Annotated in this window: 114 protein-coding genes, 1 tRNA gene, 1 pseudogene and 1 riboswitch (2 of these 117 cut by a window edge); of the genes and pseudogenes, 60 read left to right on the top strand and 56 right to left on the bottom strand. The window is 62.1% G+C overall.

The window, feature by feature from the left end; all coding sequences use genetic code 11:
* On the bottom strand, positions 1-381 hold the 5' portion of the coding sequence (locus M729_RS0133420) for a hypothetical protein (RefSeq protein WP_027164172.1). Its footprint begins 9 nt before the window's first position; 381 of the gene's 390 nt are visible here — the first part of the coding sequence; it begins with the start codon at positions 379-381; its stop codon lies beyond the left edge, outside the window.
* 135 nt (positions 382-516) lie between these two features.
* Positions 517-1,002, bottom strand: a complete 486-nt coding sequence (locus tag M729_RS0133415; protein WP_024502649.1) for a hypothetical protein — start codon at positions 1,000-1,002, stop codon at positions 517-519.
* 192 nt (positions 1,003-1,194) lie between these two features.
* On the opposite strand from M729_RS0133415, the gene M729_RS0133410 reads away from it, so the two are divergent.
* The 3 genes from M729_RS0133410 (at position 1,195) to M729_RS0133400 (ending at position 4,361) form a co-directional block, all read left to right on the top strand.
* Positions 1,195-2,169 (top strand): L-threonylcarbamoyladenylate synthase, encoded by a 975-nt coding sequence (locus M729_RS0133410; RefSeq protein ID WP_027164171.1) that lies wholly within the window; start codon positions 1,195-1,197, stop codon positions 2,167-2,169.
* An 8-nt stretch (positions 2,170-2,177) separates the two neighbouring features.
* A complete protein-coding gene (locus M729_RS0133405) occupies positions 2,178-3,608 on the top strand; it encodes an FAD-binding oxidoreductase (RefSeq protein WP_027164170.1) in 1,431 nt (476 codons plus the stop codon).
* A 186-nt stretch (positions 3,609-3,794) separates the two neighbouring features.
* A complete protein-coding gene (locus tag M729_RS0133400) occupies positions 3,795-4,361 on the top strand; it encodes a DUF6101 family protein (protein ID WP_024502652.1) in 567 nt (188 codons plus the stop codon).
* Between the two features lie 36 nt (positions 4,362-4,397).
* Here M729_RS0133400 and ubiA read toward each other — a convergent pair whose 3' ends face one another.
* Both ubiA and M729_RS0133390 read right to left on the bottom strand, forming a co-directional pair.
* Positions 4,398-5,381, bottom strand: a complete 984-nt coding sequence (gene ubiA, locus M729_RS0133395; RefSeq protein ID WP_027164169.1) for a 4-hydroxybenzoate octaprenyltransferase — start codon at positions 5,379-5,381, stop codon at positions 4,398-4,400.
* 68 nt (positions 5,382-5,449) lie between these two features.
* Positions 5,450-6,361, bottom strand: a complete 912-nt coding sequence (locus M729_RS0133390; protein ID WP_027164168.1) for a LysR family transcriptional regulator — start codon at positions 6,359-6,361, stop codon at positions 5,450-5,452.
* An 89-nt stretch (positions 6,362-6,450) separates the two neighbouring features.
* Between M729_RS0133390 and M729_RS0133385 the strand changes: the two genes are divergently transcribed.
* Together M729_RS0133385 and purD are read left to right on the top strand one after the other, a co-directional pair.
* A complete protein-coding gene (locus M729_RS0133385) occupies positions 6,451-7,266 on the top strand; it encodes a phytanoyl-CoA dioxygenase family protein (protein ID WP_027164167.1) in 816 nt (271 codons plus the stop codon).
* A 278-nt stretch (positions 7,267-7,544) separates the two neighbouring features.
* A complete protein-coding gene (gene purD / locus M729_RS0133380) occupies positions 7,545-8,822 on the top strand; it encodes a phosphoribosylamine--glycine ligase (RefSeq protein ID WP_027164166.1) in 1,278 nt (425 codons plus the stop codon).
* 13 nt (positions 8,823-8,835) lie between these two features.
* Here purD and M729_RS0133375 read toward each other — a convergent pair whose 3' ends face one another.
* The 3 genes from M729_RS0133375 to M729_RS0133365 form a co-directional block, all read right to left on the bottom strand.
* Positions 8,836-9,945 (bottom strand): glycoside hydrolase family 25 protein, encoded by a 1,110-nt coding sequence (locus tag M729_RS0133375; RefSeq protein WP_032809930.1) that lies wholly within the window; start codon positions 9,943-9,945, stop codon positions 8,836-8,838.
* Positions 9,946-10,191: 246 nt separating this feature from the next.
* On the bottom strand, positions 10,192-10,410 hold the full coding sequence (locus M729_RS0133370; RefSeq protein WP_013532811.1) for a hypothetical protein: 219 nt from the start codon (positions 10,408-10,410) through the stop codon (positions 10,192-10,194).
* 428 nt (positions 10,411-10,838) lie between these two features.
* Positions 10,839-11,921, bottom strand: a complete 1,083-nt coding sequence (locus M729_RS0133365; RefSeq protein ID WP_027164164.1) for a glycosyltransferase family 9 protein — start codon at positions 11,919-11,921, stop codon at positions 10,839-10,841.
* 938 nt (positions 11,922-12,859) lie between these two features.
* Here M729_RS0133365 and M729_RS0133350 point away from each other — a divergent pair.
* Positions 12,860-14,629, top strand: coding sequence for an acyl-CoA dehydrogenase (locus M729_RS0133350; RefSeq protein ID WP_027164162.1), 1,770 nt, complete (start codon positions 12,860-12,862; stop codon positions 14,627-14,629).
* A gap of 19 nt (positions 14,630-14,648) precedes the next feature.
* Positions 14,649-15,401 (top strand): crotonase/enoyl-CoA hydratase family protein, encoded by a 753-nt coding sequence (locus tag M729_RS0133345; RefSeq protein ID WP_027164161.1) that lies wholly within the window; start codon positions 14,649-14,651, stop codon positions 15,399-15,401.
* Positions 15,402-15,410: 9 nt separating this feature from the next.
* Here the strand turns inward: M729_RS0133345 and pdxH are convergent, their stop codons facing one another.
* Positions 15,411-16,028, bottom strand: coding sequence for a pyridoxamine 5'-phosphate oxidase (pdxH, locus tag M729_RS0133340; protein ID WP_013532806.1), 618 nt, complete (start codon positions 16,026-16,028; stop codon positions 15,411-15,413).
* Positions 16,029-16,100: 72 nt separating this feature from the next.
* Between pdxH and M729_RS0133335 the strand changes: the two genes are divergently transcribed.
* From M729_RS0133335 to M729_RS0133320, 4 genes are all read left to right on the top strand, one after another.
* Positions 16,101-16,562 (top strand): RT0821/Lpp0805 family surface protein, encoded by a 462-nt coding sequence (locus tag M729_RS0133335; RefSeq protein WP_013532805.1) that lies wholly within the window; start codon positions 16,101-16,103, stop codon positions 16,560-16,562.
* 100 nt (positions 16,563-16,662) lie between these two features.
* Entirely contained in the window at positions 16,663-17,592 is a 930-nt protein-coding gene (locus M729_RS0133330) for a J domain-containing protein (protein ID WP_024503598.1), read from the top strand.
* Positions 17,593-17,698: 106 nt separating this feature from the next.
* A complete protein-coding gene (gene fabI, locus M729_RS0133325) occupies positions 17,699-18,517 on the top strand; it encodes an enoyl-ACP reductase FabI (protein ID WP_013532803.1) in 819 nt (272 codons plus the stop codon).
* Between the two features lie 44 nt (positions 18,518-18,561).
* Positions 18,562-19,149: a histidine phosphatase family protein gene (locus M729_RS0133320; RefSeq protein WP_027164160.1), complete on the top strand. Its 588-nt coding sequence runs from the start codon at positions 18,562-18,564 to the stop codon at positions 19,147-19,149.
* Between the two features lie 169 nt (positions 19,150-19,318).
* Here M729_RS0133320 and M729_RS0133315 read toward each other — a convergent pair whose 3' ends face one another.
* Positions 19,319-19,579: a DUF1344 domain-containing protein gene (locus M729_RS0133315; protein WP_013532801.1), complete on the bottom strand. Its 261-nt coding sequence runs from the start codon at positions 19,577-19,579 to the stop codon at positions 19,319-19,321.
* Positions 19,580-19,757: 178 nt separating this feature from the next.
* Between M729_RS0133315 and aroC the strand changes: the two genes are divergently transcribed.
* The 3 genes from aroC to M729_RS0133300 all read left to right on the top strand — a co-directional run bounded on the left by aroC (position 19,758) and on the right by M729_RS0133300 (position 22,663).
* The gene (gene aroC, locus M729_RS0133310) at positions 19,758-20,867 is read left to right on the top strand and encodes a chorismate synthase (protein WP_013532800.1); all 1,110 of its coding nucleotides are present in this window, start codon (positions 19,758-19,760) and stop codon (positions 20,865-20,867) included.
* Between the two features lie 119 nt (positions 20,868-20,986).
* Positions 20,987-22,087: a 3,4-dihydroxy-2-butanone-4-phosphate synthase gene (ribB, locus tag M729_RS0133305; RefSeq protein WP_027164159.1), complete on the top strand. Its 1,101-nt coding sequence runs from the start codon at positions 20,987-20,989 to the stop codon at positions 22,085-22,087.
* A gap of 33 nt (positions 22,088-22,120) precedes the next feature.
* Positions 22,121-22,663, top strand: coding sequence for a GNAT family N-acetyltransferase (locus tag M729_RS0133300; RefSeq protein ID WP_027164158.1), 543 nt, complete (start codon positions 22,121-22,123; stop codon positions 22,661-22,663).
* 37 nt (positions 22,664-22,700) lie between these two features.
* On the opposite strand, the gene M729_RS0133295 is transcribed toward M729_RS0133300, so the two are convergent.
* A complete protein-coding gene (locus tag M729_RS0133295; RefSeq protein ID WP_027164157.1) occupies positions 22,701-23,924 on the bottom strand; it encodes an MFS transporter in 1,224 nt (407 codons plus the stop codon).
* Between the two features lie 120 nt (positions 23,925-24,044).
* On the opposite strand from M729_RS0133295, the gene M729_RS0133290 reads away from it, so the two are divergent.
* Together M729_RS0133290 and M729_RS0133285 are read left to right on the top strand one after the other, a co-directional pair.
* The gene (locus M729_RS0133290; protein ID WP_013532796.1) at positions 24,045-24,653 is read left to right on the top strand and encodes a TetR/AcrR family transcriptional regulator; all 609 of its coding nucleotides are present in this window, start codon (positions 24,045-24,047) and stop codon (positions 24,651-24,653) included.
* Positions 24,654-24,941: 288 nt separating this feature from the next.
* The gene (locus M729_RS0133285; RefSeq protein ID WP_027164156.1) at positions 24,942-25,925 is read left to right on the top strand and encodes a hypothetical protein; all 984 of its coding nucleotides are present in this window, start codon (positions 24,942-24,944) and stop codon (positions 25,923-25,925) included.
* A gap of 122 nt (positions 25,926-26,047) precedes the next feature.
* On the opposite strand, the pseudogene bluB reads toward M729_RS0133285, so the two are convergent.
* Positions 26,048-26,665: pseudogene (gene bluB / locus M729_RS1000000139630) on the bottom strand (5,6-dimethylbenzimidazole synthase); the annotation flags it as partial.
* 110 nt (positions 26,666-26,775) lie between these two features.
* Positions 26,776-26,956, bottom strand: a riboswitch (cobalamin riboswitch).
* A gap of 122 nt (positions 26,957-27,078) precedes the next feature.
* Here bluB and M729_RS0133275 point away from each other — a divergent pair.
* From M729_RS0133275 to M729_RS0133250, 6 genes are all read left to right on the top strand, one after another.
* Complete coding sequence (locus M729_RS0133275) at positions 27,079-28,005, top strand: histone deacetylase family protein (protein WP_027164154.1); 927 nt, start codon at positions 27,079-27,081, stop codon at positions 28,003-28,005.
* Positions 28,006-28,008: 3 nt separating this feature from the next.
* The gene (locus M729_RS0133270; protein WP_013532792.1) at positions 28,009-28,260 is read left to right on the top strand and encodes an exodeoxyribonuclease VII small subunit; all 252 of its coding nucleotides are present in this window, start codon (positions 28,009-28,011) and stop codon (positions 28,258-28,260) included.
* A gap of 110 nt (positions 28,261-28,370) precedes the next feature.
* Positions 28,371-28,637, top strand: coding sequence for a DUF2277 domain-containing protein (locus tag M729_RS0133265; RefSeq protein WP_013532791.1), 267 nt, complete (start codon positions 28,371-28,373; stop codon positions 28,635-28,637).
* 39 nt (positions 28,638-28,676) lie between these two features.
* Positions 28,677-29,597 carry a pirin family protein gene (locus M729_RS0133260; protein ID WP_013532790.1) on the top strand — a complete coding sequence of 307 codons (921 nt, stop codon included), beginning with the start codon at positions 28,677-28,679 and terminating at the stop codon, positions 29,595-29,597.
* Between the two features lie 142 nt (positions 29,598-29,739).
* Entirely contained in the window at positions 29,740-31,653 is a 1,914-nt protein-coding gene (gene dxs, locus M729_RS0133255) for a 1-deoxy-D-xylulose-5-phosphate synthase (protein ID WP_024503605.1), read from the top strand.
* A gap of 148 nt (positions 31,654-31,801) precedes the next feature.
* Entirely contained in the window at positions 31,802-32,095 is a 294-nt protein-coding gene (locus M729_RS0133250; RefSeq protein WP_027164153.1) for a hypothetical protein, read from the top strand.
* Between the two features lie 88 nt (positions 32,096-32,183).
* On the opposite strand, the gene M729_RS01000000136390 is transcribed toward M729_RS0133250, so the two are convergent.
* Together M729_RS01000000136390 and M729_RS0133240 are read right to left on the bottom strand one after the other, a co-directional pair.
* Positions 32,184-33,311: a GNAT family N-acetyltransferase gene (locus M729_RS01000000136390; RefSeq protein ID WP_245267692.1), complete on the bottom strand. Its 1,128-nt coding sequence runs from the start codon at positions 33,309-33,311 to the stop codon at positions 32,184-32,186.
* Between the two features lie 20 nt (positions 33,312-33,331).
* Positions 33,332-34,327, bottom strand: coding sequence for a sterol desaturase family protein (locus M729_RS0133240; protein WP_032809851.1), 996 nt, complete (start codon positions 34,325-34,327; stop codon positions 33,332-33,334).
* Positions 34,328-34,653: 326 nt separating this feature from the next.
* Between M729_RS0133240 and M729_RS0133235 the strand changes: the two genes are divergently transcribed.
* Both M729_RS0133235 and M729_RS0133230 read left to right on the top strand, forming a co-directional pair.
* Positions 34,654-35,418, top strand: a complete 765-nt coding sequence (locus tag M729_RS0133235; RefSeq protein ID WP_013532785.1) for a TlyA family RNA methyltransferase — start codon at positions 34,654-34,656, stop codon at positions 35,416-35,418.
* Entirely contained in the window at positions 35,415-36,656 is a 1,242-nt protein-coding gene (locus M729_RS0133230; protein ID WP_027164151.1) for a class I SAM-dependent RNA methyltransferase, read from the top strand. Before M729_RS0133235 ends, M729_RS0133230 begins: the two co-directional genes overlap by 4 nt.
* 17 nt (positions 36,657-36,673) lie before the next feature.
* On the opposite strand, the gene M729_RS01000000136385 is transcribed toward M729_RS0133230, so the two are convergent.
* Together M729_RS01000000136385 and M729_RS1000000139815 are read right to left on the bottom strand one after the other, a co-directional pair.
* A complete protein-coding gene (locus M729_RS01000000136385; protein ID WP_032809849.1) occupies positions 36,674-37,333 on the bottom strand; it encodes a transglutaminase-like cysteine peptidase in 660 nt (219 codons plus the stop codon).
* A 198-nt stretch (positions 37,334-37,531) separates the two neighbouring features.
* Entirely contained in the window at positions 37,532-37,654 is a 123-nt protein-coding gene (locus M729_RS1000000139815; RefSeq protein WP_263499028.1) for a hypothetical protein, read from the bottom strand.
* Positions 37,655-37,728: 74 nt separating this feature from the next.
* Here M729_RS1000000139815 and M729_RS01000000136380 point away from each other — a divergent pair, with 74 nt between their 5' ends.
* Positions 37,729-38,022 carry a hypothetical protein gene (locus tag M729_RS01000000136380; protein ID WP_050596410.1) on the top strand — a complete coding sequence of 98 codons (294 nt, stop codon included), beginning with the start codon at positions 37,729-37,731 and terminating at the stop codon, positions 38,020-38,022.
* Positions 38,023-38,047: 25 nt separating this feature from the next.
* On the opposite strand, the gene tldD is transcribed toward M729_RS01000000136380, so the two are convergent.
* Together tldD and M729_RS0133210 are read right to left on the bottom strand one after the other, a co-directional pair.
* Entirely contained in the window at positions 38,048-39,460 is a 1,413-nt protein-coding gene (gene tldD / locus M729_RS0133215; RefSeq protein ID WP_027164150.1) for a metalloprotease TldD, read from the bottom strand.
* Positions 39,461-39,617: 157 nt separating this feature from the next.
* Positions 39,618-40,172, bottom strand: a complete 555-nt coding sequence (locus M729_RS0133210) for an invasion associated locus B family protein (RefSeq protein WP_027164149.1) — start codon at positions 40,170-40,172, stop codon at positions 39,618-39,620.
* Positions 40,173-40,431: 259 nt separating this feature from the next.
* Between M729_RS0133210 and coxB the strand changes: the two genes are divergently transcribed.
* From coxB to rnhA, 12 genes are all read left to right on the top strand, one after another.
* On the top strand, positions 40,432-41,448 hold the full coding sequence (gene coxB / locus M729_RS0133205) for a cytochrome c oxidase subunit II (RefSeq protein ID WP_032809847.1): 1,017 nt from the start codon (positions 40,432-40,434) through the stop codon (positions 41,446-41,448).
* A gap of 38 nt (positions 41,449-41,486) precedes the next feature.
* On the top strand, positions 41,487-43,139 hold the full coding sequence (gene ctaD, locus M729_RS0133200; protein ID WP_013532779.1) for a cytochrome c oxidase subunit I: 1,653 nt from the start codon (positions 41,487-41,489) through the stop codon (positions 43,137-43,139).
* 75 nt (positions 43,140-43,214) lie between these two features.
* Complete coding sequence (locus M729_RS0133195) at positions 43,215-44,159, top strand: heme o synthase (protein ID WP_027164148.1); 945 nt, start codon at positions 43,215-43,217, stop codon at positions 44,157-44,159.
* Positions 44,160-44,161: 2 nt separating this feature from the next.
* Positions 44,162-44,320, top strand: a complete 159-nt coding sequence (locus M729_RS0133190; protein WP_013532777.1) for a hypothetical protein — start codon at positions 44,162-44,164, stop codon at positions 44,318-44,320.
* Complete coding sequence (locus tag M729_RS0133185) at positions 44,320-44,952, top strand: cytochrome c oxidase assembly protein (RefSeq protein WP_027164147.1); 633 nt, start codon at positions 44,320-44,322, stop codon at positions 44,950-44,952. The genes M729_RS0133190 and M729_RS0133185 overlap by 1 nt, the downstream gene beginning before the upstream one ends.
* A 1-nt stretch (position 44,953) precedes the next feature.
* Positions 44,954-45,835 carry a cytochrome c oxidase subunit 3 gene (locus M729_RS0133180; RefSeq protein ID WP_024503615.1) on the top strand — a complete coding sequence of 294 codons (882 nt, stop codon included), beginning with the start codon at positions 44,954-44,956 and terminating at the stop codon, positions 45,833-45,835.
* A gap of 91 nt (positions 45,836-45,926) precedes the next feature.
* The gene (locus M729_RS0133175; protein WP_027164146.1) at positions 45,927-46,418 is read left to right on the top strand and encodes a L,D-transpeptidase family protein; all 492 of its coding nucleotides are present in this window, start codon (positions 45,927-45,929) and stop codon (positions 46,416-46,418) included.
* Between the two features lie 21 nt (positions 46,419-46,439).
* Positions 46,440-46,826, top strand: a complete 387-nt coding sequence (locus M729_RS0133170) for a DUF983 domain-containing protein (RefSeq protein WP_024503617.1) — start codon at positions 46,440-46,442, stop codon at positions 46,824-46,826.
* On the top strand, positions 46,823-47,578 hold the full coding sequence (locus tag M729_RS0133165) for an SURF1 family protein (protein WP_027164145.1): 756 nt from the start codon (positions 46,823-46,825) through the stop codon (positions 47,576-47,578). The genes M729_RS0133170 and M729_RS0133165 overlap by 4 nt, the downstream gene beginning before the upstream one ends.
* Positions 47,579-47,666: 88 nt before the next feature.
* Positions 47,667-48,677: a 4-hydroxy-3-methylbut-2-enyl diphosphate reductase gene (gene ispH / locus M729_RS0133160; protein WP_013532771.1), complete on the top strand. Its 1,011-nt coding sequence runs from the start codon at positions 47,667-47,669 to the stop codon at positions 48,675-48,677.
* A gap of 5 nt (positions 48,678-48,682) precedes the next feature.
* Positions 48,683-49,645, top strand: a complete 963-nt coding sequence (locus tag M729_RS0133155) for a homoserine kinase (protein ID WP_027164144.1) — start codon at positions 48,683-48,685, stop codon at positions 49,643-49,645.
* 4 nt (positions 49,646-49,649) lie between these two features.
* A complete protein-coding gene (rnhA, locus tag M729_RS0133150) occupies positions 49,650-50,168 on the top strand; it encodes a ribonuclease HI (protein ID WP_027164143.1) in 519 nt (172 codons plus the stop codon).
* Between the two features lie 133 nt (positions 50,169-50,301).
* Here the strand turns inward: rnhA and M729_RS0133140 are convergent, their stop codons facing one another.
* The 3 genes from M729_RS0133140 to M729_RS0133130 form a co-directional block, all read right to left on the bottom strand.
* Positions 50,302-50,778, bottom strand: coding sequence for a DUF2938 domain-containing protein (locus M729_RS0133140; protein ID WP_013532768.1), 477 nt, complete (start codon positions 50,776-50,778; stop codon positions 50,302-50,304).
* A gap of 72 nt (positions 50,779-50,850) precedes the next feature.
* Complete coding sequence (locus M729_RS0133135; RefSeq protein ID WP_027164142.1) at positions 50,851-51,333, bottom strand: peroxiredoxin; 483 nt, start codon at positions 51,331-51,333, stop codon at positions 50,851-50,853.
* A gap of 85 nt (positions 51,334-51,418) precedes the next feature.
* The gene (locus M729_RS0133130; protein ID WP_027164141.1) at positions 51,419-52,225 is read right to left on the bottom strand and encodes a protein-disulfide reductase DsbD domain-containing protein; all 807 of its coding nucleotides are present in this window, start codon (positions 52,223-52,225) and stop codon (positions 51,419-51,421) included.
* 170 nt (positions 52,226-52,395) lie between these two features.
* On the opposite strand from M729_RS0133130, the gene M729_RS0133125 reads away from it, so the two are divergent.
* Positions 52,396-53,004 carry a YqgE/AlgH family protein gene (locus M729_RS0133125; RefSeq protein ID WP_013532765.1) on the top strand — a complete coding sequence of 203 codons (609 nt, stop codon included), beginning with the start codon at positions 52,396-52,398 and terminating at the stop codon, positions 53,002-53,004.
* 5 nt (positions 53,005-53,009) lie between these two features.
* On the opposite strand, the gene M729_RS0133120 is transcribed toward M729_RS0133125, so the two are convergent.
* From M729_RS0133120 to M729_RS1000000139810, 5 genes are read right to left on the bottom strand one after another with little or no spacing between them, the layout of a single operon-like run.
* Positions 53,010-55,898, bottom strand: coding sequence for an EAL domain-containing protein (locus M729_RS0133120; RefSeq protein WP_013532764.1), 2,889 nt, complete (start codon positions 55,896-55,898; stop codon positions 53,010-53,012).
* A 2-nt stretch (positions 55,899-55,900) separates the two neighbouring features.
* Positions 55,901-56,497, bottom strand: a complete 597-nt coding sequence (locus M729_RS0133115; RefSeq protein WP_013532763.1) for a GNAT family protein — start codon at positions 56,495-56,497, stop codon at positions 55,901-55,903.
* 15 nt (positions 56,498-56,512) lie between these two features.
* A complete protein-coding gene (locus tag M729_RS0133110) occupies positions 56,513-57,805 on the bottom strand; it encodes a pitrilysin family protein (RefSeq protein WP_013532762.1) in 1,293 nt (430 codons plus the stop codon).
* A 14-nt stretch (positions 57,806-57,819) separates the two neighbouring features.
* Positions 57,820-59,217, bottom strand: a complete 1,398-nt coding sequence (gene thrC, locus M729_RS0133105; protein WP_027164140.1) for a threonine synthase — start codon at positions 59,215-59,217, stop codon at positions 57,820-57,822.
* 1 nt (position 59,218) lies between these two features.
* Complete coding sequence (locus M729_RS1000000139810) at positions 59,219-59,347, bottom strand: hypothetical protein (protein WP_255337193.1); 129 nt, start codon at positions 59,345-59,347, stop codon at positions 59,219-59,221.
* On the opposite strand from M729_RS1000000139810, the gene M729_RS0133100 reads away from it, so the two are divergent.
* Positions 59,346-60,077, top strand: coding sequence for a hypothetical protein (locus M729_RS0133100; RefSeq protein ID WP_024503623.1), 732 nt, complete (start codon positions 59,346-59,348; stop codon positions 60,075-60,077). The genes M729_RS1000000139810 and M729_RS0133100 overlap by 2 nt on opposite strands.
* A gap of 42 nt (positions 60,078-60,119) precedes the next feature.
* On the opposite strand, the gene M729_RS0133095 is transcribed toward M729_RS0133100, so the two are convergent.
* Positions 60,120-60,806 (bottom strand): HAD family hydrolase, encoded by a 687-nt coding sequence (locus tag M729_RS0133095; protein WP_024503624.1) that lies wholly within the window; start codon positions 60,804-60,806, stop codon positions 60,120-60,122.
* 163 nt (positions 60,807-60,969) lie between these two features.
* On the opposite strand from M729_RS0133095, the gene M729_RS0133090 reads away from it, so the two are divergent.
* Complete coding sequence (locus M729_RS0133090) at positions 60,970-62,103, top strand: site-specific DNA-methyltransferase (protein WP_013532758.1); 1,134 nt, start codon at positions 60,970-60,972, stop codon at positions 62,101-62,103.
* A gap of 66 nt (positions 62,104-62,169) precedes the next feature.
* Here M729_RS0133090 and M729_RS0133085 read toward each other — a convergent pair whose 3' ends face one another.
* Both M729_RS0133085 and mutY read right to left on the bottom strand, forming a co-directional pair.
* Positions 62,170-62,781, bottom strand: coding sequence for an HAD family phosphatase (locus M729_RS0133085; RefSeq protein WP_027164139.1), 612 nt, complete (start codon positions 62,779-62,781; stop codon positions 62,170-62,172).
* Positions 62,774-63,979 (bottom strand): A/G-specific adenine glycosylase, encoded by a 1,206-nt coding sequence (gene mutY, locus M729_RS0133080; RefSeq protein ID WP_027164138.1) that lies wholly within the window; start codon positions 63,977-63,979, stop codon positions 62,774-62,776. The genes M729_RS0133085 and mutY overlap by 8 nt, the downstream gene beginning before the upstream one ends.
* 53 nt (positions 63,980-64,032) lie before the next feature.
* Between mutY and M729_RS0133075 the strand changes: the two genes are divergently transcribed.
* The 3 genes from M729_RS0133075 to smc all read left to right on the top strand — a co-directional run bounded on the left by M729_RS0133075 (position 64,033) and on the right by smc (position 69,007).
* The gene (locus tag M729_RS0133075; protein ID WP_013532755.1) at positions 64,033-64,533 is read left to right on the top strand and encodes a DUF721 domain-containing protein; all 501 of its coding nucleotides are present in this window, start codon (positions 64,033-64,035) and stop codon (positions 64,531-64,533) included.
* Positions 64,534-64,696: 163 nt separating this feature from the next.
* Entirely contained in the window at positions 64,697-65,440 is a 744-nt protein-coding gene (locus tag M729_RS0133070; protein ID WP_013532754.1) for a DsbA family protein, read from the top strand.
* 105 nt (positions 65,441-65,545) lie between these two features.
* Positions 65,546-69,007, top strand: a complete 3,462-nt coding sequence (gene smc, locus M729_RS0133065; protein ID WP_027164137.1) for a chromosome segregation protein SMC — start codon at positions 65,546-65,548, stop codon at positions 69,005-69,007.
* 262 nt (positions 69,008-69,269) lie between these two features.
* On the opposite strand, the gene M729_RS1000000138185 is transcribed toward smc, so the two are convergent.
* The 5 genes from M729_RS1000000138185 to M729_RS0133035 form a co-directional block, all read right to left on the bottom strand.
* Positions 69,270-69,485: a hypothetical protein gene (locus M729_RS1000000138185; RefSeq protein ID WP_082827353.1), complete on the bottom strand. Its 216-nt coding sequence runs from the start codon at positions 69,483-69,485 to the stop codon at positions 69,270-69,272.
* Between the two features lie 180 nt (positions 69,486-69,665).
* The gene (locus M729_RS0133050) at positions 69,666-70,034 is read right to left on the bottom strand and encodes a hypothetical protein (protein WP_024503628.1); all 369 of its coding nucleotides are present in this window, start codon (positions 70,032-70,034) and stop codon (positions 69,666-69,668) included.
* 92 nt (positions 70,035-70,126) lie between these two features.
* Positions 70,127-71,008, bottom strand: a complete 882-nt coding sequence (locus tag M729_RS0133045; protein ID WP_027164136.1) for a hypothetical protein — start codon at positions 71,006-71,008, stop codon at positions 70,127-70,129.
* Positions 71,009-71,084: 76 nt separating this feature from the next.
* Complete coding sequence (locus tag M729_RS0133040) at positions 71,085-72,287, bottom strand: alpha-2,8-polysialyltransferase family protein (protein ID WP_245267687.1); 1,203 nt, start codon at positions 72,285-72,287, stop codon at positions 71,085-71,087.
* A 760-nt stretch (positions 72,288-73,047) separates the two neighbouring features.
* Positions 73,048-74,685: an ABC transporter substrate-binding protein gene (locus M729_RS0133035; RefSeq protein ID WP_027164134.1), complete on the bottom strand. Its 1,638-nt coding sequence runs from the start codon at positions 74,683-74,685 to the stop codon at positions 73,048-73,050.
* Between the two features lie 128 nt (positions 74,686-74,813).
* Between M729_RS0133035 and M729_RS0133030 the strand changes: the two genes are divergently transcribed.
* Complete coding sequence (locus M729_RS0133030; RefSeq protein ID WP_013532748.1) at positions 74,814-75,713, top strand: LysR family transcriptional regulator; 900 nt, start codon at positions 74,814-74,816, stop codon at positions 75,711-75,713.
* 86 nt (positions 75,714-75,799) lie between these two features.
* Here the strand turns inward: M729_RS0133030 and M729_RS0133025 are convergent, their stop codons facing one another.
* The 3 genes from M729_RS0133025 to M729_RS0133015 form a co-directional block, all read right to left on the bottom strand.
* Positions 75,800-76,672 carry a phytanoyl-CoA dioxygenase family protein gene (locus M729_RS0133025; protein WP_245267686.1) on the bottom strand — a complete coding sequence of 291 codons (873 nt, stop codon included), beginning with the start codon at positions 76,670-76,672 and terminating at the stop codon, positions 75,800-75,802.
* A 168-nt stretch (positions 76,673-76,840) separates the two neighbouring features.
* Positions 76,841-78,931 carry an O-antigen ligase family protein gene (locus M729_RS0133020; protein ID WP_027164132.1) on the bottom strand — a complete coding sequence of 697 codons (2,091 nt, stop codon included), beginning with the start codon at positions 78,929-78,931 and terminating at the stop codon, positions 76,841-76,843.
* A 197-nt stretch (positions 78,932-79,128) separates the two neighbouring features.
* The gene (locus M729_RS0133015) at positions 79,129-80,079 is read right to left on the bottom strand and encodes a LysR substrate-binding domain-containing protein (protein WP_084652790.1); all 951 of its coding nucleotides are present in this window, start codon (positions 80,077-80,079) and stop codon (positions 79,129-79,131) included.
* Between the two features lie 34 nt (positions 80,080-80,113).
* Here M729_RS0133015 and M729_RS0133010 point away from each other — a divergent pair, with 34 nt between their 5' ends.
* Positions 80,114-81,277 carry a serine hydrolase domain-containing protein gene (locus M729_RS0133010; RefSeq protein ID WP_032809836.1) on the top strand — a complete coding sequence of 388 codons (1,164 nt, stop codon included), beginning with the start codon at positions 80,114-80,116 and terminating at the stop codon, positions 81,275-81,277.
* A 41-nt stretch (positions 81,278-81,318) separates the two neighbouring features.
* Here M729_RS0133010 and M729_RS0133005 read toward each other — a convergent pair whose 3' ends face one another.
* The 3 genes from M729_RS0133005 to M729_RS0132995 form a co-directional block, all read right to left on the bottom strand.
* Positions 81,319-81,702 carry a hypothetical protein gene (locus M729_RS0133005; protein WP_024503635.1) on the bottom strand — a complete coding sequence of 128 codons (384 nt, stop codon included), beginning with the start codon at positions 81,700-81,702 and terminating at the stop codon, positions 81,319-81,321.
* Between the two features lie 231 nt (positions 81,703-81,933).
* A complete protein-coding gene (locus M729_RS0133000; RefSeq protein WP_127223420.1) occupies positions 81,934-82,230 on the bottom strand; it encodes a hypothetical protein in 297 nt (98 codons plus the stop codon).
* Between the two features lie 96 nt (positions 82,231-82,326).
* Entirely contained in the window at positions 82,327-83,022 is a 696-nt protein-coding gene (locus tag M729_RS0132995; RefSeq protein ID WP_024503637.1) for an NADPH-dependent F420 reductase, read from the bottom strand.
* A gap of 110 nt (positions 83,023-83,132) precedes the next feature.
* Here M729_RS0132995 and M729_RS0132990 point away from each other — a divergent pair, with 110 nt between their 5' ends.
* Positions 83,133-84,050: a LysR family transcriptional regulator gene (locus tag M729_RS0132990; RefSeq protein ID WP_032809833.1), complete on the top strand. Its 918-nt coding sequence runs from the start codon at positions 83,133-83,135 to the stop codon at positions 84,048-84,050.
* A gap of 7 nt (positions 84,051-84,057) precedes the next feature.
* On the opposite strand, the gene M729_RS0132985 is transcribed toward M729_RS0132990, so the two are convergent.
* From M729_RS0132985 to M729_RS0132975, 3 genes are read right to left on the bottom strand one after another with little or no spacing between them, the layout of a single operon-like run.
* The gene (locus M729_RS0132985) at positions 84,058-84,687 is read right to left on the bottom strand and encodes an SDR family oxidoreductase (RefSeq protein ID WP_024503639.1); all 630 of its coding nucleotides are present in this window, start codon (positions 84,685-84,687) and stop codon (positions 84,058-84,060) included.
* A 1-nt stretch (position 84,688) separates the two neighbouring features.
* Complete coding sequence (locus M729_RS0132980) at positions 84,689-85,639, bottom strand: alpha/beta hydrolase (protein ID WP_032809831.1); 951 nt, start codon at positions 85,637-85,639, stop codon at positions 84,689-84,691.
* Between the two features lie 36 nt (positions 85,640-85,675).
* Positions 85,676-86,554: an NmrA/HSCARG family protein gene (locus M729_RS0132975; RefSeq protein ID WP_027164127.1), complete on the bottom strand. Its 879-nt coding sequence runs from the start codon at positions 86,552-86,554 to the stop codon at positions 85,676-85,678.
* A gap of 113 nt (positions 86,555-86,667) precedes the next feature.
* On the opposite strand from M729_RS0132975, the gene M729_RS0132970 reads away from it, so the two are divergent.
* The gene (locus tag M729_RS0132970; protein ID WP_027164126.1) at positions 86,668-87,564 is read left to right on the top strand and encodes a LysR family transcriptional regulator; all 897 of its coding nucleotides are present in this window, start codon (positions 86,668-86,670) and stop codon (positions 87,562-87,564) included.
* 107 nt (positions 87,565-87,671) lie between these two features.
* Here M729_RS0132970 and M729_RS0132965 read toward each other — a convergent pair.
* The 3 genes from M729_RS0132965 to M729_RS0132955 all read right to left on the bottom strand — a co-directional run bounded on the left by M729_RS0132965 (position 87,672) and on the right by M729_RS0132955 (position 89,307).
* Positions 87,672-87,746, bottom strand: a tRNA-Gln gene (locus M729_RS0132965).
* 126 nt (positions 87,747-87,872) lie between these two features.
* A complete protein-coding gene (locus tag M729_RS0132960; RefSeq protein ID WP_024503642.1) occupies positions 87,873-88,217 on the bottom strand; it encodes a VOC family protein in 345 nt (114 codons plus the stop codon).
* Positions 88,218-88,716: 499 nt separating this feature from the next.
* A complete protein-coding gene (locus tag M729_RS0132955; RefSeq protein ID WP_027164125.1) occupies positions 88,717-89,307 on the bottom strand; it encodes a biotin transporter BioY in 591 nt (196 codons plus the stop codon).
* 117 nt (positions 89,308-89,424) lie between these two features.
* Between M729_RS0132955 and M729_RS0132950 the strand changes: the two genes are divergently transcribed.
* A complete protein-coding gene (locus M729_RS0132950; RefSeq protein ID WP_027164124.1) occupies positions 89,425-90,333 on the top strand; it encodes an MBL fold metallo-hydrolase in 909 nt (302 codons plus the stop codon).
* A 31-nt stretch (positions 90,334-90,364) separates the two neighbouring features.
* Here M729_RS0132950 and M729_RS0132945 read toward each other — a convergent pair whose 3' ends face one another.
* The gene (locus M729_RS0132945; protein ID WP_027164123.1) at positions 90,365-91,150 is read right to left on the bottom strand and encodes a DUF1499 domain-containing protein; all 786 of its coding nucleotides are present in this window, start codon (positions 91,148-91,150) and stop codon (positions 90,365-90,367) included.
* Between the two features lie 80 nt (positions 91,151-91,230).
* Positions 91,231-92,859 (bottom strand): fatty-acid--CoA ligase, encoded by a 1,629-nt coding sequence (locus tag M729_RS0132940; RefSeq protein WP_027164122.1) that lies wholly within the window; start codon positions 92,857-92,859, stop codon positions 91,231-91,233.
* Positions 92,860-93,041: 182 nt separating this feature from the next.
* Here M729_RS0132940 and M729_RS0132935 point away from each other — a divergent pair, with 182 nt between their 5' ends.
* Positions 93,042-93,398 carry a hypothetical protein gene (locus M729_RS0132935; RefSeq protein ID WP_013532740.1) on the top strand — a complete coding sequence of 119 codons (357 nt, stop codon included), beginning with the start codon at positions 93,042-93,044 and terminating at the stop codon, positions 93,396-93,398.
* 144 nt (positions 93,399-93,542) lie between these two features.
* Positions 93,543-93,932, top strand: a complete 390-nt coding sequence (locus M729_RS0132930) for a DUF427 domain-containing protein (RefSeq protein WP_013532741.1) — start codon at positions 93,543-93,545, stop codon at positions 93,930-93,932.
* Positions 93,933-93,971: 39 nt separating this feature from the next.
* Here M729_RS0132930 and M729_RS0132925 read toward each other — a convergent pair whose 3' ends face one another.
* The 3 genes from M729_RS0132925 to ppdK all read right to left on the bottom strand — a co-directional run bounded on the left by M729_RS0132925 (position 93,972) and on the right by ppdK (position 98,780).
* Positions 93,972-94,712, bottom strand: a complete 741-nt coding sequence (locus M729_RS0132925; protein WP_013532742.1) for a polysaccharide deacetylase family protein — start codon at positions 94,710-94,712, stop codon at positions 93,972-93,974.
* A gap of 167 nt (positions 94,713-94,879) precedes the next feature.
* Entirely contained in the window at positions 94,880-95,983 is a 1,104-nt protein-coding gene (locus M729_RS0132920; protein WP_027164121.1) for a glycosyltransferase family 9 protein, read from the bottom strand.
* Between the two features lie 118 nt (positions 95,984-96,101).
* On the bottom strand, positions 96,102-98,780 hold the full coding sequence (ppdK, locus tag M729_RS0132915; RefSeq protein ID WP_027164120.1) for a pyruvate, phosphate dikinase: 2,679 nt from the start codon (positions 98,778-98,780) through the stop codon (positions 96,102-96,104).
* Between the two features lie 449 nt (positions 98,781-99,229).
* Here ppdK and M729_RS1000000138700 point away from each other — a divergent pair, with 449 nt between their 5' ends.
* Together M729_RS1000000138700 and M729_RS0132905 are read left to right on the top strand one after the other, a co-directional pair.
* Complete coding sequence (locus M729_RS1000000138700) at positions 99,230-99,382, top strand: hypothetical protein (RefSeq protein ID WP_156949365.1); 153 nt, start codon at positions 99,230-99,232, stop codon at positions 99,380-99,382.
* Positions 99,382-100,407: an NAD-dependent epimerase gene (locus tag M729_RS0132905; RefSeq protein WP_027164119.1), complete on the top strand. Its 1,026-nt coding sequence runs from the start codon at positions 99,382-99,384 to the stop codon at positions 100,405-100,407. The genes M729_RS1000000138700 and M729_RS0132905 overlap by 1 nt, the downstream gene beginning before the upstream one ends.
* 22 nt (positions 100,408-100,429) lie before the next feature.
* On the opposite strand, the gene M729_RS0132900 is transcribed toward M729_RS0132905, so the two are convergent.
* The 6 genes from M729_RS0132900 to M729_RS0132870 form a co-directional block, all read right to left on the bottom strand.
* Positions 100,430-100,723, bottom strand: a complete 294-nt coding sequence (locus M729_RS0132900; protein ID WP_027164118.1) for a hypothetical protein — start codon at positions 100,721-100,723, stop codon at positions 100,430-100,432.
* Between the two features lie 6 nt (positions 100,724-100,729).
* Positions 100,730-100,939, bottom strand: coding sequence for a hypothetical protein (locus M729_RS0132895; protein ID WP_027164117.1), 210 nt, complete (start codon positions 100,937-100,939; stop codon positions 100,730-100,732).
* An 11-nt stretch (positions 100,940-100,950) separates the two neighbouring features.
* Positions 100,951-101,130 carry a hypothetical protein gene (locus M729_RS0132890; protein WP_027164116.1) on the bottom strand — a complete coding sequence of 60 codons (180 nt, stop codon included), beginning with the start codon at positions 101,128-101,130 and terminating at the stop codon, positions 100,951-100,953.
* Positions 101,131-101,688: 558 nt separating this feature from the next.
* Positions 101,689-102,399: an SOS response-associated peptidase gene (locus tag M729_RS0132880; RefSeq protein ID WP_027164115.1), complete on the bottom strand. Its 711-nt coding sequence runs from the start codon at positions 102,397-102,399 to the stop codon at positions 101,689-101,691.
* Between the two features lie 196 nt (positions 102,400-102,595).
* Positions 102,596-103,375 carry a thermonuclease family protein gene (locus M729_RS1000000138180; RefSeq protein ID WP_245267685.1) on the bottom strand — a complete coding sequence of 260 codons (780 nt, stop codon included), beginning with the start codon at positions 103,373-103,375 and terminating at the stop codon, positions 102,596-102,598.
* A 49-nt stretch (positions 103,376-103,424) separates the two neighbouring features.
* A complete protein-coding gene (locus M729_RS0132870) occupies positions 103,425-103,850 on the bottom strand; it encodes a calcium-binding protein (protein ID WP_245267684.1) in 426 nt (141 codons plus the stop codon).
* 119 nt (positions 103,851-103,969) lie between these two features.
* Here M729_RS0132870 and M729_RS0132865 point away from each other — a divergent pair, with 119 nt between their 5' ends.
* The 8 genes from M729_RS0132865 to rfbD form a co-directional block, all read left to right on the top strand.
* Positions 103,970-105,022 carry a DUF977 family protein gene (locus M729_RS0132865; protein ID WP_156949364.1) on the top strand — a complete coding sequence of 351 codons (1,053 nt, stop codon included), beginning with the start codon at positions 103,970-103,972 and terminating at the stop codon, positions 105,020-105,022.
* A 17-nt stretch (positions 105,023-105,039) separates the two neighbouring features.
* Complete coding sequence (locus M729_RS01000000136370; protein WP_348626692.1) at positions 105,040-105,888, top strand: CpsD/CapB family tyrosine-protein kinase; 849 nt, start codon at positions 105,040-105,042, stop codon at positions 105,886-105,888.
* A 75-nt stretch (positions 105,889-105,963) separates the two neighbouring features.
* Positions 105,964-107,034 (top strand): hypothetical protein, encoded by a 1,071-nt coding sequence (locus tag M729_RS01000000136365; protein WP_245267683.1) that lies wholly within the window; start codon positions 105,964-105,966, stop codon positions 107,032-107,034.
* Positions 106,968-108,362 carry an O-antigen ligase family protein gene (locus M729_RS0132850; RefSeq protein ID WP_245267682.1) on the top strand — a complete coding sequence of 465 codons (1,395 nt, stop codon included), beginning with the start codon at positions 106,968-106,970 and terminating at the stop codon, positions 108,360-108,362. The genes M729_RS01000000136365 and M729_RS0132850 overlap by 67 nt, the downstream gene beginning before the upstream one ends.
* 143 nt (positions 108,363-108,505) lie before the next feature.
* Positions 108,506-109,387 (top strand): glucose-1-phosphate thymidylyltransferase RfbA, encoded by an 882-nt coding sequence (gene rfbA, locus M729_RS0132845; protein ID WP_027164111.1) that lies wholly within the window; start codon positions 108,506-108,508, stop codon positions 109,385-109,387.
* Positions 109,388-109,942 carry a dTDP-4-dehydrorhamnose 3,5-epimerase gene (rfbC, locus tag M729_RS0132840; protein ID WP_013532726.1) on the top strand — a complete coding sequence of 185 codons (555 nt, stop codon included), beginning with the start codon at positions 109,388-109,390 and terminating at the stop codon, positions 109,940-109,942.
* A 22-nt stretch (positions 109,943-109,964) separates the two neighbouring features.
* Positions 109,965-111,035, top strand: a complete 1,071-nt coding sequence (rfbB, locus tag M729_RS0132835; protein ID WP_027164110.1) for a dTDP-glucose 4,6-dehydratase — start codon at positions 109,965-109,967, stop codon at positions 111,033-111,035.
* Positions 111,032-111,191, top strand: the 5' end (the start) of a protein-coding gene (gene rfbD / locus M729_RS0132830; protein WP_027164109.1) for a dTDP-4-dehydrorhamnose reductase. It continues 743 nt past the right edge of the window; only the first 160 of its 903 coding nucleotides appear in the window; it begins with the start codon at positions 111,032-111,034; its stop codon lies off the right edge, out of view. Before rfbB ends, rfbD begins: the two co-directional genes overlap by 4 nt.

Here is a 111,191-nt window from a genome sequence, read left to right as displayed (position 1 = left end):
GAGAATGCTGACGCGCACGCTGTTTTCGTAGACGTCGACCTGGATCAGCGGTTCGCCATTGAGGATGGCGCGCTTGGTCGAGGAACTCATCGCGCCGCCGCGTTCCAGCATGCGCTGCAGGTCGGCGCGCTGGTCGTTGGTCCTGAACCAGCCATCAGCCTCGTCGTCGCTGTCACGGCGGTGGAACTTGTGCCAGTTGGCGCGGTCCTGCCGCACCATCTGCGCGGCATTGTCCAGCGCATAGCCGTCACTCGCCTGATGGTCGCGATCGGAAATGCGCGCGACATAGGATCCCAGCATGTCGTCGGCATGAGCCGCGACGACGCCAAGCAGTGACGCCAGCAATAAGCCTGCTCCGGTTACGATTCCAGATTTTCTCATGGACCCCCCTTTACCCCTAGTGATGAAATCCCGTCTGCCAGAAATGCCTGGAACGGGGACTGCCTGGCAATGGTGCGCCGGGCGCCAGATCGCCGTCAAGTCACGCCATCGATGTCGGCTGTCTTTGAGCCGAGGCTACTTGGTGTAGCCGTTGGGAGGCATGCGCTGCCCTGCTGCCGGGGCCGGAGCGCTCGGCGGGGCGGGTTTGTTCTCGGCGTTCCCTGAGGGGGCAGCGGAAGCGGTGGCCGTTGCCGGCGCGGTGCCAGCGGCCGGCGCGGCACCGGTCGCTGGTGCAGCGGTTGGCGCGGGTGCCGGGAAATCGGGACCGGTAACGCCGCCACGGATGACCATCGGGCCTGGCTGGAAGCCGTGTCCGGTCGCGGGCTTGTCCGGGATCGCCGCTACCTTTTCATCGGTGACGTCGGGCGGCGCTTCCCCTACTGCCATCACCGACCGCGCATCGCTGGTGTTGACCGCATCGACGGTTCCAGGCTGGTTGGGAGCGCCGATCCTGACGATCGATGGTGTGGAGGATGGCGTGCCTGGAAAAACCAGGGATGATGCCTGGGCTTCGCCGGCCGCAACAGCAAGAATGATACCCAGCAGGATACGCGCAGACACTGATGTCGCTCCCCTTTGCCCAGAAGCTGTTCGATAGCAGGCCGGAATTGATGCCGGCTTTCGTGGAAACATAGCATTTTAGGGATTGATAAATCGCCAATGCTCCTGCTCGCCAACAAACGGTTACCCAACAGCCGACTTGCCCAATGGCCGCCATCGTACTACGCACCCCGCATCTGTGAGGTGACAAGAGTGGCTGAAATACTTGGCTCGGGCGAGGCGCTGGAGCGGGCGCTGGCGCTGCTCAGGGAGGGCGATGTCGTCGCCATCCCGACGGAAACCGTCTACGGGCTGGCCGGCGACGCGACCAACGGCATCGGCGTCGCGCGCATCTTCGAAGCCAAGGGGCGGCCGCGCTTCAACCCGCTGATCGCCCATGTCGCCGACATGGCGATGGCCGAGCGCCTCGCGCTGTTCGATCCGCTGTCGAAGAAACTCGCGCGCGCGTTCTGGCCCGGTCCGCTGACGCTGGTGCTGCCGCAACGGCCCGGCAACGGCATCCATCCGCTGGTCACCGCCGGGCTCGATACAATCGCCTTGCGCATGCCGAGGGGCTTTGGTAGCGATCTGATCGCCAGGCTCGGCCGCCCGCTTGCCGCGCCCAGCGCCAATTCATCCGGCAGGATCAGCGCAACGACCGCGCAAGCGGTGGCAGCCGATCTCGGTGCGCGGATAAAGCTGGTGGTCGATGGCGGCGCGACCCCGGTCGGGCTGGAATCGACGATTCTCAAGGCCGAGGGGGAAAGAATGCGGCTGCTGAGGCCCGGCGGCATCGCCGCCGAGGAGATCGAGGCGGCCATCGGCATGGAACTGTTGCGCGGCGGCACCGCCAGTATCGAGGCGCCGGGCATGCTTGCCTCGCACTATGCGCCAGGTGCCGCGATGCGGCTCAATGCCGGCACGGTCGGCGAGGGCGAGGCTTTGCTCGGCTTCGGCGGCCAGAGGGCGGACGGCTGGCGCCGCGCCGAAGCCTTCCTCAATTTGTCCGAAACCGGGAACCTGCGCGAAGCGGCAAGCAATCTGTTCGCATGTATGCAGGCACTCGACCGCAGCGGCGCGCGCACCATCGCCGTCGAGCCTATTCCCTGCGACGGGCTCGGCGAAGCGATCAACGATCGGCTGTCGCGTGCAGCCGCCCCTCGTGACATCACGCAACCCGCAACATAGTTTCCCCCATGATCGAAATCACAAAGACACTCGATCCCGCCCTCATCGATCGCTTCGCTGCGATCGTCGGCGACAGATATGCGCTGCGTGATCAGCAGGACATCGCGCCCTACCTCATTGAGCGACGTGGGCTCTGGCACGGCGCGACGTCGCTGGTGCTGCGGCCGGGCAGCGTCGACGAGGTCAGCCGGATCATGCGGCTGGCGACCGAGACGGGAACGCCGATCGTGCCGCAAAGCGGCAACACCGGGCTGGTCGGCGCGCAGGTGCCGGACAGGTCCGGGCGCGAAATCGTCCTGTCGCTGTCGCGGTTGAACCGCATCCGCGAGATCGATGTCCTGTCCAACACGGTGACGGTCGAGGCCGGTGTCATCCTGCAGACGCTGCAGGAGGCAGCCGACGCCGCCGACCGGCTGTTCCCGCTGTCGCTGGCCGCGCAAGGCTCCTGCCAGATCGGGGGCAATCTTTCCTCCAATGCCGGCGGCACCGGCGTGCTTGCCTACGGCAATGCGCGTGAACTTTGCCTCGGTGTCGAGGTGGTGCTGCCGACCGGCGAGGTGTTCGACGACCTGCGCAAGCTGAAGAAGGACAACACCGGCTACGATCTGAAAAACCTGTTCGTCGGCGCCGAAGGCACGCTCGGCGTCATCACCGCCGCCGTGCTGAAACTGTTCCCGAAACCGAAGGGGCGCGAAGTCGCCTTCGTCGGCCTGTCGTCGCCCGAGGCGGCACTTTCGCTGTTCGGCCTGGCCATGGACCGTGCCGGGGCAGCACTCACCGCTTTCGAACTGATCGGCAGGCGGCCATATGATTTCACCCTGGCGCATGCCCAGGGTGTGGTGCGGCCGCTGATCGAGGACTGGCCGTGGTACGTGCTGATGCAGATTTCATCAGGCCGTTCGTCGGAAGATTCGAGAGCGTTGATCGAGGATGTGCTGTCGGCTGGCCTCGAACAGGAATTCGTCGGCGACGCCGTCATTGCCGCGAGTCTCGCGCAGGGCGATGCCTTCTGGAATTTCCGTGAGCTGCTGCCCGAGGCGCAGAAACCGGAGGGCGCCTCGATCAAGCACGACATTTCGGTGCCTATTGCCTCGATCCCGCGTTTCATCGAAGAAGCCGCCGGCGCGGTGGCGTCGGTGAGCGCCGGCGCGCGCGTGGTCTGCTTCGGCCATATGGGCGACGGCAATCTCCACTACAACATTTCGCGGCCCGTCGACGGCGACGATGAGGCGTTCCTCGCTCTCTATCACCCCATGAACAAGGCGGTGCACGATGTGGTGCGCAGCCTGCACGGTTCGATCTCGGCCGAGCATGGCATCGGCCAATTGAAGCGCGACGAACTGATCGCCACCGCGCCGCCGATGGCGATCGATCTGATGCGAAGGGTGAAGGCCGCTTTCGATCCGGCCGGCATTATGAATCCGGGTAAGGTTATCTGATCCTTTCGACATCTTGTGGCTGGTGGGATTCCGATAACCATCCCTGAGATCAGCAAAATTTAACCGACTTTCTTAAGCGGGGCGGTAAGGAGCCCGCGCTACTGTCTCCATACAAACGAGGCTGGAAAAACCGGCCCGGAGAGAACCGGACACCGGCTCTCAGGAGACAGACAGGAAGGCCACTCTATGAACACCGGACTGAAGCCAGTCTGGGCGGGACGCAACATGCGTCTCGACCCATTCCGCCTGCCGCAAGTGGTGAGCTACGCGACTCGCGACGACTACGGCGATGTAACCTTCACCATCGACCAGCGCGGCGCCGTGATCCGCCGCTTGCTCGAGATGAGCGGCCTGCCCGCGATCATCGTTCTGCCTTCCAATGCGTTCCGCGGCGTTGCCGCCCGCGCCATGGAGGATCCGGACGGCAATGTCACGGTGACCCTGGAACTCCTGCACAACGACCCGATGCTGTCGGTGCCGCTGCTGGTGGCCGACGATCTCGACGATGTCGCAGCCGACTGGCGCGCCTGGGCCGACGCTTACCGCCTGCCGATGCTGCTCATCGAATCGGACGGCGTTGCCCGCACCCTGGAAGAATCGCTCGGCGCCGCCATCAAGACGCTGCCGCCGCAGGATCGGCGCAAGGGGCGGATTTCGAACACGCGCCGCCCGCGTTTCCTCGCTCGCCGCAGAGCTGGCGACCTCGGTCTCAGGCTGGTCATCGACGGCCAGGAGATTATTTCGCGCGACTGAGCATGGTCCCGCTGGGAATGCTGAAACGCGAAGCCGCTAAACCAGCGGCTTCAGAGCCACCCACACAGCGCCGCCGATCAGGCCGAGGAAGATCAGCCAGCCGACCTGGTTGTTCGACCTGAACAGGCGCAGGCATTGGTCCGGATTGTCGATGTCCAACACGGCGATCTGCCGCGCCATATGGGCGCCGGCGGCGATCAGCCCGGCCAGCGCCACCACCGGCGCCTGCGCCGACGCGAAGGCGATGGCGAAGCAGATCAGCGCGCCGCCATAAAGTCCGGCCAGCCAGGCCTTGGTGTTGTCGCCGAACAGGCGTGCCGTCGAGCGCACGCCGACAATGGCGTCATCTTCCTTGTCCTGGTGCGCGTAGATCGTGTCGTATCCGATCACCCACAGGATCGAGCCGATATAGAGCATGACAGCAGGCCCATCGAGATCGCCGAACTCGACCGCCCATCCCATCAGCGCGCCCCAGGAAAACGCAAGGCCGAGCACCAGTTGCGGCCAGTTGGTTATCCGCTTCATGAACGGATATATGGCGATGACCGCCAGTGAGCAGATGCCGAGCAGGACGGCAAAGCTGTTGAACTGGATGAGCACGACGAGGCCGACCAGGGCCTGCAGGACGAGAAACAGCCATGCCCGCCGGCGCGTCGCCTTGCCTGACGGCAGCGGTCGCGAGCGCGTGCGCTCCACCTGGCTGTCGATGTCCTCGTCGACGAGGTCGTTGTAGGTGCAGCCGGCGCCGCGCATGGCGATGGCCCCGACCAGGAACAGCACAAGATACAAAGGCGCCGGCAGCAGTGAGAGCAGCGGGTCGCCGGGACGCGGATAGGCGCTTGCCGCCAAGGCCGCCGACCACCAGCACGGCCACAGCAGCAGTTGCCAGCCTATCGGCCTGTCCCACCGCGCAAGCTGCGCATAGGGCCATATCGAGCGCGGTAGCACGCGGTAGACCCAATGGCCGTTCGGCGCATCGGCGACACGGCCCTGGGCCGCTTTCGACTGGATGGTTTCCATGCCCATGGAGTGGCAGCAGCGGCGGAAACCGTCAAGCGGCAAGCGGAGACGCGGCGCCCGTCAGCCTTTCACGAGGCAAAGATGTCGCGGGTGGCGAACCAGTCCTTGGCCACCTCGACGAAGGCCAGCGCTGCATTCGACACACGCTGATGCGTGTCATAGGTGAGCAGGATCCGCTGCATGGGCAGCGGATCGGACAGCGGCCTGCAGATGAGCGGCAGCCCGTCATAGCTGCGGTCGCCATGCGGGCGGGTGTAGCTGACCGCAACGCCGAAGCCGTTGGCGACCATGCTCCGTTGCAGTTCGAACGAGCTTGTCGTCATGTCGGCCACAGGCGAAAGGCCGCGGCTGCGGAACAGGTCGAGCATATGCTGCCAGCTGTGCGGCTGGTCGGTGGTGATCAGCGGATAGGCGGCCAGATCGGCAAGGCTGACCGACGGGCGATCCGCCAGGGCATGGCCTGCCGGCAACAGCGCGTGCGGGCGAAGTTCACGCAGCAGGATGCGGGCGAAATGCGTCGGCAGGCTGAGATCATAAGTCAGGCCGAGATCGATGGCCGCGTCACCCAGCCGTCGACCCAGCGTCTCGAACGTCTCGTCGCGAACGACGATCTTGACGGCCGGATAGCGTTCGGAGAAGGCGCGGATCAAAGCCGGCGCGAAGAAAGGCGCCAGATCCTCGAAGCATCCCAACACCAACTCGCCGCTGACAGCCGATTTGCTTGAACCCAGGCCGATGAGTTCCTCCGTTTCGGTGAGAACCTGCCTTGCCTTGGCCACGACGGCGCGGCCGAACGATGTCGGCGACACGCCGCTTCCCCGCTGGCGGACGAACAGTTTCTGGCCGAAATTCTTTTCAACCGCGTCGATCGCCACCGAAATCGAAGGCTGAGAGACGTTCAGCATCTTTGCCGCGCCGGTGACGCTGCCGTGACGCGCCACGGCAACCAGATAGCGCAGCTGCGTGAGAGTCACACTCATAGGGGCACTCTATATGTCAGATCGAAAGTTATTATTTTACCGAATGACTAACTGTTGCGATAGTGGCTTTATTCCAAGAGGAGAACGCCATGGCTTCCCGGACTGCCACCCTCGACGCCACCAGGATCGGCGCGTCCACGATTGCCGATTATCAGCGTGACGGCGCTGTTTGCATTCGCGGCGCCTTCAAGGGCTGGGTCGACACGATTGCCGCCGGCATCGAACGCAACATGCAGAACCGCAGCGCCACCGCATCCGACATAGCCAACGGTCGCGGTAGTTTCTTCGATGACTACTGCAACTGGGAGCGCATCCCCGAATTCGTCAGCCTGGTACGGGACTCACCCGCCGCCGAACTGGCGGCGGCGGTGATGCAGTCGCGCACCGCGCAGTTCTTCCATGATCATGTGCTGGTGAAGGAACCCGGCACGCAGAAGCCGACGCCCTGGCATCAGGACATCCCCTACTATTTCGTCGATGGCCAGCAGACGGTGAGCTTCTGGATACCCATCGACCCGGTGAAAGAGGCGACGCTGCGGTTGATCGCCGGCTCGCACAAATGGGACAAGATGATCCTGCCGGTGCGCTGGCTCGACGATAGCAATTTCTATGCCGGCGAGGGCGACTATCTGCCGGTGCCCGATCCCGACAAGGACCCTTCGATGAAGGTGCTCGAATGGGAAATGGAGCCGGGCGACGCCATCCTGTTCGACTTCAGGACCGCGCATGGCGCGCGTGGCAATATGACCGCGGCGCGGCGCCGGGCGCTGTCGCTGCGCTGGGTCGGTGACGATGCGCGCTATGTCGAGCGGCCGGGCCGTACCTCGCCGCCCTATTACGGCCATGGCATGCAGCCGGGCGAGAGGCTGCGCGAGGACTGGTTTCCGGTGGTTTTCTCCGCCTAGCGAATCGCCAGAAAATTGGCGGCGGGGATAACGTTCCCGTGCGCAATTGCGATCTAAACACCCTGATGCCTTGACCCGTCGCCCGGAGAGCAATAGCGGGTCTCCAAGAGACTGTTTCGAAATTCGCTCTGGCGAGTCATATGGTGGTGGTTTCGAGAACCGTAGCGGAGCGGACATTTGGTCCGTGAGCTCAGTTCTACTGCACGCAGTAGAACGGGAAGCGCAGAAAACGCCATCAGATGGCCGCCAGAGCAGAATTTCGGCATCAAGAGGTGGCCATGAACGTTCTTCTTCTGGGCTCCGGCGGCCGCGAACATGCGCTCGCCTGGAAGATCGCCGCGTCGCCGCTGCTGACGAAGCTTTTTGCCGCCCCCGGCAATCCGGGCATTGGCGGCGAGGCCGAACTGGTCAAGCTCGACATCGCCGATCACGCCGCGGTCACCGCATTCTGCCGGGAGAAAAAAATCGACCTCGTCGTGGTCGGTCCGGAAGGCCCGCTGGTCGCCGGCATTGCCGACGATCTGCGCGCCGAAAATATCCGCGTCTTCGGTCCCTCCAAGGCAGCGGCACAGCTGGAAGGCTCGAAAGGTTTCACCAAGGACCTCTGCGCCCGCTACAACATCCCGACCGCCGCCTATGGCCGTTTCAGTGACCTGGCCTCGGCCAAAGCCTATGTCGAAAAGACCGGGGCGCCGATCGTCATCAAGGCCGACGGGCTCGCTGCCGGCAAGGGCGTCACCGTCGCCATGACGCTCAGTGAAGCACAGGCAGCACTCGATGCCTGCTTCGATGGTTCCTTCGGCGCCGCCGGCGCGGAAGTTGTGGTCGAGGAATTCATGACCGGCGAGGAGGCGAGCTTCTTCTGCCTCTGCGACGGTACCACCGCACTGCCCTTCGGCACCGCGCAGGATCACAAGCGCGTCGGCGACGGCGACACCGGTCCGAACACTGGCGGCATGGGGGCCTATTCGCCGGCACCGGTGATGACTTCGGAACTGGTCGAGCGCACCATGCGTGAGATCATCGAGCCGAGCATGCGCGGCATGGCCGAACTGGGCGCGCCTTTCTCCGGCGTGCTGTTTGCCGGGCTGATGATCACCGACAAGGGGCCGAAGCTGATCGAATACAACACCCGCTTCGGCGATCCGGAATGCCAGGTGCTGATGATGCGGCTGAAGGACGATCTGCTGGTCCTGCTCAACGCGGCAACCGACGGCCAGCTGGCACATACTTCGGTGCGCTGGCGCGACGAGGCGGCATTGACCGTGGTGATGGCGGCGAGAGGCTATCCCGGCACGCCGGAAAAGGGCTCGGTCATCCGCGGCGTCGAAGACGCGGCGAGCGACGGCGTCCAGGTCTTCCACGCCGGCACCGCCATCAATGGCGGCGCACTGGTGGCCAATGGCGGCCGCGTCCTCAACGTGACGGCATCAGGCGCCACGGTCGGCGAGGCGCAGAAACGAGCCTATGCCGCGCTCGACCGCATCGATTGGCCGGACGGGTTCTGCCGCCGCGATATCGGCTGGCAGGCGGTGGCGCGCGAACAGGGAAACTGAAGTCCGCGTTGGCTTACCGCTGGCCGCGATCGAGTTCGGTGGAAGCGGTGCTGAGCGGATCGGCAGCGGCAAAGGCAGCGTCGAGTTGTGCGGGCGAACGCCGCTCGGTCCGCTTCCAGGCGACATATTGTACAATGCCGAAACTCGGTCTCCGGGGCACCGTCTTCACGACCGGCATGCGGAAGCCGTCGCGGAAACGGGACCAGCGTGTCCCCAACGCTGCGACCATGTCCTCGAAAGTCGGCGGCGCGGCCACAGACGCATAGGTGATGGTGACATTGCCTGCGAGGCCGGCCTCGCGTGAAACCGGTAGCGGTATAGAGGCGAGATAGTCCGGCGGCACGTCGATAAGCCCGCCGAACGGCCATTGCGCGCGCAGCGTGGCGGCGTCTGTCGGCGCGACATTAACGTCTATGTCGTTGGGCGTGCCAGCAACCCTGTAAGGGCAGCGGAAACGGCCGCAATTGGCTTGCGCCGAAAACTGCCACAGTGCGTAGCCTTGCCAGTTGCCCATCGGAAAATGCACGTCGATGTCGGACTTATAGCGGGCATACCAGAGCGGCAGCCGCGACAGGAGCCGGTATCGGTAGCTGTTGTCGGCAATGTACTGGGCGGTCTTGCCGTTGGTGTACAGCACCGGGAAACGGCCGATGCGCCGATGCACCTGGCGGACGAACTCCTCGGCATCGTCGAGCGACATCCATTGCGAGGGATCATTGCCCTCAATGTCGAGAGCCATGAGATCGTCCGGCGCAGGCTCGGCGAAATCGAGGAAATTGTTGGCCTGCTCGACCGGATTGCCGGGGCGGGCAAGGTGATAGGCGCCCCATTTCAGGCCGAGTGCCTTGGCCACCACCCGGCGCGTCTGGAACAGTTCGCGCGTCACCGCATGGCGTTTCCACAGCGCCTTGCAAAGCTTCACCTCAATGTCGTTGCCCAGGCAGAAATAGGGCGGCGGCATGCCGTCGGAGGCCTTGTTGATGAAGCCGACGACCCGCTTGTCGGTGGCGAGTTGGGCCCAACCGATGGAATTGTATTCGTAGGCATCGACCACCAAAGCGCGGTCGGCGTTCTTCCAGGGTTCGGAAAAATCCGAAGCCTTTGCCGCCGTGGACAGCGCCATCGTCGCCGCCAAGGCGAGAAGCGCCAGCGGATGTCGCCCAAAAGTGTGCAGCGGTTTTGGGGCAACGACATGCGGAGGAAACAATGGCTTGAAGGGCGTCGGCACGACACTCTTCAAGCGGCGAAGGAGACGCGCCGTCCTTTTCAAAACAGGGAATCCCCGTTGATCAAAGACAAATCCTGAACGGCTATGGTTAAGGAAGTACTTTCGGGGCTGACTTCAGAAAAGCTGGCGACGCATCAGCTGTTAGAATTCAAACGGGTCCGGAGCCGGCTCTTGCCGCAGCGTGCCCTCGGCGGCGCGTTTGCGGTGGTGGGCGAGTGAGCATTGCGGCGAGCATAATATGCCGCGATCCGACCAGTAGGCGGCCCCGTGGTCCAGTCTGCCGCCATGGTAGCAGAACCCCTCCGCTCGATAGGGCAGGCCGCATTCGATGCAGCGATAGGCGTCGGGTCTGGCAAGCATGGGCGGTTCCGGTTGGCTGGTTCTGATCCGTCGCCGGTCGACTTGATCCGGCATGGATTGAACTTAATACGCGCCGCCGCGATTGCAAAATCCGCGTGACAAAAGTTGACGTTTACGTAAAAAATGCGCGCGCCATGACCATCGTCCGGGAGCAGCTTGCCTCCCGTGTCGGATACGGCGAGGCGCGAAGCCAAGCACTGCCAGCATCTGCTCCTGCATCTGACGCCCGGCGACGTGACCGTTCATGGGGTCAGGTCGAGCTCGCGAGTATCTTGGCGGCGAGACGGACGTGAGCTACGAGACGGCCGAAGAAACGATCTCGCATCGCGTGGTTGATCGAACGGCATCGAGGGGCACGTCTGTTCGATGACGTCACGGATCAAATGCGAGGCAGTTACACGCATCGTTTGGGCTGGTCGAGAGCCGTCTCATGATTGTGTCTCGATGAGATCGAATGTCGCCTCTGCGACTTCAGCAACCTGAAGCCGGTGAACACAATAGACCCCACCAGGGTTGTATTCTTTACAAACACCTGGAGCGATACATGGACAAGGCACGGGCGGCCGGAGCGTTTTGCTGGGTACACCAAACGGGCCCCATAGATCAGGAGACTGCAGACCGAACAATCCCACCGCCGGAGTTCCAACAGACGCTGCAACGTGCATCGGGCCGCTGTCATTGCCAAGGAAAATTGCCGCTTCTGCCAATAACGCGACAAGGACTTCAAGCGAGGCCTTTCCGACCACAGTGGCCACCGGCGACGTTGCCGTTTCAATTATGCTTTGCGCAACGGGCCGTTCATCAGGGCCACCGATGATCAGAGACCGCAGTCCGGTTTTGGCGTAGATCTCATCAATGACGGCGGCAAAATGTTGCGGCGGCCAACGACGCCCCTCAGACCTCGCGCCCGCATGCACAGCCACATATGATTTCGTCGCCAAGGCGTTTTCCGAAAGAAGCCTAGCACACTCCTCTTGGGCGCCCTTGGTGGGCTGCAGTCGAGGAGTTGGATCTTGAATTGCTAATCCGAGGGCGCCCAATGGGGACAAGTATCTGTAGAGATAATGGGACCCACCATGGCCTAAGGGCGCCGCGAGAACATTTGCCATCTGGATTTCCCAGAACTTAAACGGACGCTCGGGAGGATCGAAGCCAACGCGAACGGTGGCGCCGGTCAAACGGTGCATAATCCGTGAGGTTTTTGTATCGGTAAGATCAATACTGAGATCGAATTTTTGACCGCGCAGAGCAGAAATGACGGCATAATAGTCGGTCAATCGCTTAAGCGGAGTCCTTCCTCTGCCCCCGGGTTCAAAGCCAACCGCCACGTCGGCAATCTGTTGCGCGACAATGAATTGCTTAAGGCCAGGCGCGCATATCATTGTAATCGAAGCGTCGGGATAGGCGAGGCGTAGATTACGGACCAAGGCAGATGTCAGCGTGACATCACCAATGAATTTTGTTTGGACAATGCATATCGAGCGAATTTCATTGCCGGATTTTGGACTCATGACTGCGTTGCCGCAAGTAGACGAGGCCAAAGCGCCGCTTTGGTTAGTATCGAGTTACGCTGTTTGGCCGAGTCCAGCCATGGCGTCGCGGGGGTAATTTCGTAATCTTCCGGCGCAGTCCATTTTGACTTTGTCACGATCTCACCTATCCGCCGAGATAACCGGCACCATGGAATAAGAGCTGTACGCCGAAGCGTTGCCAGCATCGGTCTTTAGGGTTTTGCGGTGTGTGAGGCAACATTGATCGAAAACCAGCAATTGCTATCGCAGATTGAGCTAGTCTTATTAGGTTCTGGCACTTTCAATGTATGTCGGTGCGAGCAGATCGAAGTTGGCTGTTGGATTGTATCACCCACAAGTGTTCACTCCCGTTGATCGCGAGCCATGTTCTCGCTGTGTTCACTGCATGGCTTCGACGTCGGCTCATTGATAAAGGCAGGGATGCAGATCATGGCGCATCGCCTCCGCTGCCATCACCCCATACGCTCGGCCTGGAGGCGCTGCGCGCCAAGGATGCTCCGGCCATGGCCATCGATCTCGCGCTACGAGTGCGCTGCACCGCCTACCAACGGCGTGCCGTCGGTTCAGCCACACGCCCGACGTCAGGAAGCATTGGGGCATGGGCGTCGCGGACGGCTACGCCGAGAGGGCGGGCGCTTACAACGGCGTGGTGGCGTTTGTCGTCGGAGCGATCTGGCGTCGCGATCATTGACGCGACCCCACGGGCTGACGCTGTATGATGTGGCGCGGGGCGCGCTGTGGGCAAAGTATCGGAAGAGAGCAATTAGCGAGGACGGCGATGCCTTGGTAGTCCTGGCGTCGCGAGCCTTGGTTGCCGTTTTTGAGGAAAGATGGGAGAGCGCTGATATGGCGGGTGGTTTTGCAGCGGCGCCGGCTCTAGGGTTGGGCGGGCCGATGCATCAGGAGGAGTGAGCGGCATGTATAGGGCACCGGTCGAGGATATCGCCTTCACGCTCAAGCACGTCGCCGGCATGAAATCGGCGCTCGATGCCGGCAGGTTCGGCGATCTCGGCGATGACCTGGTCGATGCCGTTCTTGGCGAGGCCGGCCGCTTCGCCACTGAAGAGGTCGCACCGCTCTACACGATCGGCGATCGGCAAGGTGCCGTGCTGAAGGACGCTGCCGTCACCACACCACCCGGCTGGAAGGAACTCTATCGCCGCTGGATCGATGGCGGCTGGAACGCTCTCTCCGGGCCTGAGGAATATGGCGGCCAGGCGCTGCCGACCATGCTTGGCGTTGCCGCGCTCGAAATGTGGAACTCCGCCGCCATGGCCTTCGGCATCGGCCCGACGCTGACCATGGGCGCTGTCGAAGCGCTCGATAAACACGCCTCCACAGACCTCAAGGCAAAGTATCTCGAAAAGCTCGTCTCCGGCGAGTGGATGGGCACGATGAACCTGACCGAGCCGCAAGCCGGTTCGGACCTCGCCGCCTTGCGCGCCCGCGCGGAGCCGGTGGGTGACGGCAGCTACCGCATCTTCGGCCAGAAAATCTTCATCACCTATGGCGAGCACGATTTCACCGACAACATCATCCATCTGGTGCTGGCGCGGCTGCCCGATGCGCCGGCCGGCACGCGCGGCATATCGCTGTTCCTGGTGCCGAAATTCCTGGTCGGCGACGATGGCGCGCTCGGCGCGCGCAACGATGTCTTCTGTTCCGGACTTGAGCACAAGCTCGGCATCCACGCCTCGCCGACCTGCACCATGATCTATGGCGATGGTTTCCAGGGCGCCAAGCCCGGCGCTATCGGCTGGCTGATCGGCGAGGAGAACAAGGGCCTCGCCTGCATGTTCACGATGATGAACAATGCGCGGCTTTGTGTCGGCATGCAGGGGGTAGCGGTCGCGGAAGCCGCAACGCAGAAGGCGATCGCCTATGCCAATGAACGCCGGCAGGGCAAGGCAGCGAGCTACACTGGCACGGGTATGGCGCCGATCGTCCATCACCCCGATGTCCAGCGTAACCTGCTGACCATGAAGGCGCTGACCCAAACCGCGCGCGCCATCAGCTATTCCTGTGCCCATGCCATCGACATGGCCCGTGTCTCCGCCGGTGACGAGGCGGCCCACTGGCGCGACCGCGCCAATCTGCTGACGCCGCTGGCAAAGGCGTTCTCGACCGATATCGGCGTCGAGGTTGCCTCACTCGGCCTCCAGGTTCATGGCGGCATGGGCTTCATCGAGGAGACGGGAGCGGCCGCCTTCTATCGTGATGCGCGCATCGCCCCGATCTACGAGGGCACCAACGGCATTCAGGCGATCGATCTGGTGATGCGGAAGCTGCCGCTCGGCGGCGGCGACCATGTGCATGGTTATATCGCCGAACTGGCTGATATGGCCGCAGCGGTGCGGACCTCGAACCTGCAGGGTTTCGGCCGCACCGCCGACGCTCTCGACGCGGCACTTGGCGATCTCGGCGAAGCGACCCGCTTCCTGCAGAAACTGGCGGCCGAAGGCCGGGCGGACGAGGCGCTGGCGGGTGCGACGCCTTATCTCAGGCTGATCTCGCTTGCCGCCGGCGGCGCCTATCTGGCGCGCGGCGCTCTTGCCGATCAAGGCCGTATTCCCCTTTGCCGCTTCTTCGCCGAAAACCTGCTCGGCGAGGTCAGCGCTTTGCGGGCGCGCGTCATCGATGGCGCCGAAAGCCTCGCCGCTGCCGGAAAAACGCTGATTTCCGCCTGACGTTCACAAGGAAAGAACCGTGACAGACCATATCCTCGTCGAGCGCCAGGGCGCCATCCAGATCATCCGCATGAACCGGCCGGACAAGAAGAACGCGCTGACGCGCGCCATGTATGCGAAAATGTCAAAAACCCTGGCCGAAGGCGACGCCGATCCTGCGATCCGCGTCCATGTCTTTCTCGGCGTGCCCGGCGCCTTCTCCTCAGGCAACGACCTTGCCGACTTCATGATCATCGCCACCGGCGGTGACGGCGGCACCGAAGTCTGGGACTTCCTGATGGCGCTGGCAAAGGTTGAGAAACCCATGGTCTCCGGCGTCGACGGCATCGCGGTCGGCATCGGCACCACGCTCAACCTGCATTGCGACCTGACCTTCGCCACGCCACGCACCGTGTTCAGGACACCTTTCGTCGACCTTGGCCTGGTGCCTGAGGCGGGATCGAGCCTCCTGGCGCCGCGCATCCTCGGGCAGCAGGGTGCCTTCGCGCTGCTCGGACTCGGCGAAGGCTTTTCGGCTGAACGGGCGAAGGCCGCCGGCCTGATCTACGAGGTGGTCGAGGAAGCAGCACTGGAGGCCTCGGTGCTGGCGGCCGCCGGCCAGATCGCGGCCAAGCCGCCGCAGGCGTTGAAGATCGCGCGCGACCTGATGCGCGGCTCGCGCGACGACCTCGTCGCCCGCATCGGCGAGGAAAGCGAGCATTTTCGCGAGCGCCTGAAGTCCGATGAGGCGCGCGCCGCGCTCACCGCGTTCATGACGAGAAAGAAGGCCTGAGCCTCTTCTTCAGGGATAAAGCCTCGTCTTGTCCCAGGCGCCTTTCGCGTTGCGGCTGAAGACGAGCCGGTCGTGCAGGCGGAACGGCCTGTCGTGCCAGAACTCGATTGTCGTGGGCACGATTCGGAAGCCGGACCAGTGCTTTGGCCGCGGGATCTCGCCGATCGGGTAGCGTGCCGTGTATTCGGCCACTGCCTTCTCCAGCGCAAAGCGGCTTTCCAGCGGCCGCGATTGTTTCGAGGCCCATGCGCCGATGCGGCTGCCGCGCGGCCGTGTCGCATAGTAGGCGTCGGCTTCGGCGTCGCTGACGATCTCCACCGGTCCGCGAATGCGTACCTGGCGGCGCAGTGATTTCCAATGGAAACACATCGCCGCCTTCATGCTGCCAAGAATCTCCTGGCCCTTGGCGCTCTCGAAATTCGTGTAGAAGACAAACCCGCTTTCATCGAACCCCTTGAGCAAAACCATGCGCACATCCGGCATGCCGTCGGTATCGACGGTCGCCAGAGCCACGCCGTTGGGGTCGTTCGGCTCGCTTTTCGTGGCGTCGTCCAGCCATGCGGCAAACAGGCGAAACGGCTCGGCAGCCTCGGTAAAGTCACCGCTTGTTAACTCAGTGTCACTCATAGTTTTTCTCAAATTGTCACGAAGATTCTTACAAAGCCAAGATTCTTAACGAAGCAAGGGGGAGGCTGCCGATTGTCGCTTATCGCGCAAGCTTTTGACAGCAGGCAATGGAGCGTTATCGCTTCGGCCAGCGCGAAAGCCGCGATCGTGGCGGTCGCCTTGCCGCTTGCCGCTTGTGGCGCCGGCGGCTTCAGCCTGGAAAAAGCCGAAGTCGACCGCTCGATCCTGACCAGCAGCACATCGGCCTCGGCCGCGCCGGCCAGTCTGGATCGCGACTCCGACCAGACGACGATCGGCAATGCAGTCTCCTCGGCCGACATCGAGCAGCTCGGCGGGCAGGCCGTCCCATGGGCCAATGCCGGTACCGGCTCGCGCGGCTCCATCACCGATCTGGCGGAATTGAAGGACAACGGCCAGACCTGCCGCCGCTTCAAGGCCTCGCGCGAAAGCTTTGACGGCGTTGCCATGTTCGAAGGCGAACTGTGCCTGGCCAGCGCCGGCGGCTGGCGCATGCAGGACTTCAAGGCGCTCTGATTTTCCGCGTCTGATATGCGGCTCCAGCACTGGAATTTCTTCCTATGGGAGCGCATATAAGAGGCAACCAGAGACTCAACTCTTCTCCAGGGCAGTAAGCATGCGCGACCCCTATGAGGTGCTGGGCGTTGCCAGGAACGCATCGGCCAAAGACATAAAGTCGGCGTACCGGAAACTCGCCAAAAAGCATCATCCGGACCAGAATCCGAATGATCCAAAGGCGAAGGACCGTTTCGCCGCAGCCAACCAGGCCTACGAGATCGTCGGCGACGAAAAGAATCGCGCCGCTTTCGATCGCGGCGAGATCGACGCTGACGGCAAGCCGCGATTCCAGGGCTTTGAGGGCGCTGCCGGTGGCGGCGATCCGTTTGGCGGCTTTCGCCGGCAGCAAGGTCCGGGCGGCTCGCGGTTCGAATTCCGCTCCGGTCGACCCGGTGGCGATCCGTTCGACGGCAACAGCGACATCTTCAGCCAGATTTTTGGCGACACTTTTTCCGGCGCGCGCGGTCCCGGCATGGGCGATCGCCGCCAGCAGGCGACCGCTGCCGATCTGAACGTGACGCTCGACGTCACCATCGAGGAAGCGGCGACCGCTGAAAAGGTGACGGCGATGTTCCCCGACGGCCGCAAGGTGGCGGTCAAGCTGCCGGCCTATGTCGAGGATGGCCAGACCATCCGCCTCAAGGGCCAAGGCGAGCAGGGGCCGGGCCAGCCAGGCGACGCGCTGGTCAAGATCCATCTACGCCGGCATCCACGCTACCGCATCGAAGGCCGCGACCTGCACGCCGATCTGCCGGTGGCACTGGCGGATGCCGTGCTCGGCGCCAAGGTGCCTGTCGAGACGCCGACCGGCAGGCTCGCGGTCAACATTCCGGCCTGGTCGAGCTCCGACAAGGTCCTGCGGCTGAAGGGCAGAGGCCTGCCGGAAAAGGCCGGCGGTCACGGCGATCTCTACGCTCATGTGCGTATCATGCTGCCGGAAGGCGGTGACAGCGCGCTCGAAGCGCTGTTGCGCAGCCAAAAAGGCTGATCGGCGGCTTTTGTCCCCTGAACTGTCCGTTTTGAGCGCTTGAAGGGGCTCTGTGCCTGTGCGATAGGGCAACCCACAAAGCTGAAATCTTGCGGAGAGCGCTCACATGGCGGGTGGACAGGGCCTAATGGCCGGCAAGCGCGGCCTCATTCTTGGCGTCGCCAACAATAGGTCGATCGCTTATGGCATCGCCAAGGCCTGCGTCGATCATGGCGCCGAGATAGCGCTGACCTATCAGGGCGAGGCGTTCAAGAAGCGTGTCGAGCCGCTGGCGGCGGAACTGGGCGCCTTTGTCGCCGGCCATTGCGACGTCACCGATCCGGCGAGCCTGGATGAGGTTTTCGCCAATGTCGCCAAACATTGGGGCAAGCTTGATTTCCTCGTCCACGCCATTGCCTTCTCCGACAAGGATGAGCTGACTGGCCGCTATGTCGAGACGTCACGCGACAATTTCCTGCGCACAATGGACATTTCGGTCTATTCCTTCACCACCATCGCCAAGCGCGCCGAGGCGCTGATGACCGATGGCGGCTCACTGCTGACGCTGACCTACTACGGCGCCGAAAAGGTGATGCCGCACTACAACGTCATGGGTGTCGCCAAGGCGGCGCTCGAGGCCAGCGTGCGCTACCTGGCGGTCGATCTCGGCGCCAAGAAGATCCGCGTCAACGCCATTTCGGCTGGCCCGATCAAGACCCTTGCCGCTTCCGGCATCGGCGATTTCCGCTACATCCTGAAGTGGAACGAGTACAATTCGCCGCTGAAGCAGACGGTGACGCAGGAGGAAGTCGGCGATTCCGGCGTCTATTTCCTGTCCGATCTGTCGCGCGGCGTCACCGGTGAAGTGCACCACGTCGATTCGGGCTACCACGTCGTCGGCATGAAGGCGGTCGACGCGCCTGATATTTCGACGGTCAAGGACTAGCACCCCCCAACCGTCGTCCGTCCCGATCCGCACCGGAAGACCTGATGTACCCGCTGGTTTATATCGCGCGCCACGGCCAGACCGCGTGGAACGCCGAAATGCGGCTTCAGGGGCAGGCTGACACCGATCTCAATGCTCTTGGCCGCGAACAGGCGACCGGCAACGGGCTTCGGCTAGCTGCGTTGGTTCCAGATCCCTGGGAATTCGACTTCGTCGCCAGTCCGATGAAACGGACGCGCGAAACGATGCAGCGTATTCGCGCCGCGATGAAGCTGGATCCGGATGCCTATCGAACCGATCCGCGCCTCGTCGAGGTCAATTTCGGCGATTGGCAGGGATTTACCTTTCCCGAGCTGGAGACGCGGTATCCCGGAGCAAGCGGGACGCGTGCTCTGGACAAGTGGAACTTCCAGCCGCCCGGCGAAGGCGCCGAGAGCTATCAGATGCTGCTCGAACGGGTGAGGCCATGCTTCGACGCGATCGAACGCCAGACGATATGCGTGACCCATGGCGGCGTCATGCGCACCTTGTTTCGTTTCGTTCTGGGATGGGCCGAGGACGAGGCAGCGAACCTGGAAATACCGCAGGATCGCCTGCTCAAGCTCGAAGGCAAGAGTCTGGAGTGGCTTTGATGCATGTCGCCCAAAAGTGGCCCCGGTTTTGGGAGAACGACATACATAAAACAAAGACCTAAAGCGGGTCGCCTGAAATCCGTTCAGACGCAACACGCTCTAGGCCATTTCGCAGGCGGCTCGGCGAAAGCTGAACCGCAAACGCTGCATTCAATTGAGGTTGGAAGCTCTAGTTGGCTGAGCTGTCCGGCAGTTCCATGTCGGTGATGACGTTTTCGCCATTGGTCACATCGTAGGCGATGACGATGTCCATGCCCGGCTTCAGCGCGTCGAGATCGGTCTCTGCGTTCAGCTTGTAGGACTTGCCGTCATCCAGCGTCAGCGTCGCCGTGTCCTTGTCGATCTTCTTGATCAGGCCTTCGGTCTGGCCGGCGAAAGCGGCGGTGGAAAGCAGCAGCGTGGCGGCAACGGCGCTAATCAGGGTACGCATAATCGTTCCTCTTTATCATTGCACCGGCATGGCGGCGGGCTGTTCAACAGCGGATGGAGCAGAGCAGAAACCAACCGAATGTGTCAAAACTAAATCCGCCAGATCACAGTTTGACCCCTGTGAAAAACGCCAATAGAACGCAATCTTCAGCCGGCTCCGATGCCGGGCAGGGTATTTCATGTCTCACAACACGTTCGGCCACCTTTTCCGCGTCACCACCTGGGGCGAAAGCCATGGCCCGTCGCTCGGCTGCGTGGTCGACGGCTGTCCGCCCGGCATCCGCTTTACGCGCGACGAGATCCAGGCCGAACTCGACAAGCGCCGTCCGGGACAGTCACGTTTCGTGACGCAGCGTCGCGAACCAGATGAAGTGAAGGTGCTGTCAGGTTTCATCCTCGACGAGGACGGCGAGACGATGATCACCACCGGCACGCCGGTGTCGATGCTGATCGAGAATGTCGACCAGCGTTCAAAGGATTATGGCGAGATCGCCCGCCAGTACCGGCCCGGCCATGCCGACTACACCTATGACGTCAAATACGGGGTGCGCGATTATCGTGGCGGCGGCCGCTCCTCGGCCCGCGAGACGGCAGCCAGAGTGGCGGCCGGTGCCTTGGCGCGCAAGGTGGTGCCCGGCGTGGTGGTGCGCGGTGCGCTGGTGTCGATGGGCGAGAAATCCATCGATCGCGCCAACTGGAACTGGAATTTCATCGGCGATGCGGAAAATCCGTTCTTCACCCCCGATCCGGCTTCCGTTCCTGTCTTCACGCAGTATCTCGACGGCATCCGCAAGGCGGGCTCCTCGGTCGGTGCGGTGATCGAGATCGTCGCCGACGGCGTTCCACCGGGCCTCGGCGCGCCGATCTATGCCAAGCTCGACCAGGACATCGCCTCCGGCCTGATGTCGATCAACGCGGTCAAGGGCGTCGAGATCGGCAACGGCTTCGAGGCCGCCCGCATCACCGGCGAGCAGAATGCCGACGAGATGCGCATCGGCAATGACGGCAAGCCGGTGTTCCTGTCCAACAATGCCGGCGGCATCCTCGGCGGCATCTCGACCGGCCAGGCAATCGTCGCCCGTTTCGCCGTCAAGCCGACCTCGTCGATCCTGACCCCGCGAAAGTCGATCGATAAGGACGGCAAGGACGTCGAGATCATGACCAAGGGCCGCCACGATCCATGCGTCGGCATCCGCGCCGTGCCGATCGGCGAGGCAATGGTTGCCTGTGCGATCGCCGATCATTATCTGCGGCATCGGGGACAGACGGGGAGGGGAATAGGGGAATAGGGGAATAGGGGAATAGGGGAATATGTTGCGCTCTTAGCCCGGCCGGCCAAATCTTTTTGCTTTTCCCTACTCCCTTACTGCCCTACTCCCTTATTCCCCTGCGAGCAAAGCGAGCACTTATGCCTTACGACCAGAAGAAAATCGTCGAAGCCCTGCGTGCTTTCGAACGCGGCGAGATCGTCGTCGTCATGGATGATGACGGACGCGAGAACGAGGGCGACCTGATCGTCGCCGCTGTCCACTGCACGCCCGAAAAGATGGCGTTCATCGTTCGCCACACCTCCGGCATCGTCTGTACGCCGATGCCGCGCGAAGAAGCCAGGCGGCTGAACCTTGCCCCCATGGTCGCCGACAACGATTCCGCCCACACCACCGCTTTCACCGTCAGCGTCGATTTCAAGCATGGCACCACGACCGGCATCTCGGCCGAAGATCGCACTTTGACCGTTCGCAATCTTGCCAACGGCAATGTCGGTGGCTCGGATTTCGTCCGGCCCGGCCACATCTTTCCGCTGATTGCGCGCGAAGGCGGCGTGCTGATGCGCTCAGGCCATACCGAAGCAGCGGTCGATCTGTGCAAGCTCGCCGGCCTGCCGCCGGTTGGCGTCATTTCCGAGCTGGTCAATGATGACGGCACCGTCAAGCGCGGTCCGCAGGTGCAGGCTTTCGCCGAGGAGCATGGCCTCAAGCAGGTTTCGGTCGCCGACCTCATCGCCTACCGGCAGCGCAAGGAAACGCTGGTCGAACGCGTCGCCTGCTCGGAAATCGACACGCTCGGCGGCAAGGCACAGGTCTTCACCTACACGCTGCCGTGGGACTCCATGCATCACGTCGCCATCGTCTTCGGCGACATTCGTGACGGCGAGGACGTGCCGGTGCGTCTGCATTCCGAGGATGTGGTGACCGATGTCTTCGGCACCAGCCACCGGCTCGACGCCATCATGAAGACAATGGGCGAGCGCAGGCGCGGTGTCATCGTCTATCTCAGAGAAGGCTCCGTCGGCGTTGCGCATCAGGAGCGCAAGCGGCCGGCAAGCGGCGACCGCGAGGATCACGAAGAGGCGCGCCGCCGCGAAAACGAGTGGCGCGAGATCGGGCTAGGCGCCCAGATCCTCAAGGATCTCGGCATCTCCTCGATCAACCTGATCGCCTCGCGCGAACGCCACTATGTCGGCCTCGAAGGTTTTGGCATCCACATCGCCAAGACGGAGATCCTCTGAGCCTCCCGCCGATCCGGTTGCCGGAGAAGACGGATGAATGCGTCTCTGCCTTCCAGCCAGCGCAGCGAGCGGCTTTTGCTGCGCCGCCCAGAAGAGGCTGATCTGGATTTCCTGATCGACCTCTTTTCGCGCCGGGAGCTTGTTGCTCATCGTCCGGACCCTGTCCCGGATACAGCCCAGCAGAGCGCCGCGCGGCTGACGCGCGACATCGGTCATTGGGACAAGCACGGCTTTGGCCGCTGGGCGGTCGAGGCGGACGAAAAGCTGGTCGGCTTCGGCGGCGTCACGGTATCGGCGGATTTCGACGGTCTGAACCTGTCCTATCATCTTCATCCGGCGAGCTGGGGACATGGCTATGCCACGGAATTGGTGACGGAAGCACTGCGCACCGCGTTCGGCCCCTTGCGTGCCGATCGGGTTGTCGGCCTCGTCCGCCCCGCCAATCCGGCTTCGCGACGGGTGCTGGAGAAATGTGGCTTCGTCTTCGAAAAAGAGGTGATGTTGCATGGGGCGCCAACGATAGTTTTGGCATTGGCGCACCCAAGAAGAGTCAATATTTCAGGCCCGGCCGCCTAGAGCGGCGCGCCCGGCCTAAGGCCCGGGCGCGCCGGAACTATTCCGCAGCAATCGCGGCTGCTTCGCATCCGTCCATCTCGCACTCAGCCGTGGCAAGGCTGCGCTGGCCAAGCAGCACCGTGGCCAGCGCGATCGTGCCTGAAGCCACAGAGACCCAGAACCCGTTCTGGGCACCGAACGCATCGACCACCGCGCCGGCCGCGAACGAGCCGAGCGCCATGCCGATGCCGATGCCGGTCATGACCCAGGTAATGCCTTCGGTCAGCATCGCCTCCGGCACATGCCGCTCGATCAGGCCGAAGGCGGTGATGAAGGTCGGCGAGATCGCCACGCCGCTGATGAACACAGTCAGCGCCAGCAGTGGCACGGTGTCGGCGGTGAGCGGCAACAGCGTGCCGAGCGCGACGAGGGCGACTGCGATGGCCAACTGGCGTTGCAGCGGCGCCTTCAGGCTGAGCGCGCCGACGATGATGCCGAGCACGAACGATCCCAGCGCGTAAACGCCGATGACAAGGCTGGCGGCGCCGGGCTGGCCAAGCTCCTTGGTGATCGCCACGGTGCTGACTTCCGTCGTCGCGAAGGTCGCGCCGATGAAGATCAGGGCGAAGGTGATGATCTGAACCGGCCGCAGGCGGATCGCCGAGCCGCTTGAGCCATGGTCCACCGGCCGCACTTGCGGCTCCGTCGAGCGTTGCAGGATGAAGGCCGCTGATCCGAATGCGAGAAATAATGTGCTCACCAGAACGCCGGCTTCCGGGAACAGGGCAGCACTGAGACCGACCGATAGCGATGCCCCGGCGATATAGACCAGTTCATCGGCCGCGGACTCGAAGGCGAATGCGGTGTTCATCTGCGGCCGTCCGCGGAAAATCTCTGTCCAGCGCGCCCGCACCATCGCCGGCATGCTTGGCATGGCCGCGGCCAGTAGGGCCGACACGAACAGCGTCCACACCGGCCAGTCCTGGTTGGCCGCCGCTATCAGGACGGCGAAAGCCAGCACCGCGATGATGGTGGTGGGCACGACGATCCGTGTCTGGCCCAGGCGGTCCACCAGTCTCGATATCTGCGGCGCAACGAAAGCGTTGGCCAGAGCGTATGTTGCCGAGACGGCTCCGGCCAGCCAGTATTCGCCACGCGTCTGCGACAGCATCGCCACGATGCCGATGGGCGCCATGGCGATCGGCAGGCGCGCCATGAATCCGGCGGCCGCAAAGCCCTTGGCTCCGGGGGCACGAAAGATTTCCGAATAGGGATTTTGCATGGGTGGTTCCTCGACAAAGGACGATTCGGCAATTACATACGAAGCGTATGATTGTTAAATAGAGCATACGCCGCGTATGTCAATTGGCATACGTTACGTATGTGAATAGGGCCAGAAGCCATGCACAGACCCCGCAAGGAGATGATCGCCGAGACGCGCGCAAAGCTGATCGCGGCGGCCCGCCATGCCTTCGGCACAACAGGCTATGCGGAAGCCTCGATGGATGATTTCACCGCTTCGGCCGGGCTGACGCGCGGCGCGCTCTATCATCATTTTGGCGACAAGAAGGGGCTGCTGCAGGCGGTCATAGCCCAGATCGACGGCGAGATGGCGGCGCGCATCAATGAGGTCGCGTCGAGAGCGCCGACCCGCTGGCAGCATTTCGTCGACGAGTGCTCGACCTATATCGAGATGGCGCTGGAGCCGGAAATCCAGCGCATCATGTTCCGGGATGGCCCGGCCGTGCTGGGGGATCCAGCGCAATGGCCGAATGCCAGTGCGTGCATCGTGTCAATGACCGACCATCTGACCGCGCTGCAGGAGGAGGGGGTCGTTGTCTCGAGCCTCGACCCCGAGACGGCCTCGCGACTGATCAACGGAGCGAGCAGCCAGGCAGCGCAACGGATCGCCAATTCGGACGACCCCGAAGCGACGTCCAAGAAGGTGGTGACGGCGTTCAAGCAACTGCTCGAAGGCCTGCTCAAGAAGCCGGATCCGCAGTCGAATTGAGTTCCCACCGGAGCTTTCGTGCCGGCATCTGTTCCCGATAGGAATTTTTTCTTGACACCTGCCCTCAGCTAAGGTACATATTCGTCCATGGTGCTGATTTGCGCCGGTGACCCGCCGCACAGGCGGGTTTTTCGTTTGATGCTCCGTCAGACAACGCGCCGGCGAAAGGCTGCGAAAGAAAACCGTTGCCCCGAATTCGTCGCGCTTCGGCGTCAGGGGCCGGCAATTGACAATCGCCGGGTTGAGTTCATCCTCTTCCACCATCTCTGAGGCGGAGATTCGGGGCACATGTGGGATTTCGAGATCGGCCGGTCGGTGTCCATCATGATGCGGACCTGGCCGTTCATCGTCTTTCGTATGATCGTCTATTTCGGCATCACGCTGGCCTACATCATGGCGACCGGCACCGGTGCCTCGGTCGGCTATGGTGTCGGCCATATCTCCACCGATCCCGACGGGCCCATGTCCTTTGCCCTGTGGGGCGGCGTGGTCGGGTTTGGCATCGTCTCGATCGCGGTCTACTGGATCCGCGAATACATCCTCTATATCGTCAAGGCCGGCCACATCGCCGTCATGGTTCATCTGATCGACGGCCGCGACATTCCCGGCGGTCAGGACCAGATCGCCTACGCCAGGGATGTCGTGACCCAGCGTTTTGCCGAGGCCAATATCCTTTTCGTCGTCGACCAACTCGTCAAGGGTGCCATCCGCGCCATCACCGGCCTGCTCGGCGGTATCGCCGCCTTCCTGCCGATACCGGGCCTGAGCGGCCTGGTCTCCTTCATCAACACGGTGATCCGCCTGTCGCTGACCTATGTCGACGAGATCATCCTCGGCTACAACATCCGCATCAATTCAGCCTCACCCTTCGAGACGGCGCGCCAAGGCGTCGTGCTCTATGCCCAGAACGGCAAGGTCATGGTCAAGAACGCCGTCTGGCTGGCGGTCATCATGTGGGGCGTGTCGTTCGTCATCTTTCTGATGATGCTGGCGCCTGCCGGCGCCATTCTGTTCCTGATGCCCGGCCAGCTCGCCGGCTGGGCCTTCGTGCTCGCCATCGTCTTCGCCTGGGCGTTCAAGGCGGCCTTCATCGAGCCTTTCGCCATCGCTTGCCTGATGCAGGTCTATTTCAAGACCATCGCGGGCCAGATGCCGGATCCGGCCTGGGACGCCCGGTTGGCCGAGGCGTCGTCGAAGTTCAGGGAGCTCAAGGACAAGGCGCTCGCCTCCTTCGGCGGTTCGCGCTGGGGTACGGCCGGCGCCACACCCTGATCGGCCGGGCAGGTGGTGTCTGGTGAGGCAGAAACGGTGTTGAGGCGCGCCACGGTGGACTTCAGCTGTGTCTCGCCTTGCCCGGAAAACGTCTCGCTCATGATCAGTTCCGGCAGCGGCAGCCGCCGTCCCCAACCATGCGTTTCAAGGTCCGGTTTGGAAGCGAACTCGGAAACACGGCCGACGCAGAGATAGGCGATTGGCGTTACGTGATCCGGAATGGCCAACAGCCGCTTCAGCGCCTCAGCCTCGATGATGCTCACCCAGCCGACGCCAACGCCCTCGGCACGCGCGGCCAGCCACAAATTCTGCACTGCGCAGACGGTGCTGTAGAGATCCATCTCCGGATTGTGCCAGCGTCCCAGCGGCGAACCTTTCGAGCGCTGCCGGTCGCAAGTGATGCAGATGTTGAGCGCGCTTTCGCAGATGCCTTCCAGCTTGAGCTTGCGGTACAGCGCCTGTTTTTCCGCCTCGATCGCCGGCAGTTCCTGCTCGCGCGCGGCCAGGAACAGGTCGCGCACCTCCGCCCGTCGTCCGGCATCGCGAATGACAATGAAATTCCATGGCTGCATGAAGCCGACCGATGGCGCGTGATGGGCGGCAAGCAGCAGCCGCGCCAGCACGTCGTCATCGATCGCGGTGGGCAGGAAATGGCTGCGCACGTCGCGCCGCGTGAACATGGCGCGATAGACCGCATCGCGCGCATTCTGGTCAAATCCATCGTCAATGGCAGCGGTCATATGTTCCGGCATCGCTTGTCCCCTTGCGATTGCAGATTCAAAACGGTCAGAGCGTACGTTGTGCGTCCAAATGGACGCACGTCGCTCTGATGTCATCCGCCTGACCATGCGGATGACGATGCCTGCCAGGCCGGTCTTCTGGCTTGGGATCAACCCGCGTCCGGTGCCTTCCCGTCATCGACAGTGGCATTTACCGGCGCGGTCCCCCTCACAGCGTTGGGCACGCCACGGAATTCAACCGTGTTCCCGATTCTCCCGCTTGCGGCGGGCACCAGGCAGTACCCAGGGACCTTACGCCGAAGCGCCGGCGAGGCCAATGCCCGCGGCGACGCGAATGGACGCAGGCGCGATTTTCCCCAGTCATCGGCCGCCCGTGCATGGCCTTTGTCGATCCGGGTCACTAGATTAGGACGATGACCACCCGTCTCTACACGCATCCGATCTTCCTCGAGCATCTCACGCCGCCCGGACATCCCGAGCGGCCCGACCGCCTGCGTGCCATCGAGCGCGTGCTCGATGAGGAAGCCTTTGCCGGGCTCGATCGTATCCAGGCGCCGGAAGGCGACGAGGCCACCATCCTCTACGCGCATCCTGCCGATTTCGTCGCCCGCGTGCGCGCCGCCATTCCCGACGAGGGGATTACCCGCATCGATGCCGACACCACTGCCAGTCCGAAGAGCTGGCAAGCGGCGATCACCGCGATCGGCGCCGCCAACGCCGCCGTCGATGATGTCTTTTCGGGCCGCGCCGACAACGTCTTCGTCGCCGCCCGGCCGCCCGGCCATCATGCCGAAAAGACCACGGCCATGGGCTTCTGCCTGTTCAACACGGCGGCGATCGCGGCGCGTTATGCGCAGAAGAAACACGGTGTCGAGCGCGTTGCCATCGTCGACTGGGACGTGCATCACGGCAATGGCACGCAGGATATTTTCTGGGACGATCCCTCGGTGCTCTATTGCTCGACACACCAGATGCCGCTTTATCCCGGCACCGGAGCGAAGACCGAAACGGGCGCCGGCAACATCGTCAACGCACCGCTGGCGCCGCAGACCGGCAGCGAGGTGTTTCGCGATGCCTTCCTGTCGCGCGTCCTGCCCGCGCTCGACAATTTCGCGCCCGACCTGATCATCATTTCGGCTGGGTTCGACGCGCACCATCGCGATCCGCTGGCCGAGATCAATCTGACCGAGGATGATTTCGATTGGGCGACCGGCCAGCTGATGCAGCGCGCGGCACGCCACAGCGGCAACCGGCTCGTCAGCCTGCTCGAGGGCGGCTACGATCTGCAGGGATTGGCATTTTCGGTCGCCGCCCATGTCGGGCGACTGATGAAAGGATGAACGATGGCTGGTGAGACCAACGAAGACGTCAAGGCGATGAGCTTCGAGCAGGCACTCGATGCGCTGGAGAAGATCGTCGATGATCTGGAGCGTGGCGACGTGCCGCTCGACCAGTCGATCAGGATCTATGAACGTGGCGAGGCGCTGAAGGCGCATTGCGACCGGCTGCTGAAGGCCGCCGAGGACAAGGTCGAGAAGATCAGGCTGTCGCGCGACGGCAAGCCGGTTGGAACGGAGCCGCTCGACGCGGATTAAGGCCGGTCCGAACGATGGCCTCGCCTCACCGGTTTTTGGACATGATCATGATCGAGGCTATAACTTGTTCCGATTGAAACAGCTCAAGGACAAGAGGAGATACGGAAGCGATGTGCAGAAACATCAAGACCCTGTTCAATTTTGATCCGCCGGCAACCAATGACGAGGTGCGCGACGCGGCCCTTCAGTTCGTCCGCAAGCTGAGCGGAACGACGCGACCCTCGAAGCAGAACCAGCACGCCTTCGATCATGCCGTCGACGCCATCGCGGCCTCGGCGCGCGAACTGCTCGATTCCCTGGAAACCCATCAGCATCCGCGCAATCGCGAAGAGGTGGCGGCCAAGCTGCGGGCAAAGGCGGCCATCCGCTTTGCCTGATGCGGCCAGGCGCCCTTCGACCACCGACAAGGAGAGTCCATGAGCTTCTTCCCCGGGAAAGACCCTGAGGTGGGCGATGCGTTCGCCAGCGATCAGATCGAATTGATGGTCGTTCCGAACGCCAAGGACATCGGTGGTTTTCAGGTGCGCCGTGCCCTGCCAACGGCAAAAAGGCGGCTGGTCGGTCCGTTCATCTTCTTCGACCGCATGGGTCCCGCGATCCTGCGGGCCGGCCAGGCGCTGGACGTCCGTCCGCATCCGCATATCGGACTGTCGACGGTCACCTATCTGTTCGACGGCAAGATCCGGCACCGCGACTCCCTCGGCACCGAAATGGTCATTCAGCCCGGCGACGTGAATTTGATGACCGCCGGCCGCGGCATCGTCCATTCGGAGCGTACGCCGGAGGAACTGCGTGGCGCGCCGATGTCGGTATCCGGCCTGCAGACATGGCTGGCGCTGCCGGACGACAAGGAAGAGGTGGCTCCTGTGTTCGAGAACACAGGAGCGCTCAGGCTTCCCGAGATTGATGCCGAAGGCGTCAACGGGCGCCTCATCATCGGCGATTTCCAAGGATTACGGTCCCCGGTCAGGGCCGATTCGGAGACGCTCTACGCCGACCTGCGCCTGGCGCCCGGCGCCAGCGTGAAAATCCCTGCCGATGCGGAAGAGCGCGCCATTTACACGCTGGAAGGCGAGGTCTCGATTTCGGGCGATGTGTTCCCAGCCGAACGGCTGCTGGTGTTCCGTCCCGGTGACGAGATCGTCGTGTCGTCGCAGACCGGGGCGCATTTCATGCTGTTCGGCGGCGCCTCTCTTGGTTCGAAGCGTTACATCTGGTGGAATTTCGTCTCGTCGTCGAAAGAGCGTATCGAACAGGCGAAAGAGGAATGGAAGACAGGCCGCTTCGACATCGTTCCAGGAGACGAGGAAGAGTTCATTCCGCTGCCGGAAAGCTGATGCCTTTCGCCCAAAGTGGCCCGGTTTTGGGGAAACGACCTGCATAGAAGCAAAAGACCACAGTCTGATCCGCGTCACTGACACGCATTTACTTTCGCCGGCCGGCGGCCTATTTCGCCCATCAACCGAAAGCCTGAGCACCGTGAACGCAACGCCGCATACGCCGCTTCTCGACAAGGCCCGCATCCCGGCCGACCTGCGCATGCTTGCCGAGAGTGAGCTGCCGCAACTGGCGTCCGAGCTTCGCGCCGAGCTGGTCGACGCGGTATCCCGCACGGGTGGTCATCTGGGCGCCGGCCTTGGCGTGGTCGAGCTGACGGTGGCGCTGCACTATGTCTTCAACACCCCCGATGATCGGCTGATCTGGGATGTCGGCCACCAAGCCTATCCGCACAAGATCCTGACCGGCCGCCGCGACCGTATCCGCACGCTGCGCCAGGAAGGCGGCCTATCCGGCTTCACCCGCCGCGCCGAGAGCGAGTACGATCCCTTCGGCGCAGCCCACTCCTCGACATCGATATCGGCCGGCCTCGGCATGGCCGCGGCCCGCGATCTCTCCGGCGGCCGCAACAATGTCATCGCCGTCATCGGCGACGGCGCCATGTCTGCCGGCATGGCCTACGAGGCGATGAACAATGCCGGCGCGCTCGATGCACGGCTGATCGTCATTCTCAACGACAACGACATGTCGATCGCGCCGCCAACCGGCGCCATGAGCGCCTATCTGGCGCGGCTGGCCTCCGGCAAGGCCTATATCGGCCTGCGCGATTTCGGCAAAAAACTGACGTCTTATCTCGGCAAGCGTGCGGATCGTGCGATCACAAGGGCGGTCGAGCATGCACGCGGCTACGTCACCGGCGGCACGCTGTTCGAGGAACTCGGCTTCTATCACATCGGCCCGATCGACGGCCACAATCTGGAACATCTGATCCCGGTCCTGAAAAATGTCCGAGACAATGGCGAAGGCCCGGTGCTCATCCATGTCGTCACCCAGAAGGGCAAGGGCTATGCGCCGGCGGAAGCCGCCGCCGACAAATATCACGGCGTCAACAAGTTCGACGTCATCACCGGCGCGCAGGCCAAGGCGCCGGCCAACGCACCGGCCTACACCAAGGTGTTCGCCGAAAGCCTGGTCCAGGAGGGCCGCGAGGACGACCGCATCGTCGCCGTCACCGCAGCCATGCCGAGCGGTACCGGCCTCGACCTGTTCGGCGAAGCGTTCCCGTCGAGGACCTTCGATGTCGGCATCGCCGAACAGCACGCGGTGACCTTCGCCGCCGGCCTCGCCACCGAAGGCTACAAGCCGTTCGCGGCCATCTATTCCACCTTCCTGCAGCGCGCCTACGACCAGGTCGTCCACGACGTCGCCATCCAGAAATTACCGGTGCGCTTTCCCATCGACCGCGCCGGCTTCGTCGGCGCCGATGGCGCCACCCATTGCGGCGCCTTCGACACCACCTTCCTGGCGACACTGCCGGGCTTCGTGGTGATGGCGGCGGCCGACGAGGCGGAGCTGCGCCACATGGTACGCACCGCGGCAAGCTATGATGACGGCCCGATCGCCTTTCGCTATCCGCGCGGCAATGGCGTTGGCGTCGACATGCCGGAGCGTGGCTCCGTGCTCGAAATCGGCAAGGGCCGCATCGTCAGGGAGGGCACCAAGGTAGCATTGCTGTCCTTCGGCACACGGCTGCAGGATTGCCTGATCGCCGCCGAGGAGCTAGGGGCTGCCGGGCTTTCCACCACGGTCGCCGACGCCCGTTTCGCCAAGCCGCTCGACGAGGATCTGATCCGGCGGCTGGCCCGCTCGCATGAGGTTCTGGTGACGGTGGAGGAGGGCGCCGTCGGCGGCTTCGCCAGCCATGTGCTGCAGTTCCTCGCCCATGAAGGCCTGCTGGAAAGCGGCCTGAAGGTGCGCCCGCTGGTGCTGCCCGACGTGTTTACCGACCACGCCAAGCCGGAAAAGATGTATGCCGATGCCGGGCTCGATGCTGCCGGCATCGTGCGCACCGTGTTCGTCGCGCTCGGGCATACGGTTCGCGCCCAGCGCGCCTGAATCAAAGTCTCAGTGACTTGAATCAGTTTGCCGGCCAACGTTCTTAACGCGTTGTTTACGCTGCCGTTTGGCGCTTTGCTTACCGTGTCTCTTGGCCGTTTTTCAACGGCGCCCTGCTAGATCGTGATCAGGCAGGGAGACAGCAACAATGAAAACGCTTCTGTGGGGCGCAGCGCTTTGCGGCGTCGTCGTCGCGCCGGCCACAGCCGAAACGCGCTATGATCGCAGCCTCGAAAAGGCGGCCATGGGCATCGTCGCCGGCAAGATGGGCGACATCCGCGGCGGCTTTTCCTTCAAGCAGGTGCCGCAACTGGTGGTTCTGCCGGCCCCCGTTCCCGCACCTGCGGTTGCCATCGAGCCTTCACGCGAGCAAGCGTCGGGAGGGCGTGCGGATGGGTTGTCTCCGGCCGTCGAGCGCCCGGTTTCGCGAAGCGTATTCTGAGCTAGAGACCAGCAAGCCCTGATCGGGATTGCCCGATCGTTTCATCGTGCTTTGCCGCTGTGCGGGTGATCTAAAGGCGTCGGCACTGCTACTCCGCCGCCACCAGCTCCGCTTGTTGCGCCGGTTTCTCGGGGCGCCAGGATTGCGCCGCGTGGCGGGCGCGGTCTGCCAGGGCGGCAAGGCGTCCGCGCAGGTTTCGTCCACCCACCACTGACGACAAGATCACCGAATGCGTCGCAAAGCGGCGCTTGAAATCCTCGCCGCCGCAGAGAAAATCGATCGTGGTCAAGCCCCTGTCGAACGACCACTGGATGTAATCCATCATCAAGACCATGCCCGGCGAGGCCCGTTCGAAGGCCGGATCATAGGTGGTGACGAAAGCCATCATCGTTCCATGCTGCTCGAAATTGATCGATATGGCGATGATCTCGTCTTCGCGTTCGAGCACGAAGATGCGCAGCAACCCAAGCCCGGCCAGAACCGAGATCAGTGCCGGCAGCGCGGGGGAACCTTCGTCGAACAGGTCCGAAACGCGGCCGTGTTTTGCGAGCCATAGCCGCTTCAGCGCGGCGACGCGTTCCAGCACCGGCTCGCGGGCTTCGTGCGCATCCATCAGGCGGAAACGCAGCGCGCCGCCTTCCTCCATGAATTTGTAACCACGGCGATAGTTTTGCCGGGTTTTCTTCGACTGGCTTTCAAACCATTGTGCGCCGCGTTGTCCGGCGCTGGAAACTCGGTAGCTGACCTCGCTGCGGTGGCTCGGCTGCAAAATGCTGCCCTGGCCTGGGGCGGCGGGACCAAGCAGGGTCCGGAATCGAGCATCGGGCAACAGCCGATTGAGATACGCAAGATCGAAGCCGCCATCGTCGAGGATATGTTGCCAGAGTTGCGGCAGGATCTGTGGCTCTGCATCGGGAGCAAGCAGGACATCGCCATAGTCGCAGTGATCCTTCGCCGCCCATTCCAGCATACGGATGCCCGAGCGCCAGAAGGTCGCGAGCGCAATGACCGCCTCGAGGCGCTCGCCGCTCCAGACCAGGCCGATCCTGAGGCCGCGGCGGTCCTGATGCGGTGTGGTGTGCCACCAGGCCGAGATCCAGTCGGGATGCTGGAAAACGAGGCCGCCGGCGCGTTGCCAGAGCGCTGCCCAGGCGGGCGCGATTTCTGCCAGTCGCTCTGGCGAGGTTGCAATTTCGATCCGGTGCGCTTGCTGCATCCGGAACACGGCCGGTCCGTTCATGGCTTGCCCCCCTGCGGCGATTGCTGTGGCTCGGGCTTGTCGGCGCGGAAATGTCTGGCGATCTGCCGCCACATCCGCTGCAGCGGCATGACATAGAGGCCTGCGAGCGACTGGTAGTCGCGCACGTTGCGTTCGATCAAACCGAACTTGAAGTCCTCGTCGGGTCTCGGAACGCACAGAGTTCCGAAGAGCCGATCCCAGAACGAGAAGAGCAGCCCGAAGTTCTTGTCGTAATGGCGCGGGTCGGTGCTGTGGTGCAACTGATGCCAGTGTGGGCACAGGATCAGATTGTTCAACGGCCCAAACGAGATCTTGAAATGCGTGTGCCTGACGAAATCCATCATCAGGATGTTGCGTATGATGTAGACGTTGACGCCGAAGACCGTCAGTTCAACCAGGTTCAGCGACACCAGCGACCAGATGCCGAAGCAGATGCCGGGAATGACGCCGTCCCAGGCCCGGTTCATCAATTCGTCGAGCGGGTGGACGCGATCCTTGGTGATGCCGACCATCACCTCGGCCGAATGGTGCACCTTGTGCAGTTCCCAGAGCACCGGGTAGCGGTGCTGGGCGACATGATAGAGATAGTACGAAATGTCGTAGGCAAGCAGCATGGTGAGGGTGAAGATCGTCACCGTCACAGGCCCCGCCGGCCCCTCGATCAGAGGCGGCTGGATTGCCAGCAGCGTGGAGAGCAACCAGTTCGTCGCATAGCCGACGGCGCTGACGAAGACGACGCCGGCGGGCAGCATGAGGAATGGCATCAGCGCCTTCCGCGTCACCCAGAACAAAAGGTCGGCTTTCGCCGAAGGATGCGTGATGACCTCATGCGGGACCGCGAACTCGAAGAACTCTTTCCAGCTCTTTTTCTCGACCGTGCGCCAATAGGCGACCAGGGCACTGGCCAAAGCAGTCAGCAACAGAAGTCCGGTCGCCAGCAGGCCGGCGCCGGAAATCCGGTCAAGAACCTTGTAGACGATGTCGCTAGCCATTTCCAAAGTTGCCGCCTCTTCATCCGGGTTTTCCGGTCGTCGCGGTCATAACATTGAAGTCCTCAAGCAAATGCGATGAAAATTGGTTAAGAAATCATGAGGCTTTCTAGGTTTTTGGTATTTATCCGCAGGCGGTGAGACCTCATGCTTCGGCGGTCATCCGTCTCAACGGGCGTAACGCATGGGTATTCATAAGGATGGTCGGCGGGACGGGACGCCTCACCATCGTCGCCGTGCAAGATGCTGAGCGTGATGATGGGAACGGGAGACGAAATGCTTCCAGCTGGCGCTCTTGCCATCGTCGTCGGCTTTCGCCATGAAGGCCGATGAATTCGCCTCTGCCAGCCAGCGCACGCCAGCGGCTCGACGACCTGCTCGTCCAGCGCGGGCTGTTTGCCAGCCGCTCGCGTGCCCGCGACGCGGTCGAGCGCGGCACTGTGACCGTCGACGGCGTCATTGCGCGCAAGCCCGGCCAGAGCGTTTTGCCGCAATGTCACGTTGCCATCGATGATCCGGCGCAAGGCTATGTGTCGCGCGCGGCACTCAAGCTGATCGGCGGGCTCGATCATTTCGGCCTCGATCCTGCCGGCCGTGAAGCGCTCGACATCGGCGCCTCGACCGGCGGCTTCACCCAGGTGTTGCTCGAGCGCGGCGTGGCCCATGTCACCGCCGTCGATGTCGGTCATGGCCAGATGCATCCTGATATCGGCGGCGACCCGCGTGTGACGGTGATCGAAGGGCTGAACGCCCGCGACCTCGCCGTCACCGATCTCGGCGGGCGTATTCCGGATTTCATCGTCTCCGACGTCAGCTTCATCTCGCTGAAACTGGCGCTGCCGCCGGCCCTTGGTCTGGCCAAGGCTGGCGCAAAGGCCATGTTTCTGGTCAAGCCGCAATTCGAGGCCGGCAGGGAAGCGATCGGCAAGGGTGGTCTGTTGAAGGATCCCTTCGACGCCGCCCGTGTCGCCGGCCTGCTGCAGGATTGGCTGGACTCCGTTCCCGGCTGGCGCTCGCTGGGGCTGCATCTGTCGCCGATCGATGGCGGCGACGGCAATCGCGAATTCCTGCTCGGTGGGATCAAGGATCGATGAGCGCGCGCTTCAGCATCAGGAAACTTGGCGCTCAGGGCGACGGCGTCGCCGAGACCGAGACAGGCGATCTGTTCATTCCCTTCACACTGCCCGGTGAAACGGTCACCGCCGCGCGCGAAAGGGATCGCGCCATGCTGATGGCGGTGCTGGAAGCATCGCCGCTGCGCATCGATCCCGCCTGCTGCCACTTCACCGAATGCGGCGGTTGCGCGCTCCAGCATTTCGAAGCCGAAGCCTATCGCCAGTGGAAGCGCGAAAAAGTGGCGCACATCCTGAAGGGCAAGGGCATTGATTGCGAGATCGGTGACCTGGTCGCCTGCGCACCGCAGACGCGCCGCCGTGTCGTGCTTGCCGCCCGGCGCACCGAGACAGGCATGCTGCTCGGCTTCCATCGCCATCTGTCGCCGGAGATCGTCGCCATATCGGAATGCCCGATCTCGCTGCCGGAGATCGTTGCCGCCCTCGATCGCTTGAGGGCGCTCGCCGAATTGGTCTGCGCAACCACCAAATCGTTCCGGCTGGCGGTCACCGTGACCGGTTCGGGGCTCGATGTCGCGGTTCACGAATCCGGCAAGCTCGGGGAGCACCAGCGCCGGATCGCGGCTAACTTCGTCATGGCGCAGGGCTTTGCCAGGCTGTCCATCGATGACGAAATCATTATCGAGCCGAAAAAGCCGGTGGTCATGTTCGGCAGCGTCGCTGTCGCCTTGCCCCCGGGCGCGTTCCTGCAGGCAACCGAGGCCGCCGAACAGGCGATGGCCGACATCGTCGGCGGACATCTGAAGCGTGCCAAGAAGGTGGCGGATCTTTTCGCCGGTTGCGGTAGCTTTGCTCTGCGCCTGGCCGCGAAGTCGGAAGTCCATGCGGTGGAAGGCGATGCGGCAGCGCTTTCAGCGCTCGACCGTGGATCGCGCTTCGCCACCGGCTTGAAGCGGGTGACGGGCGAACGCCGCGACCTGTTCCGCCGGCCGCTGACGTTCAAGGAGTTGAACGCGTTCGACGGTGTGGTGTTCGACCCGCCGCGCGCCGGCGCCGAGGACCAGTCGAAGCAGATCGCCCGCTCGGATGTTCCCTACGTTGCTGCGGTATCCTGCAATCCGGTGACGCTGGCTCGCGACCTGCGCATCCTCATCGACGGCGGCTACGCCTTGAAGAGCGTGACGCCGATCGACCAGTTCCTGTGGTCGCCGCATGTCGAAGCGGTGGCACTGCTGGAGAAGCCGAAGAAGCGGCGATAGCCTGGAGGCTTCGGCCCCTACGAACTTGGCGACAATCGTTTCGACGTGCCGCCGCGTTGGTTGATCGACACCCAGGTGTTTGGGTTCTGCTGCGACTGGCGTTTCACGAAGTAATAGCCCGTCGCGTTCCAGGGCCTGATCTCATTGACCAGATTGTCCAGGACAAGATCACCCTTGTCGGTTTTCACCGTCAGAATGGTGTGGCCTTCATTGTCCAGGTCGCGCACCACGGTCATCAGCAACGCCTGCCGGGGGAATCCCGCTGCCAGAAGAAGCTTGCGCTTGTAGAGCGCGTAGATCTTGCAGTCGCCCTTGCCGTCCACCGGATAGTCCCAGTGATCCGCCATCGTACCCCAGTGATCGAAATTGCTGACGGGTTTGATGGCGCTGTTCGCCATGTGATTTATCCGCTTGAGGATGCGTAGGTTCTGCGCGGTCAGCTTGACATTCGCCGCCGGCAGAGCGGGCACCTTGCACTCCTTTGGCCGGCGATGGCAGAAATCGACCCAACCGTAGGGGACGCTGGTGCTTCCACCAATTGCGGCAGATTGCGTCGATCGCGACTTGAACAATGTCGACTGTGCCGCCGCCGGACTGGCTTGCAACCATGTCGCGCCAATCAACGAAACGAAGCCAAGCAGGAAAGAGGAGGTCAGGACGCCGGGGAAATGCCGCATTGCCAACACCACCGCAACCAGAAGGCCGGCACTGCGTTCGTGCGGAAACGGCAGCCCAGGCAGTTAAACACCTAACAATTTCCTAATGCCGATTGTGTTCACTTCAAGGTGCAGCCGGGAATTCAAACTGGAAAACGCAAGCATCAGCGGGCGCATTCGGTCTGACTCGACCATCAGGGCGCCAGCGACGGACCTTTGTCATGCTTCCTGCAAGCTGTCATATCCCGCTGTCTTTGCAGCCTTGAGGAAATTACGATCAAAGGTTGCAAAGCCAGCGCAATGAGCTGATTTCCCCAGATGCAGAGCATCTGCGAAATCCATTCCCTTCTTCGCGAGGTCGAGTGCGGACGACACCACCGCGCTGTCCGCGACCTCTACTGTTGGGAGCCCGCCAAATGTCCGCAGCGCGATGTCAGGCGCCGCATAACGTAAGCGCCGGCGCGACTCTCATGATGGCGCTCTCGGGTGCGCTCGTCGCCTGGATTTTGCGAAAGATCGCTCGAACCGGGCTATTGCCATCCTATGCACTTGGCATCGCGGCCATGACGTTTGTCGCAGCTGCGCTGTATGTCTCCGGCCACGACGGGACCGTCGACTGCCTGAGTGCTTGGCTCAAATATGCGATCGGTGGCGTCATCGCCTTCCTGATTCTCTACACGATTTCGCGCCGGTCTATCGGCAAGGCATAACGGCCCGGCCATCGGGGCCGTTCGCTCAGACCCGCGTGCCGCCCACCGTCATCTGGTTCATGCGCAGATGCGGCTGGCCGACGCCGACCGGCACGCCCTGTCCGGCCTTGCCGCACATGCCGATGCCGGTGTCGAGCTTCATGTCGTTGCCGATCATCGAGACGCGATGCATGGCGTCCGGACCGTTGCCTATCAGCATCGCGCCCTTGATCGGCTGCGTCACCTTGCCGTTCTCGATCATGTAGGCCTCGGTGCAGCCGAACACGAATTTGCCCGAGGTGATGTCGACCTGGCCGCCACCGAAGGAGACGGCATAGATGCCGTTCTTGACCGAGGCGATGATTTCGTCCGGCTCCATGTCGCCCGCCGTCATATAGGTGTTGGTCATGCGCGGCATCGGCTGGTGTGCGTAGCCTTCGCGGCGGCCGTTGCCGGTTGCCTTCATGCCCATCAGCCGGGCGTTCTGGCGATCCTGCATGTAGCCGACCAGCTTGCCGTCCTCGATCAGCACATTGCGGGCTGAAGGCGTGCCTTCGTCATCGACTGTCAGCGAGCCGCGCCGCTCGGGCATCGTGCCGTCGTCGACGACGGTCACCCCCTTGGCGGCGACCTGCTGGCCGAGCAGTCCGGCGAAGGCCGAGGTCTTCTTGCGGTTGAAATCGCCTTCCAGCCCATGGCCGACGGCCTCGTGCAGCATGACGCCCGGCCAGCCGCTGGACAAGACGATGTCGAAAGTGCCGGCCGGCGCCGGTATCGCCTCGAGATTGACCAGGGCTTGCCTGAGCGCCTCCTTGGCGGCGTGCTTCCAACTGTCCTCGACCAGGAATTCGCCAAACGCCTTGCGGCCGCCCATGCCGTAGGAGCCGCTCTCCTGGCGGTCGCCATTGCCGACAACGACGGAGACGTTGACGCGGACCAGCGGGCGGATGTCGCGCACCACCTGGCCGTCGGCGCGCACGATCTCGACATGCTGCCAGGATGCGGCGAGCGATGCCGAAACCTGCCGCACGCGCGGGTCCTCGGCGCGCAGCCAGGCGTCGATTTCCTGCAGGAGCTTTGCCTTGGCCTCGAAGGAGGGCGAGGGGATCGGGTTCTCTTCGCCATAGAGATGGCGGTTGGTGCGGGCGGGTGCGGCGGCAAGCGTGCCGGAATAGCCGCCCTTGACGGTCGAAACGGCATCGGCCGCGCGCAGCAGCGAAGCTTCGGAGAGATCGCTGGAATGGGCATAGCCGCTGGCTTCGCCGGCAACCGCGCGCAGGCCAAACCCTTGGTCGGTGTTGAAGTTGGCGGTCTTCAGCCGGCCATTGTCGAACATCAGCGCTTCGCTCTCGCTGTATTCGAGGAACAGCTCGCCGTCATCGGCGCCGTTGATGGTTTCGGCGACGATCTGCTTGATGCGATCGTCTGAAATGTCGAATTGGCCGATCAGGCTGTTCATGGCGCGTCCGTTCACAGGAGGAATGGGTCTTTGCCACGATGTAGGCGCGAAGGTGCGCCGAGACAATCGCTCAGCCGCATTGTGAAGACAAAAGCGGTTTGCCAGCAGACCGTCGACGTCACTTCTGGTTGATGAAGCCGGTGATGTCGCCGGGCTTTCAGGGGAGGGCGGCGAAGCCGTCGGCAAAACCCTTGAGGTCGACCGGGATGCCGATGCCTTCTTCCGGGGTCTGGAAGACAATGAAGGTGGCCGACGTGCCGGTCTTCAGCGTGTCGAGAAGCGGCTTTTCGAGGATAACCTCGGCATAGCAGCCGTCCTGGAAACAGCGCACGAAATAGGCGCGACCGATGTCCTTGCCGTCGACATTGAGGCCAAGCCCGTTGGGCAAAAGCACGCCGAGCGGCGCCAGCACGCGCAGGATCTCCGCCTTGTTGTCGGCGGTGCGCAGCACGACGACCGACAGTCCCATCTCCGGACGGTCCTCGGCGACGACGTTCTGCATCATCACGCATTGTTCCGAGGTGGCACCGGCCGGCGTGTCGCAGATGACCGACCATGCGCCATGCGTCGAGCGAACGGTACCGCTCGGTTGCGCGGCGTTCGCCGTGCCGGACACGATCGCGGATAAGCCGATGCCAGACAGGGCGGCGAAAAAGATGACCTTCGCCCAGTTTCTCGAAAACCGAGAGTTTCTCGAAAGCCAGTAATTCATGACGGCTCCATTGCGAATCACGGCACTTTAAGCCGCGCCAAAGCCAAGTAAAGGACGAGACCGCACCAGGTCTGCCCCGAAAAAGCCAATACGGCGCTTTTCCCTGCCAATTTCGCCCGAATTGCGACGTTCGGCACGTGCGCGCCGCGGGAATGCCGCTGTGGGTTCAATGTAGGCGATTCGGGGCTGCCGCGGCTGCCTCCAAAGGCACATCCGGGCTTGCGCGCAAAAATGCCGCACGGTTTCGTCCGCTCCTTTCTTGCGGAGGGAAAAAGAGTATGGTTTGAACCAGCTTGAAACTGTCGGGATTCCCGTCCCGGCATTGTTCGTTATTCTCGTGGGTACCACAGCGAGGAACTGGGAGACGATGAGGGCGATGAGAAATTTCCTGGCAAACGCCAAGGTTCCAGCAAGTGCCAAGTTTCTAAGTGCTTGTGCCGCTATCACGTTTTTCGCCGGCGCATCCGCCCATGCCGACCAGCCCAAGAACTGGGAGACAACCTTCCAGGCGCCGGCGACCGACATGATGCGGCAGATCGAGTGGTTCGGGAACTACACGATGTGGTTCATCGTCCCGATCACCATCCTGGTGCTGATTCTTCTCGCCTATTGCATCATCAGATTCCGCGCGAGCGCCAACCCGGTTCCGTCCAAGACCAGCCACAACACGTGGATCGAGTTGATCTGGACGATCGGACCTGTCGTCATCCTGCTCCTCATCGCTATCCCCTCGTTCCAGTTGCTGACCGCGCAATACACACCGCCGGAAGAAGCAAAGCTGACCGTCAAGGCGACCGGCAACCAGTGGAACTGGGACTACGAGTACCAGACCGACAACACGCTCTCTTTCAACTCCGCGATCCTCCAGGACGCCGAACGCGCCGCTGCCGGCAAGGAGGACCGCAAGGTCTACCCGCGCCTGCTGGCCGTCGACAACGAGCTGGTCGTGCCGGTCAACACCATGACCCGCGTGCTCGTCACCGCGACCGACGTGATCCACTCCTTCGCCATGCCGTCGTTCGGCATCAAGATCGACGCCGTTCCGGGTCGCACCAACGAGACCTGGTTCAAGGCGGAGAAGGAAGGTATTTTTTACGGCCAGTGCTCGCAGCTCTGCGGCAAGGACCATGCCTTCATGCCGATCGCCATCCGCGTCGTCTCCGATGCGCAGTTCAAGACCTGGCTGGCGGCAGCCAAGACCGATCTGCCCGGCGCCAACAAGACGCTGATGGCCGAGGTCGACGGCCAGAACAAGGTAGCGGCCGCCGGCAACTGATGCCGCGGGTTAGCAAGATTTAGGGAACGGAGCGGAACATGGCAGACGCTGCAGCTCACGACGGGCACGACCACAAGCCTTATCACGGCTGGGTGCGCTGGGTTTATTCGACCAACCACAAGGACATCGGCACGCTCTACCTGATCTTCGCGATCATGGCCGGCATCATCGGCGGCGCCTTGTCGGTCGCCATCCGCATGGAACTGCAGGAGCCTGGCATCCAGATCTTCAGCGGTCTGGCGCAGATGGTCTACGGCATGAACGGTGACGCCGCGATCGACGGCGGCAAGAGCATGTACAATGCCTTCGCCACCGCGCACGCCCTGATCATGATCTTCTTCATGGTCATGCCGGCGCTGATCGGCGGTTTTGCCAACTGGATGGTCCCGATCATGATCGGCGCGCCCGACATGGCGTTCCCGCGCATGAACAACATCTCCTTCTGGCTGCTGCCGCCGGCCTTCATCCTGCTGCTCACCTCGATGTTCATGCCGAGCGCACCGGGTGCCTATGGCGTCGGTGGCGGCTGGACGCTTTATCCGCCGTTGTCGACTTCGGGCCAGCCCGGGCCGGCCATGGATCTGGCGATCCTGTCGATCCACATTGCCGGTGCCTCGTCGATCCTCGGCGCCATCAACTTCATCACCACGATCTTCAACATGCGCGCGCCTGGCATGACGCTGCACAAGATGCCGCTGTTTGCCTGGTCGGTGCTGATCACCGCCTTCCTGCTCCTGCTGTCATTGCCGGTTCTGGCCGGCGGCATCACCATGCTGCTCACCGACCGCAATTTCGGCACCACCTTCTTTGCGCCCGATGGCGGCGGCGACCCGATCCTGTTCCAGCACCTGTTCTGGTTCTTCGGTCACCCTGAAGTGTACATCCTGATCCTGCCGGGCTTCGGCATCATCAGCCACGTCATCTCGACCTTCTCGAGGAAGCCGGTGTTCGGTTACCTCGGCATGGCCTACGCCATGGTGGCGATCGGCGCCGTCGGCTTCATCGTCTGGGCGCACCACATGTACACGACCGGCCTGTCGCTCGATACGCAGCGCTATTTCGTCTTCGCCACCATGGTCATCGCGGTGCCGACAGGCGTGAAGATCTTCTCCTGGATCGCGACGATGTGGGGCGGGTCGATCTCGTTCAAGACGCCGATGCTGTGGGCGCTGGGCTTCATCTTCCTGTTCACCATCGGCGGCGTCACCGGCGTCCAGCTGGCCAATGCCGGCCTCGACCGCTCGCTGCATGACACCTATTTCGTCATCGCCCACTTCCACTACGTGCTGTCGCTGGGCGCGGTGTTCGCCATCTTCGCCGGCTGGTACTACTGGTTCCCGAAGATGACCGGCTACATGTATTCGCCCGTCATCGCCAACACCCACTTCTGGGTCACCTTCGTCGGCGTGAACCTGATCTTCTTCCCGCAGCACTTCCTCGGTCTCGCCGGCATGCCGCGCCGCACCATCGACTACCCCGATGCGTTTGCCGGCTGGAACTATGTGTCGTCCATCGGCTCCTACATCTCGGCCGTCGGCGTCCTGATCTTCCTCTATGGCGTGTTCGAGGCCTTCCAGAAGAAGCGGATCGCCGGCGCCAACCCATGGGGCGAGGGCGCAACGACGCTCGAATGGCAGCTGCCTTCGCCGCCGCCCTTCCACCAGTGGGAACAGCTGCCGAAGATCAAGTAAGGCGGCTGCCCGCTCGAATACGAAACCGCCGGTCCGCCGGCGGTTTTGGCCAACGGATGATGGACTTAAGTACGCATGGCCCTTGTCGACGACCCATTGATTGACGAAGCGGGCTTTCGCATGTCGGAAGCGACGGCGGGCGATTTCTTCGCGCTGCTGAAGCCGCGCGTCATGTCGCTGGTGGTGTTCACCGCCTTTGTCGGCCTGGTCGCCGCACCCGTGACCATCAACCCTCTGCTGGCGGTGATCGCCATCCTGGCTATTGCGATAGGTGCTGGCGCCTCCGGCGCACTCAACATGTGGTACGATGCCGACATCGATGCCGTGATGACCAGGACCGCCAGCCGCCCGGTCCCGGCCGGTCGCATCCAGCCGCACGAAGCGCTGACCTTCGGGCTGGTGCTGTCGGTGCTGTCGGTGATGACGCTCGGCGTGCTGGTCAACTGGCTGGCGGCGACGCTGCTGGCCTTTACCATCTTCTTCTACGCCGTCGTCTACACGATGTGGCTGAAGCGCTGGACGCCGCAGAACATCGTCATCGGCGGGGCCGCCGGTGCCATTCCGCCCGTGATCGGCTGGGCCGCGGTGACCGGGACGGTCAGCCTCGAAAGCGTTGTCTTGTTCCTGATCATCTTCCTTTGGACGCCGCCGCATTTCTGGGCGCTGGCGCTTTTCAAATCCGAGGACTACGCCAAGGCCGGCATTCCGATGATGCCCAACGTCGCCGGCCACGCTTCGACGCGCCGCCAGATCTTCGCCTATGCGCTGGTGCTTGCCCCGGTCGGCGTGCTGCCGTGGATGCTCGGCTACACCACGCCCTTCTATGGCGTGGCCGCCCTGTTGCTCGGGGTCGGTTTTGTCTGGTACGCGTGGAAAGTGCTTGGCATGGCCGACGATGACCGCGTCATGAAACCGGCCAAGGCCCTGTTCGCCTATTCGCTGCTTTATCTCTTCGCCATCTTCGCTGCCTATCTGGCCGACAGCGTTGTCGAACGCGCGCTTGCCATGGGTGGAGCATGACCATGATCGAGGAAAAGCTCGAGACCGTCACGTTGACCGAGCGTCAGAAGAAGGCGCAGCGCAGCCGTTCCATCGCCATCGGCGTGGCGCTGGCGCTGCTGGTGGTCATTTTCTACATCGCGACGATCGTGAAGTTCGGCCACAATCTGGGCACGATGTGATGAGCGTCGAGAAGTCCAGGAAAGCGGCGGGCAAGAACAGCAACGTCATCGTCGCGGCTGTCTGCCTCGCCTTCTTCACCGGCATGATCGGCATGGCCTATGCCGCGGTGCCGCTCTACAAGATGTTTTGCCAGGCGACCGGCTATGGCGGCACGACGCAACGTGCCGAGAAGCAGTATGCCGGCCGCGTGCTCGACCGCGAGATCACCGTCCGCTTCGATGCCAACGTCGCCGGCGTGCCATGGGAGTTTCAGCCGGTCCAGCGCTCGATGACGATGAAGATCGGCGAGACCGTGCAGGCGCACTACCAGGCGACCAACAAGTTCGATCGTTCCGTGACCGGCCGCGCCACCTTCAACGTGCAGCCTGAACTGGCGGGCCCCTATTTCAACAAGGTCGAGTGCTTCTGCTTCACCGACACGACGCTGAAGCCCGGCGAGACGCTGGACATGCCGGTCCTGTTCTACGTGGACCCCGACATCGTCAATGTGCCGGAGCTCAAGGACGTGAAGACGATCACGCTGTCCTACACGATGTTCCCGGTCGAGAAGACCAAGCCGGTCGCCTCCTCGGCGCCGACCGATGGCAACAGCAAGACAATTTCGAATACCGAAGCAAATCTCGGGGGTTGATATGGCAGACGCGCACGCAAAACCACAGCATGACTATCATCTCGTCGACCCGAGCCCATGGCCTTTCCTAGGCTCGGTAGGGGCGCTGGTCATGGCCTTTGGCGGTGTCGCCCTGATGGAATATCTGAAGGGCGGGTCGTTCCCGATCTTCGGCTTCAACATCGCCAATCCGTGGCTGTTCTTCATCGGCCTCGTGATCGTCCTCTACACCATGTTCGCCTGGTGGTCGGACACGATCAAGGAGGCGCATGAGGGTCATCATACGCGGGTCGTGTCGCTGCACCTGCGCTATGGCATGATCATGTTCATCGCTTCGGAGGTGATGTTCTTCGTTGCCTGGTTCTGGGCCTATTTCGATGCCAGCCTTTTTGCCGGTGAGGCACAGAACTACGCGCGCGCCACATTTACTGGTGGCGTCTGGCCGCCGAAGGGCATGGAGGTTCTCGATCCCTTCCATTTGCCGCTCTACAACACCGTCATCCTGCTGCTGTCGGGCACCACGGTGACCTGGGCGCACCATTCGCTTCTTCACGGCGACCGCAAGGGGCTGATCAACGGCCTGGTGCTGACCGTTGGCCTCGGCATGCTGTTCACCATGGTGCAGGCCTACGAGTACATGCACGCTCCGTTCGCTTTCAAGGATTCCATCTATGGCGCCACCTTCTTCATGGCGACGGGCTTCCACGGGTTCCACGTCATCATCGGCACCATCTTCCTGTTGGTCTGCCTGATCCGGGCGATGAAGGGTGATTTCACCCCCAAGCAGCATTTCGGCTTCGAGGCGGCCGCCTGGTACTGGCACTTCGTCGACGTGGTCTGGCTGTTCCTGTTCGCCTCGATCTACGTCTGGGGATCGGTCGGCGCGGTGATCGAGGGCCACTGATCCAGGCCTGAGGGATTTTCATTTCTGGAGGCGGCCGCGGCAACGTGGCCGCCTTCTTCTTTTTGGCGCAATGATCGCTGATCGATAGCCAATGCGACTGACAATCTTCCGGGCTATTTGCGCATTGATGATCGGGGCACTCCCGGCCTTTGCCGGCGAGAAGGTGGACCTGGTGCGTGTTCACAAGGCCGAACGCCGGCTGGAACTGATCGGCGACGGCAAGGTCCTGCGAAACTACGGCATCGCGCTCGGCGGCGATCCCGTCGGGCACAAGCACCAGGAGGGCGATCAGCGCACGCCCAAGGGGAACTATGTCCTCGACTGGCGCAACCCGAACAGCATCGCGCACAAATCGATCCATATCTCGTACCCCAATGCCGATGATGAGGCCGCCGCCAAGGCGCGCAATGTCGGCGCGGGCGGCATGATCATGATCCACGGCCAGCCGAATGGTTATGGCTGGTGGGGCTGGCTGCTTCAATTGGTCGGCTGGACCGACGGCTGCATTGCGGTTACGGACTCCGACATGGACGAAATCTGGGCGCTGGTGGCCGATGGCACACCGATCGAAATCGAGCGGTAAGCAATGAGCGACGACGCTCCTATGAGTGAAGACAGAGCGATCTGGCCGCCGATCGATCCGATCTCGGCCGGCCTGCATGGCCGCTGCCCGCGCTGCGGCGAGGGGCGGTTGTTCTCCGGCTTCCTCACTGTCGGCAAGCGCTGCGTCAATTGCGGCCTTGATTATTCCTACGCCGATGCCGGCGACGGGCCGGCGGTGTTCGTCATCCTGATCATAGGCTTCCTTATCGTCGGCCTGGCGCTCTGGGTTGAAGTCACGCTTAGCCCGCCGCTCTGGCTGCATCTGCTGGTCTGGATTCCGCTGGCTGTCGTGCTGTGCCTGGCGGCGCTGCGGCTGATCAAAGGCGTGCTGCTGACGCTGCAATACCGCAACAAGGCGGCCGAAGGCCGGTTGGATCGCGGCGAATGAGCGAGGCAACCGTTAAAGCCGATGGGCGATCGCGGCCTAGGACGGCACTGCTGCTCGGCCTTGGCCTTGTGCTGATACTGATCCTGCTGGTGCTCGGCACCTGGCAGGTGCAGCGCCTTTATTGGAAGGAAGGCCTTCTGCAGACCATCGACCAGCGCACTCATTCGGCTCCCTTGCCGTTGGTTGCGGTCGAGAAAGAATTCGCAGCCACCGGGGACGTCGATTATACGCCCGTCACCGTCACCGGGACGTTCCTGCATCAAGGCGAACGGCATTTTTACGCGACCTGGGAAGGCGATGCCGGCTTCAATGTCTACACGCCGCTGGCGCTCGACGACGGCCGCTTCGTCCTGATCAATCGCGGCTTCGTGCCTTACGATCTGAAGGACGCCGCCAAGCGCGCCAAGGGACAGGTGACCGGCAGAGTGACGGTCACGGGGCTCGCTCGCAACCCCCTGCCAGCAAAGCCGTCGATGATGCTGCCCGACAACGATGTGGCGAAGAACATCTTCTACTGGAAGGACCGCGACGTCATGGCGGCGAGCGCGGGCCTGCCGGCTGGGTTCACGCTGGTGCCGATCTTCATCGACGCAGACAAGACGCCAAATCCAGGCGGATTGCCGGTTGGCGGCGTCACCATCATCGACCTGCCGAACAGCCATCTGCAATATGCCGTCACCTGGTACGGGCTTGCCGCAGCGCTCGCCGCCGTGCTCATCCTGCGGCTTCGTCGCCCCGCGAAAAAGGAATGAACGCGAGCGACGCCCCCTTTCTACCGATGCCCTTGACAGGGCAGGGGTGCGCACCTCATTTCGGCTTTGATCAACCGGCCCGGATTTAATGCTTCAGACAACCACCAAACCACCTCTGACGATCCGGCTCTGCCAGCCGCGCGGTTTTTGCGCCGGTGTCGACCGTGCCATCCAGATCGTCGTGCTGGCGCTGAAGAAATATGGCGCGCCGGTCTACGTCCGCCATGAAATCGTGCATAACCGCTACGTCGTCGAGGGGCTGCAAAGCCTTGGCGCCGTCTTCATCGAGGAACTCTCCGAGATCCCGGCCGAACATCGGCAGTCGCCCGTCGTGTTCTCGGCGCATGGCGTGCCGAAATCGGTGCCGGCGGATGCGAAGGCGCGCAATCTCTTCTATCTCGATGCCACTTGCCCGCTGGTGTCGAAGGTCCACAAGCAGGCGATGCGCCATCAGCGGCTCGGCCGTCATGTGCTGTTGATTGGTCACGCCGGACATCCCGAGGTGATCGGCACCATGGGCCAGCTCCCGGACGGAGCGGTGACCCTGATCGAAACCGAAGCCGATGCCGCAAAGCTCTCGCCCGTCGATCCGCAGGCGCTAGGCTTCGTTACCCAGACCACATTGTCGGTCGAGGACACCGCCGGCATCATCCGCGCCTTGCAGGATCGCTTTCCGGCGCTGCAGGCGCCAGCGGCGGAATCGATCTGCTATGCCACCACCAACCGCCAGGAAGCCGTCAAGGACACCGCGCCGGGCGCCGATCTCTATCTGATCGTCGGCGCGCCGAATTCATCCAATTCGCGACGACTTGTCGAAGTGGCGGAGCGTGCAGGCGCCACCATGTCGCTTCTCGTGCAGCGCGCCGCCGAGATTCCGTGGAATGACATCGGCAACATTTCGACGCTCGGCCTGTCGGCCGGCGCGTCGGCGCCCGAAATCATCGTCGACGAGATCATCGACGCGTTCCGGCAGCGCTTCGATGTCACGATCGATCTGGCCATCACGGCCACGGAAACGGAGGATTTTCCGGTCATGCGGGTACTGCGCGATGTCGAACTGACGCGGGCCGACATGGCCTTCGTCAATGGAGCCGCGTAAGGCACATGGCGGTCTACACTGACGTCGCGGAAGGCGAACTCGGCGCATTCCTGAAGCGCTATCCGGTCGGCGATCTCCTGTCCTACAAGGGCATCGCCGAAGGCACCGAGAACTCGAACTTCCTGCTGCACACCTCGAGCGGCTCCTACATCCTGACGCTCTATGAGAAACGCGTCGAGAAGGCGGATCTGCCGTTTTTCCTCGGGCTGATGGGCCATCTCGCCTACAAGGGCGTGTCCTGCCCGCTGCCGGTGACCGCCCATGACGGCAGCGTCATCGGCACGCTCGCCGGCCGGCCGGCGGTCATCATCACCTTCCTGGAAGGGCTTTCGTTGCGGCGGCCCACAGCCACGCATTGTGCCGAGGTCGGCAAGGCGTTGGCGCAATTGCATCTGGCCGGCGCCGATTTTTCGATGACGCGTCCGAATGCCCTGGCCATCGACGGCTGGCGCAAGCTCTGGGACGCAGCGCGCGACCGCGCCGACGAGGTCGAGCCGGGCCTGGCGGCCGAGGTTGATGCCGACTTTGCCGATTTTGAGCGCAACTGGCCCAAAGACCTGCCGCAAGGCATCATTCATGCCGATCTTTTCCCGGACAACGTTTTCTTCCTCGGCGAAAAGCTCTCCGGCCTGATCGACTTCTATTTCGCCTGCGACGACCTCTATGCCTACGATGTCGCCACCTGCCTCAACGCCTGGTGCTTCGAGAAGGATTTTTCCTTCAACCTGACCAAGGGCAAGGCGCTGCTCGCCGGCTACCAGAGCGTCCGGCCCCTGAGCGACCAGGAAAAGGCTGCGCTGCCGATGCTGGCGCGCGGTTCGGCGTTGCGCTTCATGCTGACCCGGCTATACGACTGGCTGACCGTCCCCGATGGCGGGCTGGTGATGAAACGCGATCCGACCGAATACATCAGAAGGATGCGGTTCCACCGGGCGATCAAATCTCCTTCGGAATATGGATTGGCCTGATATCATGAGCAAACAGGTTGAGATCTTCACCGACGGCGCTTGTTCGGGCAATCCCGGCCCTGGCGGCTGGGGCGCGATCCTGCGCTTCAACGGCACCACCAAGGAGCTTTCCGGCGGTGAGGCCGAGACGACCAACAACCGGATGGAACTGTTGGCTGCTATCTCGGCGCTGAACGCGCTGAAGGAACCGTGCACGGTCGAGCTTCACACCGACAGCAAATACGTCATGGACGGCATTTCCAAGTGGATCCACGGCTGGAAGAAGAACGGCTGGAAGACCGCCGACAAGAAGCCTGTCAAGAACGGTGAACTCTGGCAGGCGCTCGACGAGGCCAACAAGCGCCACAAGGTCACCTGGAACTGGGTCAAGGGCCATGACGGCCATGTCGAGAACGAGCGCGCCGACGAACTCGCGCGCGAAGGCATGGCGCCGTTCAAGAAAGGCCCGTTCAAGCCTGCAGCAGCGCCAAAGCCTGCTGCGCCGGCAATCGCGAAGGTGCGGCGCTCGACCCAGAGCTATTGAATTTCAGGAGCGGCGCGGCTCGGGTACAAAGAAGCGGATCAGCCAGTGGGCGGCGGCAACTACTACGATATCGGCGCGCATTCCGTTGTCTACGGCTGGCAGCCGATCGACAGGCCGACACAGCCGTAAGCGCTTATCGTATCAGCAGCGCCGTGCCCCAAAGCCCAAGTGCGAACACCGTGTGCGACACCAGGTTCAGCGCCCGGATCCGCATCGGGTTGGGCCGCTTCGAGGCGGCCCAGCCGGCGCCCATGCCGGGTGCCAGCAGGAACCAGCCGGCGCCGACGGTGACAATGCCGAGGATGAAGGCCGGCAGAAATGTCGGCGCGGCAAGCCAGCCCGCTCCGGCCAGCACCACCAGGATGATGCCGTAGATGATGCCGACAAAATAGTGAAAGGCCCAACCCAGCGCCTTTTCATGCGCGTATGGTGCTGTATCGCCGATATCGTCGTGAAAGACCTTGTCACGGAGATGCCAGACCCAGCGGCCGACCGGCCCCCAGTTCGGCCGTGGCTGGCCGAACGCCTTGTGCAGGAAGATGGCCCAGAGATCCATCAGCACGGTGGCGCCGACGCCGATCGCGATAGCGCGCCAGAAGATGTCAAACATCGCTAGGATCCCCCCAAAGCAACCCATGAACCACAAGCGCCATCGCCGTTGCGGCCGAAGGCGCACTGAAGTTCAGAGCTGTCCCAGAATATGGGCCGCGCCGGACTCGTCGACACCGGGCTTGGTCTCGACATTGAGCGCGGTGACCTTGCCGTCGTCGACGATCATCGAAAATCGCTTCGAACGCAGCCCCATGCCGCTGGCGGAAAGGTCATTGTCGAGGCCCACTGCCTTGGCGAAATCGCCACTGCCGTCGGCCAGGAACAGGATCTTGCCCTCGCCGCCGGTGAAGCGCGCCCAGGCGCCCATGACATGGACGTCATTGACCGAAACGACGGCGATGGTGTCGACGCCGCGCGCCAGGATGGCGTCATGGTTCTCGAGATAGCCGGGCAAGTGGTTGTTGCTGCAGGTCGGCGTGAAGGCGCCGGGAACTCCAAACAGAACGACCTTTTTGCCCGGGAAGATCTCGGCCCCGGTGATCGGCTTGGCGCCGTCGTCGGTCATCGTCTTGAAGGTCACGTCAGGCAGCTTGTCGCCAACGGAAATGGTCATGGATTCCTCGCTTGGGAAAATGGGGAAGGACGTGTCTTTGCGTAGCGAACCCAACGGCTTCCTGCAACCGTTGCGATGGGCTGGATCAAGGGAAAGGCAGAACCCCTTCGACAGCGCCCGCCGCACTCGTCAGCGTATAGTGAAGCCCGCCATCGGTCGGCGTCGTCGAGGGGCGGTCGAGGATCGGCACGGTGAAAATCAGCTTGCCGTCCTTTTCGCTGCGGGCCGGGGTGCCGAACATGTAGTCCCGCTCGCCGGCAACGAAGAAGTCCGCCGCCGCCGGATCGCCGGGAAAGCTCGCCTCGACAATCAGCGTCTCATGGTCGCCCGGCAGCACATTGATGCCGAAATCGGACCTCGCGGGCGCTGGCAGTGCCGTAAAACTCGCCTTCACCAGCGCCGCGTCCTCGGCATTGTCCGGATCGGAGGCGGGGTCGACGGTCAGCCGCGTCTGCACCGGAATGCAGATCGTTTCGCAGATGCCGAGAAAGATGTCGGCATCGATTACCGCCGGCTGGTTCGGCGTCGCCAGCGTGAATGTCACCGGCAGAGAGACCGGATAGTTGTAGCCCGCCCATTTGCCATAGCCGTCGTCATGGCGCTGCGGCGCCGGAAACGACAGAGCGGCGTCGGCGATGTTGGTGCTGGCCGAAATGTCGAGTTGCGGCGGCACGCCCGCGTCTCCCGGATCGCGCCAATATGTCTTCCAGCCGGGCTTGAGCGCTATGTCGAGAACGCCCTGTATGCGGCCGGCATCGTCGGCTTTGCCTGACGTAACCAGCCGGACCTTGCCGCCTTCGCTGTTGTACCACGCCGACGAAGAGGCGGCGGCGGGAAGAGCGGTGGCCGATCCGATGGCGGCGCCGAGCAGCAGGATTTTCAAGCTTCGCATGGCGGTGATTTGATCGTCCGTTCGTGGCCGCGCAATGATTTCATGGCCTTGCCGGCATCATATTTGCGTGACTTCGAGGGAGAAGAATGTTCGAGCCGCCGCCACAGGCTTTGGTCGAATCCAGCACGGCGCATCTTTTCGACGCTTTGGAAACGCGTTACGCTCCCTTCATGGACTTGTTGCGCCACAAGAAGACGGTCGCCAGCCGCGGCTTTCTCGACGATCAGTTCCTGATTGCCATGCCCGGCATGAAGGACGACCGTTTCACGCGCTCGGTCATCTATGTCTGCGCCCATTCCGATGAAGGCGCCATGGGCCTGATCATCAACCAGACGCAGCAGATGCTGTTTCCGGACTTGCTCGTGCAACTGGGCATCATGAACGAGCAGGAGGCAATCCGCTTGCCGGCTCAGGCCCGCGATTTCGTCGTGCGCAATGGCGGCCCCGTGGATCGCAGCCGGGGCTTCGTCCTGCATTCGGGCGACTATCGGGTGGAATCGTCGCTGACCGTTTCCGACGACATCTGCCTGACGGCGACCGTCGACATATTGCGCGCCATATCGTCCGGCCGCGGGCCTCGTCATGCGCTGATGGCGCTCGGCTATTCCGGCTGGGGCGCCGGCCAATTGGAGACCGAGATCGCAGAAAATGGCTGGCTGACCTGTCCGGCCAGTGCCGAGCTTCTGTTCGACACCGATATCGAGCGCAAATACGACCGGATCCTCGCCTCGATCGGTATCGACCTTGCGCATCTCAGCCTCGCTGCCGGACACGCCTGATCCGTTTACGCTTGCGTCAGCGGATACTGCTCTTTCAGCGTCTTGAGCACCTGGTCGCCCGGCATCGGCGCGCCGAACATGAAGCTCTGGACATATTCGCAGCCCATCTGGCGCAGTTCCAGCGCGTCGCTCTCGTCCGAAATGCCCTCGGCGACGACGGACAGGCCGAGTTCATGCGCCATGTTGACCATCGATTTCAGCAGCACCGCGCGCTTGGGCGTGTTGTCGTCGACGAAGCTCTTATCGATCTTGATGGTGTCGAAGGGGAAACGCGTCAGATAGGCCAATGAGGAATAGCCGGTGCCGAAATCGTCCAGCGACAGGCCGATGCCGAGCTGCTTCAGCTTGGTCAGCACATGGGCGGTCTGCTCGGGATTGTCCATGACAAGCGATTCGGTGAGTTCGAGCCGGAAGCAGCGTGGCTTCAGGTTGGCCCGAGCGATGACCGAGCGGACGTCGCTGACCAGGTCGCGGCGGATCAACTGGCGGCTGGACAGATTGACCGAGACCGACAGCGGCGCGTCGCCGATCTGCTTTTGCCAGCTGGCGAGGTCTTCCGCCGCTTGCTGCATGGCAAACAGGCCGAGCTGCACGATCAGGCCGCAGCTTTCGGCGACCGGGATGAAATCCGCCGGCGGGATCATGCCGCGGCGCGGGTGGTCCCAGCGCAGCAGCGCCTCGAAGCCGGCGACGCTGCCGTCCTCGAGCCGCACGATCGGCTGGTAGGCAAGCGTGAATTCGCGTCGCTCGATGGCGCGGCGCAGGTCGGATTCGAACTGCAGCCTGTCGGTGCCGACAGTGCGGAAAGCCGGACGGAACGGCTCGATCCTGTCGCCGCCGAAGCGCTTGGCCTGATGCATGGCAAGCTCGGCATCCTTGACCATGTCCTCGGCCGACATCTGTGGCGAATTCCAGGTGATCAATCCGATCGAGGCGGTCAGCACGATCTCGCGCTTGGCAAAGGTGATCGGATTGTTGATGGCATGCTTGATGGCATCCGCCACGGCGGCGATGCGGGCCGGGTCCTGTTCGGACAACAGCATCAGCGCGAACTGGTCGCCGGCAAAGCGCGACAGCGAGTCCTTCGGCTTGAGCAGCCGGTGCAGGCGACGCGCGATGGTCAAGAGGATGGTGTCGCCGGCCGAGATGCCGAGCCCGTCATTGACCTGCTTGAAACGGTCGATGTCGATGACGAAGACGGTCGGGCGCACCTTCTCTTCGGTGCGCGCGATCGAGATGATCGCTTCCAGCCGGTTCATCAAAAGTTCGCGGTTCGGCAGGCCGGTCAGGTTGTCGTGCACGGCATCGTGCAGCAGCCTTTCCTCGGACTTTTTCTGCTCCGTCACGTCGACCATGGTGCCGACGCAGCGGATGACCTCTCCATCGGATCCGATGACCGGGCGCGCGCGCAGCGAGAACCAGTGATAGTGGCCGTCAGCGCCGCGCAGTCGGAAGTTCTGCGACACGCGGCCGCGCCGGTGCTCGAGCACGACGTCGAGCGTCGTGCGGAACGTGTCGCGGTCGTCGGCATGCAGCACCGGCAGCCAGTTACGCGCCGCACCGCCGAGGCTGTTCGGCGCCAGCCCGAGTTGGATGCTGACATCGGGCTTGGTGACGACGCGGTCGCGCAGCACGTCCCAGTCCCACACCGTGTCGCCCGATCCGGCGACGGCAAGCGCCTGCCGCTCCAGATCGGAGAACAGGCCCTGATGCAGCGCGCCGCCGGCAAAGGCATGCTGCATGACAGTGAAGCCGATCAGCAGGATGATCAGGATCAGCCCGCCGCCCAGGGCCGGCTGGGCGATATCGTTGTCGAGCATGCCGGTGATCGCCATCCACGATCCGCATAGCCACAACAGCACCATGACCCAACTGGGCACCAGCATGATCGCACGATCATAACCACGAATCCCGAGGAAGATGATCAGGCCAAGCCCCGTCAGTGCGGTGGCGGCGAAGGACAGCCTGGCGATGCCGGCGGCGACCGCGGGATCGACGATCGCGACGCCGGCGATCAGCACCAGCCCGAGGATCCAGACCAGTGCGCCATAACTGAAATGGCCGTGCCATCGGTTGAGGTTGAGATAGGCGAACAGGAACACCACGAAGGTTCCCGCCAGCGCCACCTCCGTTCCCGCCCGCCACATCTGCTCATTGCCGGGCGAGATCTCGATGACCTTGTTGAGGAAGCCGAAATCGACGCAGATATAGGCCAGTACCGCCCAGGCAAGCGCGGCGGTCGCGGGGAACATCGAGGTCCCCTTGACCACGAAAAGGATGGTCAGGAACAGCGCCAGCAGGCCCGCAATGCCGATGACGATGCCGCGAAACAGCGTGTAGGAATTGACCGAGTCCTTGTAGGATTCGGGATCCCAGAGGTAGACCTGCGGCAGCTTCGGCGAGGCCAGTTCGGCGATGAAGGTGATCACCGTGCCGGGGTTCAGCGTCACCCGGAAAACGTCGGCGTCGGGACTGGTCTGGCGGTCGAGCGCGAAGCCTTCGCTGGGCGTGATGGCAGCGATGCGGGTCGAGCCCAGATCCGGCCAGAAGATGCCGGAATTCACCAGGCGGAAATGCGGTGCGACGATCAGCCGGTCGAGCTGCTGGTCGGTGGTGTTGGCGAGCGCGAAGACAGCCCAGTCGCCGGTCGAACGGGCATCATTGGCCTCGACCTCGATGCGCCGCACGATGCCGTCCGGACCCGGCGCGGTCGACACCTGGAAATTCTCGCCCTGGTTGCGGTAGATCTCGACGGCGCCGGAAAGGTCGAGCGCGACGTCGTCGCGGGCGATCTTGATCGGCTCGACGGCGAAGGCCGACGATGCCGCCCACAGCGTCAGGAGTGTCGCGAGGACAATGGCGAACAGCGGCCCGTTGCGCAGGAATTTCGTCAAAATCAGTCCTTCGTTCCAACGCCCGGCGGATCGTCCGCGATCCGGGCGTAGAGGTAGTGGTCCTGCCAGATGCCGTTGATCCTGAGATAGGATCGCAGCAGTCCTTCGCGCCGAAATCCGGCTTTTTCAAGCACCCGGATCGACCTGATATTGTCGGGAATACAGGCCGCTTCGATCCGGTGCAACCTTAGCGTATCGAAGGCGAAGCGGGTCACCACCTTGACCGCGTCGGTCATCAGGCCGCGGCCGCCGAAGCGCTCGCCGATCCAGTAGCCGACATGGCCGCTCTGCGAGACACCATGGCGTATGTTGCCGAGCGTGATGCCGCCGGCAAGCTTGCCGCTGCTCCTCTCGAAAATGAAGAAGGCGATAGCGGTTCCCTGAGCATAATCCTCGCGGTAGCGGCTGATGCGCAGCCGCCATGCGTTGCGGTCGAGTTCATCGGGAGTCCAGCGTGGCTCCCATGGTTCGAGGAAAGCGCGGCTTTCCCCGCGCACCGCCGCCCACTCGCGATAGTCGTTGGTGAACGGCACGCGCAGCGTGACACGGTCGCCTTTCAGTGCCGGCAGGTCACGGCGAAAGAAAGGGAGCGCGAACATGGCGCTTTGAGGGGCTTAGACGGCGAGCTTGCGGGCCGCGGTCTGCGTGCCCGCGAGCGATTCGAGAATCGCCTCGTAGGGCGCCAGTGTGCCCACAGGCCCGACAGCGGTAAGCGTCGGCTTGGTCGAGAACAAACGCGACGATAGATCGGTCAGCCGCTCGATCGTCAGCGCCGACAGCCGTTCCATCAGTTCCTCCTTGGCGATCGGCCGGCCGAACAGAAGCAGTTGCCGTGCGATCTGCGAAGCGCGGCTGGCCGGGCTTTCGGCTGACATGATCAGTCCGGCGCGATATTGGGCGCGCGCCCGGTCGAGTTCTTCCTGCAGGATCTTCTCACCGGCCTTCTGCAGTTCGTCGATGATGACAGGCACCAGTTCGGCGATGTCGCTCTGGCCGGTCGCTGCATGGACGCCGAAGACGCCGGTGTCGGAAAAGCCCCAATGGAAGGCATAGACCGAGTAACACAGGCCGCGCTTCTCGCGGACCTCCTGGAACAGGCGCGACGACATGCCGCCGCCGAGGATCATCGACAGCACCTGCGAGGCGTAGAAGTCGCGCACATGATAGGCGCGGCCTTCGAACCCCAGCACGATCTGCGCGTCCATCAGGTCGCGGTCCTCGCGAAAATCGCCGCCGACATATTGCGCATATTGCGGGATGGTGCTGTCGGCCTTGCTGCGGAAGCCGCCGAGCTGCTTTTCGACCTCGCGCACGAAATTGTCATGCTTGATGTCGCCGGCGGCGACAATCACCATGCGCTCGGCGCCATATTGCCGCTCTATGAAGTCGTGAAGTTGTTTCGAGGTGAAGGACTTGACCGTTTCGGGCGTGCCGAGAATGGAGCGCCCAATCGTCTGATGGCGATAGGCGGTTTCCGTGAAACGGTCGAAGACGATGTCGTCGGGCGTGTCGTGCGCGGCGCCGATCTCCTGCAGGATCACATGCTGTTCGCGTTCGAGTTCCTGCGGGTCGAATTCGGACTCCTGCAGGATGTCGGCAAGAATGTCGACGGCCAGCGGCACGTCGTCGGAGAGCACCCTGGCATAGTAGGAGGTGGTCTCGACGCTGGTGGCGGCGTTGATTTCGCCGCCGACGTCCTCGATCTCCGAGGCGATTTCGAAGGCGCTCCGCCTTTTCGTGCCCTTGAACGCCATGTGCTCGAGCAGATGGGCCATGCCATGCTCGTCGTCACGTTCATTGCGGGCACCCGACTTGACCCAGGCACCAAGGGCAACCGATTCGATGCTTTGAAGGGTTTCGGTGGCGACTGTCAGGCCGTTCGACAGACGGCTTACCTCAACACCCATATGGCTACTACTCCCTAACGCGCCGCCCGCGCGCGGCGGCCGACGTAATCTTCCACCATTTTCAGGTCGGATGGAAGTACCGTGTATTTTTCCTCCGATGTCATCAACCCACCTAGCCACGCGGGCAGTGCGGGCGACACGCCGCTGGCGGCTTCGACGGCGGCCGGGAATTTTGCCGGGTGCGCTGTACCCAGCACCACCATCGGCACGGCGCCTGACGCCTTGCCTGCGGCGACATGCACGGCTGCCGCAGTGTGCGGATCGAGCAGATAGTTGCTGGTCGCGAGCGTCGAGCGGATGGTGGCGGCGACCTCGTCCATATCAGCGCGGCCGGCGTCGAATTCGGACCGCATCCCGGCAATTTGGTGGGGTTCGATGGTGAAAGCACCGGACTGCTTCAGGCCGTCCATGTAGCGCCGCACGGTCGCGGCGTCACGGCCGGAGGCCTCGAACAGCAAGCGTTCGAAATTCGACGACACCTGGATATCCATCGACGGCGACGTGGTCGCAAAGACGCCCTTGGTGCGGTATTCGCCGGTCGAAAAAGTGCGCGCCAGGATGTCGTTGTCATTGGTGGCAATGACCAGCCGATCGATCGGCAAGCCCATCTTCTTGGCGGCATAGCCGGCAAAGATATCGCCGAAATTGCCGGTCGGCACGGTGAAGGAAACCGGCCTGTCCGGCGCGCCGAGCGACAGCGCCGAGGAGAAATAATAGACGATCTGGGCCATGATGCGGGCCCAATTGATCGAATTGACGCCCGAAAGCGCCACCCGGTCGCGAAAGCCGTGATCGTTGAACATGTCCTTGAGCAGGCCCTGGCAATCGTCGAAATTGCCTTCGATCGCCAGCGCATGGACGTTTGCAGCCGTCGACGTCGTCATTTGCCGCTGCTGCACCGGCGAGACGCGGCCATGCGGGAAAAGGATGAAGATGTCGGTCCGGCTGCGACCGGCAAAGGCATCGATGGCCGCCCCGCCGGTATCGCCCGAGGTGGCGCCGACGATGGTGGCGTGCTGGTCGCGTTCGGCAAGCACATGGTCCATCAGCCGGGCCAGAAGCTGCATCGCCACGTCCTTGAAGGCGAGCGTCGGCCCGTGGAAGAGTTCCAGGACGAAGGTGTTGGGGCCGGTCTGCACCAGCGGGCAGACGGCCTCGTGGCGGAAGGTGGCATAGGCTTCGCGGACCAGCCGCTCGAAGACGGGCGCCGGGATTTCGCCGCCAAGGAACGGCGACAGCACGCGGATGGCAAGGTCGGGATAGGCAAGGCCGCGCATGGCGCGGATCTCGGCGGCGGAAAACTGTGGCCACTCGCGCGGCACGTAGAGCCCGCCGTCGCGCGCCAGCCCAGCCAGCACGGCGTCGGAAAATCCAAGAACGGGGGCTTCCCCGCGGGTACTCACATAGTGCATGTCACAATTCCGTTACTGCCTGGCTTTTTCCGTCCACCGCAAGGTGGTTAATTCTGCGCTGGCTCAGTCGCATTTTTGCCGCGCGGTTGATATACGTCACCAGCTTTGCGAGAGGGAAGTGCAGTTTCATGGCGTTTCGTACATTCAGTGGTCGCTTTTTGGCGGGTCTTGCGCTCACCGGCTTTATGCTTGCCGCCGCCGGCTGCCAATCGGGCGACAATGGCATCCTGAACCTCGGCATCGGCAAGAAGGAGGACCCGACGGCGCCACCGCCGCCGCAGGATCCCAAGATCCTGGCCAGCCAGTTGCAGGCCTATTGTCCCAGGGTGACGGTGCGGGACGGCACGGCCTTCTTCAACACCTATTCCAGGGAAGCTCAGAAGCCCAAGCCCAGGATCAAGAAGACCGGCGATGCCGCGCAGGATGCCGCGGCCCAGGCCGAGGCTGACGCCGCTGCTGCAACGCCGCCCGACGATTCGGCCAACATCATCTACCAGGCGTCGGTCAGCGACGTGACACGCGACTGCAGCCGTGCCAACGGCCAGTTGACGATGAAGATTGCGGTCGCCGGCAAGATTGTCCCCGGACCGAAGTTTTCTCCAGGCACGATCACCATGCCGATCCGAACGGCGGTGATGCACGGCACCGAGGTCCTCTATTCGCAGCTCCACCAGTATCAGGTCCAGGTCACCGATCCTTCGGTTGCCACGCAGTTCGTCTTCACCGATTCCAATGTCGTCGTGCCCGAGCCGACGGCCCAGGATTATCAGGCCTTTGCCGGCTATGACGAAACCGCGCATCAGGCAACGGCCGACAAGTCGAAGAAGACCCGCCGCAAGAGGGCTGCCGCGACGAACTAGGTCTCGGCAGTTGCATGAGGCGTGCGTCGCGGCGCACGCTTCTCAGGCATCCGACCACTCCGACAGCGCCGCGATCACGCTTTTCAGCTCCGCCCAGCGGCGGATGACCGTTTCGGCGCCGGCTTCGGTCAGCGCGTCGGCATGGCCGGGATAGCTGTGGGCGGCGCCGGTGAAGCCGATCACCCGCATGCCTGCCGCCCTGGCGCCGTGGACGCCGTGCACGGAATCCTCGATGACGAAAGTGTTCGCCGGGTTGGCGTTGAGCGTCTCCGCCGCGAACAGGAACACGTCGGGCGCCGGCTTGGTCTTCTTGCTTGGTATTTCCAGCGCCGAAAAGATACGGCCGGCGAAAAACGGCAGCAGATGCACCTTCTCCAGCATGAACTCGATCCGCTCCGAGCGAGAATTCGAGCAGACGCAGCGCGGCGCCGTTACCGCGGCGACCGCCTCGCGAACCCCATCTATGGCGCGGACGTCGCTGCGCAATTTGCGGTCGACCAGGTCCTCGGCACGGTCGATCAGCGAAGCCTGGAACGGAATGCTGGATTTCTCCTCGACCCGCATCATGATGTCCTTGAAGGTCAGTCCGGCATAGGTCTCGGAAATCTCTTCAGCCGATATTTCGTACCCGGCCAGGGTCAGCAGTTCCGCCTCGACGCGGGCGGCGATGATTTCGGAATCGACGAGCACGCCGTCGCAATCGAAGATGACAAGGTCTGGCTGGGGCATGGTGATCCGGACAATGGGAGGATGAAGGGGCCTCGGGAGGCTCAGGCGGCGCGGCATACACCAACAGGGCCACCTTCGCAAATTCAGCGGCCTTCACGGAATATTTACGCTGATCGGTAACCATAACGGAGAGTAAACAGTAACGCGTGCCTTGGGTGTCAGAATGTCTGCCGTGCGTCTTCTCGACGAGCTATCCCACGCTCCCCAGCAATCCGAATGGCTGGACACGATCCTCAAGGGCGACTGCGTCGCAGCACTCGACCGGTTGCCCGAAAAGTCGATCGACGTCATCTTCGCCGACCCACCCTACAATCTGCAACTCGACGGCGACCTGCACCGGCCCGATCAGTCAAAGGTCGACGCCGTCGACGACGACTGGGACCAGTTCGAAAGTTTCGAGGCCTATGACGCCTTCACCCGAGCCTGGCTGCTCGCCGCGCGCCGGGTCTTGAAGCCTAACGGCACCATCTGGGTCATCGGCTCCTATCACAACATCTTCCGGGTCGGCGCCAAGATGCAGGATCTCGGCTTCTGGATCCTCAACGACGTCGTCTGGCGCAAGACCAATCCGATGCCGAATTTCCGTGGCCGCCGCTTCCAGAACGCGCATGAGACGATGATCTGGGCCACGCGCGACCAGAAGGGCAAGGGCTATACCTTCAACTACGAAGCGATGAAGGCGTCCAACGACGACATCCAGATGCGCTCCGACTGGCTGTTTCCGATCTGCACCGGCGGCGAGCGGCTGAAGAACGACAATGGCGACAAGCTGCACCCGACGCAGAAGCCGGAAGCGCTGCTTGCCCGCATCATGATGGCCTCGACCAAACCGGGCGACATCGTGCTCGATCCGTTCTTCGGCTCCGGCACCACCGGCGCGGTGGCCAAGCGCCTCGGCCGCCATTTCGTCGGCATCGAGCGCGAGCAGGCCTACATCGACGCCGCCAACGAGCGCATCGACGCGGTGCGGCCGCTGGATGGTGCCGATCTCACCGTTCTCACGGGCAAGCGCGCCGAGCCGCGCGTTGCCTTCGTCAGCCTGATCGACACCGGCCTGATGATGCCGGGTGCGACGCTCTACGATGCCAAGAAGCGCTGGGCGGCCAAGGTGCGGGCCGACGGCACGGTGGCGATCGGCGACAGCGCCGGTTCGATCCACAAGGTCGGCGCCGAAGTGCAGGGGCTGGATGCCTGCAACGGCTGGACCTTCTGGCATTATGAGCGCAGCGGTGGCCTGACCCCGATCGACGAGCTTCGCCGCATCGCGCGGCTCGGCATGGAGCGGGCAGGGGCCTGAGCCCCTGCCAATTGCTTCGAATGCCGTTGATTCAAAGGCTCAACGGATCGCGCGAAGCGATTCAAATCAGGCCTTGATTCCGAGACGTTCAAGGTCTGCTTGAAGCGTCCTTGCGTCGGTGAACAGCACCGATTGCCAGCCTGCCGCCTTGGCGCCGTCGACATTCTTCTGGCTGTCATCGATGAACAGCGTCGCGGCCGGTTCGAGGCCGAATGCGGCGACGTGGTGATCGTAGATGGCTCGGTCGGGCTTGATCTGGCGGATGTCAGCCGACACCGTCACGCCGCGCGGACGATTGAGAAAATCGAAGCGTTCGCGTGCCTCGGCCAGCGTGTCGCTGGCAAAATTGGTCAGCATGGTCACGTCGTGGCCGCTCTCGATCAGACCGACCATGATGGCGACGCTGTCCTCATAGGCATGCGGCACCATCTCGTGCCAGTGGCGGCGGAAACCGCGGATGTTTTCCGCGTGATCGGGATGGTCCGCGATCAGCAGCGCCTCGGCCTCTGCCCAGGTCCGGCCGCGATCCTGCTCGATGTTCCAATCATGCGTGCAGACATTGTCGAAAAACCACTTTCTCTCTTCGGCATCCGGAATGAGGCGGCTGAACGGAATGTTGGGATCGTAGTGGATCAGCACGCGGCCGATGTCGAAAACGATGTGGCGTATTTCAGTCATGGGGCCTCTTTGCACTGTGTGGCGACGGCTTTTTCGTCGCGCCGGGTATCGCAGCCTCGATTGCCTTTTTCATGACAGTCGGCAGCGCCTCGCCGGAAATCTCGTGAGCGAGCGACCAGAAATGCCCGTATGGCGCATCACCTTTGATGTGAGCGTGAAAGACTTCGAGTTGGAGAGCGAAATGCGTGAAGACATGCGCAATGCGGCCCGCATGCCGCCAGTCGGCGGGAAACGGCGCGGCCGCTTGCGTGGTTGCCCCATCGATGCGCGCGGTCCAGCCTGTCGTCGGCACCTCGGTCATGCCGCCGAGCAAGCCCTTCTCGGCCCGTTTGCGCAGAAGGATGGCGCCGTCGGCCCGTACGGCGACAAAGGCCGCGCCGTGCCGCTGCGGCTTGTCGGCCTTGGGCAGGCGCACCGGGAAGTACTCGGGATCGCCTGAAACGACGGCGTCGCAGTCTTCGCGCAGCGGGCACAGCATGCAGCGTGGCCGGCGTGGCGTACAGATGGTGGCGCCGAGATCCATCATCGCCTGGGCGAAGTCGCCAGGCCTTATCCCGGGCACCATGCGCTCGACATGGGCGCGGATCTCGGGCTTGGCTTCGCTGAGCGGGGTTGTGATCGAAAACAGCCGGGAGATGACACGTTCGACATTGCCGTCGACAACCGCGGCGGGGCGATCGAAGGCAATCGCCGTGATGGCCGCCGACGTATAGGCGCCGATGCCGGGCAATTCTCTCAAACCGGTCTCCGTGTCGGGAAACCGGCCGCCACGCGCGGCCACAAGATCGGCACAGGCCTTGAGATTGCGGGCGCGGGAGTAGTAGCCGAGCCCCGCCCACGCCTTCATCACGTCCTCGGTCGGCGCCGCGGCCAGCGCCTCGACATCGGGCCATTTCTCGACGAATACCCGGAAATAGGCCTTCACTGCTTCGACGGTGGTCTGCTGCAGCATGACCTCGGAGAGCCAGATGCGGTAGGGATCAGGCCGCACGCCGCGTGCATGCTCACGGGGCGTGATGCGCCACGGCAATTCACGGTGATGCACATCATACCAGCCGAGCAGGCGGGATGCGATATCGTCGCTGACACCGGATGCAGCTGTGCTGCTATCTCCAGATGCAGCTATGCTGCTATCTCCGGATGTGGCTTTGCCACTATCCCAGGATGCGGTCTTGCGGGTCTGGTCTGCTGGTGCCATTGATCTTGTATTGGCCTGGCCGGTATCTGCTGGGTCGTCGCTGGAGGACGTACATGGCAGGGAGAACGCCCTACGGCAATCCCGTCCCGGTCAGCGATCTCGCGACCAGGATCCTCGATCCGGTGCTGCGCAAGCGGGCCGGCATTTCGATCGGCCTCGTCCAGTCATGGGACGAGATCGCCGGCCCGCGGCTGGCCAGCCATTCGCGCCCCGAAAAAATCCAGTGGCCGCGCCGTATGCATGAGGACGATCCGTTCGAGCCGGCCGTGCTGGTCATTGCCTGCGAAGGCATGGCGGCACTTCATCTGCAGCACGAGACGGGCGAGATCATCAACCGGGTCAACGCCTTCCTCGGTTTCACCGCCATCAACCGCATCCGGATCCTGCAGAAGCCGGTGACAGCCGACAAAGGAAAGCGCAGACCGGCCCTGAGACCGCTGACCGCGGCTGAGAAGACGAAATTGTCGGGGACTGTCGGCCTGGTCGATAATGAAGGACTGCGCGCCTCGCTGGAGAAACTTGGCGCGACCATTATTGGGGAGAGAAAATCATAGGCGTCTTGAAGAAAGTCATGGATTCGTCGTCTATATCTCGCATTCGTGATCGCCCTTGTCAGGTTTCGCGATTGGATTGGGGATCGAGATGCCTTAATTCGCGCCAACTCTCGCCTTTTCGTGTCTTTGCATTGCAAAATCCAACCCTTGTCAGGTGATTCGTATGAACCGTCCCCCGTTTGGCCAAAGCTTGTCTCGCAGAAACGTCCTGTCTTCGCTGGCCGCCATTCCGGCGGTGGCCCTGCTCGCGGCCTGCAGCGACTCTGGCGAGGAGGCGAAGGCTGCGAATGTAAAGCCCGCTGAGCCGGCCGCTCCCGCAAAGCCGGCCACGCCGGCCGCCGCCACCGCGCCGGAAGCCCAGGGCACCGTGGACATGACGGAACTGATGAAGCCGGGCGCGCTGCCCGACAAGCAGCTTGGCAAGGACGACGCCAAGGTCACCATCGTCGAATACGCCTCGATGACCTGCCCGCATTGCGCGCATTTCGCCGAGACCACCTTTCCGGACCTGAAGACCAAGTACATCGACACCGGCAAGGTTCGCTACATCCTGCGCGAATTCCCGTTCGACCCGAGCGCCGAAGCCGGTTTTATGCTGGCGCGCTGCGCCAAGGATAACTATTACCCCATGGTCGACGTCCTGTTCCGGCAGCAGGCGAACTGGGTTGGCGTCCAGAATACCAAGGATGCGCTGCTGCAAATCTCGAAGCTCGCCGGTTTTACACAGGAGTCCTTCGAGGCCTGCTTGACGGACCAGAAACTTCTGGACGATGTGAGATCGGTCCAGAAGCGCGGCGCCAATGAATTCAAGGTCGACTCGACACCGACCTTCTTCATCAACGGTAAGACCTACAAGGGGGCGATGTCGATTGAGGAAATGTCGGCCATCATCGACCCTCTGCTCTGACGTCCAGTCAGCCCTGAGGCGGCGGCGCTTCGGCGTGCGCGGCTTCTCGTCGTGCCGCGACTTCCTTTCGCAAAACCACCGAAATCCGCTTAGCGGGCGGCGCGAATGAAGTTTTCGCGCCTTCGCCTCCTCGGTTTCAAGTCCTTCGTCGAGCCCGGCGAGTTCGTCATCGAACGCGGCCTGACCGGCATTGTCGGACCGAATGGCTGCGGCAAGTCGAACCTTGTCGAGGCGTTGCGCTGGGTGATGGGCGAAAGCTCCTACAAGAATATGCGCGCGTCCGGCATGGACGACGTCATCTTTTCCGGCTCGGGCACTCGGCCCGCCCGCAACACCGCCGAAGTCACGCTTTTCCTCGACAACAGTGACCGCTCGGCGCCTGCTGCCTTCAACGATGCCGACGAACTGCAGGTGTCGCGCCGCATCGAGCGCGAGGCCGGCTCGCTTTACCGTATCAACGGCAAGGAGGCCCGCGCCAAGGACGTGCAGCTTCTGTTCGCCGACCAGTCGACCGGTGCGCGTTCGCCGTCGATGGTCGGCCAGGGCCGCATCGGCGAACTGATCCAGGCCAAGCCCCAGGCACGCCGCGCCCTGCTCGAAGAGGCGGCAGGCATTTCCGGCCTGCACACCCGCCGCCACGAGGCAGAACTGCGGCTGAAGGCGGCCGAACAGAACCTGGAACGGCTGGACGACGTCGTCGGCGAGCTGGAAAGCCAGATCGAAAGCCTGAAGCGCCAGGCGCGCCAGGCGTCCCGCTTCAAGAACCTGTCGGCCGATATCCGCAAGGCAGAAGCGACGCTGTTGCATCTGCGCTGGACACTGGCCAAGATCCAGGAAGGCGAGGCGCGTTCGGCGCTGGCGGTTGCCACGGCACTGGTCGGCGACCGCGCCGCGGCCCAGATGGCCGCCGCCAGGGAGCAAGGCATCGGCGCTCATAGGCTGCCGGACCTGCGCGACGCGGAAGCCGCCGCCGCCGCTGCCTTCCAGCGCCTCTCGATCGCCAAGTCGCAGATCGAAGAGGAAGCCGGCCGCATCCGCGCCCGTCAGAGCGAACTCGAGCGCCGGCTGCAGCAGCTCGACGGCGATATCGCGCGTGAGGAGCGCATGGTCCGCGACAACGCGGACATTCTCGAGCGCCTGCGCGCCGAAGAGGCGGCACTCAATTCGGAAAATGCTGGTGCCGCCGAGCGCGAGGCCACCACCCGCGCGGCTTTCGAACAAGCGGCATCTACGCTTTCACAAAGCGAAGCCAAACTCGCCGCGCTGACTGCCGAGCGGGCCGAGGCTGCCGCCTCGCGCAACCAGATCGAACGGACGCTGCGCGATACCGCCGAGCGCCGCGACCGCTTCGCGCGTCAGCTTGCCGATGTCGACCGGGAATTGTCGGAGATACTCTCCAAGGTCGCTGGCCTGCCCGATCCGGCCGAGAAGCGGGTGCTGGTCGAACAGGCCATGGCGCTGCTGGAGGAGGCCGAGGCTGCCGTGTCCGAGGCCGAGCAGTCGGTCATCGATGCCCGCGCTGCCGAAAGCGCTGCCCGGCCACCGCTTCAGGATGCCAGGGCCGAGCTGGCAAGGATCGAAACCGAAGCGCGCACGCTGGCAAAAATCCTCAATGCCGCCAGCGGCGATCTCTTCCCGGCCGTGCTGGAGCAGATCAGCGTCGATCGCGGTTTCGAAACGGCGCTGGGTGCAGCCCTTGGCGAAGACCTCGACGTGCCGCTCGACCGCAGCGCGCCGGTGCATTGGGGCGAAGGCGCGATCCAACCCGGCGACGCGGCTCTGCCGGAAGGCGTGAAGAGCCTGGCCAGCGTGGTCCACGCGCCGGCACAGCTCGCCCGCCGCCTGGCGCAGATCGGTATCGTCGATGCCGCCGGCGATGGCCGCCGGTTGCAGCCGCTGCTTGCTCCCGGCCAGCGGCTGGTCAGCCGTGAAGGCGCGCTGTGGCGCTGGGACGGCTTTACCGCCAGCGCCGATGCGCCGACCGCCGCGGCGCAACGGCTGGCGCAGAAGAACCGGCTGGCTGAGCTCGATGCCGAGGCGATACAGGCGACGCTCGTCCTGCGCCAGGCCGAGGAGGCGCTGGGAGAGGCCGAACAGGCGCTCCGCCTGGCAAGCGAGGCCGAGCGCAACACGCGCCAGGCCGGTCGTGACGCACAGCATCGGCTGGACGCCGCCCGCAATACACTGGCCGAGGCCGAGAGGGCCGGCGGCGAATTGCAGAGCCGGCGCGCAGCACTCGATGAAGCGCGCGCCCGCATCGTCGACAGCCATGAGGAGATTTCGGCCGCCTTCGCCGAGGCGGAAATGCTGCTGCAGGACGCGCCCGATCTTGGCGATCTGCAATTGCAGCTCGAACAATCCTCGGCCAATGTCGCCCGCGACCGCGCCGCGCTTGCCGATGCGCGTGCGGTGCATGAGGGGCTGCGGCGCGAAGCCGAGGCGCGCGCGCGCCGGCTCGATGCCATTGGCGCCGAGCGCAGCAATTGGCTGGAGCGGGCCGAAAACGCCTCGACGCAGATCGCCTCGCTTGGCGAACGCAAGGCCGAGGCCGAGGCCGAACGCGAGCGGCTGGCGGATGCGCCCGATGAAATCGACGCCAAGCGGCGCGCCCTGCTGTCGCAGCTCACCGAGGCCGAAACCTTGCGCAAGGCGGCGGCCGACCGTCTGCAGGAAGCGGAGAACCGGCAATCCGAACTGGACAAGGCCGCCACCGGCGCCATCCAGTTCCTGGCCGAGGCTCGCGAGACCCGCGTTCGCGCCGAAGAGCGGCTGACCGCGGCCGACGAACGCCGGCTGGAGGTCGAGGCGCGCATCCAGGAAACGCTGAACACACCGCCGCATCTGGTTATTCGCCATACCGGTCTGGAGGCTGACAGCCCGATGCCTGAGATGCCCGAGATCGAGCGTCAGCTGGACCGGCTGAAGATCGAGCGCGAACGGCTGGGCGCCGTCAATCTGCGCGCAGAGGAAGAGCAGAAGGAGCTTTCCGACCGGCTGGAGGCGATCGTGTCGGAGCGCGAGGACATCATCGAGGCGATCCGCAAGCTCAGGCAGGCAATCCAGAGCCTCAACCGCGAAGGCCGCGAGCGGCTGCTTGCCGCCTTCGATGTCGTCAACGGCCATTTCCAGCGGCTGTTCTCGCATCTGTTCGGCGGCGGCACGGCGGAATTGCAGCTGATCGAATCCGACGATCCGCTCGAGGCCGGCCTCGAAATCCTGGCCCGCCCGCCCGGCAAGAAGCCGCAGACCATGACGCTGCTGTCGGGCGGCGAGCAGGCGTTGACGGCGATGTCGCTGATCTTCGCGGTGTTCCTGACCAATCCGGCGCCGATCTGCGTGCTCGACGAAGTCGACGCCCCGCTCGACGACCACAATGTCGAGCGCTTCTGCAACCTGATGGACGAAATGGCCGCCACCACCGAGACGCGCTTCGTCATCATCACCCACAATCCCATCACCATGGCGCGCATGAACCGGCTGTTCGGCGTCACCATGGCCGAACAGGGCGTCAGCCAATTGGTGTCGGTCGACCTGCAGGCGGCCGAGGCCATGCGCGAGGCAAGCTGACCCAGGTCGCGCTGGCTGGAATGGGCCGCACCGGAGCAATTTCAGGAAAAGGGTGCAAGCGGTTCTCGCCCGGCAAAAAATGTCAGGGCCGCGGACTGTGCCTGTGCGAATGATGTTTGGCCGGGGACCAGACGAAATAGAGCGATCCCAGTTTCAGCACAGGCACCCTGCGATCCCGCTCGCGATCACGCAGTTCGCGGTAGGTCTTCACCTTCAGTGTGCCCCCCGGCAATCTGATTCGCAAAGCCATGATGCATAGAGCTTACGTGCTTTCTCCAGACGATGGAAGATTCATTTCAAGTTCCTCATCAGTATTCGAGCTCTTGGATGGTCGATCAGGAATTGTACTGGGCCACCAGATGACGAAATATTTGCCAAACTGCCAGACCGGGACTTCGCCCTTGTGCTCCCGCCGCCGCAACTCATGACGTTGCTTGACCTTCAACACACCGCCCGGAAGCCTGATCTTGATCGTCATCGTCCCTCAATACTGATGGCGAACTTCCTGGGTGCCGCGCCCAAAATATCTGTCCGGCCAAGTTAGAAAAATTGCTCACTCTCGGATCGGATCGTTGCAATCCGATTTCGCTGAGTCAATGGAGCCGAGGGCGAACTCCTGTGGCTATCGGCGCCGTGCAGATAAGGCTTGAGAGCGGGCTCAACCTCTGCGCCGCAAGATCCAGTTCACACAGATCACGGCCACGAGGCCACATGCGATGCCGGCGCAATCGGCAAACCAGTCGAACACATCCAGATCGCGCCGTATCAGCGCCGTGCCCTGCAGGACCTCGATCGCCGCTCCAATCATGGCCAGGAAGACGATTAGTCTTGTTTTTCGATCGGGCCAGCCGAGCCCTCCAAGGAAAGTCATGACGGCAAAGGCGCTGGCGTGGTTCAGCTTGTCGGAACGGAAACCGATATCGATCCCGTACTCTTCGAGTCGGGGTATAGGCAGCAGTGCAAGGGCAAGAACAGCGGCAAGCGTGGCGAAAAAGGCGATCCGTTCGACGGCTGGATAAAATCTCATTCTGTTCCAATCTTTGCCTGGCCGCCGGGAAAGTCGAATCCGGCTCGGTATTGGCAGTTCAGGCTGAAACTCGGATCGACGGCGTTGTTCTTCTAAAGCCGCAATTTTTGCTTGAGCTTTTTCAGCCAGGTCTGTTCCGCCTCATCCTGATTTTGATGCGCCGGGACGTAGCGCGGCCGTATCTTTTTTCCTTTGATGTAGAATGGCTTTTCGACCTCTCCAACCAGATTGACGAAAAGCCGGGATTTGTTGGTGGGTTGGCGGACTGTGACGCCGTGGACCGATTCAATCGAATTGATGAACAATACAAGGATGTTCTTGTCGTATTGAACTGTTTCGACGCATTCCAAATGGGTGTCGTCGACATAGGCATCATTGAAGAGTGTCGCTTTGGCTTTCAGCGTGGCGTATTTGGACTGGAAACGACTAATTGTCAGGTCCCCGCCAACGGCATCATAATCTTCCGGCCTCATATAAAACAGGCCAGAAAATAGCTTGTCGCCATTGTCGATGTGGCTTGTCCGCACCGATCCGGCATTGGTCACCGGCGTGTTCCCGCTGAGCATCGCATCCATCAGTATGTCGCGCGTTGCATAGGTGTCACTAAACCTGATGCCCGCTTTCATATTCTTGAGGCGTTCATAATTGGGGTAATAATCAGGGTAAAGCTTGTGAATATCGTCGTAGAACAGGTCAGCGACCTCGCCGAAAAATGCTTGCGATACATGGTAGGCGATAAAATCGCGCCATATTTGCGGCACGGCTTCGTTTGTCCGAACGCGGTGGGCCTCATAATCCCACCTGGTGTTGTTGCGGCGTGTATCGATTTCGAGCGTTTCCGGAGCGGGAAACGTGCCGTCCAATTCCTGGTAGAGATCGAGGGGAAGAGCGTCGCGCAGGATGATGTGTGGAAACGGCTCCGATCGAACGTCGGCCTTGGTGGCTCGTTGAAGGACTGAAAGCGGCTTTGACATCGATGGTGTCCCAGATCGAGTTTGTCCGAATTTGGATCAGCGAGGATCGTGTTCAAGCTATTCGGGTTACCGCCTTTCAACGCATCCCTTTCTGCGTCTCGTTCAAAGATTGGAGCGTTGAAAAGGGCTCCGCATGGGCTTTTACCATTTCGCTCATTAGAATATCCGCGCCAGTCATGAGGGGCACCAGGGTTTCCGCAAAAGTGTATGTTTTGATGCCGTAAAGCCACTTCAGGTAAAGAAGGGCAGCTGACGTGCCGGAGACGCAGCCAACGATGTTCATCCGGGATACGACAAGCTCTATCGGATATATGTGTGGCAGGTTAGCTTCCATGATCCTGGTGTTGGCGTCGGCCGTCACATTGCCAACTGCATCCAGCAATTCGGGGAAGAAGGGCTTGCTTATTCTGGGATGTTCCTTCCAGACGACGTCGTATCCCCTCTCGACGATCTGCTCCGCAATTCGTCTATAGATCGCCGCCTCTTGCGCGTACGACATTATGCGGTTTCGCGACAATGCCTGGCCGAGCAGCAGGATCCGTGGGTTGGCTGACGCACGGCAATGTTCATCGCCGCCGGAAAGCGCATCCCTGCAGGCTTCATCTATTACGTCGCGCATCAGCGAAGCGCCGACCTGAAATCTCGGTACGTTCTCCAGTGCATCGTGAATGGGGATTTCGTGAAGCAAAGAATAAAATTTTGTCACCCGTCTCAGATGGTGTCTTTCTATCCTGTCGGCCGCTTTCCTCAATCGGAACGCCGGTGAAATTGTAGAGAGTCCTGCAATCAAGGCCGCGGTGATGCGTCGTCGAAACCTTGTGCCCGGCGGCCGTGACATGGTTGCCATCTCGAATGGAAGGTATGACGTCAAGCCATCCTCATACAAAACGATCTTGGCTTCTGGGTATGAGTCCAGCAGTATTTTTTCCGACGGCCGGTTAACGAAGCAGGCCCAGATTTCAGCTACGGAACTCGCGTCGAGACCAATTGTGTCTCGGATCAGACGATGGATCCGGAAAATTTGCAGTTGCCCATATTTACGCTCGGACGTCAGAAGGTCGTACGCCCATATGGTCCGTCTCCAGGTCCATACTGTAGACGCAAGTTCAGCAAGACCGGTCTTGAAATGCTCGGAAACGCCGGCCGTTTCATAAAGCAGGAGATAGTCCTCATGCTCCTGATCCGCCGGGGAGCTTCCATCCATTGTTGATTGGCGAAGTGAGGCAACCAGGCTGAGCAATTGCCAGCTGCCAAAGACGCAGCATATTCGAGCTGGCAATTTAAGATCTCCAGATCGGATGGAAATAATGCCGCATGTTCCGCGATCTCAACCGCAAAATTGCTGCATATCCGACAGGCCGTGTGGCTCGGGGCGTCCCACCCGCTTCGTAATACTGCCTATCGCGTCAGCAGGAAATATCTTTCAGATGTCGGGTCTAACGTCCAAGACAGGCTAGAGTTCCGCACAATAGGCAGGCGAATTCACTTCAACTGAGCGGCAGAGACCTGTCGAGATCCGGCAATAGAACCCGGTGCGGCAGACCGCTCATGGGGTTGTCTTGCTGCTTCGGGTCCCTCTCGGCACCAAGAGCACGAATTCTCCCGGTTTTCGGGAAGGTCGTTGCCCGGGAAAGCGGGTTTCGCTTCCCCCAGTCAAAAGTAAGCTCCAGCCATGAACCGGAGCTAGATGATGACAGAGGCAGAAACCAGAATGTTTCACACACTTGATGTGCCAGCCGGTCCGGTGCGGCGGCCTGCAATTCCGGCCGACCTGACAAGGCAGGGCATGTGTGGGCGCATCTGCGCATCATGCCCGATACAAAGCCCGCACTGCTCCTCGAACGCCCTTGAGGCCGACGCTTCGGCGCAACGTCCCCGGTGAGCAGGCTAGAGCAATTCTAGGAAAAGTGTGAAGCGGTTTTCCGGCCAAAATTGCCTCAAAACAAAGAGTTAGAGCAACTCGCCATTTCCGTGAAACGGTGAACTGCTCTAAGGGCGGCGCCCGAAATGCGCCGCCCTGTCGGAGGGGTCGTCCGCGATCAGGCGGCGAGCCAGGCCCGTGTGAAATCCTGCTCATAGGCCTGATGCATCTGGTAGCCCATCAAAGCAGGTTTCATATGACAGAACAGCTTTCGCCAGTAAGGCTGAACGATGATGCCGGAATCCTGCAGCATGACCTGGAGTTCCTTCATTACCACACGGCGCTGCTCCGGATCGGCGATGGAATTGGCCTTGTGGACCTTGGCATCGAAGTCTGGATCGGCGAACCCCGTCTCGTTCCATGCCGAACCGGTCTGATAGGCAAGCGCATAGGTCTGGATGCCGAGCGGTCGGGCGTTCCAATTGGTCGTCGCGAAGGGATACTTCGTCCAGTCGTTCCAGAACGCCGATTCCGGGATGACGGTGCGTTTCACCTTGAAGCCGGCGTCGCGCATCTGCTGGGCGACGGCATCGGAGCTTTCCTTGCGGTAGTCGGCTTCGACCGAGATCAGATCGAACTCGAAATCGAGCTGGCCGGCTTCCTCGAGCAATGCCCTGGCCCGGGCCGGATCACGTTTGATCGGCGGCAGGTCGGCGTGTTCGGGATGCATCGGTCCGACATGATCGTTCTGCGCGACGATGCCCATGCCGTCGGCGCCCAGTTGCAGCACCGCTTCGTTGTCGACCGCAAGCTGTATGGCGTTGCGCACGCGCTTGTCGTCATAAGGTTTGGCGTTGACGTTGCAGCGCGAGACCAGGGTGGCGGCGGTGACGATCTCGCTTTTCTTCAGGCCCAGCCTGTCGAGCATGGCGACATCATAGGACTGCGTCTGGCCGTTCAGGTCGATCTCACCGGATTCGAAGGCGGAGACGGTGGCGGCCGAGTCGGTGCCGTAGTCGGTCCAGTCGATGCCGTCGAGGAACACCTCGCCGCCCCACCACGACCCGTCCGGCCGCTTGCGCACCGAGGCAGCAACGCCGACATCGAGTTTTTTAAGCTCGAACGGACCCGTGGAAACGGGGTTGGCCGACAGTGGCGCTGCCTTCGGATTGAACGTGCGGTGGACAATCAATGCCGGGTAGTCGGTCATCGCAGGGATAATGGTGATGTCGGGCTGCGACAGTTTCAGGACCACGGTGTGGTCGTCGCGAACCTCGATGGCACCAGTGCGCGCCACCTTGGTGTCGGGATCGATCAGGGCGGTCATGCGCCCCGCCATCGAGTTGCCAGCGGCATCCTTCTCACACCAGCGCGTGATGTTGAAGGCGACATCCGTGGCGGTGAAATCGTCGCCGTTCGACCACTTCACCCCTGGGCGCACCTTGAGCACATATTCCGTGGCGTCCGCATTGATCTCCCAGCTCTGCAGCAGCACCGGCTCGAAGGTGAAATCCGGCTTCCAGCGCACCAGCGGTTCGAGAAACTGCATGGCGATGTTGCCCATCTGCGAAATCTTGAACTTGCGCGGGTCTTCCAGCTCCATCACCTGCATGGCAACACGCAGCACGCCGCCCTTTCTGGGTTGGGCGGCTTCCTCGGACCGCGCCGGGACCGGTTGACCGATGAGCCCATAGGCAATCGCCGTGCTGGCGCCGAAGGCGCTGGCCAACGCCAGGAACTCGCGGCGGCCAAGCGCGCCGCTCGTCGCGCCTTTCGCAAATGTGCCGATCGCCGGATGAAGAGGTCTGGATGTCATATCGGTTCTCCCATTGTTGATTTTACGCCCAAATTCGGTGGAATGCCCTTGCCGCGTCGTTGCTGGGCGCTGTTTTCTACAAGACGCAGCCGATGGCGGCGGGGCCGCGACGGCGAGGGGAAGGCAAGATGAATCTTCTGACGGCGATGCGGGTGTTCGATCGGGTCTGCCTGCTGGGCAGCCTGTCGGCGGCGGCGCGCGATCTCAACATGTCGACGACGGCCGTCAGCCGCACCATCAAGGAACTGGAAGACGACCTCGGCGTCCGGCTCATCAATCGCACCACAAGGCGCCTCAGCCTCACAGAGGCGGGCCGCGACTATGCTCCGCGTGCCCGCATCCTGCTCGACGACATTTCCGAACTGCAGGATTCGACGCGCGGCCTGCACAAGGAGACGCGCGGCCTGATCCGGGTTTCCTGCTCCAATGTTCTGGGCCACACGCGCATAACCAAGCTGGTGCCGAAATTCCTCGAAGAGAACCCGCTCACCACGATCGAGTTCGACCTCACCGCGCGTTATGTCGTCGGCATTGTCGAAGAAGGCTACGATGTCGCCATCCGCTTCGGCGGTCAGGCCGATTCCGCCTTGATTGCCCGCCGGCTTGGGGAAGTTCGCAACTATGTCTGCGCCACGCCCGATTATTGGGACACAAACGGCCGCCCGGTCCACCCGGATGAGCTGGCAAGCCATTCCTGCGTGCTGAGCAATTTCGCCAAGCGGCTTGGCACATGGCCTTTCATCGGACCAGACGGCCCTTTCGATGCGGCTGTCGGCGGGCGCATCTCGACCAACAGCGTCGAGGCCGCCTACCAGATGACCACCGCCGGTTTCGGCATCGGCAATCTGCCCAGCCTGCTGGTCGATGCTGCGATCAGCGACGGCCGGCTGGAAGTGCAGCTGGATGAGTTTCGCCCCGGCTCCAGCCCGATCTACGCACTCTATCCGCACCGCACCTATATTGCGGCCAAGGTGCGCGCGTTCGTCGATTTCCTGATCCGCGAACTGTCGGCCGACTTCACCGCCTGAAATGCTGCCCGGTTGCCGGCCAACGCCGTCAGGGGCCTGGCGCGAACGCCAGGCCCCTGCTGCCCCCGTCGCCCGACGCGGCAGCGTCATTTCCACCAGGCGGTGGTGTCGTACATCGGTCCCGGCTCCTCGAAGAGCTTTTCGTATTTGCACAATGCCGGCGTCTTGCCGAGCGGTACCGAAACACCGTCCCTGAACGCCCATTCGCCACGTTGCGTCGTATCCGCCCGCACATAGCTGGACAGTGCAAAGGCGCGGTCGTGCTGTGACCTGTTGGGCGAGGAGCCGTGCACGGTGAGCAGCCCCCATAAAGCAAGATCGCCCGGCTCCAGCACCAGCGGAACGATGGTCGCCGGGTCGATGCCGACCTTGCGCAACTCTTCTTCGGCGGTCAGACCCTTCATCAGCTCGCCGGTTCCCTCGTCCGACAGGCCGAGATAGCCGAGCTTGTGGCTGCCGGGCACGACCTGAAGGCAGCCATTGTCCAGCGTCGCCCGATGGACCGCGAGGCCTGTTGTCACGGTGGCGTCGGCGACATTGTCGAAGGCGGCCTGGTTACGAAAGCGCAGATCCTGGTGGAAGCGATAACCCGTGACATTGGCGCCGGGCGGCTTCCAGTGCAGCTGTTGGGCGATCTGTTTTATGTCGCGGCCGATCAGACCCTCGAGCAGCTTCAGATAGTCGGGATTGCGGCGGAACTGCTCGAAATAGGAATTGATCCAGGAAAACCAGTAAGCCTGCAGCACATAGCGTTGGCCAAAGTCCGATTCAGGCAGGATCTGGAAATTCAGGTTGCCGTGCCGGAAAGTGGCGTGATGCTTGAGGCCTTCGGCATAGACCGCATCGGTTTCCTTCTTCAGCCGGATCATCTCGTCGCCGTCGACAAATTGTCGAACGACCGCATATCCTTCCTCGCGGTACTGCTCCACCGCTTCGCGTGCCTGCCTGTCCGTCAGCATATCCGTGACAACCCCCGTCTGTGATCTGTGTCGATCGTAACAAACGGGTTGCCGGCGATAAGCCGTGGATTTTGGCATCGACTTTCCCGATTATCGGGAAATTGAGCGGGGCCTCAAAGGTGCATTGGCCGCAACCGGCTGATCAGATACGTGCTGCGCCGGCAGGCCCTAAAAATAGGTTCGCGGCGCGACAAGGTTCTTCTGCTGGCGAACATAAAAACAATAGAAGCCGAACGCCGCGGCAAACCACATGAAGGCCTCACCCATGGCCAGCCGGTTGTTGGAATTGGTAAGGATGCTGAGGGCGAAGAAAACCAGTGTGGAGATGTAGCAGGACCATGCCGCCGGAGCGACAAGCTTGGCTCGCATGGCCAGCAGAACCTGCCTGGCCGACCAGGTGTAGAGAAAGGCAAAGAACACCAGTCCGACCAGACCATAGCGCACGGCAATTTCCAGATAACCATTGTGGAAGACGTTTAAGATCATGGGATGATAGGTTCTGTTCTCCCACTCGGTCAGCCAGCTGGAACTGGCTCCGAAGATCGGGTGGCGTTTCCAGATATCGATCGCATCCGCCCACAGCATCAGCCTTTCCTTGGCTGCAAGCGGAACCGCATCGCTCGCGATGGCGCGGTCGAATGCGGGAAGGACGCCATGCCTGAACACATCCGGAACCAGGGTTTTTACGAAGGTCATGGTGTCGCCGGCGGTGGACGAGAAGATGTTGTGTGTTGCGACAATGCCGGCCGCCACGATCGCCAGCACGCCACCCGAAACCAACAGTTCGCGGCGATGGCCTCTCGCCAGGGTCATGACCGTCAACAGGAGCAGCGCAAGCGCAAGCGCAAGCCACACGCCCTTTGACCGCATCTCGATGATATTGACGACGGCAAGCAGCAGGACGGCTGTCGACAGCGCCCAATAAAGGCTCTTGGTTGCTTTCCCGAGGTCCGTTCTCTGGGCCGTGTAAGCCATGAATTGCAGCGTGCAGAGGAAGATGAAACCGGCCGCCACCGACGCGTGGATGGGATTGTTGAAAAGCCACGGGGCCGGTTGGATATCCTGAAACATGTTCGAACAGGCGGTGTCCGCCGCCAGGAAGACAAGACTGAGGATCATGAACCAGGAGACCAGCCGTGCGGGCTGCCTGACAAACAGCAGAAAGGCGAATCCGGTCGTCGCATAGAACAGCGGAAACATGTAAATGCCTTCGGCGCCACCCAACTGGTGGGTGCCGAAATAGACGATCGCCAGTCGGATGAAGACATAGAGCGACCAGCCCAGACACAGGAAGCCGACCCAACCGATCAGTGGTTTGCTGTAGGTCCACAAATCCACCCTGAACCAGCGGATGACCGCGACCAGGGCCAGCGCCAGGCCCGCATAGCGGTAGGTGTCTGCCTCGCGCCACACCGCGGAAACCATGGCCAGAATGGCGAGTGCCGCAAGCAACAGAAGCAAGCTGTGGCGCGGCGCGTTGTCCTTGGCACAGTCCAGGATATCTCGCGGCAAAGGGGGCCGCAGCAGGACGTGATGCAGGCGGCGCAGCTCGTCACTGGCCCGCAACACCCCGGCACGTAGCCGGCTCGGCCCCCCCAACCTTGCGGATTTGTAGCTTCCCGAGGGACCGGCTATGCCGGAGATCTCGCTGCTGGCGGCGAAGCCAAGCACGTTTTGGCGGACCGAATAGACTTTCAGGCCGGTATCCCAAAAGCGTTCGAGCGCGACGTCCCATGGCATTTTCATGATGGCGAGCGCCGACAACAGACCCTGCGCGCCCTCCCGCGTCACCAGATAGGCGGCGGCCGAGCCTTGCGGGCCATGCAGCGCACGACCGATCTCGTCGCCTTCCGCCGTCTCGACGGCGCGCATGAAGAAGCTGATGCGATGGTTGGTCAGCTTGATGACGTCGAAATCCGGCACCGCCGCGATGATGGCCTCGATGCGCTGCATGGTGTTTTCGCTGAAGACGACGTCGTCCTCGACGATCAGGCCATGGGCGCCGCCACCGGCCAGGAACGTTTCCAGCGCCTGGATATGGCTGCGGTAACAGGCATATTCGCCGGAAAGGATGTCGCGCCCGCTCAGCTTGCGCGCGGCTGGCAGATCGATCTCCGTCCAGTCTTTTTCTGCAAGCGCCCGACCGTCGACCGCGGCAATGCGCTGCAAGGTCAGTCCTGCCGCTTCGGCGCTGGCGAGCAATTCGCTCCAGCGCTGGGTCTCGCGATCGAGATTGATGGCGAAGATAGGAAGGTTCATTGAAGTTCCATGTTGAGCCGCCACCCACCTGGCCGACCTATGTATGGAAAGAGGGAGATGTTCAAGGCGACACTGTCCAGATCATGTGCAAGACCTGAATTTGCCAGTGGGAGATACAGTGCGAGCCGGCCGTTAATGAGCCCGACCACCGAGGCTGCGACGGCGCTGCGTCCCCCGCTTCCTGCGGTGCAACGGACCTAACCGCAAAACCATTCGATGAATGCTCGAAGTTTTGGCGGCTGGTTGCGTGTGGGATAGTAAAGCTTGAACTGTACGGGACCTGGCTCGAATTCTGTCAAAAGCTCAACCAGTTCACCTGCCTCGATAGCCGGTATTTCCGTCGCTCTGTAGAGTTGGGCGATACCCAGGCCCGAGCGAACGGCAAAGTCGAAATGATGATTGTCGTCGAACACCAGGCGCGGTGGCGGATCGAGGCGAACAACCTGATCGTTGACGTTGAAGGTCAACGGCTCCAATCGCTGGCTCCCCGGAAACCTGTAACGGATAACGTCGTGGCCTGGCAGATCGTTAGGATGCCGGGGGGTGCCGGAAGCTTCCAGATAGGAGCGCGAGGCCAGCACTGAGCGGCGAAGAGGTGGACCGATGGAGCGCGCGATCATATCCATCTCCAATGTATCTTGGAAACGGATGCCGGCATCGAAGCCGCCAGCCACGATATCGGACAATCGATCGTCGGTTGCGAGTTCAATCTTGATGTCCGGGTAGTGCCGCACGAAGGCGGCCAGCCGCGGCAGGATGCAGACCTGAGCCGCCAGCCGTGACAGGTTGATCCGCAAATTTCCTGCCGGCCGCTTTCCAACCATACGAACCCGATCGAGTGCGTCCGCGATGTCGGCGAACGCTCGGTCCGTGTTTTCAAGCAGGAGGCGGCCCGCCTCGGTCAGCCGGACACTGCGGCTTGTGCGCTCGAAAAGCCGGACTCCGACAAGGGCCTCGATCTGGCGAATCTTCTGCGAGACCGCAGATGGCGTTATCCCCAAACGGCCGGAGGCGGCGGTGAAGCCTCCGGTCGTGGCGACCATGCGGAACGCCGGCAGCAGCGAGAAAAAATCGGGTCCCATCGTCAATTCATGCTTCAAGACCCATGAAGCATGGCCCATCTCAACTTCACGATCAAGGAGGCGCATCTAGGGGGCATATTTCCAACTTGGAGTTACAGATATGACCGAAGATTTGGCCCTCAAGGCACTGCCGGACAACCTGGCAAACGCCATGGATGTTGCGATCGAGGACGCACTGGCAGAGGGCCGCATCGCTGGTAGCGTCGTGCTCGTCGCCCAAGATGGCAAGATCGTTTACGAGCGGGCGGCGGGCCTTGCTGACCGTGAGACAGGCAGGCAGATGCAGATCGAGACGCCCTTCCGCTTCGCTTCCGTGACGAAAGCCTTCACAACCATGGCCGCTTTGAAGTTGATGGAGGCTCGACATTTGTCGCCTGATGACAGGGTGACAAAATATCTGCCGGGATTTGCGCCTCGTCTCGCCGATGGCTTGGTCGCCGACATCAGAATCGGTCAGTTGATGGCGCATACGGCCGGATTGGACTACCGCAGCCAGCAACCTGCCGATGGACCTTACGCCCGTGCGGGAGTGTCTGATGGGCTTGATGAGAGCCGGGGCTCACTCGAAGCAAATCTCGCCCGCATCGCCAGCGTGCCGTTGGATCGCATTCCCGGTGAGGGCTGGCGCTACTCCATCGCGACGGACGTGCTGGGCGGCGTGATTGAGGCCGTCACCGGCACGACGCTTGACGGCGCGATCAGCGCCCTGGTCACCGAACCACTACAACTGGGTGCCGCTTTTCATTGGCCCCAAGAGGATATTGCCGTCCCCTACCGCGATGGTTCATCGGCGCCTGTGCGGATGACCGTCGGTGTCGAGGTGCCGCAGCGTTACATCGAGGGCCCCGGCGTTCGCTTCGATCCGGAACGCATTCGGGACGCGACAGCCTGGCCATCGGGCGGCGCGGGCATGGCTGGCCGTCCGCGCGACGTCCTGACTTTGCTTGAGGCGTATCGCACCGGCGCTTTCCTGGGCGAGGATCTGCGTGAAGCGGTGAGGACGCCAAGAGTTGACGCGGAGGCTCAGGCAATGGGCCCGGGGTGGGGTTTTTCCTGGCTGGGCGCTGCCCTGATCGACCCTGCTTCCACCGGCAGCAAATGGAGCAAAGGATCGGTTTCCTGGGGCGGAACATATGGCAACTGGTGGGGTATCGATTTCGCCAGGAAGAGAACCGTCATCTCGATGACGAACACTGCCTACGAGGGAATGTCGGGCAGATTCGCGCAGAGCATCGCGGCCGCGGGCGCGATGCCGCTCTTGTAACTCTGCCTCACACCGCGGCGAACAGCCGAAATGAGCGCCCGTCAACCCATGGGGAGCTGACGGGCAGCGGCTTCCGCGGTGTCCTCGGGTCTCGTGTTGAAGGCTATGGCGGCGTTGGGCGCCGCCTTGTGGATGATGTTCACGACGGTTTCGAACAAGGGTAGGGCCTTGGGCGGCAGCCTGAGGCCGCCACCGATCACCACGCAATCGTATGTCGCGTCGCTCAGCGCTCTTTTGAGTGCGGTAAATCCGGCGGCATCGGGCGTGATCATGCAGGTATCACCCTGCCAGCCCCGTTCCTCGATTTTAGCCACCCCCAAAGCGATCCCGGCATTGATCTTTTCGGCGTTGAAGCCGGGCGGCAAGGACGGGTCCGAGAAGTCGACGGTTTCTGGTTTCTGGCCGACAAACAGTATTCGCGTCATTGGAATTCTCCATGAAGTTATGGGATTTCGAAAGTGGCCGTACGTCGTTCGGCGAGGTGTCGCCAATGAGGACTGGTGCGTTCTAGCTTCAGTGACTGCGACCCGGCTTGCTGAATTGATGAACTGTGGCGGTACGAAGCCATTGTTTGCCGCCAGACCTTAGACTGGATAAGGCTTGCCGCCCCTTTCAAACTTCAGCGCTGATCCGAATTTATCCGGAACAAGGCCCGTTCAGCAATTCTCTCGATCCATCACGATGACCGCCTTGCCTGGAACGCGCTTACCGGCTTCCAGGTCGCTGATCAGGGCGATGGCCTCGGAAAGCCGCGCGGTACGGCTGATGGTTATCGGCAGCCGCCCGCCGACGGCCAGGTCGACGATTTTTTGCAGTATCCTCAGGCTAGGCACGCCTCTTACAAAACTGTGCCGCGATGAAATTATCGATCTGACCAGATTGCCGAAGGTCGGGTCGATATCCACGGCAACACCGGAACGCTTTGTAAGGAACTCCTCTTCCCTGGCGGTCAAGCTCCCATGGCAGTCGAATACAACATCGAAGGTCCCCCTGAGGTCGTCAGATATCGATCATCTGTGGTGGGGCGGATGGTGGCGGACCAAGGGCGTCTAAGCCGGCGAGTCGTATGTGCCGGGGCTGTTGGGCGTGGCGCGCCACTCGGGCTGACGTTCGGGGTTTGCCTCGGCGAGCGCGCTACGGACGCCCTGGACGCCATAGTCCTTGAGATAACCGGGCGAGCCCGGCTGCTGACGCCAGGATTCCGCGATAGTGCCGGCGTCCACTGCGTCGAAGCCGATCCCGTCGATCAGCGCCATGGCCTTGGACTTGGTCCGGACGTCATCACCCGCCACCGCCAGAGCGATACGGTCCGCGGAGCCCGCCGGCTTGGCGCCCGGCTGGAGATGGGTCGCTTCGATCGTGTTAAAGGCTTTGATCACCGGACGCCCAAGGTGCTGCTCGACCCATTCGCTTTCGGTGCTCCCGTCCTCAATTCCGGCCAGATGACCATCGCGCTGCTGTGGGTAGTAGTTGGTCGTGTCGATGACGACGACGTCGGCGGGCGTGGACGCGAACAGTTCGCGGGACAGACTAGGGATTTTGTTTGTAGGAACGGAGACGACCACGACCTCCTGGCCGCGGACAGCATCTTCCATCGTAGCTGCCCGCGCGCCGGTTTCCGCCGACAGGTCCGCCAAAGACTCTGGTCCGCGCGAATTGGCGATCGTGACCTCGTGCCCTGCGGCCCGGAAGAGATGGGTGAGTGCGCTGCCGATATTGCCAGCGCCAACAATGCCGATTTTCATGTTTGTGCCTTTCTAAGATGTGGGTTGAGAATGCAGACAAGCTATATGGACCCTTGCATTTTATCGATAAATGGCGTCATGAAACCGGCTCTCCCAACCAGGAGTGTGGAATGGATCGTCTCGCCAGCATGGCCGCATTCGTGAAGGCGGCAGAAAGCGGCTCCTTTGCAACGGCGGCATCGGCGCTCGGCATCTCACCGCAGATGGTGGCCAAGCACGTCACCTACCTGGAGGCACGCTTGGGGGCACGCCTGCTCAATCGCACAACCCGAAAGCAAAGTCTGACGGTGATCGGCAAGTCCTACTACGATCGGTGCAAAGTGGCGCTGGCCGAAGTCGACTGGGCGGATGCAATTGCTGATGAGGCTAGGGGCAAACCGCGAGGGCTCTTGCGCGTCAACGCGCCGGTTTCATTCGGAGCTCACTGCGTGACACCTGTGGTCGCACGATATTTGAGCAGCCATCCCAGTGTCGATGTCGACCTGGTTCTCAACGACCGCTTTGTCGACCTTATCGACGACGGGTTTGAGGCGGTGTTCCGGATCGGTCCTCTCGGAGAATCCAACCTCGGAGCGATCGAGCTCGCACCCTTTCAGACTATCGCCTGCGGGTCGCCTGCATACCTAAAAGAGCGAGGGATGCCATCGACCGTATCGGATCTGGCCAATCATGAATGCCTGCTCTTCGGTAACTGGCCCGAGCCAACGTTCAGCGACTGGCTCTTTGTACGGGACGGTCTCACCTCAAAGGCCCTGGTCCACGGCCGTCTCAAGGTCAACAGCCCCGCTTCGTTGCTGGAGGCGGCGCTCGCAGGTTTCGGCTTGGCGCTCATCGGGGAAGAGGCGGTGCGCACGCACCTCGCGACCGGGCGGCTCGTCAGAGTGTTGCCGAACTACGAAACGCCTCCGCGTCCAATTCATCTGCTGTTCCACCCTGATCGGCGACAAACCCCGAAGCTGAAGAGCTTCATCGAAATGGTGGTGGAACAGCTGGGCGAAGCAACTGGCCACGGACACAGCACTAGCTAGGGCGCTTTCACCAAGTGATCAGCGGCGATCTGCGCATCCACGTATCCGTAGTGAGTTGCTGAACGACGAAATCCGCGACATCGGCTCGCGCGATCGTCCCGCCATGTACGCCTGAAAGGTCGGTCACCGCCTTGATGCGGCCGCGCGCCGGCTTGTCGTTGAGCACCATCGGTCGAACGATGGTCCAGTCGAGCGCGCTGCTCCGGATGGCATCTTCCTGGCGATCTTTGTCTTCATAGACCTTCCGCAGCATCAGGGGCAGGAGCAGCCGGTCGAAGAAGAAGCCGCCATGGCCGCGGCTGTCGCCGGCCCCGAGGCCAGTGATGCACACCAAACGACGGATGTTCTGCCGCTCCATGACGCCGACCAGCGCGCGCGTCGCCGTCGAGAGCATGGTAACCTCTCGGAACGGGCTCATGGCGGTGCCCAATGAACTGACAACGGCATCACAACCCGCGATGGCGCGGGTCAGCGCGGCGGGATCGCGGGCGTCGCCTTCGACGAGCTCGGCTCCGGCGAGGTCCTCGGCCTTTGCCTTGGAGCGAACGAGGGCTACGACATCGTGACCCTCTGCGAGGGCCTTGCGCACAATCAGCCGGCCGGTTGCGCCAGTGGCGCCTAATACCAGAATTTTCATGTCAAACCTCCGAAGGCGTGCTGATGGACGGAGAAGAATCGGTTAGCCGCTGGCGGATGAAGTCACCGATGGCGTTCACGGACTGCTCGGCTGCGAGAAACTGGCCGAGGGAGGACTGGAAGACATGCGGCATGCCCTCCCAGACCGACAGCGTGACCTCCACGCCTGCCGCCCGCGCCCGGTCGGCGTAGCGGATGGAGTCGGCGAGCAGCAATTCGTCGTCGCCGACGTCGATGCGGATCGGCGGCAGGCCGCGGAGCTGCGCATAGAGCGGCGACGCCTTGGGGTTCGTGGCATCCTGGCCCTGAAGATACATGTCCGCAAAGCTCTGGAGCACGCCGCGCGTGAAGATCGGATCCGCCTCTGCCCGCGTCTCGATGCTGTCGCCGGTGAGCGCCAGGTCGGTCCAGGGCGACATCGCCGCAGCCCCGACCGGTTGCATCAAGCCCTTTGTCTTGTCGGCAGCGAGGATCGACAGCAGCGCCAGCGTTAGACCGCCGCCTGCGGAGTCGCCTACAACCACGATCCGTTCGGCACCCTCCGCAACGAGACCGCGATAGGCGGCGACCGCATCGTCGATCGCTGCCGGGAACGGGTGCTCGGGCGCGAGCCGGTAATCGGGGACAAAGATATCGGCGCCAACGCGTGCGGCGATCTGGCCCGCGAAATTGGCGAGCGCCTCGGCTGAGCCGAGCACATAGCCGCCACCATGAATATAGAGCATGCGTGCGCCCGGTCGTGCGTTCGGCAGCCGCAGCCAGAAGCCCGCAATGCCCCCGACCGTCGCAGGCTCAACCCGCACATCCGCAGCGGCGGGTGTGGCGGCGAACATGGCGTCGAATATCGGCCGCGCGTCAGGGCCCATCGGCTCGCCCTTGTGGGCCGAAGCGGCCTGTCGCATCGCGGTCACGGCCGGTGCATCTTCAGGCAAGAGAGGTTGGATCGTCGTCATTGTTTGGTCTCCTTGGTTGGGGGTAGGGATGCAGGTTCAGCCCTTCGCCCACTGCGCCGCGGCATCCCTGGCAAAAGCGGAATAGGAGCGGGGGGCGTGGCCGAGCAGTTTGGTCAAGCGCTCGATGTCGTCAGGGGTCGCCACCGCGCCTTCTGTCTGATACCGGCTGAACATCAGGCGCAGGTCGAGCGCGTGCCAGGCGGGCAGCATGGTCTTCATGCGCTGCTCCATCACGACAAGATCATCGCCGCCATGGCGGATCGCGCGGCCGAGGGCTTCGCTCCAGATGGTGGCGATACCTTCGCCGGTCAGGCTGTCCGGACCGACCAACGCATAGGTCTCGCGGCCGAGCGGCGTCGCTGCCTGCTCACGGCGAACCAGCTCGATCGCGGCGGCCTCGCCGATATCTCTGATATCGACCATCGAGATACCCTTCGCGCCGATCGGCGCGCCATAGACGCCGGCCTTCAGAAGCACGTCCTTCTGACGAAGATCGTTCTGGATGAAATAGGCGGGACGCAGAACTGTCGCCGGCAGGTCGAGCGCCTCGATCATCCGCTCGACCGTGTACTTGCCCGCGAAATGCGGAACGTCGGCATAGGGCTCGCCGCCGAATACCGAGAGATAGACGATGCCCTTGACGCCGGCCTCGCGAGCCACCGTCAGCGCAAGCATGGCCTGGGTCAATTCGTCCGCGACATTCGGGGCGAGCACGAACAATGTGCTGACGCCTTCCAGCGCGGATCGTAGCGAATCCGGGTCGGCGAGATCACCGCGCACCGCCTTTACACCTGATGGCAGTTGTGCCGTCTCAGGCGAGCGAGTCAAGGCGCGGATCTCGACGTTGCGTCCCTGCAGGTGGGCCAGGACTTGGGAGCCGATCGTCCCGGTGCTGCCGGTTACCAAAATAGCCATTGTGAAAACTCCTTATGATGTTTGTGCGTGTCGAGAGAAAGATACGCGTTCCAATCATGAGTAGAAGATGCCATGTTCGGGACAGCCTGTCTCGATATTGGAACACCCATCCTATGGATCTCGAAGCTCTGGCGGACTTCAACCTCGTTGCCACCCATGGCGGTTTCGGCCGAGCCGGTCGCCTCTCCGGGCGATCCAAGGCGACATTGTCGCGCCATGTGAGCGAACTCGAACATAGCCTTGGCGTGAGGCTGATCGAGCGTGGATCCCAAAGTTTGCGGCTGACAGACGAAGGGCGGGCGCTTCACGAGCGCACCGATGGATTGCTGTCGGAAATCGCGGAAGCCGGGGAGGCGATCGTCTTGGGTGCGTCCACCCCGAGAGGCAGGCTGAGGGTGAGCGCTCCCGTGGTTTTCGCGCATGTGGCGCTTCCCAGGATCGGCACCCGTTTCGCTCTCGCCTATCCCGAGGTCAAGCTTGAGATCGTTGCCGAGGATCGCAAGGTCGATCCGGTCGAGGAAGGCTATGACCTTGTTATCCGAATCGATCCTTCACCGGATGAACGGCTCATCGGTCGCCGTTTTCTCAATGACGAGCGCCTGATTGTCGCCCCACCGGACATGCCGCTCCCTCAGCCGGCGCCGGGCGGTGAACCGGCTCCCGTAAAGGCGGTCTTGCTGAGCGCGACTTCGCTGAACGTTGTTTGGCGCATGAAATCCGATGTTGAGGACGAAGTCCTTTTCAAACCCGAGCCCGGCCTGCGCTTCTCTTCCCTGCTGATGGTACGCGAAGCCGTTCTCGCAGGTGGGGGCGCGGCGTTGCTTCCGAAGCTTCTCGTCGCGGGCGATATCGAGGCGGGCCGGCTCGTTTGCTGGGGAACTCACGCCGGTCCGTCTGTGGAAATCTGGGCGCTGCAAAGCTCGCGGCGTCTTGTCGGTGCGAAGGTTCGCGCTTTCCTGGATGTGATGGAGAGGGCGTTTTCTACGAACGTTCTCGTTCCTGCACCCTGAACAAGAACCCGTGCTGCCGCCCATCAGTTGGAGAAAGAGGTGGCGCCGGACATACAGTCGCACCGTTGGTGCGCCATCAAGGGAAGCTATCCACAGGGCATCCAGTTTGGCTGGGGCGCCAGGATTCGAACCTGGGAATGTCGGTACCAAAAACCGATGCCTTACCACTTGGCGACGCCCCAATTGCCGTCAGAGTCGCTTGTGCGGCGCGTTATTAGCAGAGCAGCCGAAAAGCACAATGCCCATGAAGGGTGGTGAGAACGCCTGTTTGGGCAGCAAAAGCAACGCCGCCAGACGAGACGAGCTGGCTATTCGGACCACACCGCCATCTCGTTGCCGGCCGGATCGGCAAAGTGGAAACGGCGGCCGCCAGGGAACGCGAAGATCGGCTTGACGACCGTGCCGCCGGCGTTTTCGACAGCGTCGAGGGTCGCCTCCAGATCCCTGCTGTAGAGCACCGGCAGCGGCTTTGATGGCGCTTCGGCGGCGTCGGCTTGAAAACCCCCGTCCAGGCCTTCGGCAAAGGCCGAATAGGTCGGCCCATAGTCAGTGAACGACCAGGCAAAGGCGGCACTGTAGAAGGCCTTCAGCCGGTCCAGCGTCCCGCCCGTAGCCGGCATTTCCAGGTAGTCGAGTTTTCCGGACAGTTTCATAGCCACCTCTTTGTTCATGATATGTTCTACTCCAAAAGCCTCGACATGGCAAGTCTTTTTTGCCGCATCCTGGCGTCGGCGCGACGGCGACCTCGTCATAGCTTGCTTCTGTCGAGCTCACGCCTTTCAGCCAGGAACAGCTTCGGATTGCTGCAAAATGTTCCTTGGCCAGCAAAATGAAGGGCGGCCCATAACCGTACCTGCAGCCTTGCCAGTATGGCTGGACAAAGGGGCAGATGGCGATCGTCTTTCAACCGGACTGTAAGTTGCGACACCGCGGCAACGTTCAGTTCCTTCGCGTTCAAGCGCATCGCAGGCATAGCGCGCGGGTTGTTCGCTGCCTCAAGGCAGCACCTTGTGCACGATGGACGTGCTGTTTCCGAAGCCGTTTCCGGAAACCTGAGTGATACTACTTGGCGGCATCAGGCCGAAATCCGCCAGTCACGCCGCTCCAGTCAGGGGTTTGATTGCCCCTGGCCGTTTCCTCGATCGCGAGTTTTCAGCCGCGCTTGAGCAGCGTCCAGACGGCCGGCACCAGGCTTGCCGCGAGAGCCACCTTGATCAGGTCGCCGACGATGAACGGCACGACGCCGAACTGCCACGACTTTTCCGGACCGATGAGCAGCGCCAGCCAGGCAAAGCCCATCGCCATCATGACGACTTCGCCAACCAGCATGGCGTTGAAAAGCTTGATCGGGTGGCGGTCCCAGCCGCGATCCGCCGCCCAGCCGACAATGGCCGCCATGACCACGAAGCCGGCGAGATAGCCGCCGGTCGAGCCGAGCATGTAGGCAATGCCGAGACCCTTTTCAGGCGTGCTCTGGAAGACGGGGAAGCCCATGGCGCCCTCGGCCATGTAGAGCAGCAGGGTGGCGACGCCGAGACGCATGCCGAAAGCGGCGGCAATCAGCAGCACGGCCAGCGTCTGCATCGAAATGTCGACCGGCCCGAGCATCACCTTGGTCTTGGCCGACAAGGTCAGCACAAGCGTTCCGGCGATGGCCAGGAAAAGCTGCGTTGCCAGCCGAGCCGCGCCGCTTTGCGGCAGAGCCAGAGAAACAAGCGGACGCATCGTAGTTGCAATTGCCATGGTATTTCCCCAATCCGATTGCCGCTACTAGATGTTCGCGGCCTCACATCCTCCTATATTGGCTTGCGTGTTATGCGGCAATCGGTTTTGCCGTTTCCCCAAACAAGGCACCGATGCATGGCACTGAAGTTCGATACCGGCTTCGACCCCCTCTATGGCCAGGGGGTGAGCGTCGCGCCCGATGTCCAGCGCATCACGGCCCGCAATCCAAGCCCTTTCACCTTTCACGGCACCAACAGCTATATAATTGGCCGCGATACGCTGGCGGTGATCGATCCGGGGCCGGATGACGAGGCGCATCTGCGGACCCTGCTCGAAGTGATCGCAGGCCGGCCAGTCAGCCATATCTTCGTCAGCCATACGCATCGCGACCACTCCCCGCTGGCGGCCCGGCTGAAAGAGCGCACCGGCGCCATCGTGCTGGCCGAGGGGCCGCACCGGCCGGCAAGAGCCCTGCACATCGGCGAGACCAATGCGCTCGACGCCAGTGCAGACATGGCTTTCGTTCCCGACATCGCCCTTTCCGACGGCGAGGCGGTCGATGGCGACGGCTGGTCGATCAGGACGGTTCTGACCCCGGGCCACACCGCCAATCATGCGGCGTTCGCGCTGGAAGGAACCGGCATCCTGTTTTCGGCCGATCATGTCATGGCCTGGGCAACCTCCATCGTCGCCCCGCCGGATGGAGCGATGGCCGATTACATGGCCTCGCTGGACCGGCTGATCGACCGCGAGGACCGCTTGCTGCTGCCCGGACATGGCGGGCCGGTGACCGCACCGCGCGCTTTCATGCGCGGGCTGAAGACGCACCGCAAGATGCGCGAGCGAGCCATCCTGGAGCGGGTCCGGGCCGGCGACCGGACGATCGTGGACATGGTCAAGGCGATCTACAGGGATACCGATCCGCGGCTGCATGGCGCCGCCGGATTGTCGGTGCTTGCCCATCTCGAGGATCTGACGGCGCGCGGTCTGGTTGTGACCGATGCCGCACCGGCCATCGACGGCATTTTCACGCCGGCCGGATAGGCAATGCAGCCCACTGCCAAGTGCCCGTGCCTCACTCGGCCGGCGCGGCGCCAACCTGACCGGCGACTTCCTGGTCGAGCTCGGCAAGGAAATCGACAATACGCGCGGCATTGTCGCCAAGGTCGTAGCGACCGTAGCGGGACGCCGACCGCATGTCGACGATGACCGTATCGCCATCGTCCGTCACGCGGATCGCCACATCGGCGGGAAGGCCGATCACGAAGCCCTTGGCGACGGCGGTGATGGTCACCTCGCTTTGCCCGGCGAGATCAGGATAGGGTTCCGATAGATCCCAGTCGCGCCGGTCGAGTACAGTTTCGACGGCATTGACGACAGTCTCGAACGGCAGGTCGTAGCTGCGTGCGCTGACCAGCGGATAGCTATCGATCTGCAGCCGCTGTTCCCCAGGCGTCGACGGCGCAAGCACGTTCATATCCTTCGTGCGGTCGCTCACGTCCAGCGCCGGCGGTTCGTCGAAATCCGTCGAGATGTCCCTGAGCGGCGGATAGATCGTCGCCCAGTAGGCGGCGACGCCGTAGGGTGCGAGCACCAGCAGCGCCAGCAGCGCGCCGACCGTCAGGTCGCGACCGCCGCGGTCGCCGAAGTTCCAGAGCCGCGAAAAGGCAAACCCGGCAAACAACAGCGCCATCGCCGCCAGCAGCGCGACAATGCCGAGCACCCACAGAAAGACAGGTGTTTCGACGAGATCGAAGCGATGGCCGACAAAGACCGTCAGCAGCAGCACCAACGAAAAAGCGGCCGTGCGCCGCGACCATCCGGCCGCCCTCGACGTTTGCCGTTCAGGAATACTTGCCATCGATTGCCGTACCACCCCAACCCGAACGGAGACTTAGAACCTTTTTGCGATGCCATGAAGCCGAAACATGCGACATCGCGTCAATCCGTCGGCAGGCGATAATCCTTGAACTGCTGGCGCAAGGTGATCTTCTGGATCTTGCCGGTGGCGGTGTGCGGAATTTCACCGACGAAGGCGACATCGTCCGGCATCCACCATTTGGCCACCTTGCCGTCCATGAAGTCGAGAATATCAGCCTTGCTCGGTTCCTTGCCCGGTTTGCGGACGACGACCAGCAGTGGCCGTTCGCCCCATTTCGAATGGTGGACGCCGATGGCTGCCGCCTCAGCGACATCGGGGTGACCGACAGCCAGGTTCTCGAGGTCGATGGTCGAAATCCATTCGCCGCCGGACTTGATGACGTCCTTGGCGCGATCGGTGATCTGCATATAGCCGCCCGCGTCGATGTGGGCGACGTCGCCGGTGTCGAACCAGCCATCCCCGTCGAACTGCTCCACGCCGGCGCCGCCATAATAGGCACGGGCAACGGCCGGCCCACGCACTTTCAGGCGGCCAAATGTCTTGCCGTCCCAGGGTTGCGCATTGTTGTCGTCGTCGGTCACCTTCATTTCGACCCCGAACGGCGGATAGCCCTGTTTCTGCTGGACATCGAGCCGGGCTTCGCCCTCAAGACCAGCATAGTCCGGCTTCAGGGTGCACAGCGTGCCGAGCGGCGACATTTCGGTCATGCCCCAGGCATGGATGACCTGGACATCGTAGTTCTGCTGAAACTTCGTCATGATCGCGCGCGGGCAGGACGAGCCGCCGATGACGACCTTATTGAGATAGGGAAGCTTCTTGCCGGTCTCCTCCAGATGCTGCAGCAGCATCATCCAGACGGTCGGCACGGCCGCACTGAAGGTCACCTTCTCGGTATCGAGCAGTTCATAGATCGAGGCGCCGTCCATCTTGCAGCCGGGCATGACCAGCTTGGCGCCGATCATCGGCCCGCTCTGGCCAAGGCCCCAGGCATTGGCGTGAAACATCGGCACGACAGGCAGGATCGTGTCGCGCGACGACAACCCCATGGCGTCGGGCATGGCGGCGATCATGGCGTGCAGCACGTTCGAACGGTGGCTGTAGACGACGCCCTTGGGATCGCCCGTGGTCCCGGAGGTGTAACACATGCCTGCGGCGGTGCTTTCGTCGAAGGTCTTCCAGGCGAAGTCGCCATCCGCCTCCTCAAGCCACTCTTCATAGGCGACCACATTGGGCAACGTCGTCTGCGGCATGTGTGCCTTGTCGGTCAGCACGATCACCTGTTTCAGCGACTTGACGGCGCCGGCGATCTTCTCGAGCAGCGGCACGAAAGTCAGGTCGACGAAGACTGCCTTGTCCTCGGCATGGTTCATGATCCAGACGATCTGCTCGGGAAACAGCCGCGGATTGAGCGTGTGGTAGATGGCGCCGATGCCCATGATGCCGTACCAGGCCTCGATGTGGCGGGCGGTGTTCCAGGCCAGCGTCGCGATGCGGTCGCCCAACCCATAGCCGTCGCGTTCCAGCCGCTGGGCGACCTTCAGAGCGCGACGATGGATGTCGGCGTAGGTGGTGCGCACGATCGGCCCTTCGATCGAGCGTGACACGATCTCGCGCATGCCATGCTGCCGCTCGGCATTGTCGATGAGCTTATGGCAAAGCAGCGGCCATTCCTGCATCAGTCCCAGCATTCGGTCCTCCCTCACGCTTTTGCGTTGTGCTTTTTGTCCCATTGTGGAGCGAACCGACGGATTGTCCAGCCGCCAATACGGCCGAGCACTGCATCGGGAACAACCGCCACAATCCGGCCATCGTCGGCGTTAAGCTTCGTTAACGGGCAAAGGGGTGCGATTGGCGACTGAAAGAGGTTCGCATGGACGCGCAGCTCGACGACAAGGCTCTCGAGAGTACGCTTGCCGAAAGTCTGGCCGATCTGGTGCCGGACACAAAGACTGTTTCCGAAGATGAATTTGTTGAAGTTGTCGGCGGCGCGCTGGAAGCGGTCGGCGGCACGTTGCTGTTCAAGATGTGCGTCCAGAACCAGGGCGAGGACCAGCACGTCGCAGCCGCGTCAGTCGGCGATGGCGGAAACCGCCAATTCCTGCTGCTCACCTTGCCGACCGGCGGTGGTTCCCTGAAGGTCGAGACCGTATCGAGAAGCAGCAACCCGGTCGCCGGTATCGCTGCCGCCTATGCCGGTCTCATGGACGTGTTCAAGGCCGCTGCCTGACAGCTGACGACAAGTATCAAGGATAGGAGGCGCGATCCGGCAGTGCCGGCCTGGGCAGGTGTTTGCGTGTTGCATGGCGACGGCAGGCCTTGAACAATGCGTTTGCGCGACACATCTCAAAGTCGACGCAAGGAGAGCCGCCGCATGGATCAGATCGCCAACCCCGCACCCGGTTTCCAACGCAACCCGGACAAAATCATCACCATCGAGCCCTATGCCGGCACCGTTACCGTGCGCGCCGGAGACGTGGTCATCGCTTCAACAGCGAAGGCCAAGGTGCTGACCGAAGCTCCCTATCCGGCGGCCTTCTACATTCCGTTCGCCGACATCGATTTCGGCAAGCTTGGCCGCACCGACCACTCGACCCATTGCCCCTACAAGGGCGATGCAAGCTATTGGAGCGTGCTGCCTGCCGGCGAGACCGGCCAGAACGCCATGTGGGCCTATGAACGGCCTTTCGACGAGATGGCTGAAATCGGCAACCACGGCGCATTCTACGCCAGCAAGGTCACGATCGAAGCCAAACCGGACTGAGCCAACGCCGAAGGCATCGGGATACGCTCGGCTGGCCACTCACTCCGTGGTGCCGTTATTGCCGATGCCCTCGGCATCGTCGAGCCGCACAAAGGTCAAGCCCTTGGCCTTGAGCGCCAGCAGCCCCTGCACCACGCCTTCGCCGGCCGCATGGGTCGGCTGGTTGATATGCGAGATAATGACGTCGCCGTCCTTGGCCGCCGCGATGCGCCGCGCGGTTTCCTTGGCGCCGAGCAAGGAGCCGCCGTCGCCGTTTATCGAGAATCCCGCGACCTTGAAGCCAAGCTTGCGGATCATGGCGATTGCCGACGGGCTGTATTCGGCGGTTGCGCCACGAAACCATTTCGGCGCCGGCTCGCCGGTCCCGGCAAGAGCGGCGGCGCCAGATTCGACCTCGGCCAGCACCGCATCCGGGCTGCCGGCGCTGCGGATGCCGTAGATTTTCCGCGGCGTGTCGACCGCCGGGATGTGGTGACCGCCGTGATTTTCCAGTTCGAACAGATCGGGATGCGCCCGCATGATCTCGACGGCGGCGGCGTTCCGCTTCAGCCAGATGCCGGTCACGAAAATGGTGGCGGGGATCTTGTTGTCCACCAGCGCCGAAAGGATCCGGCTGTCGGTCTGTCCGCCGCAGGCATCGAGCGTGAGTGCCACACGGCCGGCGCCGCTCGCCTGCGGCCTGATGTGCAGCGTCGGCTCGACGAGCGGCGCGGCATGGCCGGCGGATGCCATCGCCAACGACATGGCGATCATCCAGAGATTTTTTTGCAGCAGGCGCATCAAACCGATTTCCTGATCCGTCATTTCAAGCAGGCATCCCAAAGACCCGCATGAAGGCGGAAATCAGGATGATGCATAGCAGAAAAGCGCTCCACGCGACAATGTGACCGTTCCTGCGGCGAACGTGTCTTCTACCGCGTCGAGAGTCGTGCATGCGATGCATGATCTCAGATGACGCGTTCCAGCTGCATTTCGGTGCGCGAAAGAACCTCGCGCACCGCGTCGACCACAGGCTTGACCTCCAGGCCCCAGACGCAGCATGCCTTGCTGGGATCCGGCGCGCGGCAAAGGTCCTCGGCCATGCAGGCGCAAGGCATCGGCGGCTGGAGCGAGATGCTGGGCACGCCGACGGGACCCCAGCGCGACGGCTCCGTCAGACCGAACAGCCCGACAACCGGGGTCCCGGTGGCCGCGGCCATGTGCATCGGGCCGCTCTCATTGCCGAGAAACAGCCGGGCCTGTTTCAGCACCGCCAGCAGGCTTTCAAGCGAAAGGTCACCGACGAGATTGACGACCGACGGCGCGGTCCTGGCGACGATGCGTTCGGCGATCTCGCGCTCGTCCGGGCCGCCCACCAGCACGACGTCCAGGCCGGTCTCGCCGGCAATCTCGACGATCGCTGCTGCAAACCGCTCCGGCTGCCAACGTCGCCCCTCGAAGCTTGCACCCGCATGCACGGCGATGAAGGCATTTGGCCGCAGATGGTGCTTATCCAGCAGCGCCAATGCTTTCGCCGTCTCCAATGGCAGCGGCTGAAGGTTCGGAATCACCGTGCGAAGTTCAATGCCGAGCGCTTCGAGCGGCGAGAGGTAGCGGTACAGGAAATGCTCGCCATCAAAGCCGTAGGGCTTGGCAAAGACGTTGGCGGGCTGCCGCTCCAGCATACGCAAAGGTCTTTCGGAAGGATTGTAACCGACACGGGTCTTGGCGTTGACGAGCCCGGTGAGGATGCGCGACGTCTTCGAATCGGTCAGGTCGATGGTCAGGTCGAAGCGGAAGCGGCGCAACGCCCGCACCATGGCATAGAGCTCCTTCCCGCGCTCCAAGGGCGTGCCGCGCATGCGGTCGCGCCTGAATGCGACCACCTCGGAAGCGATACCATGGGCGATCACGAAGCTCTCGAAGCGGGCCTCGCACAGAAAGACGATGCTGGCGCCGGGGAATTCGAGCCGCAGGTTCTTGGCGAGCGCCGAGGCGAGGACGAGATCTCCTATGAACTTGGTTTGAATGACCAGGATCGAGCGGAGCGGCGCGGGAGAAATCTGCAGCATCTGTTTCCGGGAGCAATTTGCGGATGGCCGCAAATTGGGCAGGAACAATGTCGAGATTACGCGACGCCGCCAGCACGTTCGCGTGAATTGTCTTACAAAACGGTAAGCTGGATGGATCCTATCCTCGGCCTGCCTTCGCAACCAGCACCGCTGCCTGCGCTGCCGCCAGCCTGGCGATCGGCACGCGATAGGGCGAACAGGACACGTAGTCGAGGCCGACCTCTTCGCAAAAGCGGATCGAGGCCGGATCGCCGCCATGTTCGCCGCAGATGCCGAGCTTGATGTCTGGCCGCGTCGCCTTGCCCTTTTGCGCGGCCATGCGCACCAGTTCGCCGACGCCCTCGATGTCGAGCGAGACAAACGGGTCCTGATCGATAATGCCCTTCTGGCGGTAGGTTTCCAGGAACGAGGCCGCATCGTCGCGCGAGATGCCAAAGGTCGTCTGGGTCAGGTCGTTGGTGCCGAAGGAGAAGAATTCGGCTGACTCCGCGATGACATGGGCACGGATCGCGGCGCGGGGGAGCTCGATCATTGTGCCAGTGAGATAGTCGATCTTGACGCCGGTTTCCTCCATGACGCTCTTGGCAACCGCATCGATGCGCGCCTTGACGTAGTCGAGCTCCTTCACAAGGCCGACGAGCGGCACCATGATCTCGGGGACCACCAGGGCGCCGGCCTTCCTGCCGGCCTCCACGGCCGCCTCGAAAATGGCCCGCGCCTGCATTTCGGCGATCTCGGGGTAGGAGACGGCCAGGCGGCAGCCGCGATGGCCGAGCATCGGGTTGAATTCGTGCAGCGCCTCGGTGCGCTGCCTGAGCTTGTCCGGCGATACCTTCATGGCGGCGGCGACCTCGGCCACCTCCTCCTCGGTCTTGGGCAGGAATTCGTGCAGCGGCGGATCGAGTAGGCGGATCGTCACCGGCAGGCCGGCCATGATCTCGAACAGTTCGAGGAAGTCCGAGCGCTGCATGGGCAGAAGCTTGGCCAGCGCGGCGCGCCGGTCCTTTTCGGTGTCCGCCAGGATCATCTCGCGCATGGCGACGATGCGGTCGCCGTCGAAGAACATGTGTTCGGTGCGGCAAAGGCCGATGCCCTCGGCGCCGAAGGAGCGCGCCATGCGCGCGTCGAGCGGCGTTTCGGCATTGGTGCGCACCTTCATGCGGCGGACCGCGTCCGCCCACTCCATGATGGCGGCGAAATCGCCGGAAAGTTCGGGTTGCAGCATCGGCACGGCGCCCTTCAGCACCTGGCCATTGCCGCCGTCGATGGTGACGATGTCGCCCTTGCGGAAGGTAGAGCCCATCGCCATCAGCGTGCCGGCCTTGTAGTCGACACGCAGCGAGCCGGCACCCGAGACGCAAGGCTTGCCCATGCCGCGCGCCACCACCGCGGCGTGGCTGGTCATGCCGCCGCGCGTGGTCAGGATGCCTTCCGCCGCATGCATGCCGTGGATGTCTTCGGGGCTGGTTTCGATGCGCACCAGGATCGCCTTGCGGCCCTGCGTCTTCAAGTCCTCAGCATCGCCTGAGGAAAAGACGATCTCGCCGGTAGCGGCACCGGGCGAGGCCGGCAGTCCGATGCCGATGACGTCGCGCGCGGCCTTGGGGTCGATGGTGGGATGCAGCAACTGGTCGAGCGAGGCCGGGTCGATACGGGCAACGGCTTCCTCTTTCGTGATCAGCCTGTCGCGCGCCATCTCGACGGCAATTTTCAGCGCCGCCTTGGCGGTGCGCTTGCCGGAGCGGGTCTGCAGCATCCACAATTTGCCGCGCTCGATGGTGAATTCGAGATCCTGCATGTCGCGGTAGTGCTTCTCCAGACTATCGGAGATGGTGACGAAGGACTGGAACGCGTCAGGCATCAGCTTCTGCAGCGACGGCTTGTCCGAGCCTGCTGCGATACGCGCCGCTTCGGTGATGTTCTGCGGCGTGCGGATGCCGGCAACGACGTCCTCGCCCTGCGCGTTCACCAGGAACTCGCCATAGAGCATCTTTTCGCCGGTCGACGGGTTGCGCGTGAAGGCAACGCCGGTGGCCGAGGTTTCGCCCATATTGCCGAACACCATGGCCTGGACGTTGACCGCCGTGCCCCAGCTTTCGGGAATATCGTGCAGGCGGCGATAGGTGATGGCGCGGTTGTTCATCCAGCTCGAGAACACGGCTGATATCGCGCCCCAGAGCTGCTCGTGCGGATCCTGCGGAAACGGCCTGCCAAGCTCTTCCTCGACTTTGGCCTTGTAGAGCGCGATGACGCCCTGCCATTCGAGCGCCGTCAGTTCGGTGTCGAGCTCGCGCCCGAGCCCGCCCTTCTGGTCCTCCAGGATTTCCTCGAACACTTCGTGGTCGAGACCCATGACGACATCGGAATACATCTGGATGAAGCGGCGGTAGCTGTCATAGGCAAAGCGCGCATCGCCGGAATCGGCGGCCAGCGCCTCGACCGTCTCGTCGTTCAGGCCGAGATTGAGGACGGTGTCCATCATGCCGGGCATCGAGGCGCGAGCGCCGGAACGCACCGACACCAGCAGCAGTTTCGACGGGTCGCCGAACCGACGACCGGTCAGCCGGCCGATGTGATCGAGCGCGACCGCGACATCGGCTTCCAACCCGGCCGGATAAATACGGCCGTTGGCGTAGTAGGCGTTGCAGACCTCCGTGGTGATGGTGAAGCCCGGCGGCACCGGCAGCCCCAGGCTGCACATCTCGGCCAGGTTGGCGCCTTTGCCGCCCAGGAGATTCTTGTCGCTGGCACGGCCCTCCGCCGCACCATCGCCAAAGGTGAAAACCCATTTGGTCATGCATCGCTCTCCGGTTGCAGGAGATTGGAAAGATTGGCGAAACGGAAAGTTCCACCGGTCCGTCCTTGGAGCGATATGATGCTGCAGTGCGAAAGGCAAGGCGTCGGTAAAGCCGCCCGGCCACTACAATCGATTAAGCAAAGCCGCGCCCCAGAATGCGGCGGCTTCGAAACCGATCGGCCCAACTCCCAGGCGACTTGCCAAGGGATCGATCGCCGAAGCCGTGCTGGAAATTACATCGCATTATTGGCCCTACCGTTCGGCGTTGGTGCGTTGCAGACGGTAGCTTTTCAATCGTATCAAACAATGCTGATGATCAAAAGTTCCCGCACTGTTGATCCGAGAAATAGATGCTTGCTGGAGCAGCCGCGCTGTCGTAGCTCTTGGTCGTTGGCAGTCGGAGTCTGGTGATGGGGGTGGCCTTTGAGGAAAATTGCCGGACCTGAGGAATGAAGGACATTGACGGCGTCATCGTGGCCGTTGGCCACAGGCAGTTCCGCGCTCTGGGCGTCGACGGCCTGCAGGCTCTTTGCAAGACCCCCGGCGTCATTTACGACATCAAGGGCCTGTTCCCCAGGCATGTCACGGATGGGCGTTTCTGATGAAAGTTCTGGTCACCGGCGCGGCCGGCTTCATAGGGTATCACGTAGCCAAGCGGCTGCTGGAGCGCGGTGACGAGGTGGTCGGCATCGACAGCGTCAACGACTACTACGATCCGCAGATCAAGGAGGCGAGGCTGCGGCTTCTGGACGAGGCGAGCCGCAAGACCAATGCCGGCTGTCATTTCATCCGCGGCAATCTCGCCGACAAGAGCGTGGTCGACGCCTGCTTTGCCGACCATGCATTCGACCGGGTGATCCATCTCGCCGCCCAGGCCGGGGTTCGCTACAGCCTGGAAAACCCGCATGCCTATGTCGAAAGCAACATCGTCGCCTACACCAACATGCTGGAGGCCTGCCGCAACAAAGCCGTCGCGCACCTGACCTATGCCAGCACCTCCAGCGTCTACGGCGCCAACACCGACATGCCGTTTTCCGAGCATCGGCCGGCCGACCACCCGCTGCAGTTCTACGCCGCGACCAAGCGCGCCAACGAGCTGATGGCGCACAGCTACAGCCATCTGTTCGGGCTGCCGACGACCGGGCTTCGCTTCTTCACCGTCTACGGCCCCTGGGGACGCCCGGACATGGCGCTGTTCCTGTTCACCAGGAACATCCTTGCCGGCGAGCCGATCAAGCTGTTCAACAACGGCAACCACACGCGCGACTTCACCTATGTCGATGACATCGCCGAAGGCGTGATTCGTGCCAGCGACAACCCGGCCACGGGCAATGCCGCCTGGGACTCCAGCCGTCCCGATCCGGCCACGAGCAGCGCCCCCTGGCGCATCTTCAACATCGGCAACAACAACCCGGTGAAGCTGACCGCCTATGTCGAGGCGCTGGAAAACGCGCTTGGCCGGAAAGCCATCGTCGAACTCTTGCCGCTGCAGCCCGGCGACGTGCCCGATACCTTCGCCGACACCTCGGCGCTGGAGCAGGCGGTCGGCTACCGCCCGACGACGACGGTGACCGAGGGCGTCGGGCGGTTCGTCGAGTGGTACAAGGCGTATTTTGCGCGGGGATAGCGGAAGACGCTGGGTTTCATCCTCAGATTTTAAATGGTGTCTCGTTGTCTTCGTCAAGCTCTAGCGGAACAGGCAGATAAGCATTGGCAATTAGCCAATCGCTGACGATCGTTTTGATCAAATCGGACTTGGAAACTTCCATCTCCGCTGCGATTCCAAAAAGCAATTCGTCTGTTCTCGCGCCCAGATTGACGCCGGCGACGTTTCTAAGCATCAGTGCGGCCCTACGAAGTACAATTTGAAGGTCGGCGCGGGATATGTCCGCTATCTGGTCGGCGGCACTCTCCAGTTCTCCTGCAAAGATCAGGCGGCTCATTGAAGGTCACTCCAGCACAGGCGGAGTGGGATCGTACCCGATTGAAACTATCCCCGGATGCCGATGGGCGATGGCGAGTATCTGGGTCTCAAGCTCACAGTTGTAGGCCATGAGCGCCTTCACGGTCTCAAGAGGGCTGTCGTAGCGGGCGATCAGCTTCACCGCTTCAGAGTGCAGTTCGGCTTTGGCTTCGGTGTCGAAGTGCATTGTGCCCATGGTGCTTACTCCTAACGCGTCGCGCGGCGCTGCGGGGTGATTGCATCAAGTCGTTCCTGAAGGTGTCCGTTGAGCACGATCATTTCCTTGAGCGCTTTCATCACATCACCCTTGTGGACTGCAATGAAATCCTCGGCGTGGGCCTGCAGGGCGGCCTCCTGGCGGCTGTTCAGTGTCACAATTCGGTCCATGGCATTACTCCATACGTTGCATGGGCATAGTGAACAAAAAGGGAACATAAATGTCAAGAGTGAATTTACTCGGCGAGGAACTCATTCCTATTTTTGGCTATGCCGGAACAGAGCAGACGACCGCGCCGCCTTGTCCAGACCCTGTGCCGAGCGCATGAGGTTGGTCAGCTAATCCGTGTCCGGTGCATCAACTGCAACATTACACGCCACTATCTCCCTGGGGACCTCGCCAAATTGGTGGGGGACATTCCGTTTTGGGACGTTGACCGGCACATGCGCTGCGAGCGCTGCAAACGCCGCGAGCTTGATGTGGATATCCTGCTGCCAAGCGCATCGGAGGGCATGAAGATACGCGTGAGGCGACTTGTTGAAATCCGCATGGTGCGACGCGTGATCTGGAGGGATGAATAACTGGCGCTAACAGCCCAATATTTCAATCACGTGCCGCCGATTTGCTTAACGCCGCTTACGGCGAAAAAACACCACGACCAAGATTGTAAGAAAGATGGCAATCGCAAGGCCCGGTGCAACGTCCGAGAGTATCCGAAGGCCAGCCATCTAGAATAACGAGCCTTGGGTTGGGGGTACCGGTGCCTGCTCGGGAAACTTGATCTGTGTGGCAGGCTTCTCGACAATCACAAGAGCATCATCCGGCGCCGTGCGTTGTAGCCGCTTCGCTTCCGACCATGGCGCTGTCAGCCACGTCTCTGTTTCCTCTTGCGTCCTCAGGATCACCGGCATGGCCTTTTCATGGATCGGCTTGATGAGGGCATTGGGCGCGGTCGTCATGAAACCGTAAAGCTCGAAATCGCCGGGGCCGTCCTTTACCTTGCGGACCCCATGCCATGGCGTCCAGAGGCCAGCGAAGAAGAACAACGGGCGGTCCTCATTGAGCGCGAACCAATAGTTCCGCTGAATGCCTGTCTCGGGGTCCCTATCGCCGGGAGTTGGGCTGGGCTCTGCGAAGCTTGTTACCGGCACCACACAACGGTTCTCGACGCCGACATACTGCTGCCAATGGCTGTACTGCGGGTTGCGAATGTTGGTAGTGCCGTAGTCAGCCTTGCCCTTGACGCGCTCGGCCGGCGTCGGCATTCCCCACAGGAGATTGGCTAGCTCACGGCCTTCAGGGGCGTTTCGCACCACTGGGCCGGGCTGGTTGGGATAGATGTCAACGGACGGTTCAAGGTTGCCTAGGATGTCCCGCAAAGTCCGGGTCCACTGGCGGACCGCCTCTTGTGACGTGGTGATGTTGTAGAGATTGCACATGCGGTGAATGTGCCTAGCAGCGAACCGATCAGCAAGCCCCAACGAGGACATCCTGTTGCGACTAGCCCCGGTAATAGATCACCGTAGGGGCAAACCAGTGTACCCGCACCGACCGACAAGAGAGAAGAAGGAGGGGTTCCAAACCGGAATTTCTCGACTGTTGGGCCACTGACCAGTCCTCCGTCGTCCTCGGTGTTTAGCATAGCGTTTCGCACGCAATCCCGTCACTGTCGCGATCCAGCCTGCCGCCCCATGAGCAGTTGCTGAGATACCATTGGGCTTCAGCGCAAGAGCCTATCTGAGAGCATTTACGGCGAGGCTCGCACGAATAGCCTTGTGACTGAGCCTGACGGCCTATGATACCGAGAGGCTGATCGGCCGCGGGCTGCGTACCTTCGGCGTGCTCGGCGCGCCACGTCCATGGGTCTTCGAAGAAGCCTTTCCACAAGCCGAGCTTGGCAGCCTTGGCGACAGCTTGTTGGGATGCATAGCTGCCATGGCTGTATTTGGGCCAGTCGAGGGCCAGCCCATTCTTGACGAGCCAGGCCGCGACGTCGGCTCCGTCCGCCCGGTAGCAATTGCCAACGAAGCGTCCGTATTGATCCCAAGTGACAAACTCGCATCGTAAGGGCTTCGATTTAGCCATGAATTTTTCGAGGGAAGCTTTGGCCTGCCATCCACATGAATACCGAAAGTGCTTCGCATCCTCGCACTGTTGATCAAACTCGGGTGCGTCGATGCCGTTGAACCGAACGCGCGTCCCATTGATCTCAATTGTGTCGCCATCAACTGCCGATGCGCGGCCTTGAAGCACTTCCCCGTTGGTTTGCTGACTGTGTGCGGCCGGTTCCTCGACCTGCCGTGTAACGCTCTGGCTCAGATTGCTGGCCTCCGGTCTGATCTCAACGGTGGCCTTTGGATTTGGCGAGGTAATGCCCGGTCTCTGGTGCGGAACGGGATAATAATAGGCGACCAACGCAATGACTGCGAGCCAGCCTAGCCCTCCTTTCCTTGCTCGAGACAACCTATTTTCCCTCGCACCCAATGCCGTCGCGGTCACCATCGAGCCTGTTAGGATCAGAGCCTGTGATCTGCATCCCAGGGGCAACCACTGCATTGTTTCCGCTGCCGCCTGCACAGTCCAAATCAGCGCTACGGGCTCGGGTCGCACCTCGGTATCCGTTGAAGACTGCCACGGCGCGCGCTCCGTCGCCTTCGATACGCGTGTTTTGGCTATTCGGATTGAACGGATCGACGGTTTGCAAAAGCATATTTGAGCGGTCCGCATCGCCGGCAGCGAACGTCACCGAGTCATAATTATTCAAATAGTCGGTAGTGCAGCCTGAGATGAACGCAACAACTATTGCGGTCGAAAACCAACGCCAATTCATGAAGGTATCCCCCGACACCAAACCCATCATGCACCTTTTGAATTTTGTTGTCGAATCCACTCTCCGATCCGTTTGTCTTGTGACTGGGCGTTTCCCATACAAGGCGCCGGGGGTGCTTTATTGGGTAAGGTCGATTCTTGAGCTATTGGGTATTTTTGGGTATATTTTTGGGTATGGCCATGAAGATCGGTTTCCTGCAAATCACGCCTGAAACCCTTGCTTTGGTCTCAGAGATCGACGAATTCAAAGGGGCTTGGCGAGCGCTGGGCGCGCTCGCTCCAGAGCGCCTATTGGCTCTGCGCCGCATTGCGACCATCGAGAGCATCGGCTCTTCTACCCGTATCGAAGGAAGCAGGCTCACTGACGGCGAAGTGGAGCGGCTGCTCGCCAAACTCGACCTCAAGTTCTTTGAATCCCCAGACGAGCAGGAAGTCGCCGGATATGCGCAGGTCATGGAAATGATCTTCACGCATTTCGATGCGATTGATTTGACCGAAAACCACCTGACACAGCTACACCGTGACCTGCTGGCGTTCAGCAACAAGGATGAACGCCATCGCGGTGCATATAAGACGCTCGCCAATAATGTCAGTGCGTTCGATGCCGACGGAAAAGAGATCGGCGTCATCTTCGAAACGGCAATGCCTTTCGATACGCCGAAGCGGATGAAAGAGCTTGTCGAGTGGACACGCGACACACTCAACGAGCAAAGCCTGCACCCTCTGCTTGTCGTCGCAATCTTCACGGTGGTGTTTCTGGAGATACACCCATTCCAGGACGGCAATGGACGGCTGTCGCGCGTTCTGACGACGCTCCTGCTGATGCGCAGCGGATATGTGTATGTGCCTTACTCTTCCCTCGAAAGCGTGATTGAGAACAGCAAGGAAGGCTACTATCTGGCGCTACGCCAGACCCAGAAGACGATCCGCAGCCCGAACCCAAATTGGCAGCCATGGGCTGTGTACTTCCTGCGCGCTCTGCAGCAGCAAAAGCGGAGGTTGGAGAAAAAAATCGAGCGGGAACGCCTTGTGCTCGGCAGGTTGCCCGAACTCTCTCTGCAAATCGTTGAGGCCATCAACGAGCGTGGGCGCATAACCATCAGCGAGATCGTCAACTTGACAGGTGCAAACCGAAACACCGTCAAAAAACACTTGGCCATTCTGGTCGACGCGAACCATCTGGCCCAACATGGAACCGGCAAGGGAACGTGGTACGGCCAAAATAGGCGGTAGAAGGGCGGGCTGGCGTCCTGCCGCTTGTCGATGACCGCGAAGCCAGCATCGCCGATCAAAAATCCGGGCTCTCCGAGGCTTATCGTTCGCTGCGAACATCGCTGCAGTTCTCAGGTGCGGAGGGCGCGCCGCGATCGCTGCTGGTGACCAGTTCGGAACCGTCGGAAGGCAAGTCGACCACGTCGTTCAAGCTTGGCCAGGATTTCGCGGCACTCGGCGCAAGGGTTCTGCTTGTCGACGGCGATCTCCGCAAACCCAACCTGCACCGGCTGTTCGGCCTCGACAATGCGATCGGGTTGAGCAACCTGCTGACAAATACCGTTCGCAAGGACGATCTGCCGGGCATTTTCAGACCGACGAAATATCCCAATGTCACCGTGCTGACGTCCGGAACGATTCCGCCGAATCCGGCCGACCTGCTCTCGTCGCCGAAGATGGCGTTGATCTTGACCAACCTAGGCAAACGCTTCGATCTGGTCATCATTGACGCCCCGCCGGTCGTCGGTCTTTCCGACGCACCAATCCTCAGCCGGCTTGCCGAAGGCACATTGATGGTCGTTTCGACCAATCAGGTCACACGCAAGTCAGCCAAAACGGCACTCAAGCGTCTGCGCTCAGCCGGTGCGAATGTGATCGGAGCGGCGATGTCGAAATTTACGGTCAACAAGTTCGATTACAATTACGCCTATAAATACATGAACTATCAGTACTACGACTATGGCGCGAGTACCCCGAAAATTGAGGGCAAAGTCGATGACGGAGCAGGCCAGCCCGCTCACGCGAAATCTCCGGCGTTCAGGCGTTTGGTTCGTCGCCTCCGTTCTGGTGTTGGCGGTTTCGTCGATGGGGCTAAGTCGGCTTCTTGAGTCGGAAGCGCCGGCTGTTTCACTTGCGCTCGATCCATTGAACATAGATGCCTTGAGGGCGAAATTGCCGGCCGGTTGAGCGAAACAGGCGACGGTGTTGATCTCGACGTCTTGGCAACAAAGGCCAAGGGCGCGCTTCGTTTCAATGTCGCCGATGCCCGGCTCTACAGCCTGATAGGCGAGATTGAGTATCGACAAGGCGAGAAAGACGCGGCTTTTGAACTCTTCGACCAGGCTCGAAAGCTGTCCAAGACTGAAATCCATTCGCTTCAGAGATCGATCGATCGCTCGATCGAGGTGAGCGATCTGTCAAAGGCCGTTGCCGAGATCGACACGTTGCTGCGCCGGTGGCCCGACAGATTTCCAGTCATTGCGGCGGGCTTGCCGGCTATTCTTTCAAACCGGGACGGATATCAGGCTGTCCTGGCAGCCTTAAGGATCGAGGCACCGTGGAGATCCAGTCTTTTCACCGCGCTTGGCAAGGATCCGCGGGGCCTGCGCGTCGCAAATCAACTGTTGCTGGACCTTGCCGGATCGAGTTCACGACCGACGTCGAAGGAATTGTCTGCCGTAATCAACGGGTACATCCGGCAGAAGGAATACGAGGCGGCTTACCGGCTGTTCCTGTTCAGTCTGTCCGATCAGGAGCGGACACTGGCCGGATACATTTTTAACGGCGGCTTTGAACAGATCCTCAGCGGCAAGCCATTCGACTGGCAGGTTCGCGACCGCTCCGGTCTGGAAATTACCTTTGCCGGGGCGCGCGATGCCGGCGAAGGCGATATCGGAGCGACTGTCCGATTTCTGAATACGCCGGTGAAGAACGCCGCGCTCCAGCAATATGTCGAACTGCCTCCCGGCTCCTACAGGATTTCCCTGATCGCTTCCGCGAGAAACCTGAAACTACCCAAGCAGTTGTTCTGGTCCATCAGATGCGCGGATCCGGCGGGCGAAATAGCTCGGTTCGACATTCCGGAAGGCACGTTCGATCGGCGGGAGTTGAGCCTGGATTTCGCGATCGGACCAAGCGCGTGTCCCATGCAATTGTTGCGGCTGGAAACAGCTGCCATCGCTGAGAGTTGGCGATTTCGGTACGTTGGCACGTTGGTCATGCACAAATTGAGCATCGAAAGAGTTTCATCTTGAGAGAGCGGTCAACCCGGCCCACGGAATGGGAAAAATATCTGCTTGGGTCGGTTCTTTTCCTGTCGGTGCTGATTGGCGGCGGCACCGCGAGCGGTCTCTACACCGAAGCACTGATCGAGGTGGCGGCGATCGTCTCGGCCGCGGCCGTCTTTTCAAGGCCGTCGGGGCACGGCATCCCTCGCTCGGCCCTGTGGTTGCTTGCTCTGGGCCTTGTCGTGTTCTGTTTTCAAATCGTGCCGCTGCCAGCCGCCCTGTTGAGAGGATTGCGGCCTGAGGTTCTACTTGCAAATCCGTGGCTGAGCGGTGAAACCGGGCTGCGTTTCGTCAGTGTCGGCGTGGGACGTACGATCGAGTGTCTGTTGTATTTCGTGGCGATGGCTGCATTCTTTCTGAGCGTCACCCGCCTGCGCCCAGATCAGGTCTACGGCCTTCTGCCCTTCTTTTTCATGGGTGTCATCTGTAACGGACTGGCTGCGGCGATCCAGTATTCGCTCTCCGATACGGTTGCCATACAGGGTTTGTTGCCGTTCACGATCAATGCGGGACTGTTTGCCAACCAGAACCATTTTTCAGCTTTGCTCTTCGTCTCCATCCCCTTCGTCGTGTACTACGGCCTGTTTCGCGGGCATCTTCTGTCCGGGTCGCTCGGCTTGATAACGCTGCTGCTGTTGCTTCTTGCCGCCGGTTCGCGCGCCGGTATTCTGATAGGACTGGCGATCACCATAGTATCAGTCGTCTTTCTGTCCGCGCGCTCGAGGCTGGGCGGGTATGGAATACCCGCTGTTTTCATCGGGCTTTCGCTCTACACGATCGGGGCGTGGACGAAAATCGATGCGGAAGTGGTTGACCCGGCCTTTGGACGGGCCGAATTTGCCCGCACGACGATCGCGGGAATTGAAGAGAACTGGGCGACGGGCGTGGGCTTTGGCAGTTTCCCAAAAGTCTACCAGATTTACGAAAAGGGAGAGATGATCTTCAAGCCCTACGTCAATCACGCCCACAATGATTATCTGGAATTGGCACTTGAAGGTGGCGCTCCTGTTGTCTTTCTGGTCGCAGCCTACTCGATATTGCTTTTTGCGTTTTCCGTCACGGCACGGCGAGATCCGCTGCAGAAAATGGCGTTTCTCTCAGTGTCGTTTCTTCTCGTTCATTCCCTGGTCGATTATCCCTTGCGAACGGCGGCGCTGGCGATGACCTTCGCCTATATGAATGGCGTTATCTTTCACAAGGGACTTGCTGAGCGGCTGAGTCAAAGAGGCGAGTCGACCGCCGCCCATGATGACAATCTGCTTGTTCCCGTCAGGCCGGCCTTGGCAAGACGATAGCAATGCGTCGCCCGGAATTGGCCAAGGGTTGGCGCTGGACCGTGGCCCGGTCATTTGCCGAACGCCGAGATTGACAAGCCATTGCATGGAACCTAAGCACGGGCGGCTGGGCCGGGGGGTTCAGGCATGTCGAGGAGAGCTTCTTGAAAGGAATTATCCTTGCTGGAGGCAGTGGAACGCGTCTTTATCCACTAACATTAGCTGTCTCTAAGCAAATTCTGCCAATATACGACAAGCCGATGATCTATTATCCGCTGAGCGTTCTGATGCTCGCGGGTATCCGTGAAATTCTGATCATTTCGACGCCGCGCGACCTGCCGGTTTTTCGCGATCTGCTTGGCGATGGATCGGAGTTCGGCCTCGACCTGTCCTATGCCGAGCAACCGCAGCCCAACGGGCTGGCGGAAGCCTTCATCATCGGCCGCAATTTCATCGGCAAGGACAACGTGTCGATGATCCTCGGCGACAACATCTATTTCGGCGATGGGCTGTCGCAGCTTTGCCGCGACGCTGCCTCGCGCGAAAAGGGCGCTTCGGTGTTCGCCTATCATGTCGAGGATCCCCAGCGTTATGGCGTGGTTTCCTTCGACAAGGCCACGGGAACGGCGCTGACGATCGAGGAAAAGCCGCAGGTGCCGAAATCCAACTGGGCGGTCACCGGTCTCTACTTCTACGACAACGATGTCGTCGACATCGCCCCTTCCATCCGTCCCTCGGCGCGCGGTGAGCTCGAGATCACGGCGGTCAACAATGTCTACCTTGAGCGCGGCCAGTTGCATGTGCATCGGTTGGGGCGCGGCTATGCCTGGCTCGACACCGGCACCCATGACAGCCTGCATGAGGCCTCGTCCTTCGTGCGCACCATCGAGCACCGCCAGGGCATCAAGGTCGCCTGTCCCGAAGAGATCGCCTTTGAACAGGGTTGGCTGACTGTGGACCAGGTTCTGCGTCGCGCCGATCACCTGGGCAAGAACGAATATGCCGCCTATCTGCGCCGGCGTGTCGTCGACCTGTCGGAGGGCTAGGTGCTGGAAGTCAGGCCCCTTGGCATCGATGGCGTGCTGGAAATCGTTCCGAAGCGACATGGCGACGCGCGCGGCTTCTTCGTCGAAACCTACAATGCCGAGCGCTTTTCGCAGGCCGGCATAGACTTGGCTTTCGTGCAGGACAATCATTCTTATTCCGCCGCGGCGGGCGTCTTGCGAGGGCTTCACTATCAGCTTGCGCCGCGCGCCCAGGACAAGCTGCTGCGCGTCATCCGGGGCAGCATTCTCGACGTTGCGGTCGACATTCGCCGCAGCTCCAAAACTTTCGGAAAATGGGTCGCTCTCGAAGTGTCGGCCGAAAAGGGCAACCAGATTCTGGTGCCGAAAGGCTTCGCGCACGGCTTCGTGACGCTCGTGCCCGACACCGAGGTCCTGTATAAGGTGACCGATACCTATTCGCAGGCGCATGACCGGTCGATCCGTTTCGACGATCCCGCCATCGGCATCGAATGGCCGTCATTGACCGGCGGGTTCCAGCTCTCGGACAAGGACCTCAAGGCGCCGCTGCTGGCTGCCGCCGAGGTGTTCGCCTGATGGGTTATTTGAGGACAGCGGCATGAATTTTCTGGTGACGGGCGGTGCTGGCTTTATCGGTTCGGCGGTATGCCGGCATCTATGCGCCAACCCGGCCTATCGGGTGACCAATCTCGACAAGCTGACCTATGCGGGAAACCTGGCCTCGCTGCGGCCGATCGAGAACGCACACAATTATCGCTTCGCGCAGGCCGATATCTGCGACGAAAGGGCCGTGCTCGATGTCCTCCGGCGCGACGATATCGACATCGTCATGAACCTTGCCGCCGAGAGCCATGTCGACCGCTCGATCGATGGGCCGGGCACCTTTATCGAGACCAACATCGTCGGCACCTACAAGATGCTCAATGCCGCGCTGGAGTACTGGCGCGGCCTGCCCGAGGACAGGAAGAGCCATTTCCGCTTCCATCATGTCTCGACCGATGAGGTGTTCGGCGATCTTCCCTTCGATGGCGGCATGTTCGTCGAGGAAACGCCCTACGCGCCATCCTCGCCCTATTCCGCCTCGAAAGCGGCCTCGGACCATCTGGTGCGGGCCTGGCACGAAACCTATGGCCTGCCGGTCGTACTTTCCAATTGCTCGAACAACTACGGACCCTATCACTTTCCCGAAAAGCTGATCCCGCTGGTCATCCTCAACGCGCTCGATGAAAAGCCGCTGCCGGTCTATGGCGCCGGCGCCAATGTGCGCGACTGGCTGTTCGTTGAGGATCACGCGCGCGCGCTGGAACTTGTCGCGACCAGGGGACTGCCGGGCGAAAGCTACAATGTCGGCGGCAATTCCGAGCGGACGAACCTTGGCGTCGTCGAGACGATCTGCGATCTGCTCGACAGCAGGCGGCCGCGGGCAGGGGGCAAGAGCTATCGCGACCTGATTTCCTTCGTCACCGACCGCCCCGGTCATGATCGCCGCTATGCCATTGACGCCTCGAAGATAGGCCGGGACCTGGGCTGGACGCCCAATGAGAATTTCGACAGCGGCCTCGCCAAGACCGTCGACTGGTTTCTCGACAACAAATGGTGGTGGGGACCGATCCGCGAGCAGCGCTATGCCGGTGAACGGCTGGGCGAAGCACGCAAGGGGGCGGCGTGAGGCTGGTTGTCACCGGACGCGACGGGCAGGTCGCGGCAAGCCTCCTGGAGGCCGCCCAGGCGGCCGCCGGCGTTGAGGTCATCGCCATTGGCCGTCCGCAACTCGACCTCGCAAGACCCGACACGGTGATCGAAGCCATCGCGGCCGCGAAGCCGG

The organism is Mesorhizobium sp. WSM1293 (assembly GCF_000513875.1).
Lineage (GTDB): Bacteria > Pseudomonadota > Alphaproteobacteria > Rhizobiales > Rhizobiaceae > Mesorhizobium > Mesorhizobium ciceri.
The sequence above is the reverse complement of the archived record's forward strand: the minus strand, read 5'-3'. Positions and strand labels throughout refer to the sequence as shown.

What these genes read in the sequence shown, in the direction of transcription:
- M729_RS0133405 (WP_027164170.1), top strand. Translation starts at nt 2,178, where the DNA reads ATGATCGAAATCACAAAGACACTCGATCCCGCCCTCATCGATCGCTTC.
- M729_RS0133400 (WP_024502652.1), top strand. Translation starts at nt 3,795, where the DNA reads ATGAACACCGGACTGAAGCCAGTCTGGGCGGGACGCAACATGCGTCTC.
- ubiA (WP_027164169.1), bottom strand. Translation starts at nt 5,381, where the DNA reads ATGGAAACCATCCAGTCGAAAGCGGCCCAGGGCCGTGTCGCCGATGCG.
- M729_RS0133390 (WP_027164168.1), bottom strand. Translation starts at nt 6,361, where the DNA reads ATGAGTGTGACTCTCACGCAGCTGCGCTATCTGGTTGCCGTGGCGCGT.
- M729_RS0133385 (WP_027164167.1), top strand. Translation starts at nt 6,451, where the DNA reads ATGGCTTCCCGGACTGCCACCCTCGACGCCACCAGGATCGGCGCGTCC.
- purD (WP_027164166.1), top strand. Translation starts at nt 7,545, where the DNA reads ATGAACGTTCTTCTTCTGGGCTCCGGCGGCCGCGAACATGCGCTCGCC.
- M729_RS0133375 (WP_032809930.1), bottom strand. Translation starts at nt 9,945, where the DNA reads ATGGCGCTGTCCACGGCGGCAAAGGCTTCGGATTTTTCCGAACCCTGG.
- M729_RS0133370 (WP_013532811.1), bottom strand. Translation starts at nt 10,410, where the DNA reads ATGCTTGCCAGACCCGACGCCTATCGCTGCATCGAATGCGGCCTGCCC.
- M729_RS0133365 (WP_027164164.1), bottom strand. Translation starts at nt 11,921, where the DNA reads ATGAGTCCAAAATCCGGCAATGAAATTCGCTCGATATGCATTGTCCAA.
- M729_RS0133350 (WP_027164162.1), top strand. Translation starts at nt 12,860, where the DNA reads ATGTATAGGGCACCGGTCGAGGATATCGCCTTCACGCTCAAGCACGTC.
- pdxH (WP_013532806.1), bottom strand. Translation starts at nt 16,028, where the DNA reads ATGAGTGACACTGAGTTAACAAGCGGTGACTTTACCGAGGCTGCCGAG.
- M729_RS0133330 (WP_024503598.1), top strand. Translation starts at nt 16,663, where the DNA reads ATGCGCGACCCCTATGAGGTGCTGGGCGTTGCCAGGAACGCATCGGCC.
- fabI (WP_013532803.1), top strand. Translation starts at nt 17,699, where the DNA reads ATGGCGGGTGGACAGGGCCTAATGGCCGGCAAGCGCGGCCTCATTCTT.
- M729_RS0133320 (WP_027164160.1), top strand. Translation starts at nt 18,562, where the DNA reads ATGTACCCGCTGGTTTATATCGCGCGCCACGGCCAGACCGCGTGGAAC.
- M729_RS0133315 (WP_013532801.1), bottom strand. Translation starts at nt 19,579, where the DNA reads ATGCGTACCCTGATTAGCGCCGTTGCCGCCACGCTGCTGCTTTCCACC.
- aroC (WP_013532800.1), top strand. Translation starts at nt 19,758, where the DNA reads ATGTCTCACAACACGTTCGGCCACCTTTTCCGCGTCACCACCTGGGGC.
- ribB (WP_027164159.1), top strand. Translation starts at nt 20,987, where the DNA reads ATGCCTTACGACCAGAAGAAAATCGTCGAAGCCCTGCGTGCTTTCGAA.
- M729_RS0133300 (WP_027164158.1), top strand. Translation starts at nt 22,121, where the DNA reads ATGAATGCGTCTCTGCCTTCCAGCCAGCGCAGCGAGCGGCTTTTGCTG.
- M729_RS0133295 (WP_027164157.1), bottom strand. Translation starts at nt 23,924, where the DNA reads ATGCAAAATCCCTATTCGGAAATCTTTCGTGCCCCCGGAGCCAAGGGC.
- M729_RS0133290 (WP_013532796.1), top strand. Translation starts at nt 24,045, where the DNA reads ATGCACAGACCCCGCAAGGAGATGATCGCCGAGACGCGCGCAAAGCTG.
- M729_RS0133285 (WP_027164156.1), top strand. Translation starts at nt 24,942, where the DNA reads ATGTGGGATTTCGAGATCGGCCGGTCGGTGTCCATCATGATGCGGACC.
- M729_RS0133275 (WP_027164154.1), top strand. Translation starts at nt 27,079, where the DNA reads ATGACCACCCGTCTCTACACGCATCCGATCTTCCTCGAGCATCTCACG.
- M729_RS0133270 (WP_013532792.1), top strand. Translation starts at nt 28,009, where the DNA reads ATGGCTGGTGAGACCAACGAAGACGTCAAGGCGATGAGCTTCGAGCAG.
- M729_RS0133265 (WP_013532791.1), top strand. Translation starts at nt 28,371, where the DNA reads ATGTGCAGAAACATCAAGACCCTGTTCAATTTTGATCCGCCGGCAACC.
- M729_RS0133260 (WP_013532790.1), top strand. Translation starts at nt 28,677, where the DNA reads ATGAGCTTCTTCCCCGGGAAAGACCCTGAGGTGGGCGATGCGTTCGCC.
- M729_RS0133250 (WP_027164153.1), top strand. Translation starts at nt 31,802, where the DNA reads ATGAAAACGCTTCTGTGGGGCGCAGCGCTTTGCGGCGTCGTCGTCGCG.
- M729_RS01000000136390 (WP_245267692.1), bottom strand. Translation starts at nt 33,311, where the DNA reads ATGCAGCAAGCGCACCGGATCGAAATTGCAACCTCGCCAGAGCGACTG.
- M729_RS0133240 (WP_032809851.1), bottom strand. Translation starts at nt 34,327, where the DNA reads ATGGCTAGCGACATCGTCTACAAGGTTCTTGACCGGATTTCCGGCGCC.
- M729_RS0133235 (WP_013532785.1), top strand. Translation starts at nt 34,654, where the DNA reads ATGAATTCGCCTCTGCCAGCCAGCGCACGCCAGCGGCTCGACGACCTG.
- M729_RS0133230 (WP_027164151.1), top strand. Translation starts at nt 35,415, where the DNA reads ATGAGCGCGCGCTTCAGCATCAGGAAACTTGGCGCTCAGGGCGACGGC.
- M729_RS01000000136385 (WP_032809849.1), bottom strand. Translation starts at nt 37,333, where the DNA reads ATGCGGCATTTCCCCGGCGTCCTGACCTCCTCTTTCCTGCTTGGCTTC.
- M729_RS1000000139815 (WP_263499028.1), bottom strand. Translation starts at nt 37,654, where the DNA reads ATGGATTTCGCAGATGCTCTGCATCTGGGGAAATCAGCTCATTGCGCT.
- M729_RS01000000136380 (WP_050596410.1), top strand. Translation starts at nt 37,729, where the DNA reads ATGTCCGCAGCGCGATGTCAGGCGCCGCATAACGTAAGCGCCGGCGCG.
- tldD (WP_027164150.1), bottom strand. Translation starts at nt 39,460, where the DNA reads ATGAACAGCCTGATCGGCCAATTCGACATTTCAGACGATCGCATCAAG.
- M729_RS0133210 (WP_027164149.1), bottom strand. Translation starts at nt 40,172, where the DNA reads ATGAATTACTGGCTTTCGAGAAACTCTCGGTTTTCGAGAAACTGGGCG.
- ctaD (WP_013532779.1), top strand. Translation starts at nt 41,487, where the DNA reads ATGGCAGACGCTGCAGCTCACGACGGGCACGACCACAAGCCTTATCAC.
- M729_RS0133195 (WP_027164148.1), top strand. Translation starts at nt 43,215, where the DNA reads ATGGCCCTTGTCGACGACCCATTGATTGACGAAGCGGGCTTTCGCATG.
- M729_RS0133190 (WP_013532777.1), top strand. Translation starts at nt 44,162, where the DNA reads ATGATCGAGGAAAAGCTCGAGACCGTCACGTTGACCGAGCGTCAGAAG.
- M729_RS0133185 (WP_027164147.1), top strand. Translation starts at nt 44,320, where the DNA reads ATGAGCGTCGAGAAGTCCAGGAAAGCGGCGGGCAAGAACAGCAACGTC.
- M729_RS0133180 (WP_024503615.1), top strand. Translation starts at nt 44,954, where the DNA reads ATGGCAGACGCGCACGCAAAACCACAGCATGACTATCATCTCGTCGAC.
- M729_RS0133175 (WP_027164146.1), top strand. Translation starts at nt 45,927, where the DNA reads ATGCGACTGACAATCTTCCGGGCTATTTGCGCATTGATGATCGGGGCA.
- M729_RS0133170 (WP_024503617.1), top strand. Translation starts at nt 46,440, where the DNA reads ATGAGTGAAGACAGAGCGATCTGGCCGCCGATCGATCCGATCTCGGCC.
- M729_RS0133165 (WP_027164145.1), top strand. Translation starts at nt 46,823, where the DNA reads ATGAGCGAGGCAACCGTTAAAGCCGATGGGCGATCGCGGCCTAGGACG.
- ispH (WP_013532771.1), top strand. Translation starts at nt 47,667, where the DNA reads ATGCTTCAGACAACCACCAAACCACCTCTGACGATCCGGCTCTGCCAG.
- M729_RS0133155 (WP_027164144.1), top strand. Translation starts at nt 48,683, where the DNA reads ATGGCGGTCTACACTGACGTCGCGGAAGGCGAACTCGGCGCATTCCTG.
- rnhA (WP_027164143.1), top strand. Translation starts at nt 49,650, where the DNA reads ATGAGCAAACAGGTTGAGATCTTCACCGACGGCGCTTGTTCGGGCAAT.
- M729_RS0133140 (WP_013532768.1), bottom strand. Translation starts at nt 50,778, where the DNA reads ATGTTTGACATCTTCTGGCGCGCTATCGCGATCGGCGTCGGCGCCACC.
- M729_RS0133135 (WP_027164142.1), bottom strand. Translation starts at nt 51,333, where the DNA reads ATGACCATTTCCGTTGGCGACAAGCTGCCTGACGTGACCTTCAAGACG.
- M729_RS0133130 (WP_027164141.1), bottom strand. Translation starts at nt 52,225, where the DNA reads ATGCGAAGCTTGAAAATCCTGCTGCTCGGCGCCGCCATCGGATCGGCC.
- M729_RS0133125 (WP_013532765.1), top strand. Translation starts at nt 52,396, where the DNA reads ATGGACTTGTTGCGCCACAAGAAGACGGTCGCCAGCCGCGGCTTTCTC.
- M729_RS0133115 (WP_013532763.1), bottom strand. Translation starts at nt 56,497, where the DNA reads ATGTTCGCGCTCCCTTTCTTTCGCCGTGACCTGCCGGCACTGAAAGGC.
- M729_RS0133110 (WP_013532762.1), bottom strand. Translation starts at nt 57,805, where the DNA reads ATGGGTGTTGAGGTAAGCCGTCTGTCGAACGGCCTGACAGTCGCCACC.
- thrC (WP_027164140.1), bottom strand. Translation starts at nt 59,217, where the DNA reads ATGCACTATGTGAGTACCCGCGGGGAAGCCCCCGTTCTTGGATTTTCC.
- M729_RS0133100 (WP_024503623.1), top strand. Translation starts at nt 59,346, where the DNA reads ATGGCGTTTCGTACATTCAGTGGTCGCTTTTTGGCGGGTCTTGCGCTC.
- M729_RS1000000139810 (WP_255337193.1), bottom strand. Translation starts at nt 59,347, where the DNA reads ATGAAACTGCACTTCCCTCTCGCAAAGCTGGTGACGTATATCAACCGC.
- M729_RS0133095 (WP_024503624.1), bottom strand. Translation starts at nt 60,806, where the DNA reads ATGCCCCAGCCAGACCTTGTCATCTTCGATTGCGACGGCGTGCTCGTC.
- M729_RS0133090 (WP_013532758.1), top strand. Translation starts at nt 60,970, where the DNA reads ATGTCTGCCGTGCGTCTTCTCGACGAGCTATCCCACGCTCCCCAGCAA.
- M729_RS0133085 (WP_027164139.1), bottom strand. Translation starts at nt 62,781, where the DNA reads ATGACTGAAATACGCCACATCGTTTTCGACATCGGCCGCGTGCTGATC.
- mutY (WP_027164138.1), bottom strand. Translation starts at nt 63,979, where the DNA reads ATGGCACCAGCAGACCAGACCCGCAAGACCGCATCCTGGGATAGTGGC.
- M729_RS0133075 (WP_013532755.1), top strand. Translation starts at nt 64,033, where the DNA reads ATGGCAGGGAGAACGCCCTACGGCAATCCCGTCCCGGTCAGCGATCTC.
- M729_RS0133070 (WP_013532754.1), top strand. Translation starts at nt 64,697, where the DNA reads ATGAACCGTCCCCCGTTTGGCCAAAGCTTGTCTCGCAGAAACGTCCTG.
- smc (WP_027164137.1), top strand. Translation starts at nt 65,546, where the DNA reads ATGAAGTTTTCGCGCCTTCGCCTCCTCGGTTTCAAGTCCTTCGTCGAG.
- M729_RS1000000138185 (WP_082827353.1), bottom strand. Translation starts at nt 69,485, where the DNA reads ATGACGATCAAGATCAGGCTTCCGGGCGGTGTGTTGAAGGTCAAGCAA.
- M729_RS0133050 (WP_024503628.1), bottom strand. Translation starts at nt 70,034, where the DNA reads ATGAGATTTTATCCAGCCGTCGAACGGATCGCCTTTTTCGCCACGCTT.
- M729_RS0133045 (WP_027164136.1), bottom strand. Translation starts at nt 71,008, where the DNA reads ATGTCAAAGCCGCTTTCAGTCCTTCAACGAGCCACCAAGGCCGACGTT.
- M729_RS0133035 (WP_027164134.1), bottom strand. Translation starts at nt 74,685, where the DNA reads ATGACATCCAGACCTCTTCATCCGGCGATCGGCACATTTGCGAAAGGC.
- M729_RS0133030 (WP_013532748.1), top strand. Translation starts at nt 74,814, where the DNA reads ATGAATCTTCTGACGGCGATGCGGGTGTTCGATCGGGTCTGCCTGCTG.
- M729_RS0133025 (WP_245267686.1), bottom strand. Translation starts at nt 76,672, where the DNA reads ATGCTGACGGACAGGCAGGCACGCGAAGCGGTGGAGCAGTACCGCGAG.
- M729_RS0133020 (WP_027164132.1), bottom strand. Translation starts at nt 78,931, where the DNA reads ATGAACCTTCCTATCTTCGCCATCAATCTCGATCGCGAGACCCAGCGC.
- M729_RS0133015 (WP_084652790.1), bottom strand. Translation starts at nt 80,079, where the DNA reads ATGCGCCTCCTTGATCGTGAAGTTGAGATGGGCCATGCTTCATGGGTC.
- M729_RS0133010 (WP_032809836.1), top strand. Translation starts at nt 80,114, where the DNA reads ATGACCGAAGATTTGGCCCTCAAGGCACTGCCGGACAACCTGGCAAAC.
- M729_RS0133005 (WP_024503635.1), bottom strand. Translation starts at nt 81,702, where the DNA reads ATGACGCGAATACTGTTTGTCGGCCAGAAACCAGAAACCGTCGACTTC.
- M729_RS0132995 (WP_024503637.1), bottom strand. Translation starts at nt 83,022, where the DNA reads ATGAAAATCGGCATTGTTGGCGCTGGCAATATCGGCAGCGCACTCACC.
- M729_RS0132990 (WP_032809833.1), top strand. Translation starts at nt 83,133, where the DNA reads ATGGATCGTCTCGCCAGCATGGCCGCATTCGTGAAGGCGGCAGAAAGC.
- M729_RS0132985 (WP_024503639.1), bottom strand. Translation starts at nt 84,687, where the DNA reads ATGAAAATTCTGGTATTAGGCGCCACTGGCGCAACCGGCCGGCTGATT.
- M729_RS0132980 (WP_032809831.1), bottom strand. Translation starts at nt 85,639, where the DNA reads ATGACGACGATCCAACCTCTCTTGCCTGAAGATGCACCGGCCGTGACC.
- M729_RS0132975 (WP_027164127.1), bottom strand. Translation starts at nt 86,554, where the DNA reads ATGGCTATTTTGGTAACCGGCAGCACCGGGACGATCGGCTCCCAAGTC.
- M729_RS0132970 (WP_027164126.1), top strand. Translation starts at nt 86,668, where the DNA reads ATGGATCTCGAAGCTCTGGCGGACTTCAACCTCGTTGCCACCCATGGC.
- M729_RS0132960 (WP_024503642.1), bottom strand. Translation starts at nt 88,217, where the DNA reads ATGAAACTGTCCGGAAAACTCGACTACCTGGAAATGCCGGCTACGGGC.
- M729_RS0132955 (WP_027164125.1), bottom strand. Translation starts at nt 89,307, where the DNA reads ATGGCAATTGCAACTACGATGCGTCCGCTTGTTTCTCTGGCTCTGCCG.
- M729_RS0132950 (WP_027164124.1), top strand. Translation starts at nt 89,425, where the DNA reads ATGGCACTGAAGTTCGATACCGGCTTCGACCCCCTCTATGGCCAGGGG.
- M729_RS0132945 (WP_027164123.1), bottom strand. Translation starts at nt 91,150, where the DNA reads ATGGCAAGTATTCCTGAACGGCAAACGTCGAGGGCGGCCGGATGGTCG.
- M729_RS0132940 (WP_027164122.1), bottom strand. Translation starts at nt 92,859, where the DNA reads ATGCTGGGACTGATGCAGGAATGGCCGCTGCTTTGCCATAAGCTCATC.
- M729_RS0132935 (WP_013532740.1), top strand. Translation starts at nt 93,042, where the DNA reads ATGGACGCGCAGCTCGACGACAAGGCTCTCGAGAGTACGCTTGCCGAA.
- M729_RS0132930 (WP_013532741.1), top strand. Translation starts at nt 93,543, where the DNA reads ATGGATCAGATCGCCAACCCCGCACCCGGTTTCCAACGCAACCCGGAC.
- M729_RS0132925 (WP_013532742.1), bottom strand. Translation starts at nt 94,712, where the DNA reads ATGCGCCTGCTGCAAAAAAATCTCTGGATGATCGCCATGTCGTTGGCG.
- M729_RS0132920 (WP_027164121.1), bottom strand. Translation starts at nt 95,983, where the DNA reads ATGCTGCAGATTTCTCCCGCGCCGCTCCGCTCGATCCTGGTCATTCAA.
- ppdK (WP_027164120.1), bottom strand. Translation starts at nt 98,780, where the DNA reads ATGACCAAATGGGTTTTCACCTTTGGCGATGGTGCGGCGGAGGGCCGT.
- M729_RS1000000138700 (WP_156949365.1), top strand. Translation starts at nt 99,230, where the DNA reads ATGAAGGACATTGACGGCGTCATCGTGGCCGTTGGCCACAGGCAGTTC.
- M729_RS0132905 (WP_027164119.1), top strand. Translation starts at nt 99,382, where the DNA reads ATGAAAGTTCTGGTCACCGGCGCGGCCGGCTTCATAGGGTATCACGTA.
- M729_RS0132900 (WP_027164118.1), bottom strand. Translation starts at nt 100,723, where the DNA reads ATGAGCCGCCTGATCTTTGCAGGAGAACTGGAGAGTGCCGCCGACCAG.
- M729_RS0132895 (WP_027164117.1), bottom strand. Translation starts at nt 100,939, where the DNA reads ATGGGCACAATGCACTTCGACACCGAAGCCAAAGCCGAACTGCACTCT.
- M729_RS0132890 (WP_027164116.1), bottom strand. Translation starts at nt 101,130, where the DNA reads ATGGACCGAATTGTGACACTGAACAGCCGCCAGGAGGCCGCCCTGCAG.
- M729_RS0132880 (WP_027164115.1), bottom strand. Translation starts at nt 102,399, where the DNA reads ATGTGCAATCTCTACAACATCACCACGTCACAAGAGGCGGTCCGCCAG.
- M729_RS0132865 (WP_156949364.1), top strand. Translation starts at nt 103,970, where the DNA reads ATGAAGATCGGTTTCCTGCAAATCACGCCTGAAACCCTTGCTTTGGTC.
- rfbB (WP_027164110.1), top strand. Translation starts at nt 109,965, where the DNA reads ATGAATTTTCTGGTGACGGGCGGTGCTGGCTTTATCGGTTCGGCGGTA.